Below are 111,764 nucleotides of genomic sequence, written 5' to 3' on the forward strand. Positions count from 1 at the left end.
TGTTGGGCTTCGACAGTGGAGCCGTCTCAACCCAACCTACGACGCGATCCGCCACTGCAGTCCCGTAGGTTGGGCTAAGCGCAGCGAAGCCCAACGGGATCAGTCCTCAATGTTGGGCTTCGACGATGGAGCCGTCTCAAGCCAACCTACGCAATCACCGGATAGCCCTGCTCCACCGCCTCGCGGCGCCAGTCCAGCAGGGGCAGATAGGTCGCCTCGTCTACTGCGGTGAAGCCCTCGATGGCGAGGCGCTCGGCCAGCGCAGGATCGGCGGCCAGGCTGTCACTCAGCGCCCCACGCAAAGCCTCAACCTCTGCATCTGACCGGCTGGCGGCGGTGATGAAGGGCAGCGCCGGACTCGGGCGGGTGCGTTGCAAGAGGCGCAGACCGGCGACCCGCTCGGGTTGGGCGCGCTGCAGATAGCCATAGGTCACGGCATCCACCGCGGCCACATCGGCATGGCCTTGCTGCAACAGCGCCAGGCTATTGGCGTGGCTCTCGCTGACGATCACCTCGCCAAAGAAGCGGCCACGCTCGGCCAGGGGCGCCACGGCGAGGCGCAGGAGATTCATGCCGCTGTTGGAATCCAGGCCATTGAGCGCCACTCGCTTGCCGCGCAGATCGGCCAGGCTGGCCACATCCAGGGCGTCGGGCACCAGGATGAAGGCGCAGTGCTCGGCCTCATTGCAACCCTCGAAGCGATAGCGCGGCGCCGCCACCAGACGCACCTGACCGCGCAGGCGGGTCGCCCAGGGATAGCCGCAGGTCTGGGCCAGCAGCAGCTCCGGATGACTCCAGAGCGCCGGCAGTTCCTCGGGTGCGGATTCGAGGGTCACCCCCAGGCGCAACGCCACGGCCTCGGCGAGCTGGCGATAGGCGTCGCGCACCTCGGCGGGCTCGACGTACATGGTAAGGGCGGCGACGGTCATGGGCGGCTCCTGCACGGAAAACCGCCATTATCCCCTATCGTTGCGCCTAGAGCGCGGCCTTCACCCGCTCGGCATTTTCCGCTGGCAGCCAGGACGTCCAGACCTCGGGGTGCTCCTTGAGGAAACGCTTGGCCACGACCTGGGCATCTTCGCGTTTCTCGGCCATGCCAGCGAGGATGCCGTTGAACTGGTCGAGGGGAAATTCGACCTTCTCGAACAGGGTCACCAGGGCCGGCGCCTTGTCGTGCAGGTCGCGGGAGACGCCGATGGTGATCTTGGCTGGTAGCGAGCGCGACGGCAGCGGATCGGGGTTCTTCGGATCCGACAGGGTATCCCAGGCCTTCTGGCTGAACGGTGGTTCTTCCAGCTGGACCAACTTGTAGCGGCCCATCAGCGGTGTCGGCGACCAATAGTAGAAGAGCACCGGTTCACCGCGGCGCATGGCGGTGGCGATGGCGGCGTCCAGCGCAGGGCCGGTACCGGTGCGGAAGTTGGTGTAGCTGTCGGTGAGCTTGTAGGCCTTGAGCTTCTGGCTGTTGACGATCTCGCAGGTCCAACCGGTCGGGCAGTTCAGGAAGCGGCCCTTGCCCGGCTCCTCGGGATCGCGGAACAACTCTTTATAACGTGGCAGATCGACCACGCTCTTGAGATCCGGCGCCTTGGCCTGGATGCCGCGCTCAGGATCGCCCTTGACCAGGTATTCCGGCACCCACCAGCCCTCGGTGGCGCCCTTGACCGTCTCGCCGACGGCGAACACCTTGCCGGCCTGTTCCGCAGCGCGCCAGGCCGGACTGCGCCCGGCCCACTGCTCGCCGGTGACCTGGATGTCGTTTTGCGCCAGGGCGTTTTCCAGAGTCACGGTGTTGCCCGGTACGCTGTCGGTCTGGCAACCGTAGCCCTTCTCCACCAGCAGGCGCAGGACCTCGGTGGTGAACATGCCGCTCTCCCAGTTGGGGCCGGCGAATTTCACCGTCTTTGGATAGGGACAGCCGCCATCGGCGGCAAAGGCCAGTGGCGCGATGGCGAAACTGGCGAGGGTCAGGGCGAAACGCAGGCGCATGGGCAATTTCTCCGACAAGGGACGCGGGCCTTTCGACCCAAGGTATGGCCATTCGTCTCCGCGGGCCAGAGCTATTTCACAGCGGACCGCCCTCGGCGGTCTTGCGCAGGCCGGCGATCACCGTTTCGCCGGTTTCCCGGGCCAGCTCGGCGTACCAGGCCTGGGTGGCCAGGGGCTCATGACCGTGGGTGATCTCGCAGCGCTTGCGCGCCCGCGCGACGATCCCGGCGACCCGCTCCAGGCGGGCTGCTTCATAGGCCTGGAGCGCTGCCAGGGGATCCTGTTCGGCGTCCAGGCAGCGCGCCAGCACCCAGGCGTCCTCCATGGCCTGGCAACCGCCCTGCCCCAGATCCGGCGCCATGGCATGGGCGGAATCGCCCAGGAGCGCTACCCGGCCCTGTACCAGGGTCGGCAGCGGCCGGGTGTCATGGATTTCCACCCGCGCCACGCCCTGGGGATCCAGCCGTTCGATCAGCCGTTGCACCGGCGGTGCCCAGCCGGCGAAGTGCTCGGCTAGCTCCGCGCGGTAACGGCTGCGGTCGTTGGGTGTGCCCTTGGGCAGGGGTACATCGAAGAAGAAGTAGAATTCATCGCCGCCCATGGGCATCAGGGAGACTCGCTGATGCGCCCCGACGAATTGCGCCCAGTCGTGGGCCTCGGCCAGATCCGGCGCGATCGCTACCCGACCGTTCCAGTTCACGTAGCCGCAATACTCACGGGTGATGGCCCGGCCCGCCACCCGGTCGCGCAGGCGCGAGTGGGTACCGTCGGCGGCGATCAGCAGATCGGCCCGCTCGCGACGCCCGTCGCCAAGGTGCACGGTCACCCCGTCCGCGTCCTGCTCGAAGCCCTCGCAACCGACACCCAGGGTCACCTGATCGGCGCCCACGGCGTCCAGCAGAAGGCGCTGCAGGTGGGCGCGGGCGATGGGCCGTGCCGGTCGGCCCACGGCTGTGTAGAGCGGCAGCAGGCTGAAGTGGGTGAGCAACTGTCCCTGGTGGTCACGGTAACTCATGGTCTGCATGTCGCCACTGACCGCGGCGATGGCGGGCCCCAGTCCCAGGTGTTCGAGCACCTTGACGCCGTTGGGCCAGATGGAGATGGCCGCGCCGATGGGTGCGAGGTCCTGCGCCCGCTCGAACAGGCGGACCCGGTGTCCGGCCTGCTGCAGTGCCAGGGCGGCGGTGAGACCGCCCATGCCGGCACCGGCGATGATGATGTCGAGAGATGGCATGACGGACCTCGTTGGCCGGTAACAGATGCCTTGAGCAAGCAATTTCCTGACCAGGTGGTCAGGTATTGGAATCAGGCCGCTGGCGAAACGAGCGGGGTCGGAAAACGCACCAGCCTGGTGCCCTGCGACCACTCGTCGCTTCGTTTCTAGGCAGGCTGCCCTTCGTCGGCTCGCATGACGCATTCCAGAGCTCTTCTATACTCCTAAGGTAGTCGCCATTTGCGTTGTACCCAGCGTTCGCCATCCACAGAGGCCCGCTTGCGGCGACCACAGCGGGTGAGGAGCAGGATCATGATCAATCATGTCTGGGGCCTGCTGGCCCATCCCGATCGCGAGTGGCAACAGATTCGTCGCGAAGGGGAAACGGTCGGGCACTTCTTTGCCCATCATGTCGCCTTGCTGGCGGCCATTCCCGTCGTCGCGTCCCTGGTGGGCACCACCACCTTCGGTTGGCGCTTCGGCGGCGGTGAAGCCCATGTGCTGGATCTACCCACTGCGGTGGTACTGGCGGTCATCAGCTATGCGCTGATCATGGCGGCAGTGGTGGCCATGGGGCATGTGATCCACTGGCTGGCGCGGCGCTATCCGGATCGGCCCAGTGCCAATCGTTGCATTCTGTTCGCCGGCTACGTGGCCACGCCCATGCTGCTGAGTGGCCTGGTGGGTTTCTATCCGCTGGTGTGGCTGTGCGCCATCGCCGGCATCGTCGGCCTGGCCTATTCGGCCTACCTGCTCTATACCGGCATCCCCTCCTTCCTCAATATCGATCAACGGGAAGGCTTCATCATGTCCGGCTCCACTCTGGCCATCGGGGTGCTGGTGCTGGAGGTGCTGATGGCTACCACGGTGCTGATGTGGGGTTACGGCCCGGAGCTGTTCGGCTGATCGAACGTCGCTCTGCAGTTGGCAAAAAGCCCGGATCGGTCACCGATCCGGGCTTTTTGTTGGCAAGCGGCTAGCGGCGGGAAAAGCCGTAGAGATCCATGGCCAGGATGCCATGGGCGATGCCGTCGTGATGGACGCTGAAGGTGCCTTCGGGGTCCGCCGCGCCCAGGGCGACGAACAAGGGCAGCAGGTGCTCGTCGGTGGGATGCGCCTGGCGGGCCTGGGACGCCTGGCGCCGGTAGTCGAGCAAGGCGTCCAGATCTCGCTTGCGCAAGCGATGTTGGATCCACTGCTGGAAGTCCCGCACATAGCCGGGGGACTCAGCGCCCCCACGACGGAAGTGACCGAGGTTGTGGGTCAGGCTGCCTGAACCGATCAGCAGGGTATCCGCCGGCAGCACCCTGGCCAGCGCCTGGCCCAGGGCATAGTGGTAGTCCGGCCCGCGGGTGGCGCTCATCGACAGCGGCACCACGGGGATTTGCGCGTCGGGATAGAGATAGCGCAACGGTACCCAGGCGCCGTGATCCAGTCCCTGCGCCTCCGTCTCGGCCTCCCAGCCCTGGTCACGCAAGCCTTGAGCCAGTTGCTCGGCCAGCGCCGGGGCACCCGGCGCGGGATAATCCAGGCGGTAGAGGGCTTCGGGAAAGCCATGGAAGTCATGGATGGTGGCCGGCCGCTTGGCGCTGCCGAATACCGGTATCCGGGTATCGAAGTGCGCCGAGACCACCAGGATGGTGGCTGGGGTCGGCAGTGACCGCCCCAGGGCGCGCCAGGCCGCCCCTGCCGCGCCGGCGTCGAGCGCCTCCATGGGCGACCCGTGGGAAACGAACAGGATGGGAAGCGACATGGTGGCGACCTCTCGAGTGGATTCAGGCGCGCTTGCGGGCATCGCAGGAAAGCTGACCCGCGCCCAGCAGCGCCAGGGCGGCAGCGGTCACGGCGAGAAAGACCGGATATTCCCAGCCGCCGTCGGGATTGGAAAAGGACCAGCCGTTGCCGAAATGGACTGTCGCCGCGGCGAACAGTTGGACGGCGGCCACTGCCGCGACTGGACGCACCCAGACGCCCAGGATCAGGAGCACGCCCGCGCCCAACTCGAAGAAGGTGACCGGATAGGCCAGCCAGCCGGGAAAGCCCACCGAAGCGAAGAAACCCGCGGTGCCTGGCAAGGTGAACACCAGCAGCTTGGTCAGGCCATGGGCCAGGAACATGGTGCCCAGGGCCAGGCGCAGCAATAGGGCGGCATAGGACGAAGTACGATCAGTCATGCTGATTCTCGAGCAGGGGAAAGATGACCCATTGTCCTGTTTCCAACGCGCGAATAAAGGTGCACTCTGGGAATGAACTGTGCACGCTATGGAAACAATCCTTGGATACCCTGAGAGCCCTGCAGGCCTTCATCAAGATCGTCGAACTGGGTAGCCTGACCGCGGCGGCTGAACGGCTGGAGCTCTCGCGCTCGGCGCTCACCAAGCATCTGGCCGCCCTGGAGCGACACTACGGCACCCGGCTGCTGCAACGTACCACCCGCACCCTGAGCCTGACCGAGGCCGGACGCACCCTCCATGAAGGGCTGGTGCCCCTGCTGGGCGATCTGGAGGCCCTCGAACAGCGCCTGCAGGAAGGCCACGAGCGCCCGCAGGGACGCCTCAGGGTCAGTGCACCCCTGACCTTTGGCGTGCGCCACCTGGCACCGCTGGTGAGCAGTTTCCTGCACGAATACCCCGAGGTCGCCATCGATCTGGAGCTGAGCGATCGTCAGGTGCGCCTGGTCGAAGAAGGCTTCGATCTGGCCGTGCGCATCGGCGATCTCAGCGATTCCAGCCTGGTGGCTCAACCCCTGGGGGCGGTGGAATTGTTCATCTGCGCCGCGCCCGCCTATCTGCAGCGCCACGGTCGTCCCGAGCACCCGGCCGAACTACGCGAGCACCGCTGCCTGCTCTACAGCTACGCCAGCGATGGCGATCTCTGGGAATTCCAGCGTGACGGTGAGCGCCTGCAGGTCAAGGTCAGTGGGCCCTTGCGCGCCAACAATGGCAGTGTCCTGCACCAGGCGGCGCTGGACGGCCATGGGATCATTCGCCAACCAGACTTCCTGGTGGGCGATGACCTGGCGACGGGTCGCCTGCAACGACTGTTCGCACCCTGGTACACCCAGGCCATCGCCATCCATGCGCTCTATCCCCATCGGCGTCTGGTGCCGGCCAAGGTGCGGCTGTTCATCGCCTGGCTGCAGCGACATCTGGTCACAGCCGAGCACTTGAAAAGACTGCCGTAGGTCGCCGCCGAACGGTCATTGCCGGGGGCTTCGCAGCCTGACGGGGCTTGCCTAGAATCCCTGCCTGTCCCGCCGGCACTGCCGGTTTCTGCGATGGCTGTCGTTCATGTCGACCGAGAATCCTTGCCTCAGCTGTGGCGCCTGCTGCGCCCACTTTCGCGTGTCTTTCTATTGGGGCGAATGCCAGTCGGCAGGCGGCCCGGTGCCCGATTACCTCACCGTCGCGGTCAGCCCCCATCTGGCGGCCATGCAGGGCACCGCGCAGAAGCCGGTACGCTGCGTGGCCCTGCTGGGCGAGGTGGGCTGCGGCACGCGCTGCACCGTTTACGAGAACCGTTCCAGCACCTGCCGCGAGTTCACCGCCGCCTGGGAGAACGGCGAAGCCAATCCCCACTGCGATGCCGCCCGCGCCGCCTATGGCCTGCCGCCGCTGACGCCGCCGTTGCAACCCCATATCTCGCCCGACCGCGTAGCTTAGGCGCTGTACGAAAACTGCCTGCGCTCAGTGATGCTTCGTTGAAAGAACCTTTCGGAATGCTCATTTACCATTTGTAAACTCCGCTTCCTCAAGGTTTTTCGCCTCGCCTCACCATCGCTCGGCGACTTTTCGTTCAGCGCCTAGAGGAAACCAAACGGCCATCGCCGCTGCCCAAAAAGGCGACGGCTGGGCTGTGAAGCGTGGAAAATGCAGTGCGGATCAGGTTTTCACGTCCCTGCTAGATCGAATACCCTATCGTTCTTTCGCCCGCTATGCGTATCCTGTAGCGCCGAACAACAAGGCTGCTTCAACCGGCCACGTAGAGGCTTACAAAGGCTCTACGCAAGGCAAAGCTGCCGCTATACTGCCTGGCCAATACTCACACATGGAGTTTTTACATGAATAAAGCTGAGCTGATCGACGCCATTGCCGCGTCTGCCGACCTGCCCAAGGCCACCGCTGCCAAAGCCCTGGACGCCTTCACCACTGCGGTGACCGACGCCCTGAAGCAAGGCGACAGCGTCAGCCTGGTCGGTTTCGGAACTTTCGCAGTAAAAGAGCGCGCTGCTCGCGAAGGCCGCAACCCGCAGACCGGTGCCACCATCAAGATCGCCGCTGCCAAGCTGCCCGGCTTCAAGCCCGGCAAAGGCCTGAAAGACGCCGTCAGCTAAGACTGCGTTGGTCGATTCTTGTCTTCCGGGCGCTGCAGAGCGCTTCGGAAGACAGTCCTCCGCCCCACCCGCTCACTCCCCCTCCCTGCTTTTCGCCTCCGCGCCCTAGTGAAAATCCCGACTCGACACCAAGAGTTCGTCGAGCAGCGGACTTAGATCGGTCAAGCGACCGGCGATCAGGTGCTGCACCCCCGCCTCCCGTTCCAGATGCCCCTCGACCTGTAGCAGCCGTGCCTGCAACAACGGTCGTCGCTGCTGTTCGCCCACTGCGCGCCAGACCACCACATTGAGCATGCCGTGCTCGTCTTCCAGGGTGACGAAGATCACCCCGCTGGCCGTGCCTGGACGCTGTCGTCCGCGCACCAGTCCGGCCACTCGCACCAGGGCGCCGGGCCTGATTTCGTCCAGCTGACGGAAGTCCCGGCAGCGCCGCGCCTGGAGTTCGCCACGCAGCAGGCTCAGCGGATGCGGCCCCAGGGTGGTGCCCAGCATGCGGTAGTCGGCATGGACCTCTTCGGCAACGCTGGGCGCGGGCAAGGCCAGGCGCTCCTCTTGAACGCTATCCGCCGCCGCGAACAGCGGCAGCTGGCGCTCCACCCCGGCCATGGCCCAGCGCGCCTGATGGCGATCCCCGGCGAGCTCGGCCAGGGCGCCGGCCTCGGCCAGTTGCCCGCGGGCCCGGGCATCCAGTTCGGCCCGGCGGCAGAGGTCCTCGATGTCGCGAAAGGGCTGCGTACCCCGCGCCACCACCAGGCGGCGGCCGACCGCTTCCGCCAACCCCTGCACCAGGCGCAGGCCCAGGCGGATCGCCGGCTGATGGCCAGCGCTCGCCTCCAGCCGGCAGTCCCAGTCGCTGGCCTGCACGGTCACGGCGCGCACCTCGACGCCATGGCGTCGAGCGTCCTGCAGCACCTGGTCGGGACTGTAGAAGCCCATGGGCCAGCTGTTGACCAGGGCACAGGCGAAGGCGGCCGGTTCATGGCATTTGAGCCAGGAGCTGGCATAGGTCAGCAGGGCGAAGCTGGCGGCATGGGATTCGGGAAAGCCGTAGCTGCCGAAGCCCTTGATCTGCTCGAAGAGGCGCGCGGCGAATTCCGGGCGATAGCCGCGCTCGACCATGCGACTGTGCAACCGCTGACGATGAGGTTCGAGGCCGCCATGACGCTTCCAGGCGGCCATGGAGCGGCGCAGCTGATCGGCTTCGCCCGGGGTGTACTGGGCAGCGGTCATGGCGATCTGCATCACCTGCTCCTGGAACAGCGGCACTCCTAGGGTGCGCTCCAGGGCTGGCCGCAATTCGTCATGGGGATAGTCCGCCACTTCCTCGCCACTCCGGCGGCGCAGATAGGGATGCACCATGTCGCCCTGGATCGGCCCGGGCCGGACGATGGCCACCTCGATCACCAGGTCGTAGAGGGTTTGCGGCCGGAGGCGCGGCAGCATGGCCATCTGGGCGCGGGATTCGATCTGGAACACCCCCACCGTGTCGGCGCGGGAGATCATGGCGTAGGTGGGCGCATCCTCCTGGGGCAGGCTGGCCAGGGTCCAGCGCTGGCCACGCCAGTCAGCGACCAGGTCGAAGCAGCGGCGCAGGGCGCTGAGCATGCCCAGGGCGAGGATGTCGACCTTGAGCAGGCCCACGGCATCGAGGTCGTCCTTGTCCCACTGGATCAGGGTGCGCTCGGGCATGGCGGCATTCTCCACCGGCACCAGCGTAGCCAGGGGCGCCTCGGAGATGACGAAGCCGCCGGGATGCTGGGAGAGATGCCGGGGAAAACCGATCAGTTGACCGGCGAGGATGAGCACCCGCTGCAGCAGCGGGCTGTCGGGATCGAAACCGGCTTCGCGCAGACGTGCGGGGCCGGGGATCTCGTCGGTCCAGCGCCCGGCGCACCCGGACAGGGCGTCGAGCTGATCGCCCGGCAGGCCCAGGGCCTTGCCGACATCGCGCAGGGCGCCGGCGGCATGGTAGGTGCTGACCACCGCGGTGAGCGCGGCCCGTTCGCGGCCATAGCGGCGGAAGACGTACTGGATCACCTCTTCGCGACGCTCGTGCTCGAAGTCGACATCGATGTCGGGCGGTTCGTCGCGCTCGCGGGAGATGAAGCGCTCGAACAGCAGGTTGCCGGTGAGCGGATTCAGCTCGGTGATGCCCAGCACGTAGCAGACCACCGAGTTGGCTGCCGAACCGCGGCCCTGGCAGAGGATGTGCTGGCGGCGGGCATGGTCGACGATGTCGTGCACGGTGAGAAAGTAGTTCTCGTAGCCCTTCTCGGCGATCAGCGCCAGCTCCCTGGCTACCTGGTCGGTGACCTTTTGCGGCGGTCCCTCCGGCCAGCGCCAGGCCAGGCCGCGGCGGGTCAACTCGGCCAACCAGGAGCCGGCGGTCTGGCCGGCGGGTATCACCTCCTGGGGATAGCGATAACGCAACTCGCCCAGATCGAAGCGACAGCGGGCGGCGATCTTCAGGGTTTCGGCGCGCAAGGCATCGGGATAAAGCCCTTCGAGCACCGTCAGCGGGCGCAGATGCCGCTCCCCGTTGGGATGCAGGCGATAGCCGGCCTCGGCCACTGGCAGGTGGTGGCGGATGCTGGTGAGCACATCCTGCAGGGCACGACGACCGCGGGTATGCATGTGCACGTCGCCGCAGGCCACCGGCGGCAGCCCCAGTTGCTCCCCCAGTGCCTGCAACTGCATGAGCTGGGCGGCGTCATCGGCGCCGCGCAGCAATTCCACGCCTAGCCAGAGGCGTTCGGCGAAGACCTGCTTGAGCCAGGCGCCCTCCTCGGCCAGGGGTTCGCCGCCCGGCAACCAGATGGCCAGCAGCCCGGGCAAGGGGTGCTGCAAATCCGCGCGACCCAACTGGTAGCGGCCCTTGGGCGCACGGCGGCGCGCCCGGGTGATCAGGGCGCAAAGAGACTCGTAGCCCGGCAGATCCTCCACCAGCAGCACCAGGCGCAGGCCGTCGTCCAAGGTCAGCTCGCTGCCAACGATGAGCGGCAGTCCGACCTGCCGCGCCGCCTGCCAGGCGCGGACGATGCCGCTCAGGGTGCCTTCGTCGGTGATGGCCAGGGCGGCGTAGCCCAGCGCCTTGGCTCGCTCGAACAATTCCAGGGCGCTGGAGGCACCGCGCTGGAAACTGAAATTCGACAGACAGTGCAACTCGACATAGCCGCTCATGCGAACCAGCCCTGGATCCACCAGGGCGCCTCCTCGCCATAGCGGCGGAAGGCCCAGGCTTGGCGTCCGTCGGCCACCTCGATGCGGTAGTAGTCGCGGCGTTGGTCGCCGCCGTCCCACCAGCCGCTTTCGATGCGTTCAGGACCGGCCAGGATCCGGCGTGGCTGACCGTCGAGGGGGCGCGGTTCGCGCAGCAGCCAGCCCGGACGCAGGCCGGGCAGCACAGTCTCCAGGCGTCGCTCGTGGCGCCAGACCAGGGCGCGCTCGGGCCGATGATCCGCCTGAATGCCGAGGCCGAGCACGGCCTCCTCGCCCAGCCGGGCACGCAGACGCTCGCGCAGCACCTCCCAGCCCACGGCCTGGGCCGGGCGTTCGTCGAACAGGCCATGGCGTTCCGGCACGAAGAGCGGCAATTCCTCGCTTTCCAGGCGCAGCGCCAGAACCGGCGCCACCACCTGCAACTGTTCGAGGCGGCCACGGGCGAATTCGAACAGCAGGGCGGCATCGCGCTCGGGGGCCAGCAGGCCGATGGTGAGGGTGGTGGCCGGCCCCTGGCGATGTTCCAGCCAGAGCAGGAAGCGCTGCACGCCACGGTCACGACTGGCCAGCCAGGCGGCCAGGTCGGCGGTGAGGCGGCGCAGTGGAAACAGCAGGGCCTGGTGGGAGTCCACCTCGAAATTGAGTTCCACCCGCGCCACGAAGCGATCGGGCGGCCGATAGAACTCCAGCGCCAGACTGCGACTGCCGCCCAGCAGATCCAGCTGCTGCAGAAGCTCCGGCGCGAAACGCCGGGCCAGGGCGGCCCTGGGCAGGGCCTTGAGCTGCTCCAACCGGCGGATACCCATGCGCGTCAGCGCCTGGGCTTGCTGGGGGGCGAAACCGGCGCGCTCCACGGGCAGCCGATCGAGCAGGCGCGGCAGGTCATCCGGAGAGGCGATGAGACCATCGGCGACATTGGTCAGCATGCGCGCCGCCACCGGATTGGGTGCCAGGGCCAGCCGATGACGAAAGCCCAGGCCCTGGAGCTCCTGACGCAGGCGCCGCTCCAGCCGCGGCCAGGGACCCAGCAGCGGCAGGCTGGACTGGATCTCCAGCAGCAGCGCCCGCGGATAGTGGCGACTGACCTGGGAGCTGAAGCCATAGCCCCAGGCCGCCAACAGCGCCTCGGCCGTCTCGATGAGCGCCGGATCATGTTCCTGCTGCTCGAAGTCACGGGTCAGCGCCTGGGCGGCGGCCAGGGTCAGGCCAGGGCGCAGTCCCAGGGCTCGCGCGGCCGGATTGACCGCCCGCAGCAGGCGACGCTGGGGCGGACCGGAAAGCAGCACCAGCGGCTGCTCCGGCTGCGGATGGCGGCGCAGCACGGCATCCAGCGCCAGCTGCGGAAAGAGGATGCAGGCCCAGCGCATGGCCAGCTCAAGCGCCGCCGGCCAGATCGAGCACGCCGGGCTGACCGCCCCGGCATTTGCGGATATGTAGCCGTTCCAGCGGCGCCCTGAGTTCCAGGCGCAAGGCCGCCGGCGAGGGATTGTCCAAGGCGGCGGCCGGGCGCAGGGCGAAGGCCAGGGTGCGACCGCTCTCGGCGGCGACCTGCAGCCGGCGCAGCTGGCGATCATCGGCGCGCTCGGGCCAGCAGAGCACCGCGCCGAAGCATCCCGAACGCAGGCACTGCTCGGCGGCCCAGAGCACCTCGGCGCCCTGGGCGCGGATCACCACCAGGGAATCCAGCGCCACGCCGGCCGCCTGCCAGGCCAGGGGATAGGGCAACAGCGGCGGGCCGATCAGGGCGATGCGTTCGGCGGCTTGGCTCAGGCGCGCCAGGGTTGGCCAGAGCAGCCGCAACTCGCCATGGCCGGGGCCGGCGAGCAGCAATTCGGTCAGCGCCGCCTCGGGCCAGCCGGCGCCGGGCAGATGGGCATCCAGGGCGGCGACCCCGGTGGGCTGGTCGCTGCGCCGGGCGTCGGGACTGGTCTGCCCCTTCCAGAGACGCCGCTCCTCGAACAGCCGGGCCAGGCTGGCGCCGCCGCTCATGCCGCCAGACCTGCAGGGGTGTTATCCATGGCCATCGCCTCAATCTGTATATGCATACAGTATTAGAGGCGATCCGCATCGGGGTCAAGTCGAACCGGTGTCCGCGTCGATGAGGGGATCGGTCAGATCCAGATCACCACGCCGATCAAGGCAGCCAGCAACAGCCACTGTTCGAGGTAGTAGCGGAAGCGGTTGCGCTTCTTCAGCGCCTTGCCGCGTTGACGGATGCGATAGAGATGCCGGAAGGCACGGTTGAGGCCACCGGTGCGGTCGCTGGCGTCATTGGGCGAGGCCGCCGAGGCCAGCAGGGTACCGCTTATCCAGCGGTTGAAGGCACCGGCCCAGCGATAGCGCAGCGGTCGCTCGATGTCGCAGAACAGGATGATGCGATCCTGCTCGGTGGTGTTCTCGGCGTAGTGGATGAAGGTTTCATCGAACACCACTGCCTGGCCATCGCGCCAGTGATAGCGCTGGCCGTCCACCTCGATGAAGCAGCGTGGGTCGTTGGGCGTGGCCAGGCCCAGGTGATAGCGCAGGGAGCCGCCATAGGGATCGCGATGGCGCACCAACCGCGACCCGGGCGGCAACTCGGCGAACATGGCCGCCTTGACCGTGCCGATGCCCCGCAGCAATCCGGTGGTCTGCGGGCACAGCTGCATGGCGGAAGGATGGCTGTCGCCGTACCACTTCAGATAGAAGCGCTTCCAGCCGCTCTTGAAGAAGGAGTTGAAGCCGGCATCGTTGTGCTCGGCGGCTTTCTTGATCTGGCCGGCACGCAGCAGGGCCAGGGCTTCGTCACGAATGAGCTGCCAGTTGTCCTGCAGCACCTGGAGCTCGGGAAAGCGTTCCACCGGGTGATAGGGCTGGTTGGGTACCCGCGACGTCAGGAACATGAAGGTGTTCAGCGGTGCCAGCACCGTCGAATGATCACCTAGCTGACGCAGGAATCGATGACGCACCCGACCGCGAAAATGCACGTACAACACACAGAGAAAGAAACCGCCGATCACGAACCACTTCACGCGTCACTGTCCTGAAAAGAATGTTTCAAGATGTTATACGCTCCACCGGCATCAGACCTAACTCTAAGGTCTGACGATTAGCCGCAGGCTTGCACGGGGACGTGCACCGCCGCTGGGAGCCATGACGGGCATCTTGTATCCTGCAGGTGACACTTCGAGTGCCCGGAGGGCCTCATCATGCGTTCGCTACTCTATGGCCTGCTGCTCGCCAGTGGCGTCGTGGCCGCTCAGGATGTCTACAAATGCGTGGACGACCAGGGCCAGACGACCTATACCCAGGGCGCTTGTCCGACGAATAGTCAGATCACTACCATTCCGCTGCAGCGTTTGCCCGACAGCAACGGCTTCACTCCCCCGCCAAAACCCGCCACGCCACCGCCAGCCACTGCGCCGCGCGAGATCACCGTAGTCCCCGCGCCGGCCAGCAGCCGTCAGCGCCCGGTCGATGACGTCACCGTGGTCGGCAGCTCTTCCTCCTCTTCCAGCTTTCGCCAGGAAACCCAGGTGCGCAGCGGCGGCATCCTCTATCAGCCGGTGCCGATCTACATCGACCGCCGGCCGCGTGACGAGACCTGGCACATGGTGCCCCACCCCCAGGCGCAGCCGCCGGCTCCGCCTACTCAGCAGATTTACGGTATCCCTTTCAAACGCTGAAAGGCGGTAACCACTGCCTAAAGACGATGCAGGAAGTTGACGACGAACTTGCGTCCCTCGGTGCGGTTCTCGGCGTCCTGCTCGAAGTAGCTGTTGACGGTGACCAGGTTCTGTCTGGAAAAGGCGTAGGTGAAACCCGGACCCCAGGCCCAGACCTTTTCCCGGCGTCCGCTGACGTCATGGCCATCCACCTGGGTATCGGTAATCTGCCGGAGCCAATAGCCGCTCAGGCCGATGCTGAGTCGGTCGTTCAGCGCGTACTGGGTGGCGAAGTTGGCATGCAGTGCCTGGCCGGCCTGGGTGTCCGAGACAGCGCCGAAGCTACGCAGCGGCTGGTCGTTCTTGCCATTCCACAGGTACCAGAAGCGCCCGGTCACCGACCATTGGGGCGTCAGCCAGTAGGTGGTGGCGTAATAGGGATTGAAGGACCAGAAGTTGCTGCCCGGATTGATCGCTCGGTCGCGGTCGTAGCGGCCGGTGGGGGCGACGATCTCGGCCTCGATGCGCTGCGCCCAGCGCGGTCCGCCGTCGGGGCGGGTGGTGGTGGGTAACTGCAGGAAGGCGCCCAGGGTCAGGTCCCCTACCCCTTCGCGGGCGCTCAGCGCCTGGCCGCCGAGGCCATCGTCGACATCGGCATGGGCCAGCAAGGGCAGGATGGCGGTGAAGCCGGGCATGGCACCGTTGGCCAGCGGCTGCCCCAGGTAGATCAGCTGGGTGACCGGGGCGAAGGTGGTCAGGTCCTGCTTGGGCAGGGGCAGCTTGCGGCCATTCTGATCGTTGAAGCGACTGGTCTTGCCATAGATCAGGTATTCCGCCAGGTACCAGCCAGGGCCGTCCGGTGCCGGGGCACCATCATAGAAGCTGGTGGAACCGAGGTTGAGACCGGGCAGGTCGTAGGCCTGAGCCAGCGTGGAGGCGAGACTGGCCGCGGCCAGCAGACCGAATCGGGAAAGTGTGCGCATGACGTCGTCCTGGGATTGTTCTTGTTGTGGGAACACGCGATCACCGCACCTGGGCAGGCGCGGCGATCCGGGTCAGACGTAACTGGCGGCCAGGCCGCCATCCACTGGCAGATTGGCGCCGTTGATCCAGCGCGAGGCATCGCTGCAGAGGAAGGCGATGACCGCGGCCACCTCGTCGGCCAGCGCCGGACGCAGGATGCGCTGGCTGTCGCGGGCGACCCGCTCTTCACCCAGCATGCTGACGAAGTCACCGAGGATGGGCGTGAACACCGGGCCCGGCGCCACGCAATTCAGCCGCACGCCGAATTCGCGGAACCAGGTCTGGGACTGCACGAAGCTCCAGACGATGAGCGCCTCCTTGAAGTACTGGTAGCAGGTGGCCTGCTCCACCGGATGGGCCTCCAGCCAGGCCTGGGCCTGGGCGAAGTCGGCGATTTGCGCCAGTTCGCGGTGCCGCTCCAGGCGCTGCGGCCATTCGGCGCCGAGGATGGAGGTGACGTTGACGATGGCCCCGCCCTGCCCCAACCGCGCGACCAGTTGCTGGCTGAGCAACCGCAGGCCGAGGTAATTGACCCGGGCCACTGCCTCCCGGGGTGCCGTGCCCGGTACCCCGGCGATGTTGCACAGGCCGTGCAGGTGCGCCGGCAGGCGACCGACCAGGGCGGCGATGCTGTCGGGATCGCCCAGGTCGGCCTGGTGGAAGTCGTCCAGGCTGAACTGGGGCTGATTGCGGTCGACGCCGATCACAGTGGCGCCTTGGAAGCGTGCCAGGCGCGCCAACTCGGCGCCAATGCCGGAGGCCACGCCGGTGATCACTAGAGTCTTGCCATTCAGGGTCATGGGATTTTCCTCTTGTTGTTATTGGGGGTGAAACAAGGGTTTGGAGCCTGCTCAAAGGCTTGCGAGCTAGAGCCAAACAAGGCGAACACGGCTGAGGAAGCGGATCGGACCCGCGCTCGGGTTTACGAGTGGTAAATGAGCATTCCGATCGGGCTGGCGACCCAGGTCGTGTTCAACGCGGTTTGGCCGACGCGCAGCAGCCTTTGAGCAGGCTCTCAGAAGGGATAGCGTGGCGGCTCGTTATGCTCGGTCACCCATTGCCACTGGCTGTAGTCGTCCCAGTTGCACAGGCCACCGACGCTGCCGCCATTGCCGGACTGGCCACGGCCGCCGAAGGGATTGACCACCTCGTCGTTCACCGTCTGGTCGTTGAGGTGCAGCATTCCGCACTCCAGCCGTTCGCCCAGGGCCCGGGCCCGCGCCAGGGAGCCGGACAGCACACCGGCCGCCAGGCCATAGGGGGTGCGGTTGGCCAGGTCGATGGCCTCGGACTCGTCGGCGAAGGTCACCACGCTGGCCACCGGGCCGAAGACTTCCTCATCGAAGGCCCGCATGCCGGGGCGGACGTCGGCGAGCACCGTGGGGGCATAGAAGAGGCCTTCGTGATGACCGCCCTGCAGCAGCCGGGCACCGGCGGCGAGGCTATCGGCGACGATGCCCTGCACCCGTCGCAACTGCCGGTCGTTGATCAGCGGGCCGAGTTGGGTGCTGGGCTCCAGGGGATCACCCAGGCGCAGGGCGGCGGCGCGGGCGACCAGGCGTTCGCTGAAGGCGGCGGCGATGCGCTGGTGCACCAGGATCAGGCCGGTGGCCATGCAGATCTGGCCCTGGTGCAGGAAGCTGCCCCAGGCGGCGCAGCTGGCGGCGCGGTCGAGATCGGCGTCATCGAGCACGATCAGCGGATTCTTGCCGCCCAGCTCCAGCGCCACCTTCTTCAGATGGCGCCCGGCGCTTTCCGCCACCTGGCGCCCGGCCTGGGTCGAGCCGGTGAAGGCGATCATCCGCACCTGGGGATGGGCGCAGAGCGCCGCCCCGGCCTCGGCGCGACCGGGCAGCACCTGCAGCACGCCTTTGGGCAGGCCGATGGCCTCGAACAGTCGGGCGATCAGCACGCCGCCGCTCACCGGCGTCTGGTGATCCGGCTTGAGTACCACGGCATTGCCGCAGGCCAGCGCCGGGGCCACGGCGCGCAGGGAAAGGATCAGCGGGAAGTTGAAGGGCGAGATCACCCCCACCACGCCATGGGGCAGGCGGCGGGCATAGGACAGGGCACCACGCTCGCTGGGCAGAACCACGCCATGGGGCTGCAGCAACTGGCCGGCGACCTGCTGCAGGATGACTCCGGCTTCACGCAATTCCAGCTCCGCCTTGGGCAGGATGCCGCCGGTCTCCCGGGCGATCAGAGGGGCCAGTTCGGCGCGATTCATCTCCAGGTGCGCGGCGGCGGCCAGGAACAGTCCGGCCTTTTGCCGGGCGGTCCAGGCGGCCCAGGCCGGTTGCGCCTGGGCCGCCTTGGCGCAGGCCTGGTCGATGTCGGCGACGCTGGCCAGACCGGTGCGGTGCAGGGGCTGGCCGGTGGCAGGTTCGATGACCTCCAGGGTGCCGCCCTGGGCGGCGATCCAGTCGCCATCGAAAATCCGCTCGCGCCAGGGGGCGCCGTCCAGGAACGGCGTGGATGATCTGCTCATAGCCTTCTCCTTGTTGTTATCGGGCCGCGGTGGGCACAGGCAAGGGAGCAAGGGCTGTGCCCAGACCGGGCTGACAGGAAAAAGCGCCGTTCAATCAGGGACTTGCTGACTTGGGCAGGCAAAGGCGCCAGGCCTATTCAGCAAACGCCTTGCTCAAAAGATAAAGTTATGAGGTATAACCTTTTCCTTGAGTGCGCATTTGCGCAATTCACCCGAGAGGTCGTGCCATGGCCCGCTCCGAACGTCTGTCCCTCAACGATCTGCAGCAGGCCGCTACCGGCTTCCAGCGGGGCGACAGTGCCGCCTGGGACGGCAGCGCCAGCCCGACCCAGGCGGAACTGGCCGAGTGCCTGTTCTTCTCGCCCGGAGATGGTCGCATCTGGCTCAACGACCAGCGCATGCTGCTGGTGCACGCCTCCGCCTTTGGCGCCCTGCGGCGCGAGCTGATCGGCGCCCTGGGTCAGGAACGCGCCCGCGGCCTGCTGACCCGGGTCGGCTATCTGTCCGGGGTGCGCGACGCCGAGCTGGTGCGCAAGCGCTGGCCCCAGGCCGACGCCGCCGCCATCTTCGCGGCCGGCACCCGCCTGCACGGCCTGGAGGGGCTGGTGCGGGTCGAGCCGCTGCATTTCGAATTCGATGTCGACCAGGGCCGCTATGGCGGCGAATTCCTCTGGCACCACTCGGCCGAATGCGACGAGCACCAGATCGCCCATGGCCAGGGCAGCGATCCGGCCTGCTGGATGGAGATCGGCTATGCCATCGGCTACGTCAGCAGCCTGTTCGGCCGCCTGGTGATCTTTCGCGAGGTGGAATGCCGGGCCATGGGCCACCATGTCTGCCGGGTCGAAGGCCGCAATGCCGAACGCTGGCCCGACGTGGCGGAGGACCTGCGCTATCTCAATGCCGCGGGCGATGGTACCTCTGAGAGGACTGCCACCGAACGCCTGCCCGCGCCCCTGCCCCACGCCGTCGACGGCCAGCCGCTGGTAGGCGCCTCGGCGGCCTTCAACGGCGCCTTCCAGGCGCTACAACGGGTCGCCCCGACCCCGGCCACGGTGCTGCTCACCGGCGAATCCGGGGTGGGCAAGGAGCTGTTCGCCAGCCACCTGCACCGTCTCAGCCACCGCGCCGACGGCCCCTTCGTCGCCCTCAACTGCGCGGCCATTCCCGAGAATCTCATCGAAGCCGAATTGTTCGGCGTGGAGCGCGGTGCCTATACCGGCGCCAACCAGTCCCGCGCCGGGCGCTTCGAACGGGCCCAGGGCGGTACGCTGTTCCTCGACGAGATCGCCTGCCTGAGCCTGCCCGGTCAGGGCAAGCTGCTGCGCGCGCCGCAGGAGCGCGAGATCGAACGGGTCGGCGGCAGCCGCACCCTCAGGGTGGACGTACGGGTAGTCGCCGCCACCAACCTGGACCTGCGCGACGCGGTGCGCCGCGGCGACTTCCGCGAAGACCTCTTCTATCGTCTCAACGTCTATCCCATCGGCATCCCACCCCTGCGGGACCGCCGCGACGACGTACCGCTGCTGGTGGATCTGTTCCTGCGCCGCTTCTGCGCCGCCTACGAACGTCCGCCGGTGGGGCTGACCATGCGCGCCCTCAAGGCGCTGCTGCGCTACGATTTTCCCGGCAACGTACGGGAATTGCAGAATCTGGTGGAGCGCGGGGTGATCGCCAGCGATCCGGGCGAACTCATCGACCTGCCCCACCTGTTTCGCGGCGAGCCGCTGCCGGCCGACCTCCTGGAACCGGCGCCGCAGACAGCCGGCTGGCTGGAGCGCCTCGGCGTGGCTGGCGAACGCCCGCTGCACCTGGGCCAGCTGGAAGCCGAGCTGCTCGACGAAGCCCTGGCGCACAGCCACGGCAACGTGGCCGCCGCGGCGCGACTGCTCGGCCTGAGTCGTGCCCAGTTCGCCTATCGCCATCGACGCGCGAGACGGGATCTGGACTAGAATGACCCCTCGATACCCTCCTCTCGCCATCTCCGACGGAAGCCCTTCCCGCCGATGAGTTCCCCCGACGACGCCACGCCCCTGGACCCTGCCGCCACCCCCTGGCTGGACACCGCCGTAGGCTATGCCCTGCGCCGCGCCCAGATGAAGATGTTCCAGCACCTAGTGGACAGCCTGGCCGAATACGACCTGCGCCCTGCCCAGTTCACCGCCCTGGTGATCCTCGAACAGGAACCAGGCCTGATGCAGGCCGACCTGGCCCGGCGCCTGGCCATCGAGCCGCCGCAACTGGTCCTGCTGCTGAACAAGCTGGAACGCCAGGGCCTAGCCGAGCGGGTGCGCGGCACCCAGGATCGCCGCGCCTACGCCCTGCACCTCACCGAGCAGGGCCGCGCCCTGGTGGGCGAACTCAAGGAACGCGCCGCTGCCAGCGACCGAGCCGCCAGCGCCCCGCTGGACGACGCCGAACGAACCGAGCTGTTGCGCCTGCTGCGCAAGCTCAATGGAGAGCTGGGCTGAAGGTTGATCGCCGGGTGTTGTGTTGGGCTTCGCTGCGCTCAGCCGCAACCTACGAAAAGCCAGCTTGCACCGATCGCCCCCTCTCCCTCGGGGAGAGGGTTGGGGTGAGGGATACTGGCAGCGTCTGGGGCAGTACCCTGTTGGGCTTCGCTGCGCTCAGCCGCAACCTACGAAAAGCTAGCTTGCACCGATCGCCCCCTCTCCATCAGGGAGAGGGTTGGGGTGAGGGAGATTGGCAGCGTCTGGGGCAGCGCCCTGTTAGGCTTCGCTGTGCTCAGCCGCAACCTACGGAAAGCTAGCTTGCACCGATCGCCCCCTCTTCCTCGGGGAGAGGGCCGGGGTGAGGGAGATCGACAGCGCCTGAGGCAGCGCCCTGTTGGGCTTCGCTGTGCTCAGCCGCAACCTACGGAAAGCCAACCTGCACCGAACGCCCCCTCTCCCTCGGGGAGAGGGCTGGGGTGAGGGGGACCCCGGTACCTATCGTCACGCCCTGATCAACAGCGGCGCCGTTCCCTGATAGCAGGCTTCCAGGCGTTCCGCGCGATGGGTCAGGACGCTGCGCTGGTTGAGCGAGCCCTTGTCGGTGATCTCGCCGCGGTCGGCGGATGGCGGCTCTTCCTGCAAGGCGATCCATTCCAGGCGGCTGGCGTTGCCCGAGGCCTCGCGATTGAGGCGCTTGAGCCAGGCGGCGAACCAGTCCCGTACCGGCGCGCTGGCCAGCACCGTGGCGGCATCGGCGGTCTCGTCCAGCCCGGCCAGTTGCCGGCAGTCCGCCAGGCGTGGAAAGACCAGCAGTCCCAGACACTCGCGATCCGGCGCCGCCACCACCACGTCCTGCACCAGCGGCGTGCCCTCCAGTACCGCGCGGTTGCGCAAGGGACCGACGCTGACGAACACCCCGGACGACAGCTTGAAGTCCTCGGCGATGCGGCCATCGAACATCAGGCCCAGTTGCGGATTGGCAGGGTCGGCGAGCTTGAGGGCATCGCCCGAGCAGTAGAACCCTTCTTCGTCGAAGCAGGCGGCGGTCTGGGTGGCATCGCGCCAGTAACCGGGCATGATGTGCGGCCCGCGGAAACGCCCTTCCAGCTTGCCGTCCACCGGCACCAGCTTGAGTTCGCACCCCGGCGCCGGCACCCCGACGTAGCCGGCCACCGACAGCGGGCCGGTGGTGAAGGTGCAACTGGGCGAGGCCTCGGTCATGCCCAGGCCGGCCATCATGCGGATGCGCTCACCGCAGTGGGCCTCGGCGATACGATCCAGGCGATCCCAGACACTTTGCGACAGCCCCGCCGCGGCAAAGAAGAACAGCCGCATGCGGGCAAAGAAGCGCTCGCGCAACTCGGCATCGCGCTCCAGGGCATTGGCCAGCTCTTCCCAGCCGCGCGGCACCGTGAGATAGGCGGTGGGTGATACCTCGCGCAGATTGCGCAGGGTTTCGCCGAAGCCCTGGGGCGTCGGCTTGCCTTCGTCGAGATAGAAGGTGCCGCCGTTGTAGAGCACGATACCCAGGTTGTGGCTGCCACCAAAGGTGTGGTTCCAGGGCAGCCAGTCCACCAGCACCGGCGGCTCCTCGCCAAACACCGGAAAGGTCTGCAACAGCATCTGCTGGTTGGCGCAGAGCATGCGCTGGGTGGTGGTCACCGCCTTGGGCAGCTTGGTGGAGCCGGAAGTGAAAAGGAACTTGGCGATGCTGTCCGGGCCGGTCGCGGCGAAGGCGCGCTCGGCCGCGGCCAATTCACCGCGAGCGAGCAGCGCCGCGAAGGCCAGGGTGATACGGCCCTGTACCTGACCGCGAACCGCGATCACCGGTACGTCGGCCGGCAGCACGGCGTCCAGCGCCTTCTGGAAGGCCGGGCCATCGCTGACGAACACCAGTCCCGGCTGCAGCAGGCCGCAGACATGGCGCAGCTTGGCGTGATCCTGGGACAGCAGTGCATAGCCGGGCGACACCGGGCAGAAGGGAATGCCGGCGTAGAGTGCCGCCATGGCCAATTGCAGGTGTTCGGGATCGTTGCCGGAGAGGATCGCCAGCGGGCGCTCGGCGGAGAGGCCGAACTCCAGCAGCGCGGCGGCCAGCTGGCGCACCCGTTGCAACATCTCGGCATAGGAGAATTCGCGCCAGGCACCGCCCGTGTCCCGGGCAGCGAAGAAGGTGCGGTTCGGTGCCACCGCGGCCCAGTGCAGCAGCCGATCCAACAGTCGCGGCGGCGGTGGCGTCAGGGCTTCCTGGGAGGCCATGTAGAGCAGTCCACCCCGCTCTTCCACGGTGACGCCGGGTTGTCCCAGGGTCACCGGGCGATAGCGCAGCGGCTGATCGGCGGGCGCGCGGGTGTGCGTGACGTGACTCACCTTGAATTCTCCTCTGGGCTGGCGCCCGAGGGCGCCTCTTATTGTTGTCGCGACAGGAGCGAGGGACGGCGGACGCTGATCAGATCGGGTAGTGGCGCGGCCCCGTCTGCAGCGTCACCCAGCGCAACTGGGTGAAGTGCTCGATGGAAGCGCGCGAGCCGAAGCTGCCGTAGCCGCTCGACTTGACGCCGCCGAAGGGCATCTGCGCCTCGTCGTGCACCGTGGGGCCGTTGATGTGGCAGATGCCGCTCTCCACCCGCTGCGCCAGCGCCAGGGCACGGGCGGTGTCGCGGCTGAAGATGGCCGACGAGAGGCCGAATTCGGAATCGTTGGCCAGGCGCAGCAGGGCCTCATCGCCCTCGGCACGGATCACCACCGCCACCGGACCGAAGGACTCCTCGGCATAGAGCTGCATCTCGGCGGTGACGCCATCCAGCAGCGTCGGCTGCAGGATGCTGCCCTCCAGCTCGCCACCGCAGACCAGGCGCGCGCCCTTGCCCACGGCGTCGTCGATCATGGCCTTGATGCGGGTGCCGGCGCTGGCGTCGATCAGGGAGCCGAGGACGGAGTCGGGTGCACTCGGATCACCGGCCTTGAGGGTGCGCACCTTGGCCGCCAGGCGCTCGACGAAGGCGTCGGCGATGCGGCTGTCCACCAGCAGGCGCTCGGTGGACATGCAGATCTGCCCCTGGTTGAAGTAGGCACCGAAGGCCGCCGCAGCGACCGCGGCATCCAGATCGGCGTCCTCCAGCACCAGCAGCGGTGCCTTGCCGCCCAGCTCCAGCACAGCCGGCTTGAGATGGCGCGCCGACAGCTCACCGACGATACGACCGACCCGGGTGGACCCGGTGAAGTTGACGCGCCGCACCGCCGGGTTGGCGATCAGCCGCTCGACGATGGCCGGGGCATCTTCCGGAGCATTGGTGACGACATTGACCACGCCGTCGCCCAGGCCGGCATCCTGCAGCACCTGGCCGATCAACCGGTGCACGCCCGGGCTTTGCTCCGAGGCCTTGAGCACCACGGTGTTGCCGCAGGCCAGCGGCATGGCCAGGGCGCGGGTGCCCAGGATCACCGGGGCGTTCCAGGGGGCGATGCCCAGCACCACGCCGCAGGGCTGGCGCAGCGCCATGGCGAAGCTGCCAGGCACATCGGAAGGAATGACCTCGCCCTGGATCTGGGTGGTCATGGCCGCCGCTTCGCGCAGCATGTTGGCCGCCAGGTGGACATTGAAGCCGTACCAGTTGGCCATGGCCCCGGTCTCTCCGGCGAGGGCGACGAATTCGCTACTGCGCGCGGCCAGACCATCGGCGGCAGCCAGCAAACGGCGACGGCGCTCGCCTGGCGGTAGCGCGGCCCAGGCGGGAAAGGCGGCCTGGGCCGCGGCCACCGCGGCGTCGGCGTCGTCCAGGGTGGCGGCGGCCACGGTGGAGACCACCGCGCCGGTCACCGGATGGCAACGCTGATAGCTGCGACCGTCGCCGGCCGGGCGGCTGGCGCCGCCGATGAGCAGGGATACCTCGACCATGACGCTACCTCTTGTTGTTGTACGGTTGGGCGGTGGCGGTTCAGCGCTTGTAGGTCTGCAGCCCAGGCTTGATGCTCTTGTCGTCGAGGAACTGCTTCATGCCCTGCTCGCGACCGCCCTCCGGATCCTGCAGCCGCGACTGGTCGAGCTTGGCATAGAGGTAGTCCTCGTTCTGCTCCCAGGTCAGTTCGCGGCAGCGCTTGAAGCCGACCTTGGCGGCACGCAGCACCACCGGATTCTTGTCCAGCAGCTCACGCGCCAGGGCGGTGGTCACCTCACGCAACTGGTCACGTGGCACGCTCTGGTTGACCAGGCCCATGGCCGCGGCCTCGGGACCGCTGAAGGTCTTGCCGGTCATCACATAGTAGAGCGCGGTGCGGTGGCCCACGGTGTCGGCCAGGGCCTTGCTCACCAGGTTGCCCGGGGGAATGCCCCAGTTGATCTCGGACAGGCCGAAGGTGGCCTCGTCGGCGGTAATGGCCAGGTCGCAGGCCACCAGCGGGCTGAAGCCGCCGCCAAAGCACCAGCCGTTGACCATGGCGATGGTCGGCTTGGCGTACATGCGCAGTAGCTTCCACTGCCACTGGGAGGCTTCGCGGCGAATCTTTTCCTGCAGGATCTCGGGGCCGGCATCGGTCTCGCGGAAGTATTCCTTGAGGTCCATGCCCGCGGTCCAGGCATCGCCGGCACCGGTCAGCACCAGCACGCCGGCGCTGGCGTCCTGCTCCAGGGTCTCCAGCACCTCGACCATCTCGCGGTTGAGGGTGGGACTCATGGCGTTGCGTTTCTCGGGACGATTGAGCGTCACCCAGGCGATACCGTCCTCGATGTCCACTTTGACCGTCTGCCAGCGTCCGTCGTAACTGCCCATGGCGTGTGCCTCTTGTTGTTGGGTGGGTATGGAGCCGAAGCTACGCCAGGGAATTAGTTAAGTCAATTAACTATTTTTGGAAAAACGATGACCTTGCCAAAAGCGGCTAGCCCAGCGCCTCGCCCTGCCGCCGACTCACCTCCGTGGCGGTATGCCGCTGCTCGGGCCGGGTCAGCAGGAGCAGCATCCCCGCCGCGACGAACACCCCGGCAAAGACCAGATACAGCCGCAGCGGTGGCCAACCCTGGTCGAGCAGCAACCCGGCCACCACCGGCGAGAGGATGGCGCCCAGGCGACCGATGCCGATGCCCCAGCCCACCCCGGTGGCCCGCACCTCGGCGGCATAGGCCAGCGCCGGCAGCGCATAGAGGCCGGCGACGCAGCCATTGGCGAACAGTCCGATCAGCAGCCCCATGGCCAGGGCACCCAGGTAGGAACTGCCCAGGTGGGCGAAGATCACCAGCAGCAGCGCGGTGGTCAGCATGAAGCCGCCCAGCGCCCGGGACAGTGGCAGGCGGGCGAACAGCAGCCCCACCAGGGCGGCGCCAAAGATGCCGCCCACGCTCAGCAGGACGCCACCGGCAACCCCCTGCTGCTCGGACAGTCCCAGGGTGGTGAGCAGCTTTGGCGTCCAGCTCATGATGAAGTAGAAGCCGAACATGGCCAGGAAGAACAGCGTCCACACCAGCAGGGTCGTGCGCCGCAAGGCAGGCGCCAGCAGCCGGCCGACAGTACCGCCCGCCGTGGAGTTTTCCAGCCGCGGCGGCAGCACGGCGAGCTCGGGCTGGCCGAGTCTCCTGGCCAGGCGATTGACCCGCACCAGGGCGCCGGCTGGCTGCCGCGTGAGCAGGAAATCCAGGGACTCGGGCAGACCGACGAGCACCAGCGGGATGGCCCCCAGGGTGAGGAGACCGCCGGCACAGAAGACCACGCGCCAGCCCCAGTGCGACAGCAGCCAGACCGCCAGAAGCCCGCCCAGGGTAGCGCCTAGGGCATAGCCCATGCCCTGCAGGCTGACTGCCAGACCTCGCCAGCGGCGCGCCGAGTATTCGCTGGCGATCACGTTGCTGCTGGCCAGCACCCCGCCCACGCCCAATCCGGTCAGGCCACGCAGCAGCGCCAGTTGCAGGGGTGAGCCGGCCAACGCCGAGAGCAGCATGCCGAGCCCCGAGAGCAGCAGGCAGACCAGGATCAGCCAGCGGCGGCCCCAGCGATCGGCCAGTGGCGCCAGCAGCAGCGAACCGGCCGCCATGCCCACCAGACCGGCGCTGAGCAGCAGCCCCACCTGGGCGCCGGAGAGCCCCCACTCGCGGGATACCGAGGCCGCGGTGAAGGCCATCACCAGCACATCGAAGCCGTCGATCATGTTGAGCAGGATGCAGACCAGCACCGCCAGGTACTGGAAACCGCGCATGGGGCTCTGGTCGATGATCTCGCGCAGGTCGGTCATAGCCCACCTCGCGCACTGAGCAGGTGACGGCGGCGACAGGTGCCGCGCCCGGGCGTGGACGGAAAGACGGCGACGGGTACTGACATGGCGAGCATCCTTGGGTTCTTGTTGTTGGAATCTCAGCCTGCTTAAGCTGGCAAATATGGATCCAATTCACAAGATGCCTCGGCCTATCCGAGTCCCACCCGTGGCGGTGTCACCAGCCGCTTCAACACTGGAAAACCCATTCAATCAAGGCCATTCGGTACCAGATTGGCTCTAAGCGACGGGTATTTACTGGGCGATTATCGAGCAGCAATCGCTCTTGGCTATCTACTAGCCGCATTGACACCCTAGATGGCCTCAATCGATTATTGGATCCAATAGACAACAACAAGAGGTCCCGATCATGTACCCGAAGAATGCCTGGTACGTCGCCTGCACCCCCGACGAAGTCCAAGACAACCCCCTGGGGCGCCAGATCTGCGGCGAACCTCTGGTCTTCTATCGCGATGCCAACGGCCAGGTGGTGGCCCTGGAAGACTTCTGCCCGCACCGTGGCGCGCCGCTGTCCCTGGGCTTCGTCCGCGACGGCACCCTGGTCTGCGGCTATCACGGCCTGGAGATGGGCTGCGGCGGCAAGACCCTGGGCATGCCAGGCCAGCGGGTCGGCGTCTTTCCCGCGGTACGCCCCTATGCCGCCGTGGAGCGGCACGGCTTCATCTGGGTCTGGCCAGGTGACCAGGCCAAGGCCGATCCGGCCCTGATTCCCTATCTGGAATGGGCCGAAAGCCCCGATTGGGCCTATGGCGGCGGTCTCTACCATATCCAGTGCGACTACCGGCTGATGATCGACAACCTCATGGATCTCACCCACGAGACCTACGTCCATGCCTCCAGCATCGGCCAGAAGGAGATCGACGAGGCGCCGCCGGCCACCCGCGTCGAAGGCGACGAGGTCATCACCAGCCGGCACATGGAAAACATCTCCGCCCCACCCTTCTGGCGCATGGCGCTACGTGGCAATGGCCTGGCCGATGACGTCCCAGTGGATCGCTGGCAGATCTGCCGCTTCACTCCGCCCAGCCACGTGATGATCGAGGTGGGCGTGGCCCATGCCGGCCATGGTGGCTACGACGCGCCGGCGACGGTCAAGGCCGCCAGCGTGGTGGTGGACTTCATCACTCCCGAGACCGAGACCTCCATCTGGTACTTCTGGGGCATGGCACGCAACTTCAAGGCGGAGGACGCCGAGCTCACCGCCAGCATCCGCGAGGGCCAGGGCAAGATCTTCGGCGAAGACCTGGAGATGCTCGAACGCCAGCAGCAGAACCTCTTGCGCTATCCCGAGCGCGGGCTGCTCAAGCTCAATATCGATGCCGGCGGCGTGCAGTCGCGGCAGATCATCGACCGCCTGCTGGCCGCCGAACAGGCCGCCACCGGCATCCCGGTCCGGCAGATCGCCTAGGAGACAGTCATGCTCGATCTGATCGTCACCGCCGTGCAACGTGAAGCCCCGACCATCCTGGTCTTCGACCTGGCCCGCGCCGACGGCGGCCCGCTGCCCGGCTTCGCCGCCGGCGCTCACCTGGAGATCACCCTGGGCGACGGACTGGTCCGCCACTATTCGCTCTGCACCGCACCCGAGCCCGCCCCGACCCGCTATCGCATCGCCGTGCTGCTCGTCGCCGATTCCCGCGGCGGCTCCCAAGCCATGCATCGGCTGCAGGTAGGTGATCGCCTGCAGGTGAGCGAGCCGCGCAACCTCTTCGCACTGGTACCGAGTGCCCGCCGCACCCAGCTGCTGGCCGGCGGAATCGGCATCACCCCGATCCTGGCCATGGCCGAGCAGCTCTATCAGCAGGGTGCACGTTTCAGCCTGCGCTACCTGGTGCGGGATCGCGACCACGCCGCCTTCATCCCCTGGCTCAAGGCGCGGCCCTATGCCGACCAGGTCAGGGTCCACTTCGACCAGCACGATCCGGCGCTGAGACCCAACTTCCAGCACCTGCTCGGCCCGGCGGCGCCGGACGACCACCTCTATGTCTGCGGACCGGCCGGCTTCATGGCCGCCGTGGTGGACGCCGCCCAGGCCCAGGGTTGGCAACCCGGCCAGATTCATCGCGAATACTTCGCCGCCGATCCCGCGGCCCAGGGCGAGCAACGCCCTTTCGAGGTGGAACTGGCGCGCAGCGGTCGCCGCGTGCAGGTACCGGCCGAGCGCAGCGTGGTCGAGGTGCTTGCCGACCTCGGGATCGTCCTGCCGGTCTCTTGCGGCCAGGGGCTCTGCGGCACCTGCCTGACCCCGGTGCTGGCCGGCGAACCCGAGCACCGCGACCTCTTTCTTTCCGAAGCCGAGCACGCCGCCAACGACCGCTTCACCCCCTGCTGCTCCCGCGCCAAGGGCGAGCGCCTGGTACTGGACCTCTGATGACCCGAGCCCGCCCTACCTCCCCCTCTCCCCTTGGGAGAGGGCCGGGGTGAGGGCCCGCCCTACACCAGCACCTTCATCGCCCCCGCCTCGCCCTCTTCCCCACCGAACCACCGCGCATAGCCCAGGGTCGCCTGGGCATGCTCGCGCATGATGCCCTCGGCACGCGCCCCCTGGCCGCGCACCAGGGCATCGAAGACCGCATGGTGCTGCAGATGGGCGAAGTTGAAGCGGCGGTATTCGCGCTCGAGATCCTCGGCATCCACCGCCAGGGCGCTTACCGAGGCGAAGGGCAGATGCTCGTGGCGGCCCAGGGCCAAGCCGATGGCCGGATTGCCGCTGGCCGCGACGATGGCCTGGTGAAAGGCCCGGTTGAGATCGTGGTACTCCTCCAGATCCTCCAGCAGCACGTGACCCTTGGCGAACAGCAGATCGCCTCGGCGCAGGCAGTCTTCCAGCCTGGCGCGCGTCGTAGCGTCCAGGCCGCGCTCGGCCGCCTGGCGCGCAGCCAGGCCTTCCAGCACCCCGCGCACCTCCACCGCGCCCTCCAGATCGGCACCGGTCAGCGCCCGCACCTGATAGCCGCGGGCACCGCTGCGCTCCAGCAGGCCTTCCTCGGCCAGGGTACGCAAGGCCAGGCGCACCGGCATGCGCGACACGGCGAAGCGCTCGGCGGTGGGAATCTCTGCCAGGCGTTCACCCGCGCCCAGTTCGCCGGACAGGATCATCTGCCGCAGCGCCGCCAGTACCCGCTGTCCCGGCTTGCTCATGGCTGTCCCTCTCCTTCATTGATCTCGGCCAGCAGCCACTGCCGAATGGCCTGCAGCGACGGCAGTCCCTCGTTGCGTGGCGGATAGACCAGGTAATAGCTGCGGCGACTGACCAGCGCCGGTCCGCAGGCCAGCAACTCGCCTTGGGCCAGTTCGTCTTCCACCAGCACCCGCGGCACCAGGCCGATGCCGATGCCGGCGCGCACCGCCTGGATCAGGTGCGAGGTCAGCTCGAAACTCGGCCCCGGTCGCATCGCCCGATGCGGCAGCTCGTGATGCCGGAACCACTCGCCCCAGGCCTGGGGATTGTTGGCTACGCCGAGCAGCAGCTGGCCGGCCAGGGTGGCCGGCGTGGCGTCCGGCAATTCCGCCAGGGTCGCCGGGCTGGCGATCACCACCAGGTGCTCGGCTTGCAGCGGATGGGCACAGAGCCCCGGCCAGTCGCCGCTGCCGACGCTGATGGCGGCATCGATCTCGCTGGCAGCGAAGTCCACCGTCTGGATGCGCGAATGCAGGTGCACCAGCATGCCGGGGTGGGCGGCATAGAAGTCGCCCAGACGCGGCAGGAGCCACTTGGAACCAAAGGTCGGCAGCACCGCCAGGCGTAGGGTGCCCTGGCCGGAGGCGAAGGCCATGGCCTGCAGGGTCGCGCTGCGGATCTGCCCGAGGGCCAGGCCCAGCTCGCGACTGTAGGCTCGGCCTACATCGGTGAGCACGATCTGCCGCCCCTCGCGGCGAAACAGCGTCAATCCCAGCAACTGCTCCAGGGCCTGCACCTGGCGGCCGACGGCGCTCTGGGTCAGCGACAGCTCCTCGGCCGCCCGGGTATAGCTCTCATGGCGCGCCGCCGCCTCGAAGGCCAGCAGCAGTGACATGGAGGGCGTCAGGCGACGGTGATTCATTCAGGATCTTCCGGCATAGGCGGCGGAATCTTCGGTTGTGGCCCCGGCGCGCTGTGGTGAGAATGCCTACTATAGCCAGAAAAGGTCGATGCCATTCCTTCGTTCGCTGAAGGAGACGGCCATCCGCCGCCAGAGAGCCCGCCTGATGAACATGATCGCCCGCCTGCCGGCCCCGGCGCCCCTCGCCGCCGCCTACACCGACTTCCTCAGCGCCCTCGCCGCCAGCGGCTTCCAGGGTGAGATCGCACCGGACCATGCCAGCCGTACGGTCATGGCCACCGACAACTCCATCTACCAGCGCCTGCCCCAGGCCGCGGTCTTTCCCAAGGACAGCGCCGACGTCCAGCGCTTGGCCCAACTGATGGGCGAGTCGCGCTTCCAGGGCGTGGTCCTCACCCCGCGCGGCGGCGGCACCGGCACCAATGGCCAGTCGCTCACCGACGGTATCGTGGTCGACCTTTCCCGCCACCTGAACCGGATCCTGGAGATCAACGCCGCAGAGGGCTGGGTACGGGTACAGGCCGGGGTGGTCAAGGACCAGCTCAACGCGGCGCTCAGGCCCCACGGGCTGTTCTTCGCCCCGGAGCTGTCCACCTCCAACCGCGCCACCCTCGGCGGCATGATCAACACCGATGCCAGCGGCCAGGGCAGCGTGACCTACGGCAAGACCCGTAACCACGTACTGGAACTGGACGCCTACCTGATCGGTGGGGAACGCCTGCAGAGTCGCCCGGTGGACAGCGCCGAGCTGGACGCCCTTTGCGCCCGCCAGGACCGCACCGGCGCGGTTTACCGCTGCGCGCGGGACATCGCCGAGAATCAAGCCGAACTGATCGAGGCGCGCTTTCCCAAGCTCAACCGCTGCCTGACCGGCTATGACCTGGCGCACCTGGTCGAGCCGGATGGCCGGTTCAACCTCAACAGCGTGCTCTGCGGCGCCGAAGGCTCCCTGGCCTTCATCGCCGAAGCCAAGCTCAATGTCCTGCCGATTCCCAAGTACTCGGTGCTGGTCAACGTCCGCTATGGCAGCTTCATGGACGCCCTGCGCGACGCCCGCGCCTTGATCGAACTCAAGCCGCTGTCCATCGAGACGGTGGATTCCAAGGTACTGCTGCTGGCCATGCAGGACATCGTTTGGCACAGCGTGGCGGAATACTTTCCCGAGGATGTGGAGCGCCCCACCCTGGGCATCAACCTGGTGGAATTCAGCGGCGATGATCCCGAGGCAGTGGACACCCGCGTCCAGGGCTTTCTGGAGCACCTGCGCCAGGACCCCACTGTCGAGCGCCTCGGTCACACCCTAGCCATCGGCCGCAATGCCGTGACCCGCGTCTACACCATGCGCAAGCGCGCCGTGGGGCTCCTGGGCAATGTCCAGGGTGAGATCCGCCCGCAGCCCTTCGTCGAGGACACCGCGGTGCCGCCGGAGCGCCTGGCCGACTTCATCGCCGAATTTCGCGCCCTGCTCGACGGCCACAACCTGCAATACGGCATGTTCGGCCACGTCGACGCCGGGGTGCTGCACGTGCGCCCGGCGCTGGACCTCAAGGATCCGCGCCAGGCGGCGCTGGTGCGGCCGATCTCCGATCAGGTGGCCGCACTGACGCAGAAATACGGCGGACTGCTCTGGGGCGAACACGGCAAGGGCGTGCGCTCGGAATATGCGCCAGCGTTCTTTGGCGACCTCTATCCCGCGCTGCAGGCGCTCAAGGGTGCCTTCGATCCGCACAACCAGCTCAATCCGGGCAAGATCGCTACGCCCCTCGCCAGTGGCGCCGAGCTGCTCAAGGTCGATGGCGTGACCCTCAGGGGCGAACTGGACCGCACCCTCGACGAGCGCGTCTGGCAGAGCTACGGCACCGCCATGCACTGCAATGGCAACGGCGCCTGCTACAACTACGATCCCGACGACGCCATGTGCCCGTCCTGGAAGGCTACCCGCCAGCGCATTCACTCGCCGAAAGGCCGTGCCTCCCTGATCCGCGAATGGCTGCGCCTGCAAGGCCAGGCCGGCATCGATGTCCTGGCTCCGGCCCCGCGTGGCGCCCTGAACTGGCTCAAGGCTCTGCCCCAGCGCTGGCGCAACGGCCGCCAGGCCGAGGCAGATTTCTCCCACGAGGTCTACGACGCCATGGCCGGCTGCCTGGCCTGCAAGTCCTGCGCAGGCCAGTGCCCGATCAAGGTCAATGTGCCGGAATTCCGTTCGCGCTTTCTGGAACTCTATCACCGTCGCTACCTGCGCCCTCTGCGCGACTACCTGATCGGTTCGCTGGAATTCAGCCTGCCGGCGTTCGCCCGCGCCCCCGGTCTCTACAACGCCGTCATGGGCGCCACACCCATCCAGCGGCTGTTCGCCGAGCGCATCGGCATGGTCGACAGCCCCCTGCTCAGCCGTTTCGACCTGGTGCCGGTCATGCATCGATGGCAGGTACAGATCGCCACCCCCGAGCGGCTGCTGGCCCTGAGCGAGGAAGAACGCGCCAGGACCATCGTGCTGGTGCAGGACGCCTTCACCCGCTACTTCGAGACGCCGCTCACCGCAGCCTTTCTCGAACTGGCCGCGCGGCTCGGCCAGCGAGTGTTCCTCGCGCCCTATCGCGCCAACGGCAAGCCGCTGCAGGTGCAGGGCTTCCTCGGCGCCTTCGAGCGCACGGCGCGACGCAACGCGGCAGGACTCGCCAGCCTGGCTGGCTTCGGCGTCAGGCTGGTGGGCCTGGATCCAGCCATGACCCTGGTCTATCGCCAGGAATACCCCAAGGTCCCCGGCATCGCCCGGATGCCCGAGGTGCTGCTGCCCCAGGAGTGGCTGCTGCAGGTGCTGCCGAAAGAGAAGCAGGTGGTCGGTGACAAGGTCTATCGCCTGCTCGGCCATTGCACCGAAAAGACCAATGCCCCGGCGAGCGTCAGCCAGTGGCAGCAGGTGTTCGAACGCCTGGGTCTGGGCCTCAAGCCGGAAAGCACCGGCTGCTGCGGGATGTCCGGCACCTACGGCCACGAGGCGCGCAACCTGGCGACCTCCAAGGTGATCTACGACCAGTCCTGGGCCCGCGCCCTGGCGGTACCGGCGGAACAGGGCGAAGCCCTGGCCACCGGCTACTCCTGCCGCAGCCAGGTCAAGCGCCTCGACGACCGCCGCCTGCGTCATCCGTTGGAAGCGGTACTGGATGCGGTAAGGGGCTGACCGCCTTGTTGGGCTTCGCTGCGCTCAACCCAACCTACACGGACGCCCCCTGTCGTAGGTTGGGTGGAGACAGCTCCATCGTCGAAGCCCAACAACCGAAGCTCGGCCCGGGGCAGTGTTGGGCTTCGCTGCGCTCAGCCCAACCTACAAGGACGCACTCCTGCCGTAGGTTGGGCTGAGACAGCTTCATCGTCGAAGCCCAACAGCCGGCGCCCGACCTTGGGCAATGTTGGGCTTCGCTGCGCTCAGCCCAACCTACAAGGACGCACTCCTGCCATAGGTTGGGATGAGACAGCTCCATCGTCGAAGCCCAACAGCCGAAGCTCGGCCCGGGGCAGTGTTGGGCTTCGCTGTGCTCAACCCAACCTACAAGGACGCACTCCTGCCGTAGGTTGGGCTGAGACAGCTCCATCGTCGAAGCCCAACAGCCGGAGTTCAGCCCTGGGCAGTGTTGGGCTTCGCTGCGCTCAGCCCAACCTACAAGGGCGACCCCTTTCGTAGGTTGGGCTGAGACGGCTTCATCATCGAAGCCCAACAACAGCCGCAGGGTGGAAAACCGCACGGCGTTTTACACGCATCTACACACACGCTCGACCCGCCTGCTGGCAGATCGCTCGACCGGAGCGCTAGGAAAGGAAGGAAGACACCAGAGGACACGACCAGAAAAAATCGCGCCCAAACGAAAAAGCGGCCACTAGGGCCGCTCTTCGATGGCTGCTGGCGTTCAGGACCAGACAACCTTTAAATGGCGCAGCGGACGGGACTCGAACCCGCGACCCCCGGCGTGACAGGCCGGTATTCTAACCGACTGAACTACCGCTGCGCATTACCTCGAGTGGTGGGTGATGACGGGATCGAACCGCCGACCCTCTGCTTGTAAGGCAGATGCTCTCCCAGCTGAGCTAATCACCCGTTTGCTCTCGAAGTGGGGCGCATTCTACGGAGGGGCTTACGACCTGGCAACCCCTTTTTGAAAAAAAATTTCCCAGCACTTCCAAAGGCTTAGCGCTGCCCTTCCAGGCAACTGGAGAAAGCGCGCATTCCCGACGACCACCGCGATCCGGGGTTGGCCTCCGGGGCGAGCGACGCGGATAATGCGCGCTTCGTTTTTGGGAGTGACACCATGTGGTTCCGTAATCTGCTCGTCTACCGTCTCACCCAGGAAGTCGCCTTCGAGACCGAAGCCCTCGAAGCCGCCCTCGCCGCCAAGCCAGCGCGCCCCTGCGCCAGCCAGGAATTGTCCACCTATGGCTTCGTCGCCCCCTTCGGCAAGGGCCCGGACCTGCCGCTGGTGCACGAAAGCCAGGGCTTCTTCCTGATCGCCGCGCGCAAGGAAGAACGCATCCTGCCCAGCAGCGTGGTCAAGGAAGCCGTGCAGGAAAAGGTCGACGAGATCGAAAACCAGCAGATGCGCAAGGTCTACAAGAAGGAGAAGGAGCAGATCAAGGACGAGATCGTCCAGGCCTTCCTGCCCCGCGCCTTCATCCGTCGCCAGACCACCTATGCCGCCATCGATCCCAAGCAGGGCTGGATCCTGGTCGACGCCTCCAGCGCCAAGCGCGCCGAGGACCTGCTCTCCACCCTGCGCGATGCCCTGGGCTCGCTGCCGGTACGGCCGCTGGGCGTCAAGCAGGCGCCGATGGCCACGTTCACCGACTGGGTCAAGGCTGGTGACGCCACCCATGGCCTCTACATCCTCGACGAGTGCGAGTTGCGCGATGCGGGCGAAGATGGCGGCGTGGTGCGCTGCAAGGGTCAGGACCTGACCAGCGAAGAGATCCAGAACCACCTGGGCGCCGGCAAGCTGGTCACCAAGCTGGCCCTGGCCTGGCAGGACAAGCTGGCCCTGCTGCTGGACGACAAGGTCACCATCAAGCGCCTGAAGTTCGAGGACCTCCTGCAGGACCAGGCCGAACAGGACGGTGGCGAAGACGCCCTCGGCCAGCAGGACGCCAGCTTCGTGCTGATGATGATGACCCTGGCGGAATTCCTGCCACAGCTGATCGAAGCCCTGGGTGGCGAAGAGCTGCCCCAGGGACTGTAATGACGACCTGCGCGTGATCGCTTGAGTCACAAGGCTCATCCGATCACGTGGACAGCCCCCAAGGCCGGCAGAGACCGGCCTTTTTTCTGCCTTTTCGACAGGAGTTCAACCCATGCGCGCGCTCGCCGCCTTCAGCCGCTTCGTCGGCAATACCTTCGCCTTCTGGGTACTGCTCGCCGCCCTGCTGGCGTTCTTCGCCCCTGAGGTGTTCAAGCCACTGGGCGTGGCAATCGTGCCGCTGCTGGGGGTGATCATGTTCGGCATGGGCCTGACCCTCAAGGTCGAGGACTTCGCCGCCGTCGGTCGCCACCCTTGGCGGGTGCTGCTGGGTGTGGTGGCCCACTTCGTCATCATGCCGGGCGTGGCCTGGGCGCTCTGCCAGCTGTTCCACCTGCCGCCGGAGATCGCCGTGGGCGTCATCCTGGTTGGCTGCTGCCCCAGCGGCACGGCGTCCAACGTGATGACCTGGCTGGCCAAGGGCGACCTGGCGCTGTCAGTGGCCATCGCTGCCGTGACCACCCTGCTCGCCCCCCTGCTGACCCCGGCGCTGATCTGGCTGCTGGCCTCCACCTGGCTGCCGATCTCCTTTGGCGGCCTGTTCTGGTCGATCCTGCAGGTGGTGCTGCTGCCCATCGCCCTGGGCCTGGTCGCCCAGCGCCTGCTCGGTCATCGTGTCGGCGCCTTGGTCGAGGTGCTGCCGCTGGCCTCGGTGGTGAGCATCGTGGTGATCGTCGCCGCGGTGGTGGCCGCCAGCCAGGCGCGCATCGCCGAATCCGGGTTGCTGATCATGGCAGTGGTGATCCTGCACAACGGCTTCGGCTTCCTGCTCGGCTATCTCACCGGCAAGTTCTGCAAGCTGCCGGTAGCCCAGCGCAAGTCCCTGGCGCTGGAAGTGGGCATGCAAAATTCCGGGCTCGGCGCCGCCCTGGCCACCGCGCATTTCTCACCGCTGGCAGCGGTGCCCAGCGCCCTGTTCAGCGTCTGGCACAACATCTCCGGGGCGCTCCTGGCCACCCTTTTCCGCCGCTTCAAGGACGACGACGCCCGCCCCTGAGGGCTCGTGCCACACCTGCCGGACCAGCGCCTGGCAGGTGTCCTCGGTGAAGGGCTGCGGCCGGGCGATGCCATAGCCCTGGGCATAGTCGACGCCCAGGGCGCCGAGGGCCGCGATCACCGCGGCGTTCTCGGCGAACTCGGCGATGGTCTTCTTTCCAGTGAGATGCCCCAGCCGATTGATCGCCTCGACCATGGCGCTGTCCACCGCATCCTCCAGCAGATGGCGAACGAAGCTGCCATCGATCTTCAGGTAGTCCACCGGCAGATGCTTGAGATAGGTGAAGGACGACATCCCGGCACCGAAGTCGTCCAGGGAGAATCGCACCCCCAGGCCGCGTAACTCGTCCATGAACTGGCGTGCCGCATCCAGGTTGGCCACGGCGCTGGTCTCGGTGATCTCGAAGCAGATCCGCGTCGGCGCGATCTGCCAGCGGTGCAGCTGCTCCCTGACGAAATCCGCCAATCCCGCTTCGCCCAGGGAGTGCCCGGACAGGTTGATGGCCAGGGTATCGAGCAGTCCGCTGGGCAACTCGGCGAAACGGGCCAGCGCCGCAGCGATCACCCAGCGATCCAGGTCCGGCATCAGCCCATAGCGCTCCGCCGCCGGAATGAAGGCACCGGGTGCGATCAAGCGGTCGCCCTCCTCCAGCCGCAGCAGCACCTCCACATGGCGATCCGTGGCCGTCTCGCCACCCAGCCCGAGGATCGGCTGGACGTACAGGCGGAATCTGTCCTCGGCCAGCGCCCGGTGCAATCGCTGCACCCAGGCCATCTCGCCATGGCGCTGGTCCAGCTCCACATCACCCGGCGCAAAGACCTGGATGCGATTGCGGCCCTTGTCCTTGGCCGCGTAACAGGCCAGGTCCGCCAGGCGCAGGGCTTCCTCCGGTGCAAGAGCCTGACCACCCAGATGCACCACGCCGATGCTCAGGCCAACGCGAAAGCCCTGCCCGGCCGCCTCGAACTGCAGCGCGCCCACGCAGCAGCGCAGACGCTCCGCCACGGCCTCGGCTTCAGCCGGCGCACGGTTCTCCAGCAAGACGCCGAATTCATCACCGCCCAGGCGCGCCAGGCAGTCTTCTTCCCTCAGCTGCTGCCCGAGCAATTCGCACAGCTGGCGCAGCAGGCGATCGCCATGGAAATGCCCGGAGGTGTCGTTGACGATCTTGAACTGATCCAGATCGATGAACATCAAGGAGGCTCGCGCCAGGTCCTGCCGGGCCAGCAGGCGTTCCAGCCGGGTCTCGAATTCACGGCGATTGACCAATCCCGTGAGGGCATCGTGACTGGCCTGCCAGGCCAGGTCATGCAGAAAGGCCCGCTCGCGGGTCTGGTCATGCATCACCAGCACCACGCCGGTCCCCGATTCGCCCCGTGGCAGCGCGGTCACCGTGAGCGCCACCGGCACCCGGGTGCCATCGACGCGCACCAGCTGATGCGCCAGGGGTTCGTTGCCCGCCAACCAGTCCGGACTGCGCAGCCGCTCGGCCAAGGGCAGGGTCGAGGCCGGCTGGTCTTCGGTCTGGATATCGAACAGGTGGGTGACGGGCGTGCCTGCGACCAGCTCCCGCCGCGCCAGCAGGCGTTCGGCTGCCGGATTGTGATAGAGCAGCCGCCCCTGGTCATTGAGGGCCAGCACCGCATCGCCAAGGGAGGCCAGGATGACCTGGATGTGTTCCTTCTCGGCCTGCAGCGCCTGCTCGGAGCGCCAGCGCTGCTGCACCAGGCTGTGCATGCGCCAGAGCGCCAGCAGCACCAGCAAGGCGCCGACCAGGACATTGGCGATGAACAGCGCCGCGACCAGCTGGCGTGACGCCACCCCCAGACGCTCCGAGAAGGCCACCGTTTCCGGCATCATCCGGTCGTGCAGATCCAGCAGCTGGCGTTTCAGCGGAATCAGCGCCGGCCCCGGTCCATGCAGCTTGATCAACTCGAAGCCGGTACGTGCCAGGGCCTGGAATTCGTCCATGTAGGGATCGGTGACCTGCCAACGGGCGATCACCCCTTCGAAGGGCTCCACATGGCGAGCCATCTGAAAGAGTGCGATGAGGCCGTCGATATCGTCAGGGTGATTGCCAGCCAGGCGCAGTAACCGCGCCGCCTCGGCAGGCGGGCCGCCGCTGTCGAGCGCCTCGCGCGCCGCACGGTCGAGGTCATTGACGCTGATGGAGGCCAGGTAGTCGTGGTAGGCCTCGGCCTGCCCTTCGTCGAGGTAGGCACCCAGCGCCAGCATGGCGTTGCCGAGGCTCTTGCTCCACAGGCTTTCGGCCGAGACATAGGCACGCACCGTCGACAGCAGTTGCAGGCTGACGATGGCGACCAGCGCCTGGCAGGACAGGATGATGACGAAGGGCCAGACGACCCGCAGGGTGCGCAGCGCAGAGGAAGGCGACAGTGAAAACATACAGCGATCCGCAAAAGGAGACGGGCGAATTCTTGCCATTGAGCAGGCATGTCGGCCGTTTCGCGGAAAACTGTTGCTCTGGAAGGACTTCGCGCTGGATTACTGACGCCAAACAAGCGACATAGACCCCTCGCGGTCCTGGCACTGCCGACGAGCGGTAGCCCAGGCCCTGTGCCTAATTGAAGGACGCTTCCAGCCGCGCCTTCACCTCGGGCCATTCGCGGTCGGTGATGCTGTACATCACGGTGTCGTCCAGACGACCGTCGGCCAGCCGCCGATGATGACGCAGCAGGCCTTCACGGACCGCGCCCAGCTTCTCGATGGCGGCCTGGGACCTGAGGTTGGTCGCCGCGGTCTTGAGCTGCACGCGCACCAGCTGCCAGTGCTCGAAGGCATGGCGTAGCATCAGGTACTTGATGTTGCCGTTGAGACCACTGCCATGCTGCTCGCTGGCGAGCCAGGTCCAGCCGATCTCGGCGGCGGGCAGCGCCGGCAGGAAGTCGGCGAAGCGGGTAGTGCCCACCAGCCGGTCGGCGATCCGCACGGCGAAGGGCAAGGCGCGCCCCTCGCGCCCCTCGGCCAGCGCCTGACGATACCAATCCGGCCGCAGGGGGCCGCTCAGGTAGTGCAGCGCCTCGCGATTGCGCTCGGCCAGGCTGACCAGCTCCAGCACGTCGCCCTCCGCCAGGGGGTCCAGGCGCAGCGCACCACGTTGCAGGGAAATGGGCTGCGCTTGGAACATGACGGTCTCTCTCGCTTGAATCAGCCCGCCAACCTAACAGGGCCGGCCGTCTGGCTCAACCCACCGTCATCCCATCGCGCGCCAGAACTGACGTCTGGCACCCCAAGGTGCGACACTTTGTCCGGGCGCGATGGGCGCCTGGAATGTCTGGAGTCGCCATGTCCCTGCCCAGCGGGCTGATCATCACCGTTACCCTCGGCTACCTAGCCCTGCTGTTCGCCATCGCCTTCTATGGCGATCGCCGCCCACCGCTCAGGCCGCGCCTGCGGGCCTGGGTCTACAGCCTGTCGCTGGCCGTCTACTGCACCAGCTGGACCTTCTTCGGCGCGGTCGGCCAGGCCGCTGACCAGCTCTGGTCGTTCCTGCCCATCTACCTAGGCCCCATTCTCTTCCTGCTGCTGGCGCCGCAACTGGTCAAGAAGATGGTGCTGATCAGCAAGAAGGAAAACATCACCTCCATCGCCGACTTCATCGCCTCCCGCTATGGCAAGTCCCAGACCCTGGCCATCGTCGTCGCGCTCATCTGCCTGGTCGGCGTCCTGCCCTACCTGGCGCTGCAGCTCAAGGGCATCGTCATCGGCGTCAACCTGTTGACCGGCATCAATGCCGAATCCCTGAGCACTCGTGCCCAGGACACGGCGCTGTTCGTTTCCCTGGTGCTGGCGGTGTTCGCCATTCTCTTCGGCACCCGCAACCTGGATGTCACCGAGCACCATCGCGGCATGATGCTAGCGATCGCCTTCGAATCCCTGGTCAAGCTCGCCGCCTTTCTCGCCGTCGGCCTCTGGGTCACCTACGACCTGCACGATGGCTTCAGCGACCTGCTCGCCCGTTCCCAGCAGGCGCCGCAGCTGCAGGAATACTGGCGCGAGACGCTGGACTGGCCGGGCCTGCTGATCCAGACCGGCGTGGCCTTCATCGCCGTGATGTGCCTGCCGCGCCAGTTCCATGTCACGGTGGTGGAAAACACCGATACCCGGGACGTCAACCTGGCGCGCTGGGTGTTTCCGCTCTACCTGGCGCTGGCCGCCCTGTTCGTCATCCCCATCGCCCTGGCCGGCCAGCTGCATCTGCCCGGCGGCGTGCTGCCCGACTCCTTCGTCATCAGCCTGCCGCTGGCCCAGGAGCGGCCCTGGCTGGCCTTGCTGGCCTTTCTGGGCGGCGCCTCGGCGGCCACCGGCATGGTGATCGTCGCCTGCGTCGCGCTCTCCACCATGATCTCCAACGATATCGTCCTGCCCTGGCTGCTCAAGCGCCGGGGCCAGGTGGAGAGTCCCCATGCGGTGTTCAGCCACTGGATGCTCACGGTGCGCCGCGCCAGCATCGTGGTCATCCTGGTCCTGGCCTACTGCAGCTATCGCCTGCTGGGCTCCAATGCCAGCCTGGCCACCATCGGACAGATCGCCTTCGCCGCCATCGCCCAGCTTGGACCGGCCATGGTCGGGGCGCTGTTCTGGAAGGCCGCCAATCGCCGCGGCGTCTTTGCCGGGCTCACCGCCGGGGCGCTGCTCTGGGGTTATCTGATGGTGCTGCCGGTGGTGGCCACCAGCCTGCAATGGCCACTAGGGGCCTTTCCAGGCCTGGCCTGGTTCGAGCAGCCCACGGGTGAGCGGACGTTGCAGCCGACCACCGTCGGCGCCCTGGTGTCCCTGGCCGGCAACTTCCTGCTGTTCGCCCTGGTATCGCTGCTCTCGCGCACCCGGGTCTCGGAATACTGGCAGGCCGGGCGCTTCATCGCCCAGTACGCCCTGCCCCGACCGCGCAATCGCGCCCTGCTGGCGGTCAAGCTGGAGGACCTGCGCCTGCTCGCGGCCCGGTTCGTGGGTGATGAGCGCGCCCGCCTGAGCTTCAGCCGCTTCGCCGAGCAGAGCGGCCTGACCTATCACCCCGGAATGAACGCCAACAGCGAATGGATCGCCCAGACCGAGCGACTGCTGGCCGGGGTGATCGGCGCCTCCTCCGCCCGCGCGGTGGTCAAGGCCGCCATCGAAGGCCGCGACATGCAGGTCGACGATGTGGTGCGCATCGCCGACGAAGCCTCGGAGGTGCTGGAATTCAACCGGGCGCTGCTGCAGGGCGCCATCGAGAACATCTCCCAGGGCATCAGCGTGGTCGACCAGTCGCTACGCCTGGTGGCGTGGAATCAGCGCTACCTGGAACTGTTCGACTATCCCGACGGCATGATCCAGGTTGGCCGGCCCATCGCCGAGATCATCCGCTACAACGCCCTGCGCGGCCTCTGCGGACCGGGCGATGCCGACGAGCACGTAGCCCGCCGGGTGGAACGGATGCGCCAGGGCATCCCCCACACCTCGGAACGCACCTTTCCCAATGGCCGGGTGATCGAGCTGATCGGCAGCCCCATGCCCGGGCGCGGCTTCGTGATGAGCTTTACCGACATCACCGCCTTCCGCGAGGCCGAGCGCGCCCTGCGCGAAGCCAACGAAGGCCTGGAGCAGCGCGTCGAAGAACGCACCCGCGAACTCTCCCAGCTCAACCAGGCACTGGAGGAAGCCAAGGCCCACGCGGAAGCGGCCAACCAGTCCAAGAGTCGCTTTCTCACCGCGGTCAGCCACGACCTCATGCAGCCGCTGAGCGCCGCCCGCCTGTTCACCGCCGCCCTCGCCCACCAGGACGGCCTGGCCCAGGAGGCCCAGGAGCTGGTACGCAACATGGACAGTGCCCTGAGATCCAGCGAAGACCTGATCGCCGATCTGCTGGACATCTCTCGCCTGGAGAACGGGCGCATCCTGGCCACGCCGGCGCCCTTCCCCCTGGCCACTCTGTTCGACGCCCTGGGCGTCGAATTCAAGGCCCTGGCGCAGGATCAGGGCACCAGCCTGCGCATCCGCGGCAGTCAGCTGGTGGTCAACAGCGACAGCAAGCTGCTGCGTCGGGTACTGCAGAATTTCCTCACCAACGCCCTGAGATACGCCCATGGCCGGGTATTGCTCGGGGTGCGTCGTCAGGGCCAGAGCGTGAGCCTGGAGGTTTGGGACAGCGGTCCTGGCATTCCGGCGGACAAGCTCGAATTGATCTTCGAGGAATTCAAGCGACTGGACAGCCACCAGACCCGCGCGGAAAAGGGCCTGGGCCTCGGCCTGGCGATCGCCGACCGCCTCTGCCGGGTGCTCGGCCACGAACTCTCGGTACGCTCCTGGCCGGGCCACGGCAGCGTCTTCAGCGTCAAGGTGCCCCTGGCGCCCGCCTTGGCCATCCAAGCCGCGACCGCCAGCGAAGCGGCCCAGCCCCTGGCCGGTGATCCGGTGCTGTGCATCGACAACGAAGACAGCATCCTGCTGGGCCTGCGCAGCCTGCTGGGTCGCTGGGGCTGCCAGGTCTGGACCGCGCGCAGTCGCGAAGAATGCTCCGCCCTGCTGGAACAGGGCCTGGTGCCGCGCCTGCTCATCGTCGACTACCACCTGAGCGACGCCGATACCGGTCCGGATGTCGCCGTATGGATCCGCCAGAGGCTGGGGCAGGATATCCCGGGCATCGTCATCAGCGCCGATGGCCGCCCGGAATGCCTGGCCAAGGTCCGCCAGGCGCGGCTGGATTTCCTGCCCAAACCAGTCAAGCCGGCCTCGCTGCGTGCCCTGTTGAGTCGTCAGCTGGCCCTGTCCGGTTGACCTGGACAGCACTGCCTGAACGCTGCTTTCGATAGGTCTTTCGTTCAGCGTCGATTAAGGTTCTGTAGCCCTCATCCTACGGAACAATCCACAGCTTCTGTTGATAACTTTGTTGAAAACATGGTGGAAAAGAACCCGGAGCCTTGCTCTGCGGGCGCCCCGAACAAGTTGATCATTTTTTAATCACTTTGATAAGTTCAACGTAATCAACAACTTAATTCAAAAGCAGGATTTTTGGTTGGGAAAACCCTGGCGTCGAGTGGGCTTGACAAGCGCTAGCACAGGTTGTGCACAACTCACTGAAAAAATGACCAACGGAAACCTGTCAGCGGTCGCACAATTGTCAAGTATTCGTGAAACAAATTTTTTCAGGCTCCTTCGTACCCGAGGCCCAGGGGCAGCCCGCAGGCTAGAGCCACCGCTCAGAGCGGCAGGCAGGCCAAAGGCTAGCCTTGTCCTCTGCCGGTCATCGGGTAGACTGCCCCTTTTCGCTCAGGGCTGTCACGGCGACGCCCAACTGGTCAAACAGGCATGGACGCGTCAGCCTTCTGGAATAGCTCAGTCTCATGAACGTCTTCATCGCGGGTCAACACGGACAACTTTCCCAGGCACTGCAAGTGCTGCTGGCCGCCAAGGCCCAGGTCACCGTGGTTGGCCGGGCCCAGGTGGATTTCACCCAGCTGGACGCGCTTCATGACCGCGTCCTGGCCGCAAAGCCCGATGTCATCATCAATGCCGCTGCCTATACCGCCGTGGACGCTGCCGAGAACGATGCCCAGACCGCTACCCTGATCAACGAGCGGGTACCCCAGGTCTTCGCCCGGGCGGCCCAACAGCTCGGCATTCCGATGGTCCACTACTCCACCGACTATGTCTTCGATGGCAGCCAGGACGGCCGCTATCGGGAAGAGGATCCGACCTGCCCGCTCAATGTCTATGGGCGGACCAAGCTGGCCGGCGAGAATGCCGTGCGCGAACACGCCGAGCGTCACCTCATCCTGCGCACCAGCTGGGTCTATTCCTGGCAGGGCAACAACTTCCTGCGCACCATGGTACGGCTGCTCAGCGAGCGCGACGAATTGAACATCGTCGACGACCAGATCGGCGCGCCCACCTGGACGCGTACCATCGCCGATGCCACTGACCGCCTGCTGGCCCACAGCGACAAGGGCGATCTCTGGGGCACCTATCACCTGACCGCCAACGGCACCACTTCCTGGTTCGGTTTCGCCGAGCAGATCGCTCGGCGCCTGGGCGAGACCGGTCGGTTGAAGGCACGCCTCAATCCCATCCCCAGCAGCTCCTATCCCACCCCGGCCCATCGCCCGATCAATTCCCGCCTGTCCACCGAAAAGCTGGCCGCGGTGCTGGGCCAGCCGCTACCCGACTGGCAAGCGGCTTTCGAGCAGTGCTGGAACGAGCGCGAGCTTCAGGTGGGCGGCTGAAACGGGCCGCCGGTCATACTTCTGGGATCTCTCCCAGAACTACCCCTGTCCCTTGAAGTCAATGGCACTGACCCCGCTCACGCCAGTCAGGTACGTCATGGACAACCCCTTCCAACTCATCGCCGCAGCCTTCGAGCATGACTTCCGGGTCAATTTCCGCATCGAGCGCCTCGACGGCAGCGTCAGTCTGACGCTGTCGGACGACAGTGGCGTCAAGGTCAAGCGGTTGATCAGCAAACAGCAGCTGCACGACCACAATCGCCTCGCGCGGCTGATCGACAGCATCCGGCTGGGTATCGCCATCGACGAAGGTCACGGCGTTACGGCCTTGCTGGCAGGCGGCAGCGGTACCGTCAACCGTCTGACCGTCGCGAACTGAGCAAGGATCTATGCAAACCATGGAAGGCCTGATCAGCAGTCCCGTGCAGACGGCGAATCCCACGACGTTACTGGATGGCGTGGAGACGGTACCGACGCTGCAATCCGCCCAGACTTCGCTGTACCAGCTGACCTGTGCGCGGCTCGACCAACAGCTGGCACCGCTCAAGGTCTGGCCGACCCTGCCGGACCGTACCGGTCGATTTTCCTTCACCCTGTTGGACAGATGCGGACGCATCCTCTATCGCTCGCCGGCCTTGCGCCAGGCGCTGTATCGAGAAGAGGATCTGCTCAATGGTGTGATCGCCAGTGCGCGGCTGGCCGCCGTGCAGGCTGGACAGGGCTTTCCGTCCTGGGGTGTAGTGGACGTCGCCTGCCCTATGTACGAACTACCTGCCACTCAACTTCCCTGTGCGGGATGCCGCCTGTTGAAGTGCAAGAGCTAAGAGAAAAGTCGCGGGAAAAACGCTCAGGGCTTGTTTGCCCTCTTTAACTCTTCAACGTTCGAGACCAACGAATACCCAGGCATTCGTACTGCAAGTCTCGCGCTGAAGCGTTCTGATGCAGAATCTTTACTCGGAATATCTCAGCATATTGGCGCCGGTGGCACGCAACACCGCCATGGACTGTGGCGCCAGGGCGCCGGCCCGCAGCGAAACATCCTTGCGAACCTCGTCAATCACCGTCTTCAGCAGCTGGCTCTCGCCCAGTTGCCGGGCACTGACCACTCGGTTCACGCGAGCGTCGTCACATTGCTGATCCTGCACCGTCAGCACGATACTGCCATCGGGGCGAGGTGCCGTAACCGAGCATTTATAAGTACTGAAAGCGGCGGTCAGTCTATCAATGGCGTTTTCCATTCTTCCCCCTGTTATTTGTCTAGAAGTGCATGGATGATCAAATACGACGCAACTGACAGTGATAGAAACAGCAAAGTTCTAGCGCTCTACTTGAATAAGACGACCAATGGCGGTAGTACGCCGTTTTGTGAGCCAGCTCTTCTAATTGACGATCAGCGGGGAACTTTTAAAGGGGCGAAATGGGTAAGGTATGACCATTCGTCCGCTGTGTGCTTGGACCTGTAGCCGCCTAGCGCGCCCTTGACGACGGCTCTGGCCCGCGGAACCTTTGGTCGGAGCCCTCACTCGAAAGGGCTGAAACGGATACCCATCGCCTATCAGGAGCGCGCCATGAACGACAAAACCCCTCCCGTGATCAAAGACGAGCTTGCTGCTGACATCCATGAGCAGGCACACAAGCAGAACACTGACCGGGTCCGTCGTCATCTGGGCGAGGCCGAGCAGGCGTTGACCGATGAATTCCACACCCTGCTGGCAGACGCCGAGCAACTGCTCAAGCACACCGCCAGCATGGCCGGTGAGCAGGCGGACGAACTGCGCGCCAAGTTGAGCTCCAGCCTGGAGCGCTCCCGCGACGTGCTCAAGACCAAGCAGGATGACCTCTACCGCCAGGGCGTCGCCGCCAAGGAGACCACCGAGGAATACGTGGTCGACAATCCCTTCAAGGCCCTTGGCATCGCTGCCGGCGTTGGCTTCCTGATCGGCCTGCTGGCCTCGCGCCGCTAAGCCTGGGGGATCATCATGGACACCTCCTCTCCTCCACGGGAGCTGCCTGACGAGGCGCCCAAGCCATCGGTCAAGCGTCTCGCCGGCGCGGTGGTAGGCCTGCTGCAGAGCCACCTGGAATTGCTGGGCATCGAGGTCCAGGAAGAGAAGGTCCGTACCTTCCAGCTGTTCCTCTTTACCGGCCTGAGTCTGATCTTCGGTCTGCTGGTGCTGGTGGGTGTTTCGGCGGCCATCATCATCGCCTTCTGGGATACCTACCGCATGACCGCGACCCTGGGTCTGTGCGCCTTCTATGCCGTGGCGCTGGTGATCTGCATCCTGCGGGCACTGAGCCTGGTCAAGGGTGCCGCCCCTTTCCACGCCACCCTGGAAGAACTCAATCGCAACCGGGAGCGCCTACTGCCATGAACCAGCCGCTCAGCTCCGCCACCAGCCAGGCCAAGCGCAAGGAACTGGTCAGGCTGCGCATGGAGATGTATCGCCAGCAGCTGATCTACAACGCTCAGCCCCTGCACAATCCCATCAGCCTTATCGGCGATCTGGTACGACCCAACCGGGACAAGGTGGCCAGTTCAGCGAAGAAGCCCCTGATGTTGGGTGCCACGGTGTTCCTGTCGCTGTTCGGCAAGCGCCTCGGCGCCGTGGGTCGCCTGGCCCGTATCGGTCTGGCGCTCTATCCCATCGTCAATCGCCTGCAGAATCGGCACCGCGAACAGGCGGACCAGCCGCTGCCACCGCCTCGTTAGAACGAACGGCTCCCCAGGGAGCCGTTTTCACGGGTGGCATCCTTATCGCATGCTGGCTATCCCGCCACGCATTCCACTGCGGTCAGACGATAAGGAACCACCGTGCTACCAGGTCAACCCACTGCCTTCTTCCAACCCTTCATCGATACGGCGACTGGACGCATTGCCGGCGTCGAGGCACTTGGCCGACTGCGGCAGGCCGATGGCACCTACACCTCTGTCGGCCCGTTGTTTGCCGATCCCCATACCCCGACCCCGGATCTGCTGCAGCTGGACCGCACCCTGCGGGAAGACGCCCTGCAGCGCTTCGCCAGCGCCCCGGATGACTGGTTTCTCAGCCTCAACCTCTCGCCGCGCTGGATCAGTCAACTGGAACGCGGTGCCGAATTGCCGAGCCTGGCGCAGCTGGAGCGCTCCGGTATCGACCCGACACGGATCGTCTACGAGATCACCGAAGCAGCCGGCGATCTGCCGAGCCTGACCCAAACCGTCGCCCGCTATCGCGAACGCGGCATCCGCATCGCCATCGACGATTTCGGTTCCGGCTATTCGCAACTGGATCGGGTGCTGGATCTGCAGCCGGATATCCTCAAGCTGGACATGTGCCTGTTCCAGGCCGCCGCGCGGGGTGGCACCCGGGGCGAGGCGGTCAAGGCGCTGGCACAGATGGCCGAAAAGACCGGTTGCTGGCTGATCGCCGAGGGCGTCGAGACCGAGACCGAACTCGACTTCGCCCTGGAGTGCGGCGCTCGCTACGTCCAGGGCTTCCTCTTCGCCGAGGCCACCGCCGAATTGGGCGCAAGCGACAGTCATCAGCAACGCTTCGCCAGCCTGCGCAGTCGCTTCGTCGACGGCAAGCTGGCCCAGCAGACCCGGCTGCTGGAGTTGCGCCAGCAGTTAGCCGAATTCGTCACCCAGCTCAGACCCTGGGCGGAACACGGCGGTCCCCTGAGCGCCCTGCCCGATCCCCAGGCGTTTCCCGGGCTGCTGCGCATCTACCAGTGCGACCGCACCGGCACCCAGATCACCCCGAATCTGGAGTGGAACGGCATGTTCTGGCGCGAGAATCGCCGCTACCTCAATCACAACTGGTCCTGGCGCCCCTACTTCTATGCCCTGCTGGCCGAAGGCTGGAACGAGCGCCGCCTGGCGCTTTCGACGGTCTATCGCGATGCCACCACCAACCAGTACTGCCTGACCGCCAGCCAGTTCCTGGAAAGCGGCCAGCGCCTGCTGCTGATCGACCTGGATGCCAGTCAATTGCCGGGCTTTGCCAAGTAAGCGGTGATGATCGTATGTTGCCGAGGTCAGAACGCAGAAGCGCCGAACGGCAATCGTCGGCGCTCCCCCTATCGGTGATAGCTCGAGGACGGCCTTGGACTGGCAGACACTTCTTATCCGCGAACGGCTGGGCAAACCCCTGCACAGCCCGGATGAACTGGGGCGCAGCCCCTTTCACAAGGACCACGATCGCATCATCTTTTCCGGCGCCTTCCGCCGGTTGGGACGCAAGACCCAGGTGCATCCCGTCACCAGCAACGATCACATTCATACCCGCCTGACCCACAGCCTGGAGGTGAGCTGCGTCGGCCGCTCCCTGGGCATGCGCGTGGGCGAGAGTCTGAGAGGCGCCCTGCCCGAGTGGTGCGATCCGAGCGACCTCGGCATGGTGGTGCAATCCGCCTGCCTGGCCCATGACATCGGCAATCCGCCCTTCGGCCATTCCGGCGAAGACGCCATCCGCTACTGGTTCACCCAGGCCGCCGGCCGCGGCTGGCTGGACGACATGAGCGAGGCGGAGCGCCAGGACTTCCTGCACTTCGAGGGCAACGCCCAGGGCTTCCGGGTGCTGACCCAGCTCGAATACCACCAGTTCGACGGCGGCACCCGCCTGACCTACGCGACCCTCGGTACCTATCTCAAGTACCCTTGGACGTCACGCTATGCCGCGGCGCCTGGCTACAAGAAGCACAAGTTCGGCTGCTACCAAAGCGAGCTGCCGCTGCTGGAGCAGATCGCCGAGAAACTCGAACTGCCGCTGCTGGGTCCGGAACGCTGGGCACGGCATCCGCTGGTCTACCTCATGGAGGCCGCCGACGACATCTGCTATGGGCTGATCGATCTGGAAGACGGCCTGGAGATGGAGCTGCTGGACTATGCCGAGGTCGAGGCGCTGCTGCTGGGCCTGGTCGGCGACGACCTGCCCGAGACCTATCGCCAGCTGGGGCCGCGGGATTCCCGCCGGCGCAAGTTGGCGATCCTGCGCGGCAAGGCCATCGAGCACCTGACCAACGCCACCGCTCGCGCCTTCGTCGATCAGCAGAACGCCCTGCTCGCCGGCACCCTGGGCGATGACCTGGTCGAGCACATGGCCGGTCCGGCAAAGCTCTGCGTGCAGCGCGCCAAGGCCCTGGCCCGGGAAAAGATCTTCCACGACAAGCGCAAGACCCTGCACGAGATCGGCGCCTACACCACCCTGGAAATCCTGCTCAATGCCTTTTGCGGCGCCGCCCTGGAACAGCACCGCGGACGCGAGCCTTCTTTCAAGAGTCGCCGCATCCTCGACCTGCTGGGCAACAGCGCGCCGGATCCCTCTTGGACCCTGCACCAGGCCTTCATGCGGGTGATCGACTTCATCGCTGGCATGACCGACAGCTATGCCACCGCCATGGCGGCCGAGATGACCGGGCGTTCGAACCCGGTTTAAGGAGCGCCACGATGGCCACCGCACCCCGCACGCGCAAGGGCCCCGGCAGTCGCTGGCTGGCCGCTCAGGGCTGGAAGGCCTTTCCCTTCCAGCGCGAGGTGGCCAAGGCCATCGCCGCCGGGGAGTCCGGCCTGCTGCACGCCACCACCGGCTCGGGCAAGACCTACGCCGTCTGGCTGGCCGCCCTGGATGCCTTCGTCGCGCCCAAGCCGATCACGGCCAAGGGCCTGCCCAGCAAGCGCAAGCAGGCGCCACCGCCGCTCACCGTGCTCTGGTTGACGCCCATGCGCGCCCTGGCGGCGGATACCCTGCGCGCCCTGGAGCGCCCGGTGCTCGACGAGGAGCTGGAATGGACCCTGGGCCTGCGTACCGGGGACACCGGCAGCAGCGAGCGCGCCCGGCAGAATCGCCGGCTGCCGACGGCCCTGGTGACCACGCCCGAAAGTCTGTCGCTGCTGCTGTCGCGGGAGGACGCCCAGGAAGCCCTGGGTCATGTCCGCCTGGTGGTCATCGATGAATGGCACGAACTGCTCGGCAACAAGCGCGGTACCCAGACCCAACTCGCCCTGGCCCGTCTGCGGCGCTGGAATCCCGGGCTGCAGACCTGGGGCCTGTCGGCCACCCTCGGCAACCAGGCCCATGCGCTGGACGTGTTGCTGGCCGGCGCTCCGGGGCATTTGGTGCAGGGTCGCCAGGACAAGCGCCTGCAGGTGGACACCCTGTTGCCCGAGGGCGGCGTCGAGCGCTTCGCCTGGGCCGGGCACCTGGGCATGCGCCTGCTGCAGCAGGTGATCCGCGAACTGGAGGACAGCCCCACCACCCTGGTCTTCACCAACACCCGCGCCCAGACCGAACTCTGGTACCAGGCCCTGTTGCAGGCGCGCCCGGACTGGGCCGGTCTGATCGCCCTGCACCATGGCTCCATCGAGAAGCAGGCCCGCGAATGGGTGGAGGCCGGTCTCAAGAATGGCCAGCTCAAGGCGGTGATCTGTACCTCCAGCCTCGACCTCGGCGTGGACTTCCTGCCCGTGGAGCGGGTACTGCAGATCGGCTCACCCAAGAGCATCGCCCGACTGCTGCAACGCGCCGGTCGCAGCGGCCATGCCCCGGGCCGCGCCTCTCGCGCGACCCTGGTCCCCACCTACAGCCTTGACCTGCTGGATGCGGCGGCCACCCGCCGTGCCATCACGGCGGGCGAGATCGAGGCGCGCACCGCACCCGCCAAGCCCCTGGATGTCCTGGTGCAGCACCTGGTGACCGTGGCCCTGGGAGGCGGCTTCGAACCGGACGACCTGCTACCGGAGATCCGCAGCGCCTGGGCCTATCGCCACCTCAGCGAAGGCGAGTGGATCTGGGCACTGGCCTTCGTTCGCAACGGGGGCGCCTCGCTGTCGGCCTACCCCGACTATCGCCGCGCCGAACCCGACGCCGAGGGCATCTGGCGCGTCCCCGACAAGCAGCTGGCCAAGCGGCATCGACTGGGCATCGGCACCATCGTCAGCGAGACCAGCCTCAATGTGCAGTTCTGGTCCAAGGGCGGCGGCGGCAATCGCCTGGGCAACATCGAGGAAGGCTTCATCGCCCGGCTGCGGCCCGGCGACCACTTTCTCTTCGCCGGTCGTACCCTGGAACTGGTACGGGTGGAAAACATGACGGTGTACGTGCGCCGTGCCAGCGGGCGCAAGGCCGCCATCCCGCGCTGGAGCGGCAGTCGCATGCCGCTTTCGGACACCCTCGCCAAGCACGTCCTGGCGCTGTTGGAAGACGCCGAGGCGCAGCGCTACGAGAGCCCGGAGATGCGCCTGCTGCAACCGTTGCTGGATGTGCAACGGCAGTGGTCGGCCCTGCCCAGCGCTCATTACCTGCTCGCCGAGACGCTGGAATCCCGCGAAGGCTCGCACCTGTTCCTCTATCCCTTCGCCGGGCGCCATGCCCACCTGGGGCTGGCCAGCCTGCTGGCCTGGCGCCTGGCGCAGCGGCGCCCCTGCACCTTTTCCATCGCCGTCAACGACTATGGCCTGGAACTGGTCTCGCCGGTCAGCCTGGACTGGCAGGAGCTGCTCGATGCCAGTCTCTTCACCACCGACAACCTGGTCAGCGATACCCTGGCCAGCCTCAACGCCGCCGAACTCGCCCAGCGCCGCTTTCGCGAGATCGCCCGCATCTCCGGGCTGATCTTTTCCGGCTACCCAGGGGCGCACAAGAGCAATCGCCAGTTGCAGGCCAGCAGCAGCCTCTTCTATCAGGTGTTTCGCCAATACGATCCCGACAACCTGCTGCTCGGCCAGGCCCAGACCGAGGTGCTGCGCCAGGAACTCGATGCCGACCGCTTGCAGCAGACCCTGACCCGGACCGGCGCCCTGCCCCTGCGCCTGGTTACCCTGGACCATCCCTCGCCCTTCGCCCTGCCACTCATGGTCGAGCGGTTACGCGAGAGCCTGAGTTCGGAAAAGCTGGCCGATCGCATCACCCGCCTGGTCGGCGACCTGGAGCGCGAAGCCGGACCGGACGAGCGCGCGCGCGCCTTCGATCCCGAATCCCTGGTGCAACCCAGCCATGACAGCGATCTGACACCCCGTCGCGGCGCTAGTCCGCGGCGTCCTCGCGTACAGAAATCCGGTCGTCCTCGATAACGATCCGGCCCTGGCGATAGAGATGGCCGATGGCCTTCTTGAAGTTGCCCTTGCTGACACCGAACAGCTGATGGATCAGGGCCGGCGGGCTGCTGTCGCTGAGCTCCAGCACCCCTCCCCGCGCCTTGGCCAGGCTGATGATCTGCTCGGCGAGATCGGTACCGGCGGCAGCACCCTGGGGCTGCAGGGTCAGACTGATCTTGCCGTCCGCCCGCACCTCGCGAATGAAGCCCCGCTCCCGCTGCCCCAGGCGCAGCGGCTTGAAGGCCTCGTTGCGATGCACCAGGCCCCAGTGCTTGTTGTCGACGATCACCTTATAGCCGAGATCGGTCTGCTCGACGACCAGCAGCGGTACCGGTTGGCCGACCTTGTAGCGCGCTGGCTCGCGATCCAGATAGCGATCCAGCCGCGCGGTGGCGACGATCCGCCGGGTGCGGGTGTCCAGATGCACGTGCACCACGCAGTGATCGCCCACCTGCAGCGGCCGCTTCTCTTCGGAGTGCGGCAACAGCAGGTCCTTGGGCAGACCCCAGTCGAGGAAGATCCCTACCCGACCCACCTCTACCACCCGCAGGCTGGCGAAGCCGCCGACCTGCACCTTCGGCTTCTCGGTGGTGGCGATCAGGCGGTCTTCGCTGTCCAGGTAGAGGAAGACGTTGAGCCAGTCGCCCTCGGCGCAGGGTTCGTCGCGGGGCGCATAGCGGCGCGGCAGCAGCACCTCGCCGTCATTGCCGGCATCCAGGAACAGACCGATGGGGGTGTTGCGCAAAATCTGCAAGCTGTTGAAGCGACCCAGCAAGGCCATGAGTGGAGACTCCTGTAGAAAGCGGTGCATTTTACCGCGATCAGCAAAGCCACTGCTTGCTCGCTACCCTGGACCCTTGAAAGGATCGCTCAGCATCGTTCGAAGCCTTGATGGCCGCCGGGTGTCGCCTGGGTAGCGAACCCCGATCCGATGCGACGCTATCCCGGCACGGTTTGGTGCCATGCCGTGCTGAAGACCTACCTGCCGTTCACAGCAGATGGAGCCTGCTGACGTCCGGGCAGCGCTGCTTGCATGAAAGTGATCGGTGCTTGCTCGATAGATGCCTTCCCACCGACTCAACCCGCATCCAATGACCGCCAGATTCAGGCGGTCAGGCAATCATCGGCGAGTGGAATCTCGATGAAGAGACCGACGGTGTCAGCCTCGACCCGCATGGCTGCCACCACCGCATTCAGCAAGAACGGATTGGTAGCCTGCTCGTTGGTCACTATTCGCTGGGTCAGCTTGATCGACTGCTGGGCATGGTAGACAGCTATCAGTATTTCATTGAGGTTCAGGCGACGAAGCTCGACCCGGTATCCGGCGAGTCCGTGGCCCAATGCGCGTCCTGCGCATTCGAGACCGTTTTTCACGGTAAATCCTTGAACCCTTGCGGTTCGGGGTAATGAATCGAACGAAATAATAGCATCTAGCCACTACCCGCATTGAGCAGGCCGTCACCGTTTCGACACCACTGGCCTATGGCGACAGCGAAAACGAAAAGCCTTTGCCCGCGACCGCTGAGCGTTTGCTTCGACCGGCTGAAACCTTCCCCTAGCCGGGACCCGCTCCTAGGTACCAACCGCGCTTGAGTACCATCCCGGTCACGAAAAGACTCTGGATAAACCTCAGCTGGCCGAATCGCGCCGCCTGGAACCCCGAACGATGGCCTAGGCAGAATGCTGGTGGGCAACACGATAGGGTGGAAGAGACAGATCCTCACAGGCTCCTGAAAACTTGAATAATCAGCCCTCACGCACTACTGATTGCCGGGCACGATGCACTGCCCAGCGACTCGGCCAACGACACCTTGCGTCAGGGAAACGATTCAGCACGGATCCTTTTCGGCAGCCGACAGGCCCATGCCCAGGATTGCGATACGCCTCCCCTGCGCCAACAGCCGTTTGCCCGCTCTAGCCACCACTTCGACCATGGTCGCTAAAGTCAACATCGAGCAGCTCAAAGGTCTTGTTTTGCGCAAGCCAGTCTGAGACCATCCATCGCTGTCAGGTGAGGCTGTCTCTACAAAGCGGCTCACCTGTCGAGAACCTGGAGTACATCAGGGCCAGCTTTCGCGGCATGGGTTTCTCCTCGTTTCAAAACTGTCGTCCTTCGGACAACAACGTCATCTTATTCAAGGAGAAATCCATGTCTACTCGCCAAACTGGCACCGTCAAGTGGTTCAACGACGAGAAAGGCTTCGGCTTCATCACCCCCCAGAGCGGCCCGGACGTGTTCGTTCACTACCGTTCCATTCAGGGTAACGGCTTCAAGAGCCTGCAAGAAGGCCAGGCCGTTTCCTTCCTGGTCGTGCAAGGCCAGAAAGGCCTGCAGGCCGATGAGGTGCAGGTGATCTAATCACCCGCCTTCTCGAAAAAGCCCAACCCCCGGTTGGGCTTTTTTTTGCGCGGACGTCGGCCAACCAACGTTCGCAATAGCGACCTAGGGATGAGGTGCGTCTTGTGAAAACCTTCGCTGCCCTGCTCTGCCTGCTCCTGCTCGCCGGTTGCGCCGCCTTTCCCGGTGCCGAACTCCCTTCCCAGCCGTTCCGCGCTCCCGCGAGCGAGCGACAGCAGCGCCCCAATGTCCTGGTGGAGTTCAATTTCTATCGAGGCGAGGTCGAAGACGCCAAGGAGGCGACCTCCATCGCCGTGGCCCGTGAAGGCCTGAAGCCCAGGCTGCGCCAAGTCCTGGAGCACTCCCAGCTGTTCGACCGTATCACCCTGGTGCCGGAGCCCGGCAAGCCGGACGACGCCTTGCTGCGCCTCAAGCTCTACAACAGCACCTCCTATGCCGCGGCCATCGCCAGCGGCCTGATCACCGGTGCCACCTTCTTTCTCGTCCCGGGTACCGCCAGAGACGACTATGTACTGACCGCCGAGTGGTTGGCGCCGGGGGGCAGCTCGCCCACCCGCGTGCGCAATGCCAGCTCGGTGCGCACCTGGATGGGGGTCTGGTTCCTGCCCCTGGCCGCCAGCCATCAGGTCGGCACCGCCATCGAGGAAACCTTCGCGCGCCAGGTCAACGAGGCCCTGCGGCAATTGCAGGCCGCCGGCGTGTTCACCAACCACTCCTCGCCCCAGGGGAACGGCGAAACGCCTGCACCGGTCACACCTTGACCGGCAATCAAGCAGACGAGGATCCCATGGCCGAAGAAAAGCGCAAAGCCGACGAACGCGAACTGCCCAAGGACGAAAAGCCCCTGCGCACCGAGCACGCCAAGACCGACGACGGACGCGATCCGCCCTCGCCCAACAGTCCGGACCGTACCAAGGACGCCACGGGCTACAACTGATCCCGCCCTTTCCAGAAACGACCGCCAAGGCGGTCGTTTCTTTGTCTGCGTGCTGCCCCTTGGGATTGGCTCGCCCCGCCCTCCTTACTGCATAATGCCCGCACTCCGACGTCTATCGGCCCCTTTTCTCTTCAACTAGGCCGGTACCCTGCCAAGGTGTGTGTCCCGATGCGAAAGACCTTCCGATCTCTGGGCCTGCTGTTGAGCTGCTGCGCCCTGGGCTTTTCCCTGCCCGTCAGTGCCGATACCTCCTACCTGCCGCCGCGAATCGAAAAGGCGATGCAGACCAACAAGATTCCCGGTAGCGATCTGTCGCTGGTGATGCTGCCCCTCGACGGCCCGGGCGAAAACGATTACTACAACGCCGACGTCTCGGTGAATCCGGCGTCGACCATGAAGCTGATCACCACCTATGCCGCCCTGGAACTGCTGGGCCCCACCTACCAGTGGAGGACCGAGTTCTATACCGACGGCACCCTCAAGGACGGCATCCTCAACGGCAACCTCTATCTCAAGGGTGGCGGCGATCCCAAGCTGAACATGGAGCGCCTCTGGCTGCTCATGCGCGACCTGCGCGCCAATGGCGTGCTGGAGGTCACCGGCGACCTGGTGCTGGATCGTGGTCGCTTCGTGAAACCCAATCTGCCGGCCTTCAACGATGACGGCGAAGACGAGAACAAGACCTTCCTGGTGGGGCCGGATTCGCTGCTGGTGAACCTGAAATCGGTACGCATGGTGGTGCGCTCGGCCGATGGCCGCGTCAGCGTCTCCATGGATCCACCGCTGACCAACGTCAACATCGACAACCAGATGCGCGCCACCGGCAAGAGCGGCTGTCCCGCCTGGCCGGACGTGCGTTTCAATCCGGTGCCCCAGGCCGATGGCAGCACCAGCCTCATCGTCAGCGGCCAGTTGCCGGACGGCTGCAACGCTCAGAGCTATCTGTCGCTGCTCGATCACCCGGCCTACACCGCCGGCGCGGTGCGGGCCATCTGGCAGGAGCTGGGCGGCAGCATCAAGGGCCGCACCCGCGAGGGCAGCGTGCCGCGCAACGCCGAGGTGCTGGCGCGGGCCTTCTCCCCCGATGTGGTGGAGATCATTCGCGACATCAACAAGTACAGCAACAACACCATGGCCCAGCAGCTGTTCCTGTCCATCGGCGCGCAATTCCGCACCTCGGCGGATGCCGACGACGGCAAGGCGGCGCTGCGGGTCATCCGCTCGTGGCTGGCGCGCAAGGGCATCAATGCCAGCCACCTGATCATGGAGAACGGCTCGGGCCTGTCCCGCGCCGAGCGGGTCAGCGCGCGGGAGATGGCGGAGATCCTCAGATCGGCCTGGCAGAGCCCCTATGGGCCGGAGTTCATCTCCTCGCTGCCGCTGGCCGGCATGGACGGCACCCTGCGCAAACGCATGAAGAATTCGCCGCTGACCGGCCAGGCGCACATGAAGACCGGCACCCTGAACAACGTGCGCGCCCTGGCAGGCTTCGTCCGGGACGCCAATGCCCGCAACTGGGTGGTGGTCGCCATCCTCAACAGCAGCCGTCCCTGGGGTGCCTCCTCCATCCTGGACGAGGTCGTGCTGGATCTCTATCTGCGCAGCCGCCAGGACGGCGCGGTCGCCAACTGACGCGCAAAACAAAACCGGCGTCTGCTCACGCAGACGCCGGTTTTGTTTACAGCACTCGGCAAGGCAGGCCGGAAAGCAGACGTTACCGCGGTGCACCGCATTGGGCAAGACCTTTGTCCAATGCACCCTTGTGGGGCATTTTCACGCCGCGGCTACGGCCTAGATCATGCCGAGCAAGAGCAGCACCAGCAGGACCACCAGAATGGCGCCCACGATGCCGGACGGGCCATAGCCCCAGCTGCGCGAATGGGGGAACACCGGAAGTCCGCCGATGAGCAGGACCAGCAGCACCAGAACCAGGATGGTCGAGAGAGTCATCTGCCATTCTCCATGAAGGCCAGGGGTCGACCGCCGTCGTAACAGGTTGCTACGAAGCGACGGGCCTGTTCCATGGACCCGCGCCAGCGGCGGAAAATTCCGAAGTCGTCAGGCGACCTCTGCCATCCCTCGATCCACCGGTGTTCCCGGCAAAAAAAAAGCCCGGATCAGGGATCCGGGCTCGGTCTTGGTGCAGGTATCTATCAGTGCGAGACGGCGCCGCTGGCCCCCAGGCCGGTCTGGGATCTCACGAACTGCGGGTAGAAGCGTGCACGCTCCTCTTCGGCAGCCGCCGACTTGTCGGTGATGGAGAAGAACCAGATGCCGATGAAGGCCACGGCGATGGAGAACAGCGCCGGGTATTCATAGGGGTAGATCGGCTTGGCATGACCGAGGATGGTCACCCAGATGGTCGGGCCGAGCACCATCAGGGCCACCGCGGTGATCAGGCCGAGCCAGCCACCGATCATGGCGCCCCGCGTGGTCAAGCGCTTCCAGTACATCGAGAGCAGCAGGATGGGGAAGTTGCAGCTGGCGGCGATGGAGAAGGCCAGGCCCACCATGAAGGCGATGTTCTGCTTCTCGAAGAGGATGCCCAGGGCAATGGCGACTACGCCCAGCGCCACGGTGGTCATCTTGGAGACGCGAATCTCGTCCTTCTCGTTGGCCTTGCCCTTCTTGATCACGCTGGCGTAGAGGTCATGGGAGACCGCCGAAGCACCGGCCAGGGTCAGACCGGCCACCACCGCCAGGATGGTGGCGAAGGCCACCGCCGAGATGAAGCCCAGGAAGATGCTGCCGCCCACGGCGTTGGCCAGGTGCACCGCCGCCATGTTGTTGCCGCCCAGCAGGGCGCCGGCGGCGTCCTTGAAGGCCGGGTTGGTGCTGACCAGCAGGATGGCGCCAAAGCCGATGATGAAGGTCAGGATGTAGAAGTAGCCGATGAAGCCGGTGGCGTAGAACACGCTCTTGCGGGCTTCCTTGGCGTCGCTCACGGTGAAGAAGCGCATCAGGATGTGCGGCAGGCCGGCGGTGCCGAACATCAGCGCCAGACCCAGGGAGAAGGCCGAGATCGGATCCTTCACCAGGCCGCCGGGGCTCATGATGGCCTCGCCTTTCGGATGCACGGCGATGGCTTCGGCGAACAGTCGGTTGAAGTCGAAGCCGACGTGCTTCATCACCATGAAGGCCATGAAGCTGGCGCCGGACAGCAGCAGCACCGCCTTGATGATCTGCACCCAGGTGGTGGCCAGCATGCCGCCGAAGAGGACGTAGAGCACCATGAGGATGCCCACCAGCACCACGGCCAGGGTGTAGTCCAGGCCGAACAGCAGCTGGATCAGCTTGCCGGCACCGACCATCTGGGCGATCAGGTAGAGGGCGACCACCACCAGCGAACCGCAGGCGGACAGGGTACGGATGTCCTTTTGCTTGAGGCGATAGGACGCCACGTCGGCGAAGGTGTACTTGCCCAGGTTGCGCAGGCGCTCGGCGATCAGGAACAGGATGATCGGCCAGCCCACCAGGAAGCCGATGGAGTAGATCAGGCCGTCGTAGCCGGAGGTGAACACCAGGGCGGAAATGCCCAGGAAAGAGGCGGCCGACATGTAGTCACCGGCGATGGCCAGACCATTCTGGAAACCGGTGATGCGCCCGCCAGCGGCGTAGTAGTCCGCTGCCGAGCGGTTGCGCTTGGAGGCCCAGTAGGTGATGCCCAGGGTGGCGCCGACGAAGGCCACGAACATCAGGATGGCGGAGACGTTCAGGGGTTGGCGCTGGACCGCGCCGCTGATGGCGTCGGCCGCCCACAGCGAAGGCGAGAGGGCCAGCAGTGCAGCGGCCAGGGAAAGACGTCTCATGGCTGCACCTCCCGGAGGATTTCCGCGTTGAGCCGATCGAATTCGCCATTGGCCCGGCGTACATAGATACCGGTCAGAACGAAGGCCGACAGGATCAGACCGACGCCCAGGGGGATACCCCAGGTCATGGCGGTCTCCGCATGGATACGGGTGCCGAGGACCCTGGGGGCGAAGGCGATCAGGAGAATGAAGGCGGAATAGAGTCCGAGCATGATGGCGGAGAGCGTCCAGGCAAAGCGCCCGCGCTTGGTCACCAGTTCTTGGAAACGCGGACTGGCTTCAATCCGCCGGTAGGTGCTGTCATTCATTATTGTTGTTCCTTACAGCATGACGGGAGCGTCGAGCTCTACTCTAGGCCCGCCCGGTAAGGCTTCCAGACGACTTTAGTCGTACCTTCTCCGACCTCAGTAATCCCAGAGCCGACGCCAGCCCTGCAGCGGGCGGTGACCCTCGCCATCGAGCACCGAGACGCTCGCCGTCATCCCCGCGCTGAGGTGGATATCCGCCGGTACGTCCAGCAGTTCGATGCGCACCGGAATGCGTTGCGCCAGGCGCACCCAGTTGAAGGTCGGCTCGACGTTGGCCAGCAACTGGGCATCGTTGGCCGCATTGCGATCGGTGATGCCGCTGCTGATGCTCGCCACCCGCCCCTGCAGCGGCGCTGCCTGGTTCATCAGGCGCACCCGTACCGCATCACCGGGGTGGATAGAGGGGATCTTGGTCTCCTCGAAATAGGCCATGACGTAGAAGGACTTGGTATCCACCAGCGCCATCACCGCCTGGCCGGTCTGCACATAGTTGCCCTCGGCGAATCTGAGGTTGGTGATCCGCCCCTCCCGCGGCGCCAGCACCCGGCTGCGATCCAGGTTGATCTGGGCCAGGTTCACGTCGCTCAGGGCTTCCTGGTACTGGCTGCGGGCGACGGCGACATTGACCTGGGCGGTCTCGCGGTCCTCGGCGCTGATGGCGCTGGTACCCAGGCGCTGGCGCCGGGCCGCCTCGCTCTCGCGCAGACGCAATTGCTGCTGGCGCGTCTCGGCCACCGCCTTGGCATGGGCGAGATTGGCCTGATAACGCTGCTGATCGATCTGCAGGAGCAGATCGCCCGGCTTGACCAATTGGTTGTCCACCACCGCCAGACGGGTCACCCAGCCGGACACGTCGGGCGCGACCACCACCACATCGGCCCGTACCCGCGCATCGCGCGTCCAGGGCGTATAGAGATAGAAATGCCACAGCCAGGTGCCGGCCAGGATGGCGAGCAGTACCACGATCAGGGTTATCGCCACACGCAGGGTCTTGTGCATCGCCTTTGCGATCCTCTTGTCATAGGGCTCAGGTGGCCAGCACGGCCACGATGCCGGCCAGCCAGAGCACGAACAGCGCGCAGCCGAACAGGGCGCCGTGCCAGAGATGGCGGCCGAGGCCGCTGCGCTGCAACAGCCACAGCGAGAGGGCCGTCAGCAATAGCGCCAGGACGCCATAGACGAACAGCGGCCCCAGGTAGACCCCGCCGATGGCCCATTCATGCAGATTCATCCGCGCCCTCCTCCACTACCGCCTCTAGACAACAGCTGCGCCAGGTCTGCTGGAGCTGGCCGATGGCACCGCGCGCCAGTCGATGCGGCTCATCGTCCGGCGCCTGGTCCAGCGCCTGGCGCAAACGCTCCGCTGCGGCGTCCAGCGCGCCCGGCTGGAGGTCACCGAAGCCCACTTCCAGCTGTTCGGCAAAGCGCGCGAGAAAGGCATCCCGCGCCCGCGCCACCTCGCCCTGGGCATCGGCCAGGCAGGCGCGCAGGTGCAGCAATTCGTTGCCCAGGTCCAGCGCCAGCAATCCCTGCTCCCAGCGCCCGCGCTCGCCCGCCGACAGCTGATCGATATGCCGCGCCAGCAGCAACAGGCGATCCGCCATGCGTCCACCGAACCAGGTCTCGGCATTGGCCAGAGGGACCCTGGTCAGTCGCTGCAGGTCGTAGGTGGTGGCCTCCAGGATCCGGCGACTGGTACGCCGCGGCGTCCGCAGGCTGATCAGCCGGAACATCAGCACCGCCGCGCCCACCCCGATCAGCAGACTCTGCAACTGGTTGAGCAAGGCGCCCATTTCCACCTGGCCGTGATTGTTGGGCGAAACCAGCACCAGCAGGTGGATGGCGAAGGCCGTCGCGGTGCCCACCACGCTGGGTGGACCGGCCATCCCCAGGGCGGCAAAGAACAGCGGCACCCCCAGTACCAGGCACAGCAGCGGATAGCCACTGATCTGCGGCAACAGCACCTGGCTGACGAGGATGGCGACCGGTGCGGCATAGAGGATGCCGCGCAGGAACCCGAGACCTATGGTCGCGGCGTTGTCGCGATTGGCGAACAGACTGCAGATGACGCCGGCCATGAGCATGGCACCCGGCGCCGAGGGCCAGGCACTGGCCAGCCAGAAGACGCCCACGGCCAGCAGCGCACAGGCGCTGCGCAGGCCATAGAGCAGCGCCGTCTGGACATCGCGATGGCGGGCCAATGCCGAGGGCGCCACGGCGCTGAGCTGCGCCGTATGGACGCTGTCCAGGGCTCGACCGGCGAGCAAAATCTTGTCCAGCAGGATTGCGAAGCGGGCCAGCAGGTAGCGCTGGTCGTTGTCCAGCTCCGGGGCGGTGCCGGCAGCCTCTCGCAGACGCTGCAGGAGGGCCTCCAGAGCGGGAGCCTGGGGGTCGGCCAGGGTCACCAGCAGTTCGTCGCGCCAGGGCTGCAGCGCGCCCCTTCGCGACTCGTCCAGGCCACGCCACTGGCGCATGGCGCCGCGAGCGGTGCGCAGCAGGCTGAGCAGGTCGCGCGAGAGCAGGCGCAGCGCCCGGGCACGCTGCCGGCCACGCTGGCCTTCGAACCAGGCATGGTCGCGCTGGGCGTCCACCGCCACCACCTGGCCGAGCATGGCCAGCAGGCCCTGGGTGGCGTCCTGGGCCTCCGCCAGCTCCGCCCGCGCGGCGGCCACGCCCTGCTCCCAGGTGCGCCGCGCCTGAGCGGCCAGATTCTGCTCCACGCGCTGCGGCCAGAACAGCGCGCTGACCGCCGAGGCCACGACGATGCCCAGGCAGATCTCGGTACAGCGGGCCACCGCCTGGTCGAACACCGTCAGCGGATGGGCGATGGCGGGCAGGCCGATGATCGCCACCGTATAGCCGGCCAGGACGAAGCCATAGGCGACATGGTTGCGCAGCAGGGTCGAGGCGGCCGTGCAGAGGGCCATCCAACCCGCCAGGGCCAACAGGAACAGCCAGGGCGTCTGGGCGAAGAAGCCCATGAGTACCACCGCCATGCAGGTGCCAGCGAGGGTGCCGAGCAGGCGGAACAATCCCTTGGCCAGCACCATGCCGGACAGCGGCTGGGAGACGATCATCACCGTCATGCAGGCCCAGACTGGTTGCTCGAGGCTGAAACGAACGGCCAGCCAGAGCGCCAGTCCGGCGGCGAACAGGGTCTTGCCGGCAAAGAGGAGCGCCGCCGGCGTGGGTGCGAGAAAGACCGTCCAGGGTAGGCGCACGTCGGCTCTTGGTCTGCAGGGGATCCAGCATAGGCCGCGCGACCCGGGCGAAGTTCCAGCGGGTCGCCCGGACGAAAAAAAGGCGACCCGGGGGTCGCCTGAAGTGCCTTGCGTGCTCGAGCGACGACGCTCCGTCGTCACCACTCCCTGCAGACTAGACGAGTTGCAGCCGGCGTTCTTGATCGAGATCAAGATTGCCCGGGTTTTGTCCAGCCATGCCGAGCAGGCGGTCGATCAGGGCGCAGTCGGATTCACGCCGTACCTGGGCGAACAGAGCCGCCGCCTCGGGATAGCTGCGCGTCAGCATGCCCAGCCACTGTTTGAGGCGCCCTGGGGCGTAGCGCGGCGCCAGCTTGCGCTGCGCCATGACCCAGAAGCGCTGCACTCGCGGCAGGATCTCGGCCCAGCTTTGCACAGCCGTCTCCTCGCCGCGTACGGCAGCGGCGATCTGCAGCGCCAGATCCGGTCGCGAGACCAGGCCGCGGCCCAGCATGACCGAGGCCTGACCGCTGACACTGCGGCAGCGCCAGTAATCATCCAGGGTCCAGATCTCGCCATTGGCCAGCACCGGCACGGACACCCGGTCGGCCACCCGCGCCACCCACTCCCAGTGTGCCGGCGGGCGATAACCCTCGACCTTGGTTCGTGCATGGACCACCAGTTGCGTCGCGCCGCCCTCTGCCAAGGCCTCGGCGCAGGCCAGGGCGCTGTTCGGGCTGTCATAGCCCAGGCGCATCTTGGCGGTGACTGGAATGTGCGCCGGAACGGCCTGACGCACGCTCTCGACGATCCGGTTGAGTAGTTCCGGCTCCTTGAGCAGCACCGCGCCGCCGCGGGACTTGTTGACGGTCTTGGCCGGGCAGCCGAAGTTGAGGTCGATCACCGGTGCGCCCAGGGTGCAGGCGAAGGCCGCATTGTCGGCCAGGCAGGCCGGATCCGAGCCCAGCAGCTGCACGCGCATGGGGGTGCCCGATGGCGTACGCGCACCCTGCCCCAGCTCCGGCGCCAGCTTGGCGAAGGCCGCCGCCGGCAGCAGGCGATCGCAGACACGGATGAATTCGCTCACGCACCAGTCGAGTCCACCGACTTCGGTCAGCAACTCGCGCAGGATGTCGTCGACGAGTCCCTCCATGGGCGCCAGGGCGATCTCCATGTCAGACGTCCTCGCCGGGCAGCGCCTGACCGTAACCGGCCAGGAACTCAGGTGGCATACGCTTGGGCTTGCCGGAAGACAGCTCGATGCAGACGAAGGTCGTCCGGGCGCGCAGCAGGGTCACGCCATCGGCGGGACGCTGCAGCTGGAATTGCCGGGTCATGCGCAGACGGCGATCCCAGTCCACCAGCCAGGTGCCGAGCACCAGCTCATCGTCCTGGTAACCGCTGCTGAGGTAGTCGATCTCGTGGCGCACCACGGCCATGGCGCGATCCAGGCGCTGGAAGGTGGCCAGGTCCAGGCCCAGGGCCGCCGAATGCTGCCAGGCGCACTGTTCGAGCCAGCTGACGTAGACGGCATTGTTGGCATGGCCCAGGCCGTCGATGTGCTCGGCACCGATGCGCAGCGGCAGGAGATGGGGCGTCGGTCTGTCCCACTGCATGATGAGACCCTCTCGCGGGCGAGGTCGAAAGACGGAAGGCCAGGCCGAACGGGATCCTGGCCAGGTCATCGGTCGCGGATACTGGCATGAATCCGCGGACAATAAAAAAGGGCCTGCATCGCTGCAGGCCCTTCTTCATGTTTGGCGCACTCGGGAGGATTCGAACCTCCGACCGCTCGGTTCGTAGCCGAGTACTCTATCCAGCTGAGCTACGAGTGCGTTTCGGTGAGTTTAGCCAGAACACCGCTGGTACTGCTGAAGCCAGAGGCTTCGTCGATTTGGCGCACTCGGGAGGATTCGAACCTCCGACCGCTCGGTTCGTAGCCGAGTACTCTATCCAGCTGAGCTACGAGTGCGTTGAAGCTGCGTATTCTAGCTTCCGTTTCTGACGTGTCAAGCAAATTTGCTTGTTTATCAGGTACTTACCATTTGGTCAGTACAGCGGAGCCAGTTTGAAGCAAATGGCGGTGAGGGAGGGATTCGAACCCTCGACACCCTTTTGAGGTGTACTCCCTTAGCAGGGGAGCGCCTTCGGCCACTCGGCCACCTCACCGCAACGGGGCGAAACTATATCGAAGGTTTGCCCGTTTGCAAAGAGAAAAATTCAAAAAAAATCAGTGGTTTGGTTCTTGGTCCTTTTCCTTCTGGATGCGCTGGTAGATTTCCTCGCGATGAACCGCGACTTCCTTGGGTGCATTGACGCCAATGCGGACCTGGTTGCCCTTGACTCCCAGTACCGTCACGGTGACTTCGTCACCCACCATCAGGGTCTCACCAACCCGACGAGTCAAAATAAGCATTCCATTCTCCTTAAGCTTTAACTCAGTCTGCACGTATGAACCGAAACGATCCCTGAATGGACCCTCTAGTCGCTATTGACCTCTGTCCATGCAAGTAAAGTTCCGCAAGAGCCGCGATAGATGAGGCCCCTGTGGCAGGGACCTCGCTTGGCGGGTCACTCGGCGCCGCGTGCGGGGGCGTCGAGCTCGAAAGCGGTGTGCAGCGCGCGAACGGCCAGCTCGAGGTATTTCTCCTCGATGACCACCGACACCTTGATCTCGGAGGTGGAGATCATCTGGATGTTGATGCTCTCCTTGGCCAGGGCTTCGAACATCTGGCTAGCCACGCCGGCGTGGGATCTCATGCCGACGCCGACGATGGAGACCTTGGCGATCTTGATATCGCCCACGGACTCACGGGCACCGATCTCGACACCGGTGCGCTTGAGGATCTCCAGGGCCGCCTGGTAGTCGTTGCGGTGCACGGTGAAGGTGAAGTCGGTGGTGTTATCGTGCGCGACGTTCTGCACGATCATGTCGACTTCGATGTTGGCCGCGCTGATCGGGCCGAGGATCTTGAAGGCCACGCCGGGGGTATCCGGCACACCGCGAATGGTCAGCTTGGCTTCGTCACGGTTGAAGGCGATGCCGGAGATGATCGGCTGTTCCATGGATTCCTCTTCATCAAGGGTAATGAGGGTGCCCGGACCCTCCTGAAAGCTGTGCAGCACGCGCAGCGGCACGTTGTATTTACCGGCGAATTCCACCGAGCGGATCTGCAGCACCTTGGAGCCGAGGCTGGCCATTTCCAGCATTTCCTCGAAGGTGATCTTGTCCAGGCGCTGGGCCTGGGGCACCACGCGCGGATCGGTGGTGTAGACGCCGTCGACGTCGGTGTAGATCTGGCATTCGTCGGCCTTCAGCGCGGCCGCCAGGGCCACGCCCGTAGTGTCGGAGCCACCACGGCCCAGGGTGGTGATGTTGCCCTGCTCGTCGACGCCCTGGAAGCCGGCTACGACCACGACCTTGCGCGCCTTGAGGTCGGCGCGGATGCGGGCATCGTCGATCTGCTGGATGCGCGCCTTGGTGTGGGCGCTGTCGGTGAGGATGCGCACCTGGCTGCCCGTGTAGGAGACCGCCTGGACGCCGCGCTTGAGCAGCGCCATGGTCAGCAGGCCGATGGTGACCTGCTCGCCGGTGGAGACCATGACATCCAGCTCGCGCGGATCGGGTTGCTCCATGATCTGCTTGGCGAGGCCGATCAGGCGGTTGGTCTCGCCACTCATGGCCGACACCACCACGACGATCTGGTCGCCCGCTTCATGGAAGCGTTTCACCTTGTCGGCGACCTGCTCGATACGCTCCACCGTACCCACCGAGGTACCGCCGAATTTCTGTACGATCAATGCCATTGCTTGCTGCCCGTCCGCAGAAAAATCTGATTCATGTTGTTGAGGGAGGAAGCGGGCCGCCCTCCCCGGCGACCCGCAGCGCTCTTAGAGGCTTTCCTCGGCGTACTGGCCGGCACAGGCCAGGGCCGCTGCGAGCTGGCTGGCATCGGTGCCGCCGCCCTGGGCCATGTCAGGACGACCACCGCCCTTGCCCCCCACCACGGCCGCGGCGCGCTTCATCAGCTCGCCGGCCTTGAGCTTGGCGGTCAGGTCGGCGGTGACGCCGGCCACCAGCACCACCTTGCCGTCGGCTTCGCCACCGAGCAGGATCATGCCGCTGCCCAGCTTGTTCTTGAGCTGGTCGACCAGCGCCAGCAGCGCCTTGCCGTCGAGGCCGTCGAGACGCGCGGTGAGCACCTTGGCGCCCTTCACATCCTGCGCCTGGTCCACCAGGTCACCGGCCGAGGCACTGGCGGCCTTGGCCTTGAGCTGCTCGATTTCCTTTTCCAGCTGGCGATTGCGCTCGACCAGCGCGGCCAGCTTGTCCAGCACGTTGTCGCGACTGCCCTTGAGCAGGCTGGCGGCTTCGCGCAGTTGCTCCTCGGCGCCGTTGAGGTAGGCCAGGGCCGCGGTGCCGGTGATGGCTTCCACGCGGCGTACGCCGGAGGCCACGCCACCTTCGCTGACCAGCTTGAGCAGGCCGATGTCGCCGGTCTGGACGACGTGGGTACCGCCGCACAGCTCGACGGAGAATTCACCGCCCATGCCGACCACGCGTACCACGTCGCCGTACTTCTCGCCGAACAGTGCCATGGCGCCACGGGCCTTGGCCTCGTCGATGGCCATGACCTCGGTGGTCACCGCGCTGTTCTTGCGGATCTCTTCGTTGACGATGGTCTCGATGCGCTTGAGCTCCTCGGGCCTGATGGCCTCGAAGTGGCTGAAGTCGAATCTCAGGCGCTGGTCGTTGACCAGGGAGCCCTTCTGGTGGACATGGTCGCCCAACACCTGGCGCAGCGCGGCGTGCAGCAGGTGGGTACCGGAGTGGTTCAGGGCGATACCCTGGCGGCGACCGGCATCTACCTGGGCCATGAGCGCGGTGCCGACGTTGAGGCTGCCCTTGGTCACCACGCCATGGTGCAGGAAGGCGCCCTGGGTCTTGGTGGTGTCGCGCACGGCAAAGCCAACGCCGGCGCTTTCCAGGAAACCGGTATCGCCGACCTGGCCACCGGATTCACCGTAGAACGGCGTCTGGTCGAGGATGACCACGCCCTCTTCGCCTTCGGCCAGGCTGTCCACTGGCTGACCGGCACGGTACAGGGCGACGATGGTGCCCGAGGCGCTAGTGGTGTCGTAGCCGAGAAAACGGGTTTCGCCCTCGACCTTGACCAGGCTGTTGTAGTCCACGCCAAAGGCGCTCGCGGAACGGGCCCGCTCGCGCTGGGCCTCCATCTCGCGTTCGAAGCCGGCCTCGTCGAGATTCAGGTTGCGCTCGCGGGCGATGTCGTTGGTCAGGTCGACCGGGAAGCCGTAGGTGTCATAGAGCTTGAACACCACGTCGCCGGGGATGGTGTCGCCCTGCAGCTGCGCCAGATCCTGTTCGAGGATCTTCAGGCCCTGCTCCAGGGTCTTGGCGAACTGCTCTTCCTCGGTACGCAGCACACGCTCGATGTGCGCCTGCTGCTGGACCAGCTCGGGATAGGCCTGACCCATCTCGGCCACCAGGGCGGCGACGATCTTGTGGAAGAAGGTGCCCTTGGCGCCCAGCTTGTTGCCGTGGCGGCAGGCACGCCGAATGATGCGGCGCAGCACATAGCCACGGCCTTCGTTGGACGGCAGCACGCCATCGGCGATCAGGAAGCTGCAGGAGCGGATGTGGTCGGCCACCACCTTGAGCGACGGGGCGTCGTCGTTGGCGCAACCGATGGCCTCGGCGGAGGCTGCCAGCAGCTGCTGGAACAGGTCGATCTCGTAGTTCGAATGCACGTGCTGCAGCACGGCGCTCACCCGCTCCAGACCCATGCCGGTGTCGACGCTGGGCGCCGGCAGCGGATGCAGGACGCCATCGGCGGTGCGATTGAACTGCATGAAGACGTTGTTCCAGATCTCGATGTAGCGATCGCCGTCTTCTTCCGGCGAACCGGGCGGGCCGCCCCAGATCTCGGGGCCATGGTCGAAGAAGATCTCGGTGCAGGGACCGCAGGGACCGGTGTCGCCCATGGTCCAGAAGTTGTCCGACGCATAGGGCGCGCCCTTGTTGTCGCCGATGCGCACCATCTGCGCCGCGGGCACCCCGACTTCCTTGGTCCAGATGTCGTAGGCCTCGTCATCGGTGGCGTAGACGGTGACCCAGAGCTTTTCCCGGGGCAGACCCAGCCACTGGGGCGAGGTGAGGAATTCCCAGGCGAAGGTGATGGCGTCGCGCTTGAAGTAGTCGCCGAAGCTGAAGTTGCCCAGCATCTCGAAGAAGGTGTGGTGACGCGCCGTGTAGCCGACGTTCTCCAGGTCGTTGTGTTTGCCGCCCGCGCGCACGCACTTCTGGCTGGTGGCGGCGCGGGTGTAGCTGCGCTTTTCCATGCCGAGGAAGCAGTCCTTGAACTGGTTCATCCCGGCGTTGGTGAACAGCAGGGTCGGATCGTTCGCGGGGATCAGCGAACTGGAGGCGACCCGGGTGTGCCCCTTCTCTTCGAAGAAGCGGAGGAAGGCTTCACGGATTTCGGCGCTTTTCATATTCATTCCAGACAATGGGCTTTTCGACGCGCGTGACGGGCATCCGACTGGATCGCAGACGAGACGAACGGAGCGGGCGCCGCAGACGCGGCACGTGCGGAAAACGGACACGCATGCCTGGGAGTATATCGACGCCTGCGCCCCGGTGTCGCCCCGGTTGCGCAGGAAAAACGTCGTCGGAAGACTTAGCGGTGGCGGTAGGCGGCGAAAGCGGCGATGACCGCCTCGATATCGGCAGCGTTGACGTCCAGATGGGTCACCAGGCGCAGGCGTGGGGCCGGACTGATGCGGATGCCGCGTTCGGCGAGGAAGGCCTGCAGGGCGGGTGCTTCGTTACCCATGGCGAGATAGACCATGTTGGTCTGCACCGGCTCCACCTGGTAGCCGAGTTCGGCCAGGGCGGTGCCGAGCTGGGCGGCATGGGTGTGGTCTTCGGCCAGGCGCTCGACCTGGTGGTCGAGGGCATGCAACCCCGCCGCTGCCAGCATGCCGGCTTGGCGCATACCGCCGCCGACCACCTTGCGCCAGCGACGCGCCTTGGCGATCAGCTCGGCATCGCCGCAGAGCACCGACCCCACCGGCGCACCGAGCCCCTTGGACAGGCAGACCGACACCGAATCGAAATGCTGGCTGATCTCGCGCACCGGCACGCCCAGCTTGACCGCGGCGTTGTACAGCCGCGCGCCGTCCAGATGCAGGGCCAGGCCGTGCTCCCGGGTGAAGGCGCGTGCCGCCGCCAGATAGGCCAGTGGCAGGACCTTGCCGTGCATGGTGTTTTCCAGCGCCAACAGCCGGGTACGGGCGAAGTGGAAGTCGTCGGCCTTGATGTAGCTGCGCACCAGGTCGAGATCGAGACTGCCGTCGGCGGCCATCTCGATGGGCTGCGGCTGGATGGAGCCGAGCACCGCGGCGCCCCCGCCTTCGTACTTGTAGGTGTGGGCCTGCTGGCCGACCAGGTACTCGTCGCCCCGCTCACAGTGCGCCAGCAGGCCGAGCAGATTGCTCATGGTGCCGCTGGGCACGAAGAGTCCGGCCTCCAGGCCGAGATCCCCCGCCAGACGCTGCTCCAGTCGGGTAACGGTCGGGTCTTCGCCGTAGACGTCGTCGCCCAGTTCGGCATCCAGCATGGCCTGGCGCATGGCTGTGGTGGGCTGGGTGACGGTATCGCTGCGCAGATCGATCATGCGGTGGCTCCTTATGCCGGGACCACGATGAGTCCGGCCCGCAGGCCGACGGCGACCTTGGGATTGGGAAAGATGATGCGCGCCTCGGCTTCGTCGACGATCCAGCGCTCGCTGCCGTCCTCGGCCAGCAACGAACCCTGGCGCAGCGGCGAGAAGTTGGCTACGTCGTCGGCCAGGTGCAACTGGAAGCGCGGACTGGACTTGTACACCTGGCGCGCCACGCGGAATCTCAGCAGCGAGGAATCTGGCGGCGGCAGTTCGGCTTCACGGCCTTCGATCAGGGCTTCGAGCAGCAGCTGCAGGCGACTCAGGTCGAGTTCGCTGTTCTCGCCGAAGGGCCGCGCCTGGCCCAGCTCCAGGGTCAGGGCCTCGGCCTGGCATTCGGCGTAGGTGTAGGCGCTGAAGGTGATGCCCGGCTTGTCGTAGAGCAACACGGCTTCGATGCCGGCGGCTTCCAGGCGCTGCAACTCGGCTTCCGAATGCTCACGCCCGGCGCTCCAGGGATAGAGGGCGAAGCGCGGCAGCGCCGAGGCGCGCAGCGCGGTGTGCAGGTCGTAGTGCAGGCGCGCCCGGTCGGGCTTGCTGAAGAATTGCGCGGACAGACGTTCGAGGTCGTTGGCGCGTTGCGCCTCGGAGCCTTCGGCCTGGGCATGGCGACCGTTGAACAGGCGATTCAGATCCTGCTCGACGTAGCGGGTGCCGCGACGCATGGCGTCGGGATTGCCGTACATGAACAGCAGACGGCAGGCGGGACGCAGGGCGCCGCTGGCGATGCCGCCGAGCAAGGCGTCGAGCAGTTCCATGGGCGCGGTCTCGTTGCCATGGATGCCCGCCGAGAGCAGCAGGTCCATGCGATTGTCGCGCGCCACCGGCGGGGTGACTTCCAGCACGCCTTCGGTCAGCCAGTGGAGACGAGTGCCGTCAGCAGTCAGTTGAATCTTCTCGGTCGGCTCGCGGCCGGCCAGGGTCAGGTCCAGCAGGCGGCCAAGCGCCAACCGATAACGTTCAGATGCAGCCATGCTCTACTCCGCTGAGCGACGTGTCGGGGCTAGTGTGGCGCTTCAGAAGTTGTCTACACAATTTTGGCGGCGCTTTTGGTCCCCGAGCGGCGTTGCCCCTCCTCGCCATAGCCCTGCTATGACTCGTCGCGGCGCCTTGCCCGGAAACAAAAATCACTCGCCAATTCTTGCGCGAACGTCTGAAACACCACACTAGATACTCAATGATCGTGGCCGCAACCGCAATCGGCGTCATGCACATGATTCTCATCGCCTTCGTCGGCGAAGGTCTCCAGGGCGATGGACAGCCCCAGGGCATTGAGGGCCTGGGGCCGCAGCACCAAGACCGGGGTCTGTTCTTCGTCGTCCTGGGAGTCGGCGAAGATGTTGAGACCGCCGCTGCCGTCGGCTTCCAGCCAGAGGTCGCGGCCGGCCAGGCGGATGGCCAGGCGCTGGACTTGCAGCGTCTGCTGCTCGTCGGCGGTGGGTTCGAGGATGAGATCGAGACGGTTGCTCATGGGGGCTCCGGACGTCAGGGCAATTGAAAGGGATAGACCGAGCCGAGGCCCAGCAACTGGGTCAGCTCGTCGAGGGCGGTGCGGACTTCGCCCAGCAACTGGGGATCGGCAAGATCCGCAGGTGTCAGGCGGTCGCGGTAGTGGCGGTCCACCCAGTCGAGTAGTTGGGTGTGCAGCGTCGGCGTGAAGCGCACCCCTGGATTCACTGCCGCCAGTTCGTCGGGCTTGAGGGCCACCCTGAGCCGCAGGCAGGCAGGTCCGCCACCGTTCTGCATGCTCTGCTTGAGATCGAAGACCTTTACCTCGCCCAGCGGGCCCGCGTCTCTGACCTGGGCCTGCAGATAGTCCCAGACCGCCGGATTCTGCCGGCATTCGTCGGGCACCACCAGCAGCGCGCCCTGCCCCGGTCGATCCAGCAGCTGGCTGTTGAAAAGATAGGAGCGCACGGCGTCGCCGACGCTGATCTCGCTGCGACGCACGCAGAGGCGCTGCAGCTGGCCGCCGCGTCGGGCGAGCTTGGCTTGCAGCTCGTCGAGCACCCGGTCGCTGTCGAGGAAAGCATCTTCATGGTGGAACAGCACCTGGGCGTTGCCCACCGAGATGACGTCGTTGTGGAAGACGCCCTGGTCCACCACCGCCGGATTCTGCTGGGCGAAGACCACGCCCTCCTCGCTCAGGCCATGCAGCCGGGCGATGGCCTGGGAGGCTTCCAGGGTCTGGCGTGCCGGATAGCGATGGGGCTCGGGATAGCGCGGATCGAAGGCGCTGCGACCGAAGACGAAGAATTCCACGCCCGGGGCGCCATGGTCGCGACTGAAGCGGGTGTGGTTGGCCGCGCCCTCGTCGCCGAACTGGGCCACCGAGGGCAGCGGCGCGTGGTGCTGGAAATGCGTGGAATCGCGAAACATCGCCTGGAGGATGCGCGCCGTGGTGCTGGGCTCGAGGCTGCGGTGGAACTTGCAGGCCAGGTTGGCCGGGGTGAAATGCACGCGGCCGTCGCGGGTGTCGGCGCTGGGGCTGACGGTAGCGGCGTTGGCCGTCCACATGGCCGAGGCGGAACTGGCGGACAGGAGCAGCGGCAAGGCTTCGCGTGCGGCGCTTTCCAGCACCTGGGCATCGCTGCCGGCGAATCCCAGGCGCCGCAGCGAGGCGATGTCGGGTCTTTCGTGGGGGGCCAGCACGCCCTGCTCGAAGCCCAGCTCCATCAGCGCCTGCATCTTGGCCAGGCCCTGGCGCGCGGCCTCGCGCGGATTCGAGCACTGTTGCTTGCTGGCCTGGGAGGCCACGTTGCCATAGGACAGGCCGGCGTAGTTGTGGGTCGGACCGACCAGGCCGTCGAAATTGACCTCTTGAGCAGCGGGGGCGAGGTGACTCATAGCGGTAATCCTGGAGGCAATTGACTGGGCAGGGTCAGGGCGTCGCTTTCCAGCGAGGCGACCGGGAAGGCGCAGTAGTCCGCGGCATAGTAGGCGCTGGGGCGGTGATTGCCCGAGGCGCCGACGCCGCCGAAGGGCGCCGCGCTGGCCGCCCCGGTCAGGGGACGATTCCAGTTGACGATGCCGGCACGCACCCCCTGCCAGAAGTGTTCATAGGTGGCCGGATCGTCGGCCAGCAACCCGGCCGCCAGACCGAAGCGGGTGGCATTGGCCAGCGCCACGGCCTGATCGAAGTCCGCATAGCGCTGGACCTGCAGCAGCGGCCCGAAGACTTCCTCATCGGGCAACTCGGAGATCCCCGAGACATCGAGGATGCCCGGGGTGAGCAGCGCGCGCGTCGCATCCGGCTGACGCATCTCCAGCAGCGCGCGGCCACCCTGCGCCAGGCGCTGGGCCTGAGTCCGCAGCAGGGCCTGGGCAGCGGCGAGGGAGATGACAGTACCCATGAAAGGCGCCGGATTGGCGTCGAAGCGACCGGTACTGAGACCCGCGCTGACGCTTGCCAGACGCGCCAGCAGCGCATCGCCCCAGTCACCCTGGGGCACGAGCAGGCGACGAGCACAGGTGCAGCGCTGCCCGGCGGAGAGAAAGGCCGACTGGACGATGGTCACCACGGCCGCGTCCAGATCGGCCACCGGCGCCACCACCAGGGGATTGTTGCCGCCCATCTCCAGGGCCAGCAGCCGCTGCGGACGGTCCGCGTTGAGGCGGTGCAGGGCCGCGCCCGTGGCGCTGGAACCGGTGAAGAGGATGCCGTCCAGGCCCGGATGCGCGGCCAGGGCCTCGCCGGTGGTCCGACCGCCCTGCACGAGATTGAGCACCCCGGCCGGCAGCCCGGCGGCGATCCAGCATTCCAGGGTCAGGGCGGCGAAACGCGGCGTCAGCTCGCTGGGCTTGAACACCACTGTGTTGCCAGCCAGCAGCGCCGGGACGATATGGCCATTGGGCAGATGGCCGGGGAAATTGTAGGGACCGAAGACCGCCAGGACGCCGTGCGGTCGATGGCGCGTGACGCTGCGGGCGTCCGCCACGCTAGCCGAACGCTCGCCGCTACGGGCCGCTTTGGCCTGGGCCGAGATGGCCACCTTGGCGATCATGCTGCCGAGCTCGGTATCGGCCTCCCACAGCGGCTTGCCGGTTTCCTCGGCTAGGGCATGGGTCAGCGCCGGGCGGCGTTGCTGCAGCACCTGGGCGAAGGCCTGCAGGATCTCCAGGCGCGCGGCCTGGCCGCGTCTTTCCCAGGCGGGAAAGGCCTGGCGCGCCGCGGCGATCGCCTGGTCGACGTCCGCTGCGTCCGCGGCCGCGCCCTCCCACAGCGCGGTACCGGCGTAGGGGTCGAGCGAGGTGAAGGTCTCGCCGCGCCCGGGGCGCCACTGACCAGCGATATAGAGGCTATCCATGAGCGCTCCTCAGGGCATCAGGCGCACGGCGCGCACCTGGGCGCCGGCCATCAGGCGCAACTCGCGGGCGGTGGCCAAGTCGACCACCAGGGTGCCGGCAGCCAGGCGCGCGCGGGCGCTGGTGATGCGGCAGTCCTGGCACTTGCGGTTGTGGATCAGATACACCTCGGCGTCATCGCCAGGCGTGCCCACCGCCAGCACCAGGCGCTGGCTGTCGCGGATCGCGCGCACCTTGGCGGTTTCCGCCTCCAGGGTCGGGCCGGCATCGAAGATGTCGACATAGCCCTGGTAGTTGAAGCCTTCGGCCTCCAGCAGGCGGCGGGCGGCTTCGGTGTCCGGATGTACCTTGCCAATCACCTGGCGCGCCTCTGGAGACAGAAAGCAGGTGTAGAGCGGAAAGCGCGGCATCAGCTCGGCGATGAAGCCGCGGTTGCCGATGCCGGTGAGATAGTCGGCCTGGGAGAATTCCATCTTGAAGAAGTGCCGCCCGAGGCCCTCCCAGAACGGCGATTGGCCCTGGTCGTCGGACATGCCGCGCAACTCGGCGATGAGGCGCTCGGCGAACAACTCGCGGAATTCGGCGATGAACAGGAAGCGCGACTTGGACAGCAGGCGCCCAGCCGCGCCACCACGCCGATCCGCGCGCAAGAACAACGAGCAGAGTTCGGAGCTGCCGGTCATGTCGTTGGCCAGGAACAGCGTGGGAATCTGCCGGTGGATGTCCAGTTCGCGCGAGGCGCTCACCGTCAGGCCGACCCGGTAGTTGTACCAGGGCTCGCGCAACCCCAGGGCGGCGGCGATCCCGGCGATGCCGATGACTTCGCCGTCCTCTTCGAGGGCGAAGAGATAGTCCGCATCGGCGGCTTCAACCTGCTGCAGGAAACTGCGCTCGGCATTTTCCACCCGCTGCGCCAGGCGTTCTTCGCTGGCCGGCAGGGTGGTGAGGCCGGCGCCGGCCGCCTGCGCCAGTTGCAGCAGCGCGGGCACATCGGCACGGGTGACGGGACGGACGATCATCGGACCTCCAAAGACGCTAGAATCGGCTACAGCGCTACCAGACGAACCCGGTCGCCTTCGGCGATCTCCAGGGTGGCGATCTGCTCGGGGGAAAGGACGACGGCTTCGCCAGGCGTCCAGCGCAGCGGCGTGGCCAGCGCCCGGAAGTTTTCCAGGCCGTCATTGGCGACCAGGAACCAGGGTGCCTCATCGCCGGCCGGAGTACCTTCTCTCACCGGCGCCAGGCGGCTCTCGGCGATGGAGCGGATGGCCGTGGTGCGGGCGTGCAGGGTCGGACCGCCATCGAAGATGTCGATGTAGTTGTCGGTCTCGAAGCCTTCACGGCTGAGGATGTCGAAGGTGATCTGGGCGCGCGGGTGCACCTGGCCCATGGCTTCCTGAGCACTGTCGGGCAGCAGGGGCACATAGAGCGGATAGGTCGGCATCAACTCGGCGAGAAAGGTGCGGCTCCTCTGCCCCGACAGGCGCTCCGCGGCGGCGTAGTCCATGTCGAAGAAGTTGCGCCCTACCCCGTTCCAGAACGGCGATTCGCCGTCATCGTCCGCCAGGCCGACGATCTCCACCACCACCGTCTCGGCGAAACGCGCCGGGTGGGCGGCCATGAACAGCAGCCGGGCACGGGAGTTGAGTTCGGCGTGGGGGGTGTCGAGCAGCGGGCGCTGGACGTAGAAGCTGCTCAGCACGCTGTTGCCGGTCAGGTCATGGCAGAGCGACAGCACATGCACCTTGTTGTGGATCTTCAGCTCGCGCGAGGCATGGATGAAGGTCTCGTTGCGAAAGCTGTAGAAGGGTTCGGAGAAGCCCGCCGAGGCGACGATGGCCGAACAGCCCAGCAGCTCGCCGCTGGTGGTGTCTTCGAGCACGAAGAAATAGCTCTCCTCGCCATGAAAGCCCACCTCGGCCGCCAGCGACGACTCCGAGGTGCGGATCTTGTCGCGCAACCGTTCGGGGTTGTCGGGCAGCGAGGTGACGCCAACCGGGCTATCCGCGGCGAGCCGCTGGACCAGGGGCAGATCCGCCGCGCGCGCAGGGCGCATTACCAGCATGAGAACTCCTTGTGTACGGATCCATCCCTGGATGCCAGCGGTACGCGTCCCGCGTCCGGAGATTAGCCTTGGGTGAGGCGCGCCAGGGCGCGATCCAGGCGGGCCAGGCCTTCGTCGATGTCCGCCTCGGGGATGATCAGGCTTGGCGCCATGCGCAGCACGTCCGGGCCGGCCTGGAGGATCATCAGGCCTTCCTCGTTGGCGGCGGTGACGATGTCCTTGGCACGCCCCTTCCAGCTGTCGTTGAGCACCGCGCCGATCAGCAGACCCAGGCCGCGAACCTGCTCGAATAGGCTATAGCGGGCGTTGAGCTGCTCCAGGCCGGCGACAAAGCGCTGATGGCGAGCGGCTACGCCAGCCAGGGTTTCCGGTGTGGCGACGATGTCCAGCAGCGCGGCGCCGACGGCGCAGCCCAGCGGATTGCCGCCGTAGGTGCTGCCATGCACGCCCGCGCTGAAATGCTGGGCGACCTTGTCGGTGGTCAGCATGGCCGCCAGCGGGAAGCCACCGCCGATGCTCTTGGCGGTGGTGAGGATGTCCGGCACCACGCCATAGTGCTGGTAGGCATAGAGATGACCGCTACGACCGACGCCGCTCTGCACCTCGTCGAAGATCAGCAGCGCGCCCTGGGCGTCGCACAGGCGGCGGGCGCCTTCGAGGTAGGCCTGGTCGGCCGGCAGTACGCCGCCCTCGCCCTGGATGGGTTCGAGGATGACGGCGCAGGTCTTGTCCGACACCACGGCTTCGAGGGCGGCCAGGTCGTTGAAGGGCACATGGCGGATGCCTTCGATCTTGGGACCGAAACCATCGGAATACTTGGGCTGGCCACCGACGCTGACGGTGAACAGGGTACGGCCGTGGAAGCTGTTGGTGGCGGCGACGATCTCGTAGCGGCTGCCGCCGCTGACGTCATGGCCATAGCGCCGGGCCAGCTTGCAGGCCGCCTCGTTGGCTTCGGCGCCGGAGTTGGCGAAGAACACCCGGTCGGCGAAGGTGTGATCCACCAGCTTGCGCGCCAGACGCAGGGCGGGTTCGTTGGTGTAGATGTTGGAGACGTGCCAGAGCTTGCCGGCCTGCTCGGTCAGGGCGTTGATCAGCGCCGGATGGCCATGGCCCAGGGCGCTGACGGCGATGCCGCCGGCGAAATCCACGTACTCGCGATCGGCCTGGTCCCAGACGCGGGAGCCCTCTCCTCGCACCGGAATGAACGCGGCAGGGGCGTAGGTCGGGACCATCACCTCATCGAAGGCGGCGCGTTGCACGTTGGGTTGAGAAGCGGACATCGGGATTTCTCCTGCCGATCACGGCGGTGACTGAGGGGGATTGTAGGACGACCTCCAGACGCGGCATTGCGCCCAGGCGACAACTATTTACGGGCGAAAACGCAAACGGGCGTCCGACTCGCAGTCTAGCGATTCGGACACCCGCTCTGGAAGGGCAAGGACGTACCTTCCGGTACGCCCGAGAAATCAGTTGGGCGCGACGCGGCTGGTGCCGTTGACGGTCAGGATGCGCACCCGCTCGCCGACGCGGAAGATCTCACCCTTGTTGACCGCCTGCACATAGGCACGCGAGCCGCCGTCATCTTCCTTCACGGTGATCTCGACGCCGTTGGCCTTGGTAAAGCCCTCTTCGGTGGCCGAGCCCAGCAGGCCGCCCGCCACCGCACCGATGATGGCGGTCACGAAACTGCCACGGCCACCGCCGATGGCACTCCCGCCAATACCACCGACCACGGCACCAGCCCCGGCCCCGATGGGCGACTTGGTGCCCTCGATGGTGACCGGACGCAGGGCGGTGATGGTACCGGTACGGACCGTCTGCACCTGCCGGGCCTCGTCACGCGAATAGACATCGCCGGACTGATCCGAGGCGCAGCCGGCCAGCAGGGCGACGGCGGTCAGGGAGGCGGCGAGCTGAAGGACTCTGTTCATGGGGCAACTCCAAGGGCAGTTGAAAGACACTGGCCGCACCCACAAGGATGCAGGCGCAGATCGCTATTATCCTTGACCCAGGGCATCCAGGGAGGTTTCCGGTGACTGTAACCCGGGTACCTTGCGAACGCCTTAAGGCGCCAGGCGCTGGCGCTGCCACTCACCGTCAAGGCGCTGGTAGTCCAGCCGATCATGGAGGCGACTGGAGCGGCCCTGCCAGAATTCGATGCGCTGGGGCCTCAGGCGATAGCCACCCCAGAACGGCGGTCGGCTCGGCTCGCCGTCGGCGAAGCGCTGTTGCACCGAGGCCAGACGCTGCTCCAGTTCGTGACGGTCGGCGATGACCTGGCTCTGCGGCGAGGCCCAGGCCCCCAGGCGACTGCCCAGTGGGCGGACCCGGTAGTAGGCGTCGGACTCCTCGGCGGACACCTGCTCCACCAGGCCTTCGATGCGCACCTGGCGTTCCAGCGCCGGCCAGAAGAAGGTCATGGCCGCGCGCGGCTGCCTGGCCATTTGCTGGCCCTTGGCGCTGTCGTAGTTGGTGTAGAAGACGAAGCCCTGGGGATCGACGCCCTTGAGCAACAGCACGCGGCAATGGGGCTGCCCCTCGTCATCGACGGTAGCCAGCCAGCAGGCGTTGGCTTCGACGGGCGGCTGCTCGGTGCGTACCGCCTCTTCGAACCACTGCCCGAACAGGGCATAGGGATCCGCGGGTGCCTGGGCTTCGGTCAGGCCGTCGCGGGTATAGTCGCGACGCATATCGGCGAGGGACGGTGACATGGAAGTCTCCTGCTAGGTCGGTATCGACCTAGCTTAACCAAGTCCCGCCTGGCTCGCCTGCTTCAGGACAAGCTTTGTAGCTAGCGCGCCGCCAAGGACTGCAGACTGGCCAGCACGGTCGCGCGCGGCTGGATCAGCACCTCGACCCGGCGATTGACGGCACGGCCAGCGGCGGTGGTGTTGTCGGCACGCGGGTGGGCGGCGGCCAGACCACGCACGATCAGGCGATTGCCGCTGTAGCCGCTGAGACGGAAGATGGCCGCCACGGCCTGGGCGCGCTGCAGGCTGATCTTGTCGTTGAGCGCCGCGGCACCGGTGCTGTCGCTGAAGCCCAGCACGATGACGGCGCTGTCTTCGTCCACGCTCACCGACTTGGCCGAGCGCGACAGCGGGCCGAGCATCACCGGCAGCAGCATCTCGGCGCGATCCGGGTTGAAGGAGCTATCGACCGGCGCCACCAGCACCAGCGCATCATCGCGACGTTCGACCTTGACGTTGCTGCCGGCCACGGCCACGCGCAGCTTCTGCTCGTGCTCGTCCAGCCAGGCCTTGCTGACCTTGACCGGTACCGGCTTGAGCGCTTCCGCCTTGGCGACGGGCTTGACGTCTTCGCTACCGAAGGGCCACCACCAGTGACCGCCCTTCTCACCCGCCACAGCGGCCTGCTCCGGCTTGGCCGCCGGTGCCTTCGCCACGACCTTGGTGTCGGCCTTTGGCTCGGCGGCCTTGGCCACCGGCTTGACCGGTTCGGCAGCCTTGTCGCTACCGCCGAACGGCCACCACCAGTGTCCGCCGTTGGCGGCGGTGCTGGCTTGAGCAGTGCCCGGCTTGGCAGGCGCGGTGGCCTGGTCTCCAGTGCCCTGGAAGGAACTGCAGGCGGATACGCCCATGCAGAGAATGAGGGTGGTGGATTTGATCAGCTTCATGCAAAGTTTCCCATCGGCGAGCCGGAGGACAGAGTGAATCAATGCCCCGGCCAGAGCCGGCGGCATGAGTGAACTTAAAGTAGTTTCGAGATTGTGGCCGCAAACCTACGCCGGGCAAAGCGGTGGAGTCACGAAATTTGCGTGTATGCCGACCAGTGGCGTGTCCTTGCTCAAGACAAGGGGAAAATCCGCTCGGTCCTGCGTACCCCACTCGATGGTTCTCCGAGGGCCCGAAGCGACAAAAGGGGTCAGCCGTGAGCCCGCATCCGTTTCCAGCAAAGGCACCAGGCCAGCAGGAGGCTTGATCATGGAAGGCTTCGTCGATGTCGCGACGCTCAAGGACCTGGCCGCCGGGTCCGACGCCATCACGCAGGCGTGCCGCTGCCAGCAGCGGGATCTTTCGGGATGGACCGCCTGGCCGGTGGGCTACCGGGAAACGGACTTTGCGCAGATCGGCACCCTGGGGCGCCACGCGCCTGAGGAGGCGATCCTCGAGGAGTATCATCCGGCAGGCACCCACTACTGGTCGAATGCCGCCCCCATCGCTCCGCGCTTCCATCCCTACAACCAGAGCACGCTATGGCGGTGCCTGGGCTGCCAGCGTCTCTACCTGAGGCATAACGACGACGGGGCCTACCATGTGGCACCACGAATCCGGCTGCTGCAGCCGGCGCTGATCGTCGATGCAGCCCACGCCAACGATGGGCGGGAAGCCACTGTGACGTGACCTCACCTATGCCAGTTGTCACCCGCGATGGCTAGGCGATCATGCGGGCGCTGGCGACCTGGCACGACGCAAACGGCGATCCAACGGCCGCTCCCCCGTCCGCTCCCCCGTCCGCAGCCGCTCTAGCTCGCGGTATCGGAAGATGCCGCTCGTTAGCTGCAGCGAAAACCGGGAATTAAGCCCACAATAGACGCCGCGCATCCCGCGTGCGGGTGTGCGCCCATCAACGGTAAAAGACCTGGTCCCAGCAATACGATGGCAACTACAACTCGAACGGGCGTCGCCTGGTTTGTCGACGGGGCCTACGCCCTGAGCGCCTGGAACGGCTCGGTATACGGCGCCAAATTCGACTATCTCAAACTACGGCTCTTCATCGAAGAGGATGCGGGCGAACCCATAGGCGACGCCTACTACTTCAACTGCGATAGCGACCCGCCCACCGTCGCCCAGACCAACTTCAACAAGTTTCTCAGCTCGGCGCCGCCCAAGGGTGCAGGCCTGAGGGTCAAGCTCTACTGGCTGCAGAGCAAGGCCCACGAATGGCCTACCTCGGCAGGCGGAGGCCCGATCCTGCATCCGGTGACGGGCGAGCAGTACACCACCAAGAGCCAGAAGGGCGTCGATGTCGGCCTGGCCTTCAACCTGATGCGCTCCCATGCCAAGCGCGGCTGGAAGAAGCTCTACCTGGTGGCCGGCGACGGCGATTTCCACGAGGTGGTGCAATACCTGGTGGAAAACGAAGGCGTGGAGGTCACGGTGATTGGCGCGCACTTCTCCATCAGCGGCGAGATCGCGCCCTATGTCCGGGTGATCGAATTCAAGGACATCGAGACGGCCATCGCCCGCTAGCCGAGGGCCTCAAAGACACTCCCCTACCGCGCGTGCCAGGGCCTGGGCGCGCGGATCCATCAATACATAGGGTCCCAGGGTGTTGGTGACGAAGCCGAAGGCCACCTCGCGCTCCGGATCGGCGAAGCCGGTCGAGCCGCCCGCCCCCGGATGGCCGAAGGCCTGAGGCCCGAGGCCATAGGTGGCGTTGGCCTGGTCCGGTTGATCGAGCATGAAGCCTAGGCCGAAGCGGGTCGGCGTCAAGAGCGTACGGTCTTCGCCCTGACTGTGCTCCACCAAAGCCTCGCTCAAGGTCTCCCATTCCAGCAGATCGCCAGCCAGCAGGCCGGCATAGAAGCCGGCCAGGCTGCGTGCATGGCCGTGGCCGTTGGCGGCCGGCTGCTGGAAGCGGCGCCACTCCGCCTTGTTGGTGCTGGTGAGCACGCCGGATGGATTGCCAAAGGCCAGGGTCGGCAAGGCGCCCGGATCGCTCATGGTGGTCTTGAGCAGGCGCTGCGCGGCGGCATCACCCAGCACCCCCTTGCCGCGTACGATATGGGCGACGCGCGCGTCTTCGCTCGCCGGCAGACCGATGTGGAAATCCAGATCCAGGCGCCTGGCGGTCCGGGCCACGATGGCCTCGCCCGGGCCACGGCCGTCGGCGCGACGGATCAGTTCACCCAGCAGCCAGCCAAAGGTGATAGGGGCATAGCCATGGGCGGTGCCGGGTGTCCACCAGGGTGCCTCGGCGGCGACCGCGGCGGTCATGGTGTCCCAGTCGTACAGGGCGTCACCCGCCAGGCGTTCGCGCAAGGCGGAGACGCCGGAGCGATGACTAAGCAACTGGCGCAGAGTGATGTCGGCCTTGCCAGCCGCAGCGAATGCTGGCCAGCGTTCGGCGACCGGGGCATCGAGTGCCAGCTTGCCCTCCTCCACCAACTGCAACGCCGCCACCGTGGTGAAGGCCTTGGTGCAGGAGAACAGATTGAGCAGGGTATCGGTGTGCCACGGCGTCTGGCCGTCCTTGTCCGCCATCCCGCCCCAGAGATCCAGCACCGTTTCACCACCGACCTGGACACACAACGCCGCCCCGCGGGTCTGGCCGGCGGCCAGCAACTCGGCGAAGGCCTCGCGGACGGATTCGAATCTCAGGTCGTGATAGCCGTGGACGGTCATGGGTTTTCCTGGGTAGATGAGGTATTGCCGGGCACGGGGCCACGATCAGGCAGTTGATCATACCGCCAAGCGGGACGCCCTCACCCCAACCCTCTCCCCGAGGGAGTGGGAGCTGCCTGCGTAGGCGTTCAGCGGTAGGTTGGGTTGAGCGTAGCGAAGCCCAACGGCTATTGCCTCGGCGTCAGGCCTGTTGGGCTTCGACGATAGAGCCGTCTCAGCCCAACCTACGGCTTATCGTAGCCAGGGCCACCCCTTACTGGATCTCCCGCCGGAACGGCGGCAGCGCATTGAGGATGGCCTTGCCGTAGCGCTGGGTCACCAGGCGGCGATCCAGCAGCGAGATGGTGCCGCTGTCCTGCTCGGTACGCAGCAACCGACCGCAGGCCTGGATCAGCCGCAGAGAGGCGTCGGGCACGGCGATCTCCATGAACGGATTGCCGCCGCGCGCCTCGATCCACTCGGCCAGGGCGGCTTCCACCGGATCGTCCGGCACGGCGAACGGAATCTTGGCGATGACCACGTGCTCGCAGTAGGCACCGGGCAGGTCGACCCCTTCCGCAAAGCTGGCAAGACCGAACAGCACACTTGCTTCGCCGTCGTCGACGCGCTTCCTGTGCTTGTTGAGGGTCTCCTGCTTGGACAGGTTGCCCTGGATCAGCACCCGCTTGCGCCAGTCCCGCTCCAGGCCGTCGAAGACGTCCTGCATCTGCCGCCGGGAGGAAAACAGCACCAGGGCGCCACGCGCGCCCTCCAGCATGGCCGGCAATTCGCGGACGATGGCCGCGGTGTGCTCGGCCGCATTGCGCGGATCGGCCTTGAGATCCGGCACCCGCAGCACCCCGGCCTCGGCGTGGCGGAACGGGCTGGGGACCACGGCGGTGGCCGCCGAGCGCGGCAGGCCTGATCTCATGCGGAAGCGGTCGAAGGTGCCCAGGGCGGTCAGGGTCGCCGAGGTCACCAGGGCGCCGTAGGCGACATTCCACAGGTGGCGGCGCAGCATCTCGGCGGCGAGGATGGGGCTGGCGTTGACCTCGATGTCGTAGAGCGATCCCGTTTCGGCCAGGGTCATCCAGCGCGCCATGGGCGGGCTGTCTTCCGGGTCTTCGCAGGTGAAGGCCGTCCACAACTCCCAGTTGCCCTGGGCGCGGGCCAGCAGGCTGCCAAACAGCGGATACCACTCCTCGGCCTGGTAGCTGGCGAGGCCAATGCTGGATTCGCCATCCATGGCCTGCTTGAGCATCTCGGTCAGGCGGGTGAACAGATCGGTGAGCTTGGCGAAGCCCTTCTTCAGCTCGATGCCCATTTCCCGCAGGTCTTCGGGAATGACCCCGCCGACGAAGCGGTGGCGCGGCCGTTCCCGGCCTTCCATGTCCTCGCCGGCGCGGAAATCGGCCAGGGCCTCGCAGGCGGTGAACATGAACTGCTGCTGGGTCTTGATCTCTCGCGCCAGCTCCGGCACCTGCTCGACCAGGCGACCGAGATCGCCCGGCAACGGGTGTTGGGCGAGGAGCTTGGTGAGATTCTTCGCGATCTGTTCCAGCCACTCGGCGGTGGATCTCAGCCGGGTGAAATGGGCGAAGTGGCCGATGGCCTTGTCCGGCAGGTGGTGGCCTTCGTCGAACACATAGAGGGTGTCGCGCGGATCCGGCAGGATGGCACCGCCACCCAGGGCCAGGTCGGCCAGTACCAGGTCATGGTTGGTGACGATGACATCGACCTTGGTCATGCCTTCGCGCGCCCGGTAGAAGGCGCACTGCTGGAAATTCGGGCAATGGCGATTGGTGCACTGGCTGTGGTCGGTGGTGATGCGCGACCACTGCACGTCCTCGATGGCTTCCGGCCAGCTGTCGCGATCACCGTCCCAGCGATTGCCGGCCAGGCGCTCGATCATCTTGCCGAACAATTCGTTGGACGCTTCGTCCACGTCGATCTTGAAGCCATCCTCGGCGAACAGCTGGGCGGTGGCGTTCTGCGCCTGGCCTTCCTGGAGCAGCATATCGAGCTTGGACAGGCACAGGTAGCGCCCGCGCCCCTTGGCCAAGGCGAAGCTGAAGGACAGCCCACTGTTGCGCAGGATGTCCGGCAGGTCCTTGTGCACGATCTGCTCCTGCAGCGCCACCGTCGCCGTGGCAATCACCAGACGCTTGCCGGCCGCCTTGGCCGCAGGGATAGCGGCCAGGGCATAGGCCACGGTCTTGCCGGTACCCGTGCCCGCCTCTACCGCCACCACGGCCGGCTCACCTTCGCGATGGCCCTCCTCGTCCTGGGCGATGGCGCCCAGGCCCTTGGCGGTTTCCGCGATCATCAATCGCTGGCCGTAGCGCGGCTTGAGCGACTTGGCTTCGAGGAAACGCGTGTAGGCGCCCTGGATCTGGGTCTTGAGTTCGGTGCTGAGCATGCCTGGTTCCGGGCGATGGCAAAGCAGCGCCACGTCCGGCGGACGAGCGCTGTATGCATCTACAGTAATGGATCTTGGGCGCTATGATAACGCGCCTGTCGTCAGGATGCGCCCGACGTTGTGGTCGCAGGCCGATCAGGCGCTCGGCAGCTGAGGGGGCAGGCGATGAAAGGCGCCAAAGATCAACAGGCTCAGGCGGTCGAGCCAGGGATGGCGACGCAGGCGCAGGGCACGACGACTGGCGAAGACTTCACCCAGGTGCAGGAGCAGCAGGGCCAGGGCTACCAGGGCGAGCAATTGGGGGAAAGGACGAGCGAGAGGCAGAGCGATGGCGGCGGCTGCGGCGAGCCAGAACAGCAGGAGAAGAACTTTGCCGGTAAGGGACAGGGTTTTCATGGATTCCAGCAGGAGGACGAGATGGATCGGACCATAACGCCTGGAGCCGGAAAAAGTAAAGGCGGCGGACCAGGGTCCGCCGCCGGTGCATCACTCGCGGTCGATCTGGATTTCGACGCGGCGGTTGGTGGCACGGCCTTCAGCGGTCTCGTTGGTGGCGATCGGCTGACGCTCGCCCATGCCCTTCACGGACACGACGCTGGCCGCCGGCACGCCGGCCTGGATCAGGTAGTTGCTGACCGACTTGGCCCGACGCTCGGACAGACGCTGGTTGTAGGCATCGGTACCCTTGCTGTCGGTGTGACCGGTGATCGACAGGCGGGTGCTGGCGGCTTCGCCACGCAGACGGCCGGCGATACCATCGAGCTGAGCGCGATCCTGCGGACTGACCTCGGCAGAGTCGAAGGCGAAGTGCAGGTCACGGGCGGTGATCACTTCCTGCTTGGGCAGCGGTGCCGGCGCAGGAGCCGGTGCGGGCGCCGGAGCCGGGGCCGGGGCGGGTTCCATGCGAGCGACCTGCTCGTTGCCCTTGCCATGCACCCAGCAATAGGCGCCAGCGGTGGTGCCGATACCCAGGGCCGCCATGCCGGCGACGTTACCGCTCTGAGTAGCACCTGCCGCACCGCCAACCAGGGCGCCGACCGCTGCGCACACCGGCCAATCGGATTTCTGTACGCCGCCCGCACAACCAGCCAGCACGGTGCTTGCCAGGATGAGGGGTAAAGCTGTCCTTGCGATGCTCTTGCTCATGAAGGGTCTCCTATAGACCGGGTGCCGCGAGTTAGGCTCGTCTTTCGTTTTATGGCGCTGTCAGACTAATGGTGGCGTACACATCTTGACAACGCTGGTTGCTTAGTCAATCGCGATTTGATTAGGGTTCCCTTAATGGCAAACATATTCTCCTCCCGCACCCCGCAACAGGCTCTGGCAAGCCTGCTCGAGCACCACCAGCCCAAGCGCCTGCTCTGTGTGGCGCGCGAGCCGCTGCCAGCGCTTGAGGCCTATGCCGAGGCCCATCCGCACTGCCAGGTGGTGCAGGCAGCGGTGCCCCTGGATGACCCAGCGCTGCTGGCCGAGCGCTACGACCTGGTGATCGTCGCCGATTGCCTGGAACACCTGCCGCTGCGCCAGGGCCGCGAATTGCTCGGCGGCCTGCGCAACCTCAACACCTCGCGCCTGGCGGTGCTGGTGGACCTGGCCGCCAGCGACTGGCAGGTGACAGACTTCTACGCCCTCGCCCTGCAGGCCAGCGAGCGCTTCGCCCGCGAGGGCCAGGTGGTCACCCTGTTCAGCTATGATCTGCACGACTACAAGCAGGTCCCGGACTGGCTCAATGCCAAGTTCTGGGCCAATCCGCAGAATTTCGGCAAGTACTGGTGGTGAGATGCAACCAATGGCCCCCTGCCCCTGTGGCTCGGACCGCTCGCTCGGCGACTGTTGCGGAGCCTTTCATGCCGGAACTCCGGCGCCCAATGCCGAATGGCTGATGCGTTCGCGCTACAGCGCCTATGTGCTAGGGCTGATCGACTACCTGGTAACCACCACGGCGCCTGCCCAGCAGGAGCAGTTGGACCGGGAGGCCCTGGCGGCCTGGAGTCTGGGCAGTCGCTGGCAAGGGTTGCAGGTGCTGGAGCATCGCCCCGAGCCGGGGGATCCCGCCCATGCCCGGGTCAGCTTCGTGGCGCGCTGGGAGGATGGGCGCGGCGCCCATCGCCATGAAGAGCACTCGGGCTTCGTCCAGCGCGAGGGACGCTGGTACTTCCTCGATCCGACCGTACGCCCCCTGCCGGGTCGCAACGACGCCTGCCTGTGTGGCAGCGGCGCCAAGTTCAAGAAGTGCTGCGCCGGCTTCCTGTAACGCCGGCCGCGCTCATTCCTTGACCAGCGTCAGGTGATCGGTATCAGGGACCGCTACGGGTAGCGGCTCGGACGCCGGCCCCAGGTCGCTGCCCACCGGCGCCAGACTCAGGTGTGAGAGATCGACTCGCGGCGACGCCACGGGTGCGGCCTCATCCTGGAGATCGGCGCCCACCGGTGCCAGGCCGAAATCCGGCGCCTGGATATCAACGAAGGCCGCCATCACGGCATCCCGGGGAGCAACCGACAGAGATCCACGCTCGGCGGAAGGTCGCGAGGCGGTCGCCGCGGGGGCTGGGGTAGGCCCCCGCGACTCGGCAGGTGCGGCAGCCGGCTCGATCGTCTCGGCCATGGGCACGACCTCCACCAGCGCCCCCGCCTGGGCCAGGGTGGCGCGATAGCGCTCGGCCGTGGCGGCATCGAGGCGGTTCTTGATGATCATGCGGCGACCGGAAAAGAGCACGGCGATGCGCTGTTCATCCGCCTGAAACAGACGCATCAGATTCTGTCGGGTCTGCTGCGCATCGGCGCCAGCGACCAGTTCGCCTTGGAAGGCGATTTCATAGAGCACGGCGGACATGACAACCTCCTCGGTCACGGCAAGAGCTGCAGGATGCAACGTCGCGCCGGAGTGGTCCAGTCCGCACGGTCGCCTGGCCCAGGCGTTTTTTTGTTAGCCTGTGCCGAAGCGGCCCCGACTTGTGCAGCAATCGGTGCTTGTTAAACTGCGCAGAAAACGGGAGTGCCGCATGCTTCGCCAGGCCTTGTTCATCACCCTGCTCGGCGTCCTGCTGAGCAGCCTTGGCGGTTGTACCTACATCGGGCGCAACTATGACGAGCCTCAGGTCGAACTGACCGGCGTGGAGCTGATCCGTGCGCGGCTGTGGAGCCAGGATTTCGTGCTGCACTTCCGCGTCCAGAATCCCAACGACAGCGCCCTGCCCGTACGTAGCCTGGCCTACACCGTCTACCTGAACGATCTGCTGCTGTCCCAGGGCGTCGCCAACCTGCATGCGTCAGTTCCCGCCAACGGTCGACGCAGCTTCTCCGTACCGGTGCAGACCAATCTGTGGCGTTACGTGAAGGACATGGGCCGCATGCTCGAAGACCCTGAGCAGCCGATCAGTTACCGCCTGCGTGGCCGGGTGAAGACCGGTTGGCTGTTCGGCCGCAGTGTCCATTTTTCTCGCCAGGGACAGTTCGTGCCTGGCGCCTACATCCCGGAGTTATGAGATGAACCAACACGTCCACGGTCCCGATTGCAATCACGACCACGATCACGACCATGGCCATGGGCACCACGTCCACGGCCCGCACTGCAACCATGGTCATGCCCAGGAGCCGGTGCGCAATCCGCTGAAGGAAGTGGGTCGCAACGATCCCTGCCCGTGCGGCAGCGAGAAGAAATTCAAGAAGTGCCACGGCGCCTGAGCCCGTTTCCGTAGGTTGGGCTGAGGCGGTTCTACCGTCGAAGCCCAACATAGCGGAGTCAGCCTGGACTGTTGGGCTTCGCTACGCTCAACCCAACCTACCCCTCCACGACCCTGGCGCGTTACCAGGGTTGTCCGCCGCGTTGCGATTCCAGCCGCCGGATGAATTCCTCCAGCACCAGGGCGTAGAGATCGTCCTTGAGCACCAGATCTTCTACCCCGCAATCGATGTTGGGGTTGTCGTTGACCTCGATCACCGCCAGCTTGTCGCCCGCCTGTTTCAGATCCACGCCATAGAGACCATCGCCGATCAGATTGGCGGTGCGTACCGCCAGTTCGACCACCGCATGGGGCGCGTCCTGCACCGCCAGAGTGCGGAAATCGCCGCTGACCTCGGTGGCGCTGGCGCTGTGGTCGTAGATCTGCCAGTGGCCCTTGGACATGAAGTACTGGCAGGCGAAGATCGGCTCCTGGTTCAGCACACCGATGCGCCAGTCGTATTCGGTGTAGAAGAACTCCTGGGCCAGCAGCAGCACCGAGCGCTCGAACAGCTCGGCGCTGGCCTTGCGCAGCTGCGCCGCGTCCTCGACCTTGATGACGCCCCGGGAAAAGGAGCCATCGGGAATCTTCAACACCAGCGGAAAGCCCAGCCGCTCGCCGAGGCCTTCGAGCTGGCCGGGATTGTCCTTGTAGAGGATCTCGGTCGCCGGCATGTCCAGCTTGTGGGCGCGCAAGAGGTCGGCCAGATAGACCTTGTTGGTGCATCTGAGGATCGAGCGTGGATCGTCCATCACCACCAGACCCTCGCTTTCGGCCTTCTTGGCAAAGCGATAGGTATGGTGGTCGATAGCGGTGGTCTCGCGGATGAACAGGGCGTCGAATTCACCCAGCCGCGCGTAATCCTTCTTTTCGATCAGCTCCACGTCCAGCCCCAGGTGCTTGCCGACGCGCACGAAATTCTTCAGCGCCTTGGCATCTGACGGCGGAAAGGCTTCCTTGGGGTCATGCAAGATGGCCAGGTCGAAACGATATTTTTCACGCCGCCCCGGCTTGAGCCAGACGCGGCGACTGAAACCGTCAAGGGCGTTGGCGAATTGATCTTCCTGCTGTTCGTGCAGCTTGTGGATGCTGCCCAGCTTGAGGCCGCCGATGTGCCAGCCAGCGCGGTCGCGGCGGAATTCCACCAGCAGCAGCGGACAGGGAAAGGCCTCGAATACCTGGCGCGCCAGATCCTGTAGAGGCGCGATGTCGGTGTTGCCGAAATAGAGCGTGAGGGTGAAGCCGTCGGCGCTACCGTAGGGATGACCGGCCAGCGCCTTGGTCAGCAGCTTGTCCAGGTCCTCCAGCGCCAGGCCATAGAGCGACTTGCGCGCCAGTTCGCTGATGGTACGCACCGAGGGGATGACCTTGTGCCCCCGGGCTTCGGCGAGCAGCGAACAGTAGTAGCCGTGGCCGAGGTACTTCTGGCTGCGGCAGAGGTTGATCACCTGCACGCGTTTGCCATTGTCCTGTTCGTTGGATTGCTCCAGGTATTCCTGGGCGGTGATGACGTCTTCGCTGGGATAGTAGGACGACCAGTCTTCCTTGCGTTCCACGACGATATACAGCTTGCTCACTGGACCTCCTGGTTGCGGGGCGTGGTCCCGGTGGAAACCCGGATGCCGCCGGACCACTCCAACTGTTGTAACGCGGGTGCTATTAACCGTTGCTTAACCATGCCAGGCTGCCCGCTCTGCTCCAGGAGAATCCTTCGCGATGAGTTTCATGCTCAGGCCCGCCGGGCTGGACGATCTGGCGGCACTGGTCGATCTGGAAGCCCGCTGCTTCAGCTATGACCGCCTTTCCCGGCGCAATTTCCACTACATGCTCACCCGTGCGAACGCGGTCCTGATCCTGGCGGAAAACGACCGCCAGGTGGCCGGTTACGCCCTGGTGCTGTTCCACCAGAACACTTCTCTCGCCCGGCTCTATTCCATCGCCGTCGATCCGGACGCGCGCGGTCATCGCCTGGGCCAGCGCCTGTTGGAGGCTGCCGAAGCCGAGGCGGTGGAGCGCGACTGCGCCTACCTGCGCCTGGAGGTCCGACCGGACAACGCCGCCGCCATCGCCCTCTACGAGCGCAACGGCTATCTGCCCTTCGCCACGGTGGAGGACTATTACGAAGACCACAGCCAGGCGCTGCGCTTCGAGAAGCGCATCCGCCAGCCGCGCGAGGGCCAGGCCCGACCGGTGCCCTTCTATCGTCAGACCACCGACTTCACCTGCGGCCCGGCCAGCCTGCTGATGGCCATGGGCGCGCTGCAGCCGGGCCGCCCGCTGGAGCGGCGCGAGGAGCTGCGACTGTGGCGCGAAGCCACGACCATCTACATGACTGCGGGCCATGGTGGTTGCGGCCCCCATGGCTTGGCCCTGGCGGCGCTGCGCCGTGGCTTCAAGGTGACCCTGCAGGTCAATACGCGCGGCCCGCTGTTCCTCGACGGCGTGCGCAGCGAGGAGAAGAAGGAGGTCATGCGTCTGGTGCACGAGGACTTCAGCGCCGAGGTCAAGCAATCGCCCATCGAGCGGCTCTACCGTACCCGCCTGGACGTGGCCGCCTGGGTCGCCGAGGGCGCTTTTCCACTGGTGTTGATCAGCTCCTTCCGGCTGACCAAGGCCAAGGGACCTCATTGGGTGCTGGTCACCGACTGCGACGAGGACTTCGTCTACCTGCACGATCCCGATGTCGACCACAGCCAGCACCGTCGCGAACTGGACTGCCAGCACATTCCCGTGTCCCACGCCGAATTCGACAAGATGAGTCGCTTTGGTCGCGGCAAGCTGCGTGCGGCGGTAGTCCTGCGGGCAGGGTGAGGCGGGGTTGCACGGTGGCGCGAACAGGGCCAGGATCAGGACCAAGAACAATGACGGGGCGGTCCATGAGTCAGGCCTTGCGCAAGAACAACCCTTCCTACGAGTTGATGGAGGACCTGAGCGGTCACTCGGTCATCTACCGGGAGCATGGCTTTCCCTGCCCGCTGGTGCGCTGGCATTTCCACAAGGAATACGAGCTGCACCTGATCGTGGCCAGTTCGGGGACCGCCTTCATTGGCGACTATATCGGCAACTTCTATCCGGGCAGCCTGTTCCTGACCGGTCCGCATCTGCCACACAACTGGATCAGCCGCGTCGCCGAGGGCGAGGTGGTGGCCAAGCGCGACATGCTGGTCAACTTCACCAACGAGACGGTGGATAACGCCACGGCGGTGTTTCCCGAACTTAGCGGCCTGGCACCGCTGCTGGAACGTGCCCGCTATGGCATCGAATTCCAGGATCCGCAATTGATCGCCCGCGCCGAGGTGTTGCTGCAGCAGATCTCCGAGAGCGGCGGTGCCACCCGCCTCGGCCATTTTCTGGTGTTGATGGAGGCGCTGGCCACGTCGGAGCGCTATCAGCTGCTGTCCGGCAGCGTCGAACCGGCCACGGCCAGCGAACAGGCGGTGGATCGCACCAACCGGGCGCTGAATTTCATCTTCGATCACTACCAGCGTGACTTCACCCAGGAAGAAGTGGCCGAGCACCTGGGCATGACGCCCACCTATTTTTCCCGCTTCTTCCGTCAGGCTACCGGTCGCACCTTCGTCGAATTCGTCAACAGCCTGCGCATCAGCAAGGCCTGCGAGATGCTCTCCCACAGCAGCATGCCGGTTACCGATATCTGCTTCGAGGCCGGCTTCAACAACATCTCCAACTTCAATCGACGCTTCCACCAGCTCAAAGGCATGACCCCGCGGCAATACCGTAGCCTGACGGTGCAGCGCCTGACCGAACAGAACGCCTGAACGGCTTTCCTTGATCCGGTCTGTTGCCAGCTTGAGAGCCATTGAACAGACCTGGCGCAAAGTTCGGTTATGATCGAACTACCCATCCGTGTCGACCGAGGACAGAGCCACCATGAGCGAACCCTACACGCCCCCACGCGTCTGGACCCCCACTACCTCCGGCGGCAACTTCGCCAGCATCAACCGCCCCATCGCCGGCGCGACCCATGACCAGGAGCTGCCAGTCGGCGAGCACCCCTTCCAGCTCTACTCCCTGGGTACGCCCAATGGCATGAAGGTGACCATCCTGCTGGAGGAACTGCTGGCGCTAGGGCACACCGACGCCGAATACGACGCCTGGCTGATCCGTATCGGGGAAGGTGATCAATTTTCCAGCGGTTTCGTCGAGATCAACCCGAACTCCAAGATCCCGGCCCTGGTGGATCGTCGCGGCGCCGAACCGCTGCGTGTCTTCGAGTCCGGCGCCATCCTGCTCTATCTCGCCGACAGCTTTGGCGCCTTCATTCCCAAGGATCACGCCGGTCGCACCGAGACGCTGAACTGGCTGTTCTGGCAGATGGGTTCGGCGCCCTTCCTGGGTGGCGGCTTCGGGCATTTCTATGCCTATGCGCCGGAAAAGCTCGAATACCCCATCAACCGCTACGCCATGGAAGCCAAGCGCCAGCTCGATGTCCTCGACCGCCTGTTGGCCGAGCGCCGCTATGTGGCCGGCGAGGACTACGGCATCGCCGACATCGCCATCTGGAGCTGGTACGGCAACCTGGTGCTGGGTCAGTTGTACAACGCCGCGGAATTCCTTTCCGTGCAGGACTACCAGCACGTGCAGCGCTGGGCCCAGGCCATCGCCGCGCGGCCGGCGGTGCAGCGTGGCCGTAGGGTCAATCGCACCTGGGGTGAGCCGGGCGAGCAACTGGCCGAGCGGCATTCGGCCAGCGACCTGGACTGACCCAACGAGCGGTGGCAGAAGGGATCTGCTGCCGCTAGCGCCCCCAGTCCGCCGTGGCGGAGCCGAGTCGCGTCGCGGGGCGACGCCACTGCAGCTCGACCGCGCCGATCCTGAGCGGCGCCCGCAGGCGCACCGCCGGTCCCCAGGCGGTGGGTTCCCGAGCGTCACCGTAGTCCTGCGCCTCGGGTCCTCGATACATCGGTCCACCGCTCGCACCTGGTCGCTCGGTCAGCAGCACGGCGGTACGGGCGAGGGACAGCCGCGCCGTCACTGCCAGCCCTTCCCGTTGACGCCGTGCCAGCCCGCGCAGGGCAGCGGCAGCCATGAGATAGCCAGTGGCATGGTCGAGCGCCTGCACCGGCAAGGGTACCGGCGTCTCCACCCCTTGCCAGGCACTGCCAGCCGCTGCGATGCCGCAGGACATCTGCACCAGGCTGTCGTAGCCCCGTCGTAGTGCCCAAGGACCACTCCAGCCGTAGGCACAGAGGGACACATCGATCAGGCTGGGATTGAGCGCGCGTCGCTGTACGTCTCCATAACCCAGCTGCTCCAGCGCATCAGCGCGATAACCGTGAACCAGGATGTCCGCCTCGGCCAGCAGCGCCGCGAACCTCTGGCGGTCGGCGGGCCGCCTGAGATCGAGCCGCGCGCAGCGCTTGCCCAGGGTGACCTCGGGCGCCTGGGCCGGTTCGTCCCAGGCGGGCGGATCGATCCGCAGCACCTCGGCGCCCAGCCCGGCCAGCAGGCGGGTGGCGATGGGCCCGGCGAGGATGCGGGTCAGGTCGAGGACGCGAATGCCCTGCAAGGGGCGTTGTGGATCAGGGCGCCAGTCGCGCGCGGTGGCAATGGCTGTCCATTCCTGGGCGATCAGCGGTTCGGCGCGCACCGCTTGCCCCTGGGAATGCGCCTGCCACTCCGCCTGGCTGCGCAGCCTCGCCGCGCAACCTCCGGCGTTGACGATGGCCGTCTCCAAGGCTTCGCCCGACCAGCCGGCCGTGGCCTGTACCACGGCGTCCTGGCGGTTGGCACAGCCCAGGACGGCAAGGGCACGCTCGCGGTGGTGGGGCGCATTGGCATGTAACCGTAGCCAGCCGTCACAGGTGCGGTAATCACCCGTGATGGGATCCCAGACGGCGGGCAACTCCCAGCCCAGGGGACGCAGGGACGTCTTGAACCAGGCCGCGGCGAGATGTCGGTCCACCTGTACCGGCAATCCGGGCGCCCCTTCGGCCAGCAGATCGGCGGTGGCCAGGCCGGCGACCCCGATCGCCGCCGTGGCGAGATCGCTGACCGGGAAGCAGGAGGCCAGGCTGTCGTCGCCCAGGACCTGCAGGTTCGTCGCCTGGGCGGCAGGCATACCAAGGGCGACCACGAGTTCGCTGAGCAAGGCGTGAAAGGCGGCAGGCGTACGGGACGGGTTGGCCAAGGCGAGGTCCTCCGCGGCAGCAGGCAGTACTGCAACAGTAACCCTGCCTGTACGAGCAGGACACCAGCGTTCGTCCGCCTACCGTCCAGCCCGACGCGGGGACAAATCGCCCGGCACAAGGGTCTCCCCTTCATCGCCTCACCACACCCTATCGGAGACCCCATGACCGAACGACAGCTGCTCATCGCCGGTGCCAGCGGCATCATCGGCCAGGCCGTGCTGGAGGCCTTCGCCAAGGCCGGCTGGTCCATTACCACCGTTGGCCGCTCGAAACAGGGCCCAAGCCGCTTTCCCCATCTGACCGCCGACCTGCTGGACCAGGACAGCCTGGCAGCGGCCAAGGCCGATCTGGCCGGCGTGACCCATCTCTTCTACAGCGCCCTCAAGCCGAACCCCGATCCAGGCGTGGAGGCGGACGAGAACGCCGCCATGCTGGAGAACCTGGTGGGCGCGGTGCGTAGCGCCGGAGCACCCCTGGCCCGCATCACCTTCGTCCAGGGCGGCAAGATCTACGGCGCTCACCTGGGGGTCTACAAGACGCCGGCCCGCGAAGACGACAGTCGTCACTTCCCGCCCAATCTCTACTTCCGCCACGAAGACTTCGTCCGCAGTCTCGAAGGTGATGGCATTCGCTGGACGGCGCTGAGGCCCGACATCGTCATCGGCCATTCCCTGGGATCAGCCATGAATCTGGGCAACCTCATCGGCCTCTATGGCGCGCTCTGTCGCGAGACCGGCACGGCCATGCAGTTTCCCGGAACGGAGCAGGCCTATCGCGGTGCCCTGGTCAACGTCACCGCCGCGCCGCTATTGGGCGAGGCCGCGGTCTGGGCAGCGGAAGAAGAACGCGATGGCGCCTACAACCTCACCAATGGCGACGTCTTCCGCTGGAGTCACGTCTGGCCGCAGCTGGCCGACTGGTTCGGGCTGGAGGTGGGCGAGCCGCAACCCATCTCCCTGGCCCAGCGCCTGACCGCACTGAAACCGGTCTGGCAGGCGCTGGCAGAGCGCGAAGGATTGGCCGAGGCCGATCCCGAACGGATCGCACCCGGCGCTTTCGGCGACTTCATCTTCCATGTCGAGAAAGACGCCATCTTCGACGTGACCAAGGCGCGGCAGGCTGGCTTCGGGCGGATGATCCTGAGGTCCGACGAGGTCTTGCTCGCGCACCTGGAGGACATGCGTCGGCGTCGACTCATTCCCTGAGCCGTCTCGCGCCGTCCTGAACAGTCGAAAACGCTAGGGGCAGCGCATGGTCTCATTCGCACCGCCTCGCTCACTTCCGTTGGAGTTACACGATGTACGCCGACACCCTCACCTGGGGCCATGGCCCCCGCACCTTCGAAGTCTTTCTCGAGCCTACCTGTCCCTTCTCGGTCAAGGCCTTCAACAAGCTCGACGACCTGCTGGCCCAGGCCGGCCCTGAGCGGATCACCCTGAAGATCCGCCTGCAATCCCAGCCCTGGCACCTGTTCTCCGGGGTGGTGGTGCGCTGCGTCCTGGCCGCCGCTACCCTGGAAGGTGGCAAGGAAAGTGCCAAGGCGGTCTTGGCGGCGGTGGCCGCCCACCGCGAGGAGTTCGAGTTCAAGGATCACGCCACCGGGCCCAACCGTGAGGCCACACCCAACGACATCATCGCGCGTCTGGAGCGTTACAGCGGCCTGGCCCTGGCCGACGCCTTCGCCAAGCCGGACCTGCAGCACGCCATCAAGTGGCACTGCAAGTACGCCCGGCAGAACGGCATCCATGTCTCGCCGACCTTCATGATCGATGGCCTGGTGCAGCCGGACATGAGCAGCGGCGATTCGGTCGCGGACTGGATCGCCAGGCTGGATTGAACACCGGGGCTCAGGGCGGAGAGGAGGTGTAGCCTCGTCCCTGACGCTATGCTCGGCGGCGTTCCTCCGACCCGAGACAGACTCCCATGACCTTTCCTGCTGGAGCTCTACCCTGGAAGCTCTAAGTGTCTATCTCGGGCTGGCCGCCCTCGCCTTTGGCGCGGCCACACTGCTGCCCCTGCAGTCGGAAGCCGCTCTGGCGGGGCTGCTGCTCACCGAACGCTATGCCACGCCCCTCCTGCTGCTGGCCGCTACCCTGGGCAATGTTGCCGGTTCGACGCTGAACTGGTGGCTGGGCACCCACCTCGAACGCTTTCGCCAACGCCGCTGGTTTCCGGTATCGCCGAAACGGCTTGCCCGCATTCAGGCGGCCTATCAGCGCTATGGCTGGTGGTCGCTGCTGCTCAGCTGGACGCCCGTGATCGGTGATCCGCTGACCCTGGTCGCCGGCGTGATGCGCGAACCCCTGTGGCGCTTTTTACTGGTGGTGACCCTGGCCAAGACCACGCGCTATGTAGTGGTCTGGGGGCTTACCCAGGGTTGGCGCTGATCGAGCGCGCGAGGAAGGTCTTTCCGTCCTTACGTCCAGACTTCTCGGTACGCCACAGGAATACTGAACGCGCACTCTCAGCCGGCTTGACGGGTCCGCTGACCCAGCCAGGTCGCCTCGACGGAGGCCAGATCGGCGCGTGGGATGAGTTGCGCAGGAATGCAGCTGCAGCGCGACAGGTTGAAGACCTGACGGCCCTCGGCGGTCATGACGTCCTGCATGACCTTGAGCCCGGGCAGGATACGGCTGTACAGGTGCTCGTCCAGACCACAGGGCGATCTCGCGCCTGTGCTGCCTTCGTAGAAGCGTGGGGCCCGGGCATTGAGGTCGACACCGGCCAGATAGATCTTGCTAAAGCCCAGGTGATAGGCCAGTTGCAAGGCGATGAAGGCAACGGTCCGGACATCGAAGATGCCGTAGTCCATGTCTCGGCTGAAACCGATGTCGCGCGCTCGGCGACTGAGCAAGGTGAGCGTGCGTTCGGCCTGGTCGCGTTCCAGCCCGAGGTAGTGTTCCAGCCGGGTACTGGGCGCTCGTCGCAACGCATGAGCCTTGGCCTGCCGGCTTTCCGCGAGCCGTTCGATCGCCGCGGGCCACAGGGCAAGCCGTTGCGCCTGCTCGATTCCGCGCGCGTAGAGATCAGGTTGCTGCTCGGCAAAGCTCAGGTCGCTGCAGACGTAGAAGAGCGGGCGGATGTCGGTCCCGCTCAGCTTGGCGATGGCGCCGTTCATGGTAATGATCGGCACATCCTGCCAGGCGTCCAGGTTGAGTTCGGCAGCCGAAGGTCCGGAGGCCAGTAGGAGCACCGGGCCACGTTGACTGTTGCGCAAGGGCGCGAAGTCCTGGCTCACAGCGGCGACCCACCTGGACGCGCGGCATCAAGGACCTTGGACAGGCAGTTTGAAAGCTGCTCGAGTGGCATACCACCAGCTCCCTGTACGGCAATGACGAAGGTTATTAGTCATACATATTCAACGGTACCGATAAAAAGTAAACGAGCACCCTGGTGAATGACGCCACCAACGCTACGTTTTGCCGCTTAGGACTCACTTAAGGTGCCTGTACCGAATGTGGTGTCCATAGCAATTAAAAGACTTGTCTGTGAGCCAGTAGAAGCCGAGGTGGCCCAGGGCCTGGAACGATCCGGAGATCCGCCCTGCCCCCAGCGACATCGCGCCGCTCGTGGAGCCTCGCGAACGACCGATTGCCCCTTAACGGAGACACCGCTCCGACGATCAGGAATACCGCGCGGAGAGGCGCCATTCGCGCAGGGCCTCGACCGCTCGCGAATGGCCCTCACCAAGCATGGCAGGGTCACAGGGCTGGAGGTTGCCGCCAGCCGCACTGTGCCTGTACGAGCGCGGTGGACAGGCGCGAGGACTTACGCCGCGCCGGCGCCCTAGGAACCGCGGTAGGTGCTGAAGCCGTAGGGGCTGAGCAACAGCGGGATATGGTAGTGCTGCTCCGGCTGGGTGACGTCGAACACCACGGGGATTTCCGGGAAGAAGGCGCTGCGACCCTGCTGGCGATAGTAGTCGCCGGTCTTGAAGACCACCCGGTATTCACCCTTCTCGAAGGTCTTTTCCTGGGGAAACAGCGCCGGCACCCGTCCCTGCTCGTTGGTGACCTGCTCCGCCAGCGGCTGCCAGCCCTGCCCTACCTGGCGCTCCAGGGTCACGTGCACCCCCGCCGACGGCTTGCCGTCTTCCAGGTTGAGCACATGGACGCTCAGGGGATTGGGTGCAGCAATCGCGAAGCCGGACAGGGCCAGACCAGACAACAGGACAAACGTCTTCATGGAGATTTCCTTCAGGGATGGGAGGTGAGATTGAGGTGTTCGGCGGCCGCCAGCGCACAGCGCTCGTCCGCCCCGCCACCGCCGGCACCGGCGATGCCCAGGGCGCCGACCAGCTGGTCGCCTTCGTAGAGGGGGATGCCACCGCCGAGCAGCAGCAACTCGGGCAGGGTGACGAGATTGGCCGCATCCGGGTTCTGCCGGGCGCGCTCGGCCAACGCCTGCGACGGGGTACGGGTGGACAGTGCGGTAAAGGCCTTGCGCCGCGCCGCCTCGGCGTTGTGCGGCCCGACGCGGGTATCGCGTTGCAGGAGGATCAGTTGACCGCTGCGGTCGAGCACCGCGAGCGCGGCGCTGCAGGGCGCGGCCTGCGCCAGACGCTGGGCAGCCGCGAGGTCGAGATCGGGATGCTGCGGCAACGCCGCCTGCGCCTGACCGAGGGCGGCAGCGCCCAGCAGCGTGAGGGAGAGAGAGGAAAGAAAGCGCGACATGATTCGAGGTCCAGGAGATGACCCCGCCAACTTATCCTGATCGTTCGGTCAGGAACGGGTACTGCAGAATGACAATTTTGTCAGAAGGATCAGCGGGATAGCTGTCCCGACCCGACAGCGTTACCCCTCGCCCGCAGCATTAACATTCCTGCCTCGCGGCGCGTGGTTAACGCGCCGAGGCTCCTGTTGCCTTTATCCCTCTTTATTACCAGCGACCCGAGCCGACAGTGGCCTCACGAAGGGCCGTTGCTTTCCAAAGGTGCACAGGCCCATCGACCACGCAAAACCATCGGGCCTCTATTGATCGATTAGATCAAAACATGCTTTATTGTGATCAGAACAATCACAAGGTAGGCATGACCATGAAATTCCGCGGCATCGTTCCCGCCCTCGTTACCCCCTTTGACGCCCAACAACGTGTCGATGAAAACGCTTTGCGCGGTTTGATCGAAAACCTGATTGGCGCCGGCGTCCACGGCCTGTTCGTACTGGGCACCAACGGCGAGTTCTTCGCCCTCTCCGAAGCCGAAAAGTTGCGTATCGCCGAGCTCACGGTGGACGCCGCGGGCGGCCGGGTCCCGGTCGTAGCCGGTACCGGTGCCTTCGCGACGCACGAAGTGATTGAACTGAACAAAAAGATGGCGGATCGCGGCGTCGATGCCCTGTCGGTGATCACGCCCTACTTTAATGCTGTCAGCCAGAAAGAGCTGATCACTCATTACGAAGCCATTGGCGACGCCTCCCCACTGCCGCTCATGCTCTACAACATTCCGGCCAAGACCGGCATGTCGATCGGCATCGGCGCTGTGGCCGCCCTGAGCCAGCATCCGCAGATCAAGGGGATCAAGGACAGCGCGGGCAACTTCGACGCCCTGGTGCAGATGATGAAGTACCGCAGCGATGACTTCGCCGTCTTCGCCGGTACCGACTCCCTCATCTATTGGAACCTGCTGGCCGGCGGCGATGGCGCGGTGGCGGCCACGGCCAATGCCGTGCCCCAGGTCGTCATGGCCATCTGGAACGCCTTCCAGGCCGGCGACCACGCCACCGCCCGCGCCGCCCAGGAAAAGCTGCGCCCGCTGCGCGATGCCTTCGCCCTGGCCACCATGCCGTCGGTACTGAAGAAGGCCGCCGACCTGCTCAACGTCCCGGTCGGCCCCTGCCGGGCCCCGGTCGCGCCGCTGGACGAAGCCACGGTGCACAAGCTCGAAGGCCTGCTGGCCATCTATCGCGACTGATCCGGAGCGCCCATGTCCCTCTATCATTTCCAGACCGTCAAACACCTGGTCCACGGCGCCGGCGCCCTGGATCAGCTCGGCGACAAGCTCGCCCTCCTCGATGTCCCGCTGCGCCGCGTGGTGCTAGTTACCCAGAACGCCATGCATGGCCTGGGCGTGACCGAGCGCGTCAAGGCGCAACTGGCCGCCCGCGACATCGACGTGGCCGTGATCGACAACGTCGAGATCGAGCCGACCCTTGAGAACATCGAGCAGGTCTTTCGCGAACAGGTCTCGCCGCGCCAACCGGACGCCCTGCTCGCCATCGGCGGCGGCTCGGTGCTGGATGCCGCCAAGCTGTTCGCGGTCATGCTCACCAACGAGCAGTCGCTCAGATCCATGCTCGGCATCGACCAGGTCGCCCGCGCCGGGCTGCCCACCGTGCTGGTCCCGACCACCGCCGGCACCGGCTCGGAAGTGACGCCCAATGCCATCGTCACCCTGCCCGACGAAGAGTTGAAAGTGGGCGTGGTCAGCCGCCACCTGCTGCCCGCCCTGGTGCTGCTCGATCCGCTGCTGACCCTGAGCCTGCCCAAGGCCATCACCGCGGCTACCGGGATGGACGCCTTCACCCATTCCCTGGAATCCTTCATCTCCAACAAGGCCAACCCGGTCAGCGATACCTTTGCCCTGGAGTCCATGCGCCTGATCGCCGGCAGCATCGTCGAGGCCTACCAGCAACCGGACTCGGTGGGTGCCCGCAGCGACATGCTGCTCGGCTCCACCTACGGCGGCGTGGCTCTGACCGCGGCCGGCACCGCTGCTGTCCATGCCCTCGCCTACCCCCTGGGCGGCAAGTTCCACGTCACCCACGGCGTGGCCAACGCCATGCTGCTGCCCCACGTCATGGCCTTCAACCTGGACAGCTGCGCGCCGCGCCTGAAGCGCGCGGCCGTGGTCTGCGGTCTGGCCCGCGAGGAAGACAGCAATGAGGCCGCCGCGCACAAGCTGATCGAGCAGATCGCCGCCTGGACCGCCACCCTGGAGATCCCCCAGGACCTGGCCGCCTTCGGCGTGCGTGAGGAGCACCTGCCAGACATGGCGGTGGCGGCCTCCAAGGTCACCCGGCTGATGGTCAACAATCCCAAGCCGCTGAGCCTGGACGACATCCAGGCGCTGTACCGGCGGTTGCTGCCATGACCCGCCTGCTGATCCTGGCCGACGACCTCAGCGGCGCCGCCGACTGCGCCCTCGGCTTCGCCAAGGCTCAGGCGACCCGGGTGCTGCTCGACGCCGAGGCCCTGGATGCCCAGGCACCGGTGACGGCACTGGACCTGGACAGCCGTCGCCTGGACGCGCGCGCGGCCGCCGCGCGCCACGCCGCCCTGCTCGGGCACCCGGCGTTGGCGGGCGCCGCGCTCTACAAGAAGATCGACTCCACCCTGCGTGGCAATGTCGCCGCCGAGGTGGCGGCCCTCATCCCGCGCGGCCTGGCCCTGGTTGCGCCCGCCTACCCGGCACTGGGCCGCACGACTCAGGGTGGTATCCAGTACCTGGACGGCGTACCGGTCGATCAGACCGATGTCTGGCGCAACGAGGGACTGACTGGCAGTGCCGACCTGGTCGCCCAGCTGACCGATCACGGCATCAGCTGTGCGCGGCTGGACCTCGCCACTCTTCGTCAGCCGGTGGCCCTGGCCGCCGCTCTGCGCCGCGCGCTGGACAGTGGCCTGCCCGCGCTGGTCTGCGACGCCGAGCGGCAAACGGACCTGGAGGCACTGGCCCGGGCTTCCGCGCCCGTGGCGCAGCAGCTGTTCTGGGTCGGCTCCGCAGGCCTGGCCGAGGCGCTGCCCGCTGCCCTGGGCCTAACCGGCCACACCGCACTGCGCCCCCAGGGCGACGGCCCGATCCTCACGGTGGTGGGCAGCATGTCACGACACTCCCAGGCCCAGGCCGAGCGGCTGGTGGCGGGGAGCGGCCAACACTGGCAGCGGCTGGCCCCTGCCTGGCTGCTGGAGCCGCAGCGCGCCACCGAGCGTACCGCGCTGGCCGCAGCCCTCGCTCGGCAGCTCGCCCGCGGCGAAGACGTCCTGGTGAGCCTTGACCAGCAGGCCCGCGACCCGCGCCAGGCCGTGACCCTGAGCCAGGCCCTGGCCGAACTGCTGCAGCCCGCACTGCAGGAAGCCGCTGCCGTCATGGCCACCGGTGGCGAGACCGCACGCGCCCTGCTCGCCCAGTCCGGCATCACGGCGCTGGACCTGCACGGCGCCCTCGCCCCGGGCGTGGCGCTGGCCAGCACCCGCTGGCGTGGTCGCGCCCTGCGGGTAGTGACCAAGGCCGGCGGCTTTGGCCAATCCGACACCCTCCTCGACGCCTGGCGCCACCTGCGCGCCAGCCTACCCGCACAGGCCGCCATGGCCTCCCTGCAGAAGGAAGCCCACCATGTCTGAACGTCCCGTCATCGGCATCACCATGGGTGACGCCACCGGCGTCGGTCCCGAGATCATCATGAAGTCCCTGGCCCACGCCTCGGTCTACGACAGCTGTCGCCCGCTGGTCATTGGCGACGCGGGTCGCCTGGAGGATGCCAATCGCATCGTCGGCGGCCGCCTGCAGATCAACGCCATCGAGCGTCCCGATCAGGCGCGCTTCCAGCCCGGCGTGGTGGATTGCATCGACCTCGGGCTGATTCCCGCCGACCTGCCCTACGGCAAGCTGTCCGCCCTGGCCGGCGACGCCGCCTATCGCTACATCGAACGCACCGTGCAGCTCACCTCCGCCGGTGAACTCGATGCCATCTGCACCGCCCCGCTGAACAAGGAAGCGCTGCACGCGGGCGGCCATATCTTTCCGGGCCACACCGAGCTACTGGCGCACCTCACCGGCACCGAGGAGGTGTCGATGATGCTGATGACGCCGATCCTCAAGGTCATCCACGTCACCACCCACATCGGCATCATCGATGCCATCGCGCGCATCGAGCCGGGTCTGGTCAAGCGCACCATCGAACGCGCCCACGCCACCCTGCATCGGGCCGGCATCCAGGATCCCCTGATCGCCGTCTGCGGTATCAACCCGCATGCCGGTGAGAACGGCCTGTTCGGCTACGGGGAAGAAGAAACCAAGATCCAGCCGGCCATCGACGAGCTGCGCGCCCGTGGCTGGCGCGTGGAAGGCCCACTGCCTGCGGACACCCTGTTCTTCCGCGCCGGTCGCGGCGATTTCGACTGCGTGGTGGCCATGTACCACGACCAGGGCCACGGGCCGGTCAAGGTCATGGGCCTGGAGGCGGGCGTCAATGTCACCGTCGGCCTGCCGGTGATCCGCACCTCGGTGGACCACGGCACCGCCTTCGACATCGCCGGCAAGGGCATCGCCGACGAGCGCAGCCTCATCGAGGCGTTGCGCCAGGCCACCGAACTCGCCAGCCGGCATCGCGCCAGCCAGGCCGCCATCGCCTGAGGAGTACCGCTTTTCCCGTAACGCCAGTGCTATCCAACAACAACAAACGGAGTCACTCGCATGCAAACGTTCGACGTGCAAAGCACCGCCATCATCATCGGGATGGTGGTGGCCTACATCCTCTTCACCACCTGGCTCAGCATCCGCCTGCGCAGCCGTACCAGCGGCGAATTCATGGTGGCCGCGCGCAGCATGCCGGCCTTCGTGGTGGGCATCCTGATGATGTCGGAATTCATCGGCGCCAAGTCCACGGTGGGCACCGCCCAGGCGGCCTTCGAAAGCGGTTTCTCCGCCTCCTGGTCGGTGATCGCTGCGGCCATCGGCTTTCCGCTGTTCGGCCTGCTGATGGCGCGAAAGCTCTATGCCTCCGGCGAATTCACCATCTCCGGTTTCATCGCCCAGAAGTACGGCCTGTCCACCAAGCTGATGGTGTCGATCATCATGATCTACGCCCTCTTGCTGGTGAACGTGGGCAACTACGTCAGCGGCGCGGCGGCCATCGCCACGGTGCTCAAGATCAACCTGCCCACCGCGGCCTTCATCACTGCCATCGTCAGTACCCTGTACTACGTCTTCGGCGGGCTGAAGAGCGTGGCCTACGTCAGCATCCTGCACACCTCGGTCAAGTACGTGGGCGTGCTCATCGTCCTGGGCGTGGCCCTGCACATGACCGGTGGCTTCACCCCGGTCATGCAGAACATGCCGGAGCACTACTTCACCTGGGACGGCGCCATTGGCGGCAGCAAGATCTTCGCCTGGATCATCGGTACCGTCGGAGCGATCTTCTCCACCCAGTTCATCATCCAGGCGATCTCCTCGACCAAGGATGCGCGCGCCGCGCAACGCTCCACCTTCCATGCCTCGCTGCTGTGCATCCCCATCTCCCTGGCGCTGGGCTTCATCGGGGTCGCGTCCAAGTACCTGCACCCGGAGATGAGCAGTCTCTACGCCCTGCCGGTCTTCCTGCAGTCGATGCACCCGGTGCTGGCTGGGGTGGTGACCATTTCCCTGGTCGCCTCCATCTTTGTCAGCGTCAGCACCGTGGCCCTGGCCATCGCCTCGCTGGTGGTAAGGGACTTCTATGTGCCGCTGCGCAAGCCGACGCCAGAACGTGAATTCAAGGCCACCCGGGTGATCTCCCTGATCATCGGCTTCGTGCCGCTGTTCTTCGTGTTCTTCGTCCCCGAGATCCTGAACCTGTCGTTCTTCACCCGCGCACTGCGCCTGTCCATCGCGGTGATCGCCATGATCGCGATCTACCTGCCGCTGTTCGCCACCAACCGCGGCGCGACCCTGGGCCTGCTGGCCTCGACCATCACCACCAGCGTCTGGTATCTGCTGGGCAATCCCTATGGCATCGACAACATGTACGTTGCCCTGGTGACGCCCGCCATCGTCGTGGTCATCGAACGGCTCTTCCCCCAGTCCGCCGCCAAAGCCGCCCCTGCCGAGGTCCCCCATGCCAACCACTGAAATCGCCATCGCCGGTCGCCAGGACAGCTTCCTGCCAACGCCCTATCCGCAGAACCACGCCGCCAACCTGCTGGCTCAGCCTGACGGCACCCTGCTGTGCACCTGGTTCGCCGGCACCCAGGAAGGCAAGGCCGACATCTCGGTGCTGCTGAGCCGCCGCGACCCGGAGATCGGTACCTGGAGCGAGCCCGTGCAGCTGTCGGACGACCCGACTCGCTCCGAGCAGAATCCCATCCTGTTCCAGGCGCCAAATGGCCCGCTGTGGCTGCTGTGGACCGCCCAGGTGGCCGGCAACCAGGACACCGCCATCGTCAGGCGTCGGCTGTCCACCGATGGCGGCCAAAGCTGGGGCGCCATCGAGACCCTGATCGACACCCTAGGGACCTTCGTTCGCCAGCCGCCGGTGGTGCTCTCAAACGGCGACTGGCTGCTGCCGATCTTCCACTGCATCGCCCGCCCCGGCGAGAAATGGGTGGGCAGCCATGACACCAGCGCCGTGCTGATTTCCAGCGACCAGGGCCGCAGCTGGACCGAGCATGCGGTACCGGAGAGCACCGGCTGCGTGCACATGAATATCCAGCTGCTGGGGGATGGCAGCCTGCTGGCACTGTTCCGCAGTCGCTGGGCCGACTTCATCCACGCCAGCCGCTCCCAGGACGGCGGTCGCAGCTGGAGCGCCCCCACCCCGACGGCCCTGCCCAACAACAACTCCTCCATCCAGTTCGTGCGCCTCGCCAGCGGCGAACTGGTGGTGGCCTACAACCCCACCAGCGCCGCCGAGTACAGCGAACGCCGCGCCTCGCTCTACGACGAGATCGACGATGGCGACAGCCGCGTCGATCCGGTAGCAAAGGACGGCGAGCGCAGCGCCATCTGGGGCGTACCACGCGGCCCCATGAGCCTGGCCGTGTCTACGGACGAGGGTCAAAGCTGGCGGCGCCTGGATGTCGAGGCCGGCGATGGCTATTGCCTGACCAACAACTCCACCGAGAAGCTCAATCGCGAGTATTCCTACCCGAGCCTGGTGCAGGCGGCCGATGGGGATGTGCACCTGGCCTTCACCTACTTCCGCCAACGCATCAAGCACGTCCGCCTGCCGCTGGCCGCGCTGCGTTAGAGGAGACGGCGATGACAACTCAGTCTCATGCCCTGGTGACCGGCGTCAGCTCCGGCATCGGCGCCGCCATCACCCAGCGGCTGCTCGCCGAGGGCTGGCGGGTGACGGGCCTCAGCCGTCGCCCGCCGGAACAGCCCCATCCGGCGCTGACCTGGATCGGCGTCGACCTGGCCGATGCCCAGGCGCTGGATACCGTGCTGGCCAACATCGGCCCGCTGGACGCCCTCGTCCACGCCGCCGGCTTCATGCGCACCGCGCCGCTGGGCGCCCTGGACCCGGCCGATGGCGCTGCCATGTGGCACCTCCACGTCGCCGTGGCCAGCCGCCTGGTGGATCGCCTGATCGAGCGCCTCGCCGCAGGCGGCCGTATCGTGTTGATCGGCAGCCGCACCATGCAGGGCGCGGCCGGACGCAGCCAGTACGCCGCCACCAAGGCAGCCCTGGTCGGCCTGGTACGCTCCTGGGCGCTGGAGTTGGCCGCGCGTGGCATCACCGTGAACCTGGTGGCGCCCGGGGCGACCGAGACGCCTATGCTGCGTGATCCGGGTCGTGCCGGCACACCGCCGCGGCTGCCGCCGCTGGGACGCTACGTGCAGCCCGAAGAGGTCGCGGGCCTGACCGCCTTCCTGCTCGGCCCGGATGCCGGCGCCCTCACCGGCCAGACGCTGACGGTCTGCGGCGGCGCCTCGCTGTGATGTGGGGGAAGCACGACTGCGCTAGAGTAGCGCGGTCTTTCCCGATGGATTCCCCATGAAGGTCGCCAAACGTCGCCAGGCCATCCTCGAACTGGTTCTGGCCGGTCACACCAATGTCGAAACCCTGTGCCGGCATCTGGAGGTGTCGGAAGCCACGGTCCGCCGCGACCTGACTGCCCTCGCGGAAGAGGGCCAGATCCTGCGCACCTACGGTGGGGCGACCCATATCGGCACCCGTGAGCCCGAGCCGTCGCTGGAGCAACGCAGCAACCAGTCCGGTCCGGAAAAGGCCCTGCTTGCCCGCGCCGCCCTCGCCCATATCAACGACCACGACACCCTGGTGCTGGACGGCGGCACCACCACCGCCGCCCTGGCCAAGCTGCTCAACGAAAGACGCGGCCTGCACGTCATCACCAACAACCTGCTGGCGGTGCCGATGCTGCGCGATCTGCCGGAAGGCCACGTCACCCTGCTCGGCGGCGACCTCCGCCCCGGCAGCATGTCCACCTTCGGCCCGGCGGCCTTCACCATGCTCGAGCGGTTGTCGGCCGACAAGGTCTTCCTCAGCGCCGACGGCGTCGTCGCCGGCCGCGGCCTCTGTGAGGCCAGCACCGAGCAGGCCTATCTCAAGGAGCTGATGATCCAGCAAGCCGCGGAAGTCTTCGTCCTCGCCGACTCGACCAAGCTCGGCCGTGATCGTCAGCAACACTGGACGCCGCTCAAAACGGACTGGACGCTAATTACCGATGCTACGGCGACCGACGTCCTGAACCCCTTCAGGCAGCAGGCACTGGTTCGGGTAGAGACCATTTCCTGACAGAGAGGGCAATGTCTATTCACATGGCAGACATCACCACAGAACGATTAGCCTACGCATCGAAAAATTCGCGTGCCACTAGCTTCCCTCCCTAGATCAAGACCTGATAGGGCCTCGGCTACAGCGAAGTCATGTCCGGTGACTTGCACAACGACAATGCCTCAAAGTTGCCGAATATCACTCCCATAGGCACTGATTATCTAGCTAGTAGTCATAACCCTTGCACACATACGAGGAGACCACATGGCTATCAATGCAGAACTCAAAGCTGAAATCTTGCGCCGCCTGTATCACTCGCATCCATCGGGCCTGGGTAGTGAAATTCTCGATAACCATCACGGCGAAGATGCCGTTATGGACGTTCTTCAGGACCTGCAAGAGCATGGACTGATTCATAAGGGCAACGTCCACGTCGACGCTCAAGGCGATCGCTCTTTGGTGCTACCGATAAAGCTCACCTCTGCTGGAGCAGATGCCGCTAAGAACGCTGAATGACATTAGGAGGCCCAGTACTAACGCTGGGCCTTCCTATTTTTATTAGCTAGTCCAAAGCAGCGGCTGGCCCGGAAGCAGGTTGGATTATGCTTTAGGCTGTGGTCGAGGCGCGTATCCCGCAAAGGGCAGTCAAGATCGAATAAGCTGCCACAGGCGATAGTGAGAACATCTGCGCAGGTAATGCCGAGCTCAACTGAGCTGGATGTCTCTATACGTCATTACCAATGAGCAGGCGGGGTGGAAGACTCAGTAAGGTAGGTATGCTTGTAACCAGCAATACCCTTGCAGCAACACGGTCAAAAGCTACCAGGAGCCCTACCCAGCGAATCGCCAGCTGATTTTGATTCTATTTTGGCTTGGTTCCAGAAACGAAAAAGGCCCAAGCCACTAAGTGCTTGAGCCTTCTCGTTAATTTGGTCGGGACGGAGTGATTCGAACACTCGACCCCTTGCACCCCATGCAAGTGCGCTACCAGGCTGCGCTACGCCCCGACTGTGTTCCTCTAGGGAACGGCGTGCATCTTACTGCAACACTTTGATTAATGGAAGCTTTTTTTCACTTTTTCAGTACGACGAGGACTTCTTCGAGTTCGCTGATCATCTGGCGGATGAGCTGGTGGTACTGCGAACCCTCATCGCGGGTCTCGTCGCCCTGGGTGAGACGCTGGCGCGCCCCGCCGATGGTGAAGCCTTCGTTGTACAGCAGAGAGCGGATCTGACGGATCATCAGCACGTCGTGACGCTGGTAATAGCGCCGGTTACCGCGGCGCTTCACCGGGTTCAGCTGGGGAAATTCCTGCTCCCAGTAGCGCAGCACGTGCGGTTTGACCAGGCAAAGGTCGCTCACCTCACCGATGGTGAAGTAGCGCTTGCCTGGTATGACCGGCAGTTCGTCGTTATGACTTGGTTCCAGCATAGGCCTCGACCCTGGCTTTGAGTTTCTGCCCGGGGCGGAAGGTCACCACACGGCGTGCCGTGATGGGTATCTCCTCCCCTGTCTTGGGATTGCGTCCGGGGCGCTGGCGCTTGTCGCGCAGGTCGAAGTTGCCGAAACCGGATAACTTGACCTGCTCGTTGCTTTCGAGCGCATGACGAATTTCTTCGAAGAACAGTTCGACCAATTCCTTGGCTTCACGTTTGTTCAGACCGAGCTCTTCAAACAGACGTTCGGCCATCTCAGCTTTCGTCAGGGCCCCCATGCGCTATT

The 111,764-nt window shown here is 66.0% G+C and carries 105 protein-coding genes and 6 tRNA genes (1 of these 111 running past the window's edge); 47 read left to right on the plus strand and 64 right to left on the minus strand.

What is annotated here, in order from left to right; genetic code table 11:
• Nucleotides 1–146: 146 nt before the first annotated feature.
• From BMZ43_RS02225 to hpxO, 3 genes are all read right to left on the minus strand, one after another.
• Nucleotides 147–929: a phosphate/phosphite/phosphonate ABC transporter substrate-binding protein gene (locus BMZ43_RS02225; RefSeq protein ID WP_064307997.1), complete on the minus strand. Its 783-nt coding sequence runs from the start codon at nt 927–929 to the stop codon at nt 147–149.
• 46 nt (nt 930–975) lie between these two features.
• The gene (locus BMZ43_RS02230) at nt 976–1,989 is read right to left on the minus strand and encodes an ABC transporter substrate-binding protein (protein ID WP_064307996.1); all 1,014 of its coding nucleotides are present in this window, start codon (nt 1,987–1,989) and stop codon (nt 976–978) included.
• A gap of 76 nt (nt 1,990–2,065) precedes the next feature.
• On the minus strand, nt 2,066–3,223 hold the full coding sequence (gene hpxO, locus BMZ43_RS02235; RefSeq protein ID WP_064307995.1) for an FAD-dependent urate hydroxylase HpxO: 1,158 nt from the start codon (nt 3,221–3,223) through the stop codon (nt 2,066–2,068).
• A 291-nt stretch (nt 3,224–3,514) separates the two neighbouring features.
• Between hpxO and BMZ43_RS02240 the strand changes: the two genes are divergently transcribed.
• On the plus strand, nt 3,515–4,108 hold the full coding sequence (locus tag BMZ43_RS02240; RefSeq protein ID WP_017641849.1) for a Yip1 family protein: 594 nt from the start codon (nt 3,515–3,517) through the stop codon (nt 4,106–4,108).
• 70 nt (nt 4,109–4,178) lie between these two features.
• On the opposite strand, the gene BMZ43_RS02245 is transcribed toward BMZ43_RS02240, so the two are convergent.
• On the minus strand, nt 4,179–4,955 hold the full coding sequence (locus tag BMZ43_RS02245; protein ID WP_093249481.1) for a dioxygenase family protein: 777 nt from the start codon (nt 4,953–4,955) through the stop codon (nt 4,179–4,181).
• Nucleotides 4,956–4,977: 22 nt separating this feature from the next.
• Nucleotides 4,978–5,376: a DoxX family protein gene (locus BMZ43_RS02250; RefSeq protein WP_093249484.1), complete on the minus strand. Its 399-nt coding sequence runs from the start codon at nt 5,374–5,376 to the stop codon at nt 4,978–4,980.
• Between the two features lie 101 nt (nt 5,377–5,477).
• Between BMZ43_RS02250 and BMZ43_RS02255 the strand changes: the two genes are divergently transcribed.
• The 3 genes from BMZ43_RS02255 to BMZ43_RS02265 all read left to right on the plus strand — a co-directional run bounded on the left by BMZ43_RS02255 (nt 5,478) and on the right by BMZ43_RS02265 (nt 7,535).
• Entirely contained in the window at nt 5,478–6,386 is a 909-nt protein-coding gene (locus tag BMZ43_RS02255) for a LysR family transcriptional regulator (protein WP_017641852.1), read from the plus strand.
• A gap of 106 nt (nt 6,387–6,492) precedes the next feature.
• Nucleotides 6,493–6,864: a YkgJ family cysteine cluster protein gene (locus BMZ43_RS02260; RefSeq protein WP_093249488.1), complete on the plus strand. Its 372-nt coding sequence runs from the start codon at nt 6,493–6,495 to the stop codon at nt 6,862–6,864.
• A gap of 398 nt (nt 6,865–7,262) precedes the next feature.
• Complete coding sequence (locus BMZ43_RS02265) at nt 7,263–7,535, plus strand: HU family DNA-binding protein (protein ID WP_007159052.1); 273 nt, start codon at nt 7,263–7,265, stop codon at nt 7,533–7,535.
• Between the two features lie 105 nt (nt 7,536–7,640).
• On the opposite strand, the gene BMZ43_RS02270 is transcribed toward BMZ43_RS02265, so the two are convergent.
• The 4 genes from BMZ43_RS02270 to lpxO form a co-directional block, all read right to left on the minus strand.
• Complete coding sequence (locus tag BMZ43_RS02270) at nt 7,641–10,715, minus strand: error-prone DNA polymerase (RefSeq protein WP_017641854.1); 3,075 nt, start codon at nt 10,713–10,715, stop codon at nt 7,641–7,643.
• Nucleotides 10,712–12,121 (minus strand): Y-family DNA polymerase, encoded by a 1,410-nt coding sequence (locus tag BMZ43_RS02275; protein ID WP_068385555.1) that lies wholly within the window; start codon nt 12,119–12,121, stop codon nt 10,712–10,714. The genes BMZ43_RS02270 and BMZ43_RS02275 overlap by 4 nt, the downstream gene beginning before the upstream one ends.
• Before the next feature lie 7 nt (nt 12,122–12,128).
• Nucleotides 12,129–12,743: a translesion DNA synthesis-associated protein ImuA gene (gene imuA, locus BMZ43_RS02280; RefSeq protein ID WP_093249492.1), complete on the minus strand. Its 615-nt coding sequence runs from the start codon at nt 12,741–12,743 to the stop codon at nt 12,129–12,131.
• Between the two features lie 122 nt (nt 12,744–12,865).
• The gene (gene lpxO / locus BMZ43_RS02285; protein WP_017641857.1) at nt 12,866–13,765 is read right to left on the minus strand and encodes a lipid A hydroxylase LpxO; all 900 of its coding nucleotides are present in this window, start codon (nt 13,763–13,765) and stop codon (nt 12,866–12,868) included.
• A gap of 177 nt (nt 13,766–13,942) precedes the next feature.
• Here lpxO and BMZ43_RS02290 point away from each other — a divergent pair, with 177 nt between their 5' ends.
• Nucleotides 13,943–14,419, plus strand: a complete 477-nt coding sequence (locus BMZ43_RS02290) for a DUF4124 domain-containing protein (protein WP_017641858.1) — start codon at nt 13,943–13,945, stop codon at nt 14,417–14,419.
• A gap of 17 nt (nt 14,420–14,436) precedes the next feature.
• Here the strand turns inward: BMZ43_RS02290 and BMZ43_RS02295 are convergent, their stop codons facing one another.
• The 3 genes from BMZ43_RS02295 to BMZ43_RS02305 form a co-directional block, all read right to left on the minus strand.
• Nucleotides 14,437–15,381: a SphA family protein gene (locus BMZ43_RS02295; protein ID WP_017641859.1), complete on the minus strand. Its 945-nt coding sequence runs from the start codon at nt 15,379–15,381 to the stop codon at nt 14,437–14,439.
• Between the two features lie 72 nt (nt 15,382–15,453).
• Entirely contained in the window at nt 15,454–16,221 is a 768-nt protein-coding gene (locus BMZ43_RS02300) for a coniferyl-alcohol dehydrogenase (RefSeq protein WP_017641860.1), read from the minus strand.
• A 215-nt stretch (nt 16,222–16,436) separates the two neighbouring features.
• A complete protein-coding gene (locus BMZ43_RS02305) occupies nt 16,437–17,909 on the minus strand; it encodes a benzaldehyde dehydrogenase (RefSeq protein WP_093249495.1) in 1,473 nt (490 codons plus the stop codon).
• Nucleotides 17,910–18,136: 227 nt separating this feature from the next.
• Here BMZ43_RS02305 and BMZ43_RS02310 point away from each other — a divergent pair, with 227 nt between their 5' ends.
• Both BMZ43_RS02310 and BMZ43_RS02315 read left to right on the plus strand, forming a co-directional pair.
• Nucleotides 18,137–19,861, plus strand: a complete 1,725-nt coding sequence (locus tag BMZ43_RS02310; protein ID WP_093249498.1) for a sigma-54-dependent Fis family transcriptional regulator — start codon at nt 18,137–18,139, stop codon at nt 19,859–19,861.
• A gap of 54 nt (nt 19,862–19,915) precedes the next feature.
• A complete protein-coding gene (locus BMZ43_RS02315; RefSeq protein WP_017641863.1) occupies nt 19,916–20,380 on the plus strand; it encodes a MarR family winged helix-turn-helix transcriptional regulator in 465 nt (154 codons plus the stop codon).
• A 483-nt stretch (nt 20,381–20,863) separates the two neighbouring features.
• On the opposite strand, the gene BMZ43_RS02320 is transcribed toward BMZ43_RS02315, so the two are convergent.
• The 4 genes from BMZ43_RS02320 to BMZ43_RS02335 all read right to left on the minus strand — a co-directional run bounded on the left by BMZ43_RS02320 (nt 20,864) and on the right by BMZ43_RS02335 (nt 26,581).
• On the minus strand, nt 20,864–22,732 hold the full coding sequence (locus BMZ43_RS02320) for a feruloyl-CoA synthase (RefSeq protein ID WP_064307985.1): 1,869 nt from the start codon (nt 22,730–22,732) through the stop codon (nt 20,864–20,866).
• A 79-nt stretch (nt 22,733–22,811) separates the two neighbouring features.
• Nucleotides 22,812–24,260 (minus strand): aldehyde dehydrogenase, encoded by a 1,449-nt coding sequence (locus tag BMZ43_RS02325; protein ID WP_064307984.1) that lies wholly within the window; start codon nt 24,258–24,260, stop codon nt 22,812–22,814.
• A gap of 40 nt (nt 24,261–24,300) precedes the next feature.
• Nucleotides 24,301–25,131, minus strand: coding sequence for a p-hydroxycinnamoyl CoA hydratase/lyase (locus BMZ43_RS02330; protein ID WP_058792502.1), 831 nt, complete (start codon nt 25,129–25,131; stop codon nt 24,301–24,303).
• A 106-nt stretch (nt 25,132–25,237) separates the two neighbouring features.
• Nucleotides 25,238–26,581: an MFS transporter gene (locus BMZ43_RS02335; RefSeq protein ID WP_093249503.1), complete on the minus strand. Its 1,344-nt coding sequence runs from the start codon at nt 26,579–26,581 to the stop codon at nt 25,238–25,240.
• A gap of 388 nt (nt 26,582–26,969) precedes the next feature.
• Here BMZ43_RS02335 and BMZ43_RS02340 point away from each other — a divergent pair, with 388 nt between their 5' ends.
• Both BMZ43_RS02340 and BMZ43_RS02345 read left to right on the plus strand, forming a co-directional pair.
• Nucleotides 26,970–28,028 (plus strand): aromatic ring-hydroxylating dioxygenase subunit alpha, encoded by a 1,059-nt coding sequence (locus tag BMZ43_RS02340; RefSeq protein WP_093249508.1) that lies wholly within the window; start codon nt 26,970–26,972, stop codon nt 28,026–28,028.
• A 9-nt stretch (nt 28,029–28,037) separates the two neighbouring features.
• Nucleotides 28,038–28,991, plus strand: coding sequence for a PDR/VanB family oxidoreductase (locus BMZ43_RS02345; RefSeq protein ID WP_093249513.1), 954 nt, complete (start codon nt 28,038–28,040; stop codon nt 28,989–28,991).
• A gap of 62 nt (nt 28,992–29,053) precedes the next feature.
• Here the strand turns inward: BMZ43_RS02345 and BMZ43_RS02350 are convergent, their stop codons facing one another.
• Both BMZ43_RS02350 and BMZ43_RS02355 read right to left on the minus strand, forming a co-directional pair.
• On the minus strand, nt 29,054–29,761 hold the full coding sequence (locus BMZ43_RS02350) for a GntR family transcriptional regulator (RefSeq protein ID WP_093249516.1): 708 nt from the start codon (nt 29,759–29,761) through the stop codon (nt 29,054–29,056).
• Complete coding sequence (locus BMZ43_RS02355) at nt 29,758–30,663, minus strand: LysR substrate-binding domain-containing protein (RefSeq protein WP_093249518.1); 906 nt, start codon at nt 30,661–30,663, stop codon at nt 29,758–29,760. The genes BMZ43_RS02350 and BMZ43_RS02355 overlap by 4 nt, the downstream gene beginning before the upstream one ends.
• 151 nt (nt 30,664–30,814) lie before the next feature.
• On the opposite strand from BMZ43_RS02355, the gene BMZ43_RS02360 reads away from it, so the two are divergent.
• Nucleotides 30,815–33,844: a D-2-hydroxyglutarate dehydrogenase YdiJ gene (locus BMZ43_RS02360; RefSeq protein WP_093250954.1), complete on the plus strand. Its 3,030-nt coding sequence runs from the start codon at nt 30,815–30,817 to the stop codon at nt 33,842–33,844.
• 746 nt (nt 33,845–34,590) lie between these two features.
• On the opposite strand, the gene BMZ43_RS02365 is transcribed toward BMZ43_RS02360, so the two are convergent.
• Together BMZ43_RS02365 and BMZ43_RS02370 are read right to left on the minus strand one after the other, a co-directional pair.
• A tRNA-Asp gene (locus tag BMZ43_RS02365) sits at nt 34,591–34,667 on the minus strand.
• A 13-nt stretch (nt 34,668–34,680) separates the two neighbouring features.
• A tRNA-Val gene (locus tag BMZ43_RS02370) sits at nt 34,681–34,756 on the minus strand.
• A 211-nt stretch (nt 34,757–34,967) separates the two neighbouring features.
• On the opposite strand from BMZ43_RS02370, the gene rdgC reads away from it, so the two are divergent.
• The gene (gene rdgC / locus BMZ43_RS02375; protein ID WP_007159072.1) at nt 34,968–35,888 is read left to right on the plus strand and encodes a recombination-associated protein RdgC; all 921 of its coding nucleotides are present in this window, start codon (nt 34,968–34,970) and stop codon (nt 35,886–35,888) included.
• A gap of 112 nt (nt 35,889–36,000) precedes the next feature.
• The gene (locus BMZ43_RS02380) at nt 36,001–36,942 is read left to right on the plus strand and encodes a bile acid:sodium symporter family protein (RefSeq protein ID WP_093249521.1); all 942 of its coding nucleotides are present in this window, start codon (nt 36,001–36,003) and stop codon (nt 36,940–36,942) included.
• Here the strand turns inward: BMZ43_RS02380 and BMZ43_RS02385 are convergent.
• Complete coding sequence (locus BMZ43_RS02385) at nt 36,832–39,348, minus strand: putative bifunctional diguanylate cyclase/phosphodiesterase (RefSeq protein WP_064306568.1); 2,517 nt, start codon at nt 39,346–39,348, stop codon at nt 36,832–36,834. The two genes, BMZ43_RS02380 and BMZ43_RS02385, sit on opposite strands and share 111 nt — an antisense overlap.
• A gap of 175 nt (nt 39,349–39,523) precedes the next feature.
• The gene (locus BMZ43_RS02390) at nt 39,524–40,090 is read right to left on the minus strand and encodes a GNAT family N-acetyltransferase (protein WP_068385532.1); all 567 of its coding nucleotides are present in this window, start codon (nt 40,088–40,090) and stop codon (nt 39,524–39,526) included.
• Between the two features lie 158 nt (nt 40,091–40,248).
• On the opposite strand from BMZ43_RS02390, the gene BMZ43_RS02395 reads away from it, so the two are divergent.
• From BMZ43_RS02395 to BMZ43_RS02410, 4 genes are all read left to right on the plus strand, one after another.
• The gene (locus tag BMZ43_RS02395) at nt 40,249–43,719 is read left to right on the plus strand and encodes a hybrid sensor histidine kinase/response regulator (RefSeq protein WP_093249527.1); all 3,471 of its coding nucleotides are present in this window, start codon (nt 40,249–40,251) and stop codon (nt 43,717–43,719) included.
• Nucleotides 43,720–44,285: 566 nt separating this feature from the next.
• Nucleotides 44,286–45,164 carry a dTDP-4-dehydrorhamnose reductase gene (gene rfbD / locus BMZ43_RS02400; RefSeq protein ID WP_093249532.1) on the plus strand — a complete coding sequence of 293 codons (879 nt, stop codon included), beginning with the start codon at nt 44,286–44,288 and terminating at the stop codon, nt 45,162–45,164.
• A 97-nt stretch (nt 45,165–45,261) separates the two neighbouring features.
• Nucleotides 45,262–45,543, plus strand: coding sequence for a DUF3509 domain-containing protein (locus BMZ43_RS02405; protein WP_017639725.1), 282 nt, complete (start codon nt 45,262–45,264; stop codon nt 45,541–45,543).
• 19 nt (nt 45,544–45,562) lie between these two features.
• Nucleotides 45,563–45,988, plus strand: a complete 426-nt coding sequence (locus BMZ43_RS02410; RefSeq protein WP_068385529.1) for a hypothetical protein — start codon at nt 45,563–45,565, stop codon at nt 45,986–45,988.
• A 126-nt stretch (nt 45,989–46,114) separates the two neighbouring features.
• Here the strand turns inward: BMZ43_RS02410 and BMZ43_RS02415 are convergent, their stop codons facing one another.
• Nucleotides 46,115–46,402, minus strand: coding sequence for a DUF3509 domain-containing protein (locus BMZ43_RS02415; protein ID WP_007159080.1), 288 nt, complete (start codon nt 46,400–46,402; stop codon nt 46,115–46,117).
• Nucleotides 46,403–46,732: 330 nt separating this feature from the next.
• Between BMZ43_RS02415 and BMZ43_RS02420 the strand changes: the two genes are divergently transcribed.
• The 6 genes from BMZ43_RS02420 (at nt 46,733) to BMZ43_RS02445 (ending at nt 53,214) form a co-directional block, all read left to right on the plus strand.
• Nucleotides 46,733–47,128, plus strand: a complete 396-nt coding sequence (locus tag BMZ43_RS02420) for an ElaB/YgaM/YqjD family protein (protein WP_017639722.1) — start codon at nt 46,733–46,735, stop codon at nt 47,126–47,128.
• 15 nt (nt 47,129–47,143) lie between these two features.
• Nucleotides 47,144–47,536 carry a phage holin family protein gene (locus BMZ43_RS02425; protein WP_017639721.1) on the plus strand — a complete coding sequence of 131 codons (393 nt, stop codon included), beginning with the start codon at nt 47,144–47,146 and terminating at the stop codon, nt 47,534–47,536.
• Nucleotides 47,533–47,874, plus strand: a complete 342-nt coding sequence (locus BMZ43_RS02430) for a hypothetical protein (protein WP_064306573.1) — start codon at nt 47,533–47,535, stop codon at nt 47,872–47,874. Before BMZ43_RS02425 ends, BMZ43_RS02430 begins: the two co-directional genes overlap by 4 nt.
• A gap of 102 nt (nt 47,875–47,976) precedes the next feature.
• Nucleotides 47,977–49,155 carry an EAL domain-containing protein gene (locus tag BMZ43_RS02435; RefSeq protein ID WP_068385526.1) on the plus strand — a complete coding sequence of 393 codons (1,179 nt, stop codon included), beginning with the start codon at nt 47,977–47,979 and terminating at the stop codon, nt 49,153–49,155.
• Between the two features lie 94 nt (nt 49,156–49,249).
• Nucleotides 49,250–50,581, plus strand: coding sequence for a deoxyguanosinetriphosphate triphosphohydrolase (locus BMZ43_RS02440; protein WP_068385523.1), 1,332 nt, complete (start codon nt 49,250–49,252; stop codon nt 50,579–50,581).
• 11 nt (nt 50,582–50,592) lie between these two features.
• The gene (locus BMZ43_RS02445) at nt 50,593–53,214 is read left to right on the plus strand and encodes a ligase-associated DNA damage response DEXH box helicase (RefSeq protein WP_093249536.1); all 2,622 of its coding nucleotides are present in this window, start codon (nt 50,593–50,595) and stop codon (nt 53,212–53,214) included.
• Here BMZ43_RS02445 and BMZ43_RS02450 read toward each other — a convergent pair.
• A complete protein-coding gene (locus BMZ43_RS02450; protein WP_093249540.1) occupies nt 53,168–54,019 on the minus strand; it encodes a CvfB family protein in 852 nt (283 codons plus the stop codon). The genes BMZ43_RS02445 and BMZ43_RS02450 overlap by 47 nt on opposite strands.
• Nucleotides 54,020–54,342: 323 nt before the next feature.
• Nucleotides 54,343–54,612, minus strand: a complete 270-nt coding sequence (locus BMZ43_RS02455; RefSeq protein WP_236712164.1) for a hypothetical protein — start codon at nt 54,610–54,612, stop codon at nt 54,343–54,345.
• A 775-nt stretch (nt 54,613–55,387) separates the two neighbouring features.
• On the opposite strand from BMZ43_RS02455, the gene BMZ43_RS02460 reads away from it, so the two are divergent.
• The 4 genes from BMZ43_RS02460 (at nt 55,388) to dacB (ending at nt 58,166) form a co-directional block, all read left to right on the plus strand.
• Complete coding sequence (locus tag BMZ43_RS02460) at nt 55,388–55,597, plus strand: cold-shock protein (RefSeq protein ID WP_007159089.1); 210 nt, start codon at nt 55,388–55,390, stop codon at nt 55,595–55,597.
• 104 nt (nt 55,598–55,701) lie between these two features.
• Nucleotides 55,702–56,358: a hypothetical protein gene (locus tag BMZ43_RS02465; RefSeq protein WP_093249543.1), complete on the plus strand. Its 657-nt coding sequence runs from the start codon at nt 55,702–55,704 to the stop codon at nt 56,356–56,358.
• Between the two features lie 26 nt (nt 56,359–56,384).
• The gene (locus BMZ43_RS26405) at nt 56,385–56,534 is read left to right on the plus strand and encodes a hypothetical protein (RefSeq protein ID WP_017639713.1); all 150 of its coding nucleotides are present in this window, start codon (nt 56,385–56,387) and stop codon (nt 56,532–56,534) included.
• A 168-nt stretch (nt 56,535–56,702) separates the two neighbouring features.
• On the plus strand, nt 56,703–58,166 hold the full coding sequence (dacB, locus tag BMZ43_RS02470) for a D-alanyl-D-alanine carboxypeptidase/D-alanyl-D-alanine endopeptidase (RefSeq protein WP_017639712.1): 1,464 nt from the start codon (nt 56,703–56,705) through the stop codon (nt 58,164–58,166).
• A gap of 159 nt (nt 58,167–58,325) precedes the next feature.
• Here the strand turns inward: dacB and BMZ43_RS02475 are convergent, their stop codons facing one another.
• From BMZ43_RS02475 to BMZ43_RS02595, 25 genes are all read right to left on the minus strand, one after another.
• Nucleotides 58,326–58,484 carry a DUF3309 family protein gene (locus BMZ43_RS02475; RefSeq protein ID WP_007159093.1) on the minus strand — a complete coding sequence of 53 codons (159 nt, stop codon included), beginning with the start codon at nt 58,482–58,484 and terminating at the stop codon, nt 58,326–58,328.
• 203 nt (nt 58,485–58,687) lie between these two features.
• Complete coding sequence (locus BMZ43_RS02480; RefSeq protein WP_017639710.1) at nt 58,688–60,343, minus strand: cation acetate symporter; 1,656 nt, start codon at nt 60,341–60,343, stop codon at nt 58,688–58,690.
• The gene (locus tag BMZ43_RS02485; RefSeq protein ID WP_017639709.1) at nt 60,340–60,651 is read right to left on the minus strand and encodes a DUF485 domain-containing protein; all 312 of its coding nucleotides are present in this window, start codon (nt 60,649–60,651) and stop codon (nt 60,340–60,342) included. The genes BMZ43_RS02480 and BMZ43_RS02485 overlap by 4 nt, the downstream gene beginning before the upstream one ends.
• 96 nt (nt 60,652–60,747) lie before the next feature.
• Nucleotides 60,748–61,650: an efflux RND transporter periplasmic adaptor subunit gene (locus tag BMZ43_RS02490; RefSeq protein ID WP_093249547.1), complete on the minus strand. Its 903-nt coding sequence runs from the start codon at nt 61,648–61,650 to the stop codon at nt 60,748–60,750.
• 28 nt (nt 61,651–61,678) lie between these two features.
• Nucleotides 61,679–61,882 (minus strand): DUF1656 domain-containing protein, encoded by a 204-nt coding sequence (locus tag BMZ43_RS02495; RefSeq protein ID WP_017639707.1) that lies wholly within the window; start codon nt 61,880–61,882, stop codon nt 61,679–61,681.
• Complete coding sequence (locus tag BMZ43_RS02500; RefSeq protein ID WP_093249551.1) at nt 61,869–63,872, minus strand: FUSC family protein; 2,004 nt, start codon at nt 63,870–63,872, stop codon at nt 61,869–61,871. Before BMZ43_RS02500 ends, BMZ43_RS02495 begins: the two co-directional genes overlap by 14 nt.
• A 154-nt stretch (nt 63,873–64,026) precedes the next feature.
• A complete protein-coding gene (locus BMZ43_RS02505) occupies nt 64,027–65,025 on the minus strand; it encodes a tRNA dihydrouridine synthase (protein WP_093249560.1) in 999 nt (332 codons plus the stop codon).
• Nucleotide 65,026: 1 nt separating this feature from the next.
• On the minus strand, nt 65,027–65,467 hold the full coding sequence (locus BMZ43_RS02510; protein WP_017639704.1) for an acyl-CoA thioesterase: 441 nt from the start codon (nt 65,465–65,467) through the stop codon (nt 65,027–65,029).
• Between the two features lie 142 nt (nt 65,468–65,609).
• Nucleotides 65,610–65,686: transfer RNA gene (locus tag BMZ43_RS02515), tRNA-Arg, on the minus strand.
• 60 nt (nt 65,687–65,746) lie between these two features.
• Nucleotides 65,747–65,823, minus strand: a tRNA-Arg gene (locus BMZ43_RS02520).
• Between the two features lie 106 nt (nt 65,824–65,929).
• Nucleotides 65,930–66,020, minus strand: a tRNA-Ser gene (locus BMZ43_RS02525).
• Between the two features lie 61 nt (nt 66,021–66,081).
• On the minus strand, nt 66,082–66,267 hold the full coding sequence (csrA, locus tag BMZ43_RS02530) for a carbon storage regulator CsrA (RefSeq protein WP_007159101.1): 186 nt from the start codon (nt 66,265–66,267) through the stop codon (nt 66,082–66,084).
• Between the two features lie 155 nt (nt 66,268–66,422).
• On the minus strand, nt 66,423–67,658 hold the full coding sequence (locus BMZ43_RS02535; protein ID WP_068385496.1) for an aspartate kinase: 1,236 nt from the start codon (nt 67,656–67,658) through the stop codon (nt 66,423–66,425).
• A gap of 84 nt (nt 67,659–67,742) precedes the next feature.
• Nucleotides 67,743–70,367, minus strand: coding sequence for an alanine--tRNA ligase (gene alaS / locus BMZ43_RS02540; protein WP_093249566.1), 2,625 nt, complete (start codon nt 70,365–70,367; stop codon nt 67,743–67,745).
• 185 nt (nt 70,368–70,552) lie between these two features.
• Nucleotides 70,553–71,551 (minus strand): low-specificity L-threonine aldolase, encoded by a 999-nt coding sequence (gene ltaE / locus BMZ43_RS02545; protein WP_064306585.1) that lies wholly within the window; start codon nt 71,549–71,551, stop codon nt 70,553–70,555.
• Between the two features lie 11 nt (nt 71,552–71,562).
• Nucleotides 71,563–72,570, minus strand: a complete 1,008-nt coding sequence (astE, locus tag BMZ43_RS02550; protein ID WP_064306586.1) for a succinylglutamate desuccinylase — start codon at nt 72,568–72,570, stop codon at nt 71,563–71,565.
• Between the two features lie 200 nt (nt 72,571–72,770).
• A complete protein-coding gene (locus BMZ43_RS02555; protein ID WP_017639699.1) occupies nt 72,771–73,067 on the minus strand; it encodes a hypothetical protein in 297 nt (98 codons plus the stop codon).
• Between the two features lie 14 nt (nt 73,068–73,081).
• Nucleotides 73,082–74,443 (minus strand): N-succinylarginine dihydrolase, encoded by a 1,362-nt coding sequence (gene astB / locus BMZ43_RS02560; RefSeq protein WP_093249573.1) that lies wholly within the window; start codon nt 74,441–74,443, stop codon nt 73,082–73,084.
• Nucleotides 74,440–75,903: a succinylglutamate-semialdehyde dehydrogenase gene (astD, locus tag BMZ43_RS02565; RefSeq protein ID WP_093249577.1), complete on the minus strand. Its 1,464-nt coding sequence runs from the start codon at nt 75,901–75,903 to the stop codon at nt 74,440–74,442. The genes astB and astD overlap by 4 nt, the downstream gene beginning before the upstream one ends.
• A 9-nt stretch (nt 75,904–75,912) precedes the next feature.
• A complete protein-coding gene (gene astA / locus BMZ43_RS02570; protein ID WP_017639696.1) occupies nt 75,913–76,920 on the minus strand; it encodes an arginine N-succinyltransferase in 1,008 nt (335 codons plus the stop codon).
• A 26-nt stretch (nt 76,921–76,946) separates the two neighbouring features.
• Nucleotides 76,947–77,966: an arginine/ornithine succinyltransferase subunit alpha gene (gene aruF / locus BMZ43_RS02575; RefSeq protein WP_017639695.1), complete on the minus strand. Its 1,020-nt coding sequence runs from the start codon at nt 77,964–77,966 to the stop codon at nt 76,947–76,949.
• 62 nt (nt 77,967–78,028) lie between these two features.
• Nucleotides 78,029–79,249: an aspartate aminotransferase family protein gene (locus BMZ43_RS02580; RefSeq protein ID WP_017639694.1), complete on the minus strand. Its 1,221-nt coding sequence runs from the start codon at nt 79,247–79,249 to the stop codon at nt 78,029–78,031.
• Between the two features lie 186 nt (nt 79,250–79,435).
• Complete coding sequence (locus tag BMZ43_RS02585; protein WP_017639693.1) at nt 79,436–79,900, minus strand: outer membrane lipoprotein; 465 nt, start codon at nt 79,898–79,900, stop codon at nt 79,436–79,438.
• A gap of 132 nt (nt 79,901–80,032) precedes the next feature.
• On the minus strand, nt 80,033–80,680 hold the full coding sequence (gene pdxH, locus BMZ43_RS02590; RefSeq protein ID WP_026083687.1) for a pyridoxamine 5'-phosphate oxidase: 648 nt from the start codon (nt 80,678–80,680) through the stop codon (nt 80,033–80,035).
• Between the two features lie 80 nt (nt 80,681–80,760).
• On the minus strand, nt 80,761–81,606 hold the full coding sequence (locus BMZ43_RS02595) for an OmpA family protein (protein WP_017639691.1): 846 nt from the start codon (nt 81,604–81,606) through the stop codon (nt 80,761–80,763).
• 307 nt (nt 81,607–81,913) lie between these two features.
• On the opposite strand from BMZ43_RS02595, the gene BMZ43_RS02600 reads away from it, so the two are divergent.
• Nucleotides 81,914–82,333, plus strand: a complete 420-nt coding sequence (locus tag BMZ43_RS02600) for a hypothetical protein (protein WP_093249581.1) — start codon at nt 81,914–81,916, stop codon at nt 82,331–82,333.
• A 255-nt stretch (nt 82,334–82,588) separates the two neighbouring features.
• A complete protein-coding gene (locus tag BMZ43_RS02605) occupies nt 82,589–83,182 on the plus strand; it encodes an NYN domain-containing protein (protein WP_017639689.1) in 594 nt (197 codons plus the stop codon).
• Between the two features lie 9 nt (nt 83,183–83,191).
• On the opposite strand, the gene BMZ43_RS02610 is transcribed toward BMZ43_RS02605, so the two are convergent.
• The 4 genes from BMZ43_RS02610 to BMZ43_RS02625 form a co-directional block, all read right to left on the minus strand.
• Nucleotides 83,192–84,337: a serine hydrolase domain-containing protein gene (locus BMZ43_RS02610; protein ID WP_064306592.1), complete on the minus strand. Its 1,146-nt coding sequence runs from the start codon at nt 84,335–84,337 to the stop codon at nt 83,192–83,194.
• Between the two features lie 253 nt (nt 84,338–84,590).
• Nucleotides 84,591–86,735 carry an ATP-dependent DNA helicase DinG gene (gene dinG, locus BMZ43_RS02615; protein WP_093249590.1) on the minus strand — a complete coding sequence of 715 codons (2,145 nt, stop codon included), beginning with the start codon at nt 86,733–86,735 and terminating at the stop codon, nt 84,591–84,593.
• A gap of 135 nt (nt 86,736–86,870) precedes the next feature.
• Nucleotides 86,871–87,131, minus strand: coding sequence for a DUF1145 domain-containing protein (locus BMZ43_RS02620; RefSeq protein WP_093249592.1), 261 nt, complete (start codon nt 87,129–87,131; stop codon nt 86,871–86,873).
• A gap of 90 nt (nt 87,132–87,221) precedes the next feature.
• A complete protein-coding gene (locus tag BMZ43_RS02625; protein WP_064306594.1) occupies nt 87,222–87,881 on the minus strand; it encodes a PA1041 family peptidoglycan-binding anchor lipoprotein in 660 nt (219 codons plus the stop codon).
• A 135-nt stretch (nt 87,882–88,016) separates the two neighbouring features.
• Between BMZ43_RS02625 and BMZ43_RS02630 the strand changes: the two genes are divergently transcribed.
• Together BMZ43_RS02630 and BMZ43_RS02635 are read left to right on the plus strand one after the other, a co-directional pair.
• Nucleotides 88,017–88,514 carry a DUF6231 family protein gene (locus BMZ43_RS02630; protein ID WP_068385463.1) on the plus strand — a complete coding sequence of 166 codons (498 nt, stop codon included), beginning with the start codon at nt 88,017–88,019 and terminating at the stop codon, nt 88,512–88,514.
• A 10-nt stretch (nt 88,515–88,524) separates the two neighbouring features.
• Complete coding sequence (locus tag BMZ43_RS02635; protein ID WP_202401800.1) at nt 88,525–88,989, plus strand: YchJ family protein; 465 nt, start codon at nt 88,525–88,527, stop codon at nt 88,987–88,989.
• 12 nt (nt 88,990–89,001) lie between these two features.
• Here BMZ43_RS02635 and BMZ43_RS02640 read toward each other — a convergent pair whose 3' ends face one another.
• A complete protein-coding gene (locus tag BMZ43_RS02640) occupies nt 89,002–89,568 on the minus strand; it encodes a hypothetical protein (protein ID WP_068385456.1) in 567 nt (188 codons plus the stop codon).
• Between the two features lie 169 nt (nt 89,569–89,737).
• Here BMZ43_RS02640 and BMZ43_RS02645 point away from each other — a divergent pair, with 169 nt between their 5' ends.
• A complete protein-coding gene (locus BMZ43_RS02645) occupies nt 89,738–90,220 on the plus strand; it encodes an LEA/WHy family protein (protein WP_093249595.1) in 483 nt (160 codons plus the stop codon).
• 1 nt (nt 90,221) lies between these two features.
• Nucleotides 90,222–90,419, plus strand: a complete 198-nt coding sequence (locus tag BMZ43_RS02650; RefSeq protein WP_017638816.1) for an SEC-C metal-binding domain-containing protein — start codon at nt 90,222–90,224, stop codon at nt 90,417–90,419.
• A 121-nt stretch (nt 90,420–90,540) separates the two neighbouring features.
• On the opposite strand, the gene BMZ43_RS02655 is transcribed toward BMZ43_RS02650, so the two are convergent.
• Nucleotides 90,541–92,034 (minus strand): RimK family protein, encoded by a 1,494-nt coding sequence (locus tag BMZ43_RS02655; RefSeq protein ID WP_064306599.1) that lies wholly within the window; start codon nt 92,032–92,034, stop codon nt 90,541–90,543.
• Between the two features lie 139 nt (nt 92,035–92,173).
• Here BMZ43_RS02655 and BMZ43_RS02660 point away from each other — a divergent pair, with 139 nt between their 5' ends.
• The 3 genes from BMZ43_RS02660 to yghU all read left to right on the plus strand — a co-directional run bounded on the left by BMZ43_RS02660 (nt 92,174) and on the right by yghU (nt 95,182).
• Nucleotides 92,174–93,268: a GNAT family N-acetyltransferase/peptidase C39 family protein gene (locus BMZ43_RS02660; RefSeq protein ID WP_068385453.1), complete on the plus strand. Its 1,095-nt coding sequence runs from the start codon at nt 92,174–92,176 to the stop codon at nt 93,266–93,268.
• Nucleotides 93,269–93,333: 65 nt separating this feature from the next.
• Nucleotides 93,334–94,236, plus strand: a complete 903-nt coding sequence (locus BMZ43_RS02665; protein ID WP_017638820.1) for an AraC family transcriptional regulator — start codon at nt 93,334–93,336, stop codon at nt 94,234–94,236.
• A 112-nt stretch (nt 94,237–94,348) separates the two neighbouring features.
• A complete protein-coding gene (gene yghU, locus BMZ43_RS02670; protein WP_064306601.1) occupies nt 94,349–95,182 on the plus strand; it encodes a glutathione-dependent disulfide-bond oxidoreductase in 834 nt (277 codons plus the stop codon).
• 34 nt (nt 95,183–95,216) lie between these two features.
• Here yghU and BMZ43_RS02675 read toward each other — a convergent pair whose 3' ends face one another.
• The gene (locus BMZ43_RS02675) at nt 95,217–96,608 is read right to left on the minus strand and encodes a CoA transferase (protein ID WP_082731547.1); all 1,392 of its coding nucleotides are present in this window, start codon (nt 96,606–96,608) and stop codon (nt 95,217–95,219) included.
• 162 nt (nt 96,609–96,770) lie between these two features.
• Between BMZ43_RS02675 and BMZ43_RS02680 the strand changes: the two genes are divergently transcribed.
• From BMZ43_RS02680 to BMZ43_RS02690, 3 genes are all read left to right on the plus strand, one after another.
• Nucleotides 96,771–97,814 (plus strand): SDR family oxidoreductase, encoded by a 1,044-nt coding sequence (locus BMZ43_RS02680; protein ID WP_064306602.1) that lies wholly within the window; start codon nt 96,771–96,773, stop codon nt 97,812–97,814.
• 92 nt (nt 97,815–97,906) lie between these two features.
• Nucleotides 97,907–98,446: a DsbA family protein gene (locus tag BMZ43_RS02685; RefSeq protein WP_064306603.1), complete on the plus strand. Its 540-nt coding sequence runs from the start codon at nt 97,907–97,909 to the stop codon at nt 98,444–98,446.
• A 112-nt stretch (nt 98,447–98,558) separates the two neighbouring features.
• A complete protein-coding gene (locus tag BMZ43_RS02690) occupies nt 98,559–98,996 on the plus strand; it encodes a YqaA family protein (protein ID WP_037062948.1) in 438 nt (145 codons plus the stop codon).
• 77 nt (nt 98,997–99,073) lie between these two features.
• Here BMZ43_RS02690 and BMZ43_RS02695 read toward each other — a convergent pair whose 3' ends face one another.
• The 3 genes from BMZ43_RS02695 to BMZ43_RS02705 all read right to left on the minus strand — a co-directional run bounded on the left by BMZ43_RS02695 (nt 99,074) and on the right by BMZ43_RS02705 (nt 101,282).
• Complete coding sequence (locus BMZ43_RS02695; RefSeq protein WP_256562853.1) at nt 99,074–99,826, minus strand: lipopolysaccharide biosynthesis protein; 753 nt, start codon at nt 99,824–99,826, stop codon at nt 99,074–99,076.
• Between the two features lie 569 nt (nt 99,827–100,395).
• Nucleotides 100,396–100,794 (minus strand): hydroxyisourate hydrolase, encoded by a 399-nt coding sequence (gene uraH, locus BMZ43_RS02700; protein WP_064306604.1) that lies wholly within the window; start codon nt 100,792–100,794, stop codon nt 100,396–100,398.
• 11 nt (nt 100,795–100,805) lie between these two features.
• Complete coding sequence (locus BMZ43_RS02705) at nt 100,806–101,282, minus strand: GlcG/HbpS family heme-binding protein (RefSeq protein ID WP_068385447.1); 477 nt, start codon at nt 101,280–101,282, stop codon at nt 100,806–100,808.
• Between the two features lie 362 nt (nt 101,283–101,644).
• Between BMZ43_RS02705 and dapA the strand changes: the two genes are divergently transcribed.
• From dapA to BMZ43_RS02750, 9 genes are all read left to right on the plus strand, one after another.
• Nucleotides 101,645–102,520: a 4-hydroxy-tetrahydrodipicolinate synthase gene (gene dapA / locus BMZ43_RS02710; RefSeq protein ID WP_093250957.1), complete on the plus strand. Its 876-nt coding sequence runs from the start codon at nt 101,645–101,647 to the stop codon at nt 102,518–102,520.
• 12 nt (nt 102,521–102,532) lie between these two features.
• The gene (locus tag BMZ43_RS02715) at nt 102,533–103,699 is read left to right on the plus strand and encodes an iron-containing alcohol dehydrogenase (RefSeq protein WP_068385444.1); all 1,167 of its coding nucleotides are present in this window, start codon (nt 102,533–102,535) and stop codon (nt 103,697–103,699) included.
• Nucleotides 103,696–104,949: a four-carbon acid sugar kinase family protein gene (locus BMZ43_RS02720; protein WP_068385441.1), complete on the plus strand. Its 1,254-nt coding sequence runs from the start codon at nt 103,696–103,698 to the stop codon at nt 104,947–104,949. Before BMZ43_RS02715 ends, BMZ43_RS02720 begins: the two co-directional genes overlap by 4 nt.
• Nucleotides 104,942–105,961: a 4-hydroxythreonine-4-phosphate dehydrogenase PdxA gene (gene pdxA / locus BMZ43_RS02725; protein ID WP_068385438.1), complete on the plus strand. Its 1,020-nt coding sequence runs from the start codon at nt 104,942–104,944 to the stop codon at nt 105,959–105,961. The genes BMZ43_RS02720 and pdxA overlap by 8 nt, the downstream gene beginning before the upstream one ends.
• A gap of 60 nt (nt 105,962–106,021) precedes the next feature.
• Nucleotides 106,022–107,434, plus strand: a complete 1,413-nt coding sequence (locus BMZ43_RS02730) for a sodium:solute symporter family protein (RefSeq protein WP_068385435.1) — start codon at nt 106,022–106,024, stop codon at nt 107,432–107,434.
• Nucleotides 107,421–108,551, plus strand: a complete 1,131-nt coding sequence (locus BMZ43_RS02735; protein WP_093249598.1) for a sialidase family protein — start codon at nt 107,421–107,423, stop codon at nt 108,549–108,551. Before BMZ43_RS02730 ends, BMZ43_RS02735 begins: the two co-directional genes overlap by 14 nt.
• An 11-nt stretch (nt 108,552–108,562) precedes the next feature.
• Nucleotides 108,563–109,246 carry an SDR family NAD(P)-dependent oxidoreductase gene (locus BMZ43_RS02740; protein ID WP_068385429.1) on the plus strand — a complete coding sequence of 228 codons (684 nt, stop codon included), beginning with the start codon at nt 108,563–108,565 and terminating at the stop codon, nt 109,244–109,246.
• A 55-nt stretch (nt 109,247–109,301) separates the two neighbouring features.
• Nucleotides 109,302–110,063, plus strand: coding sequence for a DeoR/GlpR family DNA-binding transcription regulator (locus tag BMZ43_RS02745; RefSeq protein WP_068385427.1), 762 nt, complete (start codon nt 109,302–109,304; stop codon nt 110,061–110,063).
• Between the two features lie 243 nt (nt 110,064–110,306).
• The gene (locus tag BMZ43_RS02750) at nt 110,307–110,558 is read left to right on the plus strand and encodes a hypothetical protein (RefSeq protein ID WP_082731546.1); all 252 of its coding nucleotides are present in this window, start codon (nt 110,307–110,309) and stop codon (nt 110,556–110,558) included.
• A gap of 414 nt (nt 110,559–110,972) precedes the next feature.
• On the opposite strand, the gene BMZ43_RS02755 is transcribed toward BMZ43_RS02750, so the two are convergent.
• The 4 genes from BMZ43_RS02755 to pheT form a co-directional block, all read right to left on the minus strand.
• Nucleotides 110,973–111,049, minus strand: a tRNA-Pro gene (locus BMZ43_RS02755).
• 64 nt (nt 111,050–111,113) lie between these two features.
• Nucleotides 111,114–111,473: a MerR family transcriptional regulator gene (locus tag BMZ43_RS02760; RefSeq protein ID WP_007159195.1), complete on the minus strand. Its 360-nt coding sequence runs from the start codon at nt 111,471–111,473 to the stop codon at nt 111,114–111,116.
• Entirely contained in the window at nt 111,454–111,756 is a 303-nt protein-coding gene (ihfA, locus tag BMZ43_RS02765; RefSeq protein WP_007159196.1) for an integration host factor subunit alpha, read from the minus strand. Before ihfA ends, BMZ43_RS02760 begins: the two co-directional genes overlap by 20 nt.
• Before the next feature lie 3 nt (nt 111,757–111,759).
• Nucleotides 111,760–111,764, minus strand: partial view of a phenylalanine--tRNA ligase subunit beta gene (gene pheT, locus BMZ43_RS02770; protein ID WP_068385421.1) — the 3' portion only. 2,374 nt of this gene lie beyond the right edge of the window; only the last 5 of its 2,379 coding nucleotides appear in the window; its start codon lies off the right edge, out of view; it ends in the stop codon at nt 111,760–111,762.

The sequence above is a fragment of the Pseudomonas sp. Snoq117.2 genome, assembly GCF_900110545.1.
GTDB lineage: Bacteria > Pseudomonadota > Gammaproteobacteria > Pseudomonadales > Pseudomonadaceae > Chryseomonas > Chryseomonas benzopyrenica.

Excerpts from the sequence above, each read along its gene's own strand:
- BMZ43_RS02330 (WP_058792502.1), bottom strand. The coding sequence starts at position 25,131 with ATGGGCAGTTACGACGGACGCTGGCAGACGGTCAAAGTGGACATCGAG.
- astE (WP_064306586.1), bottom strand. The coding sequence starts at position 72,570 with ATGGCTGCATCTGAACGTTATCGGTTGGCGCTTGGCCGCCTGCTGGAC.
- BMZ43_RS02475 (WP_007159093.1), bottom strand. The coding sequence starts at position 58,484 with ATGACTCTCTCGACCATCCTGGTTCTGGTGCTGCTGGTCCTGCTCATC.
- BMZ43_RS02535 (WP_068385496.1), bottom strand. The coding sequence starts at position 67,658 with ATGGCATTGATCGTACAGAAATTCGGCGGTACCTCGGTGGGTACGGTG.
- BMZ43_RS02270 (WP_017641854.1), bottom strand. The coding sequence starts at position 10,715 with ATGAGCGGCTATGTCGAGTTGCACTGTCTGTCGAATTTCAGTTTCCAG.
- BMZ43_RS02485 (WP_017639709.1), bottom strand. The coding sequence starts at position 60,651 with ATGAATGACAGCACCTACCGGCGGATTGAAGCCAGTCCGCGTTTCCAA.
- BMZ43_RS02585 (WP_017639693.1), bottom strand. The coding sequence starts at position 79,900 with ATGAACAGAGTCCTTCAGCTCGCCGCCTCCCTGACCGCCGTCGCCCTG.
- BMZ43_RS02305 (WP_093249495.1), bottom strand. The coding sequence starts at position 17,909 with ATGAGCAGATCATCCACGCCGTTCCTGGACGGCGCCCCCTGGCGCGAG.
- BMZ43_RS26405 (WP_017639713.1), top strand. The coding sequence starts at position 56,385 with ATGGCCGAAGAAAAGCGCAAAGCCGACGAACGCGAACTGCCCAAGGAC.
- BMZ43_RS02315 (WP_017641863.1), top strand. The coding sequence starts at position 19,916 with ATGAGTTCCCCCGACGACGCCACGCCCCTGGACCCTGCCGCCACCCCC.
- BMZ43_RS02625 (WP_064306594.1), bottom strand. The coding sequence starts at position 87,881 with ATGAGCAAGAGCATCGCAAGGACAGCTTTACCCCTCATCCTGGCAAGC.
- BMZ43_RS02635 (WP_202401800.1), top strand. The coding sequence starts at position 88,525 with ATGGCCCCCTGCCCCTGTGGCTCGGACCGCTCGCTCGGCGACTGTTGC.
- rdgC (WP_007159072.1), top strand. The coding sequence starts at position 34,968 with ATGTGGTTCCGTAATCTGCTCGTCTACCGTCTCACCCAGGAAGTCGCC.
- BMZ43_RS02425 (WP_017639721.1), top strand. The coding sequence starts at position 47,144 with ATGGACACCTCCTCTCCTCCACGGGAGCTGCCTGACGAGGCGCCCAAG.
- BMZ43_RS02390 (WP_068385532.1), bottom strand. The coding sequence starts at position 40,090 with ATGTTCCAAGCGCAGCCCATTTCCCTGCAACGTGGTGCGCTGCGCCTG.
- imuA (WP_093249492.1), bottom strand. The coding sequence starts at position 12,743 with ATGAGCGGCGGCGCCAGCCTGGCCCGGCTGTTCGAGGAGCGGCGTCTC.
- BMZ43_RS02705 (WP_068385447.1), bottom strand. The coding sequence starts at position 101,282 with ATGTCGCGCTTTCTTTCCTCTCTCTCCCTCACGCTGCTGGGCGCTGCC.
- BMZ43_RS02430 (WP_064306573.1), top strand. The coding sequence starts at position 47,533 with ATGAACCAGCCGCTCAGCTCCGCCACCAGCCAGGCCAAGCGCAAGGAA.
- BMZ43_RS02620 (WP_093249592.1), bottom strand. The coding sequence starts at position 87,131 with ATGAAAACCCTGTCCCTTACCGGCAAAGTTCTTCTCCTGCTGTTCTGG.
- BMZ43_RS02495 (WP_017639707.1), bottom strand. The coding sequence starts at position 61,882 with ATGAATCTGCATGAATGGGCCATCGGCGGGGTCTACCTGGGGCCGCTG.
- BMZ43_RS02735 (WP_093249598.1), top strand. The coding sequence starts at position 107,421 with ATGCCAACCACTGAAATCGCCATCGCCGGTCGCCAGGACAGCTTCCTG.
- BMZ43_RS02335 (WP_093249503.1), bottom strand. The coding sequence starts at position 26,581 with ATGACCGACCTGCGCGAGATCATCGACCAGAGCCCCATGCGCGGTTTC.
- BMZ43_RS02245 (WP_093249481.1), bottom strand. The coding sequence starts at position 4,955 with ATGTCGCTTCCCATCCTGTTCGTTTCCCACGGGTCGCCCATGGAGGCG.
- pdxA (WP_068385438.1), top strand. The coding sequence starts at position 104,942 with ATGTCTGAACGTCCCGTCATCGGCATCACCATGGGTGACGCCACCGGC.
- pdxH (WP_026083687.1), bottom strand. The coding sequence starts at position 80,680 with ATGTCACCGTCCCTCGCCGATATGCGTCGCGACTATACCCGCGACGGC.
- BMZ43_RS02580 (WP_017639694.1), bottom strand. The coding sequence starts at position 79,249 with ATGTCCGCTTCTCAACCCAACGTGCAACGCGCCGCCTTCGATGAGGTG.
- BMZ43_RS02340 (WP_093249508.1), top strand. The coding sequence starts at position 26,970 with ATGTACCCGAAGAATGCCTGGTACGTCGCCTGCACCCCCGACGAAGTC.
- BMZ43_RS02250 (WP_093249484.1), bottom strand. The coding sequence starts at position 5,376 with ATGACTGATCGTACTTCGTCCTATGCCGCCCTATTGCTGCGCCTGGCC.
- BMZ43_RS02460 (WP_007159089.1), top strand. The coding sequence starts at position 55,388 with ATGTCTACTCGCCAAACTGGCACCGTCAAGTGGTTCAACGACGAGAAA.
- ltaE (WP_064306585.1), bottom strand. The coding sequence starts at position 71,551 with ATGATCGATCTGCGCAGCGATACCGTCACCCAGCCCACCACAGCCATG.
- BMZ43_RS02600 (WP_093249581.1), top strand. The coding sequence starts at position 81,914 with ATGGAAGGCTTCGTCGATGTCGCGACGCTCAAGGACCTGGCCGCCGGG.
- BMZ43_RS02650 (WP_017638816.1), top strand. The coding sequence starts at position 90,222 with ATGAACCAACACGTCCACGGTCCCGATTGCAATCACGACCACGATCAC.
- astB (WP_093249573.1), bottom strand. The coding sequence starts at position 74,443 with ATGAGTCACCTCGCCCCCGCTGCTCAAGAGGTCAATTTCGACGGCCTG.
- BMZ43_RS02595 (WP_017639691.1), bottom strand. The coding sequence starts at position 81,606 with ATGAAGCTGATCAAATCCACCACCCTCATTCTCTGCATGGGCGTATCC.
- BMZ43_RS02355 (WP_093249518.1), bottom strand. The coding sequence starts at position 30,663 with ATGAATCACCGTCGCCTGACGCCCTCCATGTCACTGCTGCTGGCCTTC.
- BMZ43_RS02415 (WP_007159080.1), bottom strand. The coding sequence starts at position 46,402 with ATGGAAAACGCCATTGATAGACTGACCGCCGCTTTCAGTACTTATAAA.
- BMZ43_RS02630 (WP_068385463.1), top strand. The coding sequence starts at position 88,017 with ATGGCAAACATATTCTCCTCCCGCACCCCGCAACAGGCTCTGGCAAGC.
- BMZ43_RS02395 (WP_093249527.1), top strand. The coding sequence starts at position 40,249 with ATGTCCCTGCCCAGCGGGCTGATCATCACCGTTACCCTCGGCTACCTA.
- BMZ43_RS02420 (WP_017639722.1), top strand. The coding sequence starts at position 46,733 with ATGAACGACAAAACCCCTCCCGTGATCAAAGACGAGCTTGCTGCTGAC.
- BMZ43_RS02605 (WP_017639689.1), top strand. The coding sequence starts at position 82,589 with ATGGCAACTACAACTCGAACGGGCGTCGCCTGGTTTGTCGACGGGGCC.
- BMZ43_RS02295 (WP_017641859.1), bottom strand. The coding sequence starts at position 15,381 with ATGCGCACACTTTCCCGATTCGGTCTGCTGGCCGCGGCCAGTCTCGCC.
- BMZ43_RS02730 (WP_068385435.1), top strand. The coding sequence starts at position 106,022 with ATGCAAACGTTCGACGTGCAAAGCACCGCCATCATCATCGGGATGGTG.
- aruF (WP_017639695.1), bottom strand. The coding sequence starts at position 77,966 with ATGCTGGTAATGCGCCCTGCGCGCGCGGCGGATCTGCCCCTGGTCCAG.
- astD (WP_093249577.1), bottom strand. The coding sequence starts at position 75,903 with ATGGATAGCCTCTATATCGCTGGTCAGTGGCGCCCCGGGCGCGGCGAG.
- alaS (WP_093249566.1), bottom strand. The coding sequence starts at position 70,367 with ATGAAAAGCGCCGAAATCCGTGAAGCCTTCCTCCGCTTCTTCGAAGAG.
- BMZ43_RS02225 (WP_064307997.1), bottom strand. The coding sequence starts at position 929 with ATGACCGTCGCCGCCCTTACCATGTACGTCGAGCCCGCCGAGGTGCGC.
- BMZ43_RS02715 (WP_068385444.1), top strand. The coding sequence starts at position 102,533 with ATGTCCCTCTATCATTTCCAGACCGTCAAACACCTGGTCCACGGCGCC.
- BMZ43_RS02490 (WP_093249547.1), bottom strand. The coding sequence starts at position 61,650 with ATGCACAAGACCCTGCGTGTGGCGATAACCCTGATCGTGGTACTGCTC.
- BMZ43_RS02510 (WP_017639704.1), bottom strand. The coding sequence starts at position 65,467 with ATGCAGTGGGACAGACCGACGCCCCATCTCCTGCCGCTGCGCATCGGT.
- BMZ43_RS02555 (WP_017639699.1), bottom strand. The coding sequence starts at position 73,067 with ATGAGCAACCGTCTCGATCTCATCCTCGAACCCACCGCCGACGAGCAG.
- BMZ43_RS02680 (WP_064306602.1), top strand. The coding sequence starts at position 96,771 with ATGACCGAACGACAGCTGCTCATCGCCGGTGCCAGCGGCATCATCGGC.
- BMZ43_RS02265 (WP_007159052.1), top strand. The coding sequence starts at position 7,263 with ATGAATAAAGCTGAGCTGATCGACGCCATTGCCGCGTCTGCCGACCTG.
- BMZ43_RS02290 (WP_017641858.1), top strand. The coding sequence starts at position 13,943 with ATGCGTTCGCTACTCTATGGCCTGCTGCTCGCCAGTGGCGTCGTGGCC.
- dacB (WP_017639712.1), top strand. The coding sequence starts at position 56,703 with ATGCGAAAGACCTTCCGATCTCTGGGCCTGCTGTTGAGCTGCTGCGCC.
- BMZ43_RS02750 (WP_082731546.1), top strand. The coding sequence starts at position 110,307 with ATGGCTATCAATGCAGAACTCAAAGCTGAAATCTTGCGCCGCCTGTAT.
- BMZ43_RS02275 (WP_068385555.1), bottom strand. The coding sequence starts at position 12,121 with ATGCGCTGGGCCTGCATCCTCTTTCCGCAGCTGGCGCTGGATGCCGTG.
- BMZ43_RS02325 (WP_064307984.1), bottom strand. The coding sequence starts at position 24,260 with ATGGTCGAGGTATCCCTGCTCATCGGCGGCGCCAGCCGCCCGGCCGGC.
- BMZ43_RS02610 (WP_064306592.1), bottom strand. The coding sequence starts at position 84,337 with ATGACCGTCCACGGCTATCACGACCTGAGATTCGAATCCGTCCGCGAG.
- astA (WP_017639696.1), bottom strand. The coding sequence starts at position 76,920 with ATGATCGTCCGTCCCGTCACCCGTGCCGATGTGCCCGCGCTGCTGCAA.
- BMZ43_RS02745 (WP_068385427.1), top strand. The coding sequence starts at position 109,302 with ATGAAGGTCGCCAAACGTCGCCAGGCCATCCTCGAACTGGTTCTGGCC.
- dapA (WP_093250957.1), top strand. The coding sequence starts at position 101,645 with ATGAAATTCCGCGGCATCGTTCCCGCCCTCGTTACCCCCTTTGACGCC.
- BMZ43_RS02410 (WP_068385529.1), top strand. The coding sequence starts at position 45,563 with ATGGAAGGCCTGATCAGCAGTCCCGTGCAGACGGCGAATCCCACGACG.
- BMZ43_RS02660 (WP_068385453.1), top strand. The coding sequence starts at position 92,174 with ATGAGTTTCATGCTCAGGCCCGCCGGGCTGGACGATCTGGCGGCACTG.
- BMZ43_RS02720 (WP_068385441.1), top strand. The coding sequence starts at position 103,696 with ATGACCCGCCTGCTGATCCTGGCCGACGACCTCAGCGGCGCCGCCGAC.
- BMZ43_RS02385 (WP_064306568.1), bottom strand. The coding sequence starts at position 39,348 with ATGTTTTCACTGTCGCCTTCCTCTGCGCTGCGCACCCTGCGGGTCGTC.
- BMZ43_RS02230 (WP_064307996.1), bottom strand. The coding sequence starts at position 1,989 with ATGCGCCTGCGTTTCGCCCTGACCCTCGCCAGTTTCGCCATCGCGCCA.
- BMZ43_RS02740 (WP_068385429.1), top strand. The coding sequence starts at position 108,563 with ATGACAACTCAGTCTCATGCCCTGGTGACCGGCGTCAGCTCCGGCATC.
- BMZ43_RS02685 (WP_064306603.1), top strand. The coding sequence starts at position 97,907 with ATGTACGCCGACACCCTCACCTGGGGCCATGGCCCCCGCACCTTCGAA.
- BMZ43_RS02450 (WP_093249540.1), bottom strand. The coding sequence starts at position 54,019 with ATGGCCTTGCTGGGTCGCTTCAACAGCTTGCAGATTTTGCGCAACACC.
- csrA (WP_007159101.1), bottom strand. The coding sequence starts at position 66,267 with ATGCTTATTTTGACTCGTCGGGTTGGTGAGACCCTGATGGTGGGTGAC.
- BMZ43_RS02405 (WP_017639725.1), top strand. The coding sequence starts at position 45,262 with ATGGACAACCCCTTCCAACTCATCGCCGCAGCCTTCGAGCATGACTTC.
- BMZ43_RS02345 (WP_093249513.1), top strand. The coding sequence starts at position 28,038 with ATGCTCGATCTGATCGTCACCGCCGTGCAACGTGAAGCCCCGACCATC.
- hpxO (WP_064307995.1), bottom strand. The coding sequence starts at position 3,223 with ATGCCATCTCTCGACATCATCATCGCCGGTGCCGGCATGGGCGGTCTC.
- BMZ43_RS02300 (WP_017641860.1), bottom strand. The coding sequence starts at position 16,221 with ATGACCCTGAATGGCAAGACTCTAGTGATCACCGGCGTGGCCTCCGGC.
- rfbD (WP_093249532.1), top strand. The coding sequence starts at position 44,286 with ATGAACGTCTTCATCGCGGGTCAACACGGACAACTTTCCCAGGCACTG.
- BMZ43_RS02260 (WP_093249488.1), top strand. The coding sequence starts at position 6,493 with ATGTCGACCGAGAATCCTTGCCTCAGCTGTGGCGCCTGCTGCGCCCAC.
- BMZ43_RS02480 (WP_017639710.1), bottom strand. The coding sequence starts at position 60,343 with ATGAGACGTCTTTCCCTGGCCGCTGCACTGCTGGCCCTCTCGCCTTCG.
- BMZ43_RS02445 (WP_093249536.1), top strand. The coding sequence starts at position 50,593 with ATGGCCACCGCACCCCGCACGCGCAAGGGCCCCGGCAGTCGCTGGCTG.
- BMZ43_RS02760 (WP_007159195.1), bottom strand. The coding sequence starts at position 111,473 with ATGCTGGAACCAAGTCATAACGACGAACTGCCGGTCATACCAGGCAAG.
- ihfA (WP_007159196.1), bottom strand. The coding sequence starts at position 111,756 with ATGGGGGCCCTGACGAAAGCTGAGATGGCCGAACGTCTGTTTGAAGAG.
- BMZ43_RS02310 (WP_093249498.1), top strand. The coding sequence starts at position 18,137 with ATGGCCCGCTCCGAACGTCTGTCCCTCAACGATCTGCAGCAGGCCGCT.
- BMZ43_RS02240 (WP_017641849.1), top strand. The coding sequence starts at position 3,515 with ATGATCAATCATGTCTGGGGCCTGCTGGCCCATCCCGATCGCGAGTGG.
- BMZ43_RS02665 (WP_017638820.1), top strand. The coding sequence starts at position 93,334 with ATGAGTCAGGCCTTGCGCAAGAACAACCCTTCCTACGAGTTGATGGAG.
- BMZ43_RS02640 (WP_068385456.1), bottom strand. The coding sequence starts at position 89,568 with ATGTCCGCCGTGCTCTATGAAATCGCCTTCCAAGGCGAACTGGTCGCT.
- BMZ43_RS02380 (WP_093249521.1), top strand. The coding sequence starts at position 36,001 with ATGCGCGCGCTCGCCGCCTTCAGCCGCTTCGTCGGCAATACCTTCGCC.
- BMZ43_RS02360 (WP_093250954.1), top strand. The coding sequence starts at position 30,815 with ATGATCGCCCGCCTGCCGGCCCCGGCGCCCCTCGCCGCCGCCTACACC.
- yghU (WP_064306601.1), top strand. The coding sequence starts at position 94,349 with ATGAGCGAACCCTACACGCCCCCACGCGTCTGGACCCCCACTACCTCC.
- uraH (WP_064306604.1), bottom strand. The coding sequence starts at position 100,794 with ATGAAGACGTTTGTCCTGTTGTCTGGTCTGGCCCTGTCCGGCTTCGCG.
- BMZ43_RS02505 (WP_093249560.1), bottom strand. The coding sequence starts at position 65,025 with ATGGAGATCGCCCTGGCGCCCATGGAGGGACTCGTCGACGACATCCTG.
- BMZ43_RS02350 (WP_093249516.1), bottom strand. The coding sequence starts at position 29,761 with ATGAGCAAGCCGGGACAGCGGGTACTGGCGGCGCTGCGGCAGATGATC.
- dinG (WP_093249590.1), bottom strand. The coding sequence starts at position 86,735 with ATGCTCAGCACCGAACTCAAGACCCAGATCCAGGGCGCCTACACGCGT.
- BMZ43_RS02645 (WP_093249595.1), top strand. The coding sequence starts at position 89,738 with ATGCTTCGCCAGGCCTTGTTCATCACCCTGCTCGGCGTCCTGCTGAGC.